Raw genomic sequence first — 115,343 nt, 5'->3', positions numbered from 1 at the left:
ATTTCACTCCGTCGATGCAGGGCTTTGATACGAGCAATCAATGTTAATGGACTAAATGGTTTCGTCACATAATCATCCGCGCCCATTTCCAGCCCAATCACTTGATCACTTTCTGAATCACGGGCAGTCAGCATAATAATGGGCACTGTATTAGAAATCTTGCGAATCTCTCTGGCAACGATCATTCCATCCATGGTAGGCAAATTTAAATCCAGCGTGATCATATCCCATTTTTCTGGAGTTTCGGCAAAAGCTTCCAGTCCCTCTTTGCCATCATATTTGAAAGTCGCATCCCAACCTTCATTCAAAAAAAACATTTGCATCATTTCTGAAACAGATTCATTGTCTTCAATCATTAGAATATTCATTGTCTTCACCCCTATGTTGTTCATCAAATTGTTGCAGCTTTTCTTCGATCAAACCAAAAATCGGTACAATAAACCAAGGAATTGCAATCATTTCTAAGAGAAAGAAATTGGTCCATCCCTGCCACTTCAGTAGGATTCCTATCAATGTCATGACTCCCCCAAACAGCAGAAAATACCGCGTACAGATCTTTTGTGCATACTGCCAATTTCGTTCATTCTGTTTTGCTAAATAAGAACGATAGCCGTAGATAAAATTGATTTTCTTTGAAGGGAGAATCAAAAAAACAAAACCGATCAAAAAGAAAATCGCTCCAATCACTAAAAAAATCATATTCCCACTCCATTCTTTCTCTAGTATACTCGAAAACCTCCTATCTACCAACAACTTCACGGTTTCTTCATAAAGGTTTGCGTTTTTAGCAATCTTTGTTAAGATTGATTTTGTAACTGTCAATAAGAGTAGGAGAAAACTGTATGAATTATAAAGCTTTAGCATTTTTTGATTTAGATGGCACACTACTAGATGAACACTCCCAGATCACCCCCGAAATTTCTGAAGCCATGCATCGCTTACGCCAAAATGATGTTTTACCAATCATTGCAACCGGCAGAACGGAAACAGAAGTTCTTGCTATTCGCGAGGCTGCTGGGATCACCTCAAATATTGTCATGAATGGGGCATTCATTCGTATCGATGGCAAAGAAGTGTTTTCAGACACATTAGATAAAAATCTCTGCGCACGGATGTTGGAAGCCGTGAGAGATCATGGCGACGAACTTTCATATTATAACGAGAATGGTTACTGGGCAACTGGACACAATGATGAGATGATCGAGGCTTACAATTATGTCCGCAGCCCCCTTCCAGAAATCGATCCATTCCGTTATGAAAAAGACCGGATCAATATGATGCTCGTATTAGGTATCGCCAATGAAACAGTCTATAAAGAACAGTTCCCTGAATTGACTTTCTACCGCAATACACCTTTTTCAATTGATGTCGTGAAAAGCGGCACCTCTAAAGGAACGGGAATTAAGACATTGGTGAACTTACTAAATCTCAAAGATGTGCCAACATTTGGCTTTGGTGACGGTAGCAATGACTTCGCTCTTTTAGAAGCTTGCGACTATAAAATTGCCATGGGTAATGGCTTGCCAGAACTAAAAGAGATTGCTGATTTTGTTACTCTTAAAAATACTGAAGGCGGCATCGTGCATGCCTTGAATCATTTTGAATTGATCTAAATCTTTGCATATAGCGCAAATTATGTTATACTAATGGTTGGTAGCGATACCCCTTTTATCAGGGGGATGTTACGGATTCGACAGGCATAGTTGAGCCTGAATTGCGCTTCGTAGGTTACGTCTACGTTAAAACGTTACAGTTAAATATAACTGCTAAAAACGAAAACTCTTACGCTTTAGCTGCCTAAAAACAGTTAGCGTAGATCCTCTCGGCATCGCCCATGTGCTCGAGTAAGGGTCCTATTCTAAGTGGGATACGTTTTAACTTTCCGTCTGCAAGTTAAAAAAGAGAACATCAGACTAGCAATACAGACTGCCTGTCACTCGGCAAGCTGTAAAGCGAATCCTTAAATGAGCTGACTATGAGCGTAGATTTTTAGGTAGCAATATGTTTGGACGCGGGTTCGACTCCCGCCATCTCCATAGACTAAAATCGATTAGATTTTCGTAGTTTTTCCAAAGTGAGATGAACCTTGTTTCTACGAGGTTCATCTTGCTTCTTTTTTATTTTTAACCTGCCTTCTCTGAGATTATCAGTTAACAGTCAAGCCGACCAGCATCGCGACAGATGCATTCTTTTAGTCGCTTGTATAAGCAAAGAAGCCTCCTTACTCACAAAACAAGCAAGCGGGCTTCCCTTTGATCAAGCAAATTTATCCTTAGTGTGCTGGAAATTTATTTTAACTAAAATAAGAGAAAAAAACGAAAAGAAAACGTCTCTTCCTTACATATATTTTTCTACTTCGTCCAACTCTTTTTGTAATTCTTTCTCATCATACGTTTCGTATTTACCTGCTTCGTGTGCGATCTTCTTGATTTCATGAATCGCTTTTTTCTCAACAATCCACTTCTTCATACTATGTTTTTTAGCATCTGCTTCTAGAGAATCCAATTCTGCTAAATTAGAATCTAACTTGTCCAAAACTTCTCCGATTTTTAACAATGCTTTTGATTCTTTTTCTTCATAGTTTGCCATAGATAACACTCCTTATATATTTGATAAAACTATCTTATGACCATCCTTAAATATTTTCAAGTTAAATGATTCACTAAAGGTTAAGGGTACAGATAGCGATAAAACAAACTTTTCAGAGCAAGCATTTGCTCTTACTCATCAGATTGTGAGGGAGTGATCGGATCTTTTATTAGGGGAACCCTTTTCTTATTACTATTTGCTTTTTTACTTAAAATTACTAAAGGACTATTTTGGGCTCGATTTCTAACCGAGTTTTAACTGATAGAAATGATCGAAGATATGAGATCGAGCGTAAAGCAGGCAAGTTTTTCTCCATTTTATTTTTAACTATATCCCGCCGATTTTTAGTGATTTCGCTATTATTTTAAGGCTGACATCCCTCGTTAAATAAAATTATTTGGCTTATTTAGTGATAATTTTTTAGATTTCCCTTAGTCCGCTATTGTGGCGAATAATTGGCTTTAGCTCAGAATGATACTTGCATCGCTATAAAGGAAGAGTAATCGTGAAACAAAATATTGCTCTTGTCATAAATGATTACGATGAAGCAATTGAATTTAGACTGAAAAGCTTGACCACACACTGATCGAAGATACGTATCAGCCTGAACAAAACAAACATTGAGTTGTACGATCACGCCAGAATTCACCATGGGAGGATCCTATCAAAACATGGTGGACGAAATTTCGTCCATTTAATACAAACTAGCTGATATCATGATAAAATACAAAAACGAAGAGTATTAGGTGTCTACAAAAAGTCTTCCCCAAGCCTTTTGTCCTAATACTCTTCTATGATTAATGCATGTTGCTCCTTAAAGATATTTGAAATAAACCATTTTTGCAACTATTTCGAACAATAGATATGAGTTGCTCATTCAATTGTTTTTTGTTTTGTCCTGTCTACTTATATAGAACTTCGTTTCTATCCTATAGATCGGCACGTATGCTTTGTAAAAAACATCTTTTCTTCCAAACGTATTTTAATTAACTAAAGGGTCTTTTAAAAAAAAGGCATCCCTATAAATAAAAGGAACACCTGATGTAGCATATCAACTTAAGAAAATATATAGTGTCTTGTTTTCAACAAATTTATTGATTCTGCCAATCTGCCGGGAAAGTGACATAAACAAAGCGGGCTTCTTCTGCGACTGAAAACTGTATTTTGCTATTTTTAGGAATTAAAATGAGCTCACCTGCACTGGCAGAGACTTTCCGTCCATCAATAATAATATCTAATTTGCCAGAAATAACATAGTCGATTTCATCATAATCGAGCGTCCAGTCAAATGTTGTTTCTTTCATTACCATCAATCCACAACCTAGACGAGGACTCTCTTCGAGTGAGAACAAATCCTTTGTATAAACAATATCATTGGGGTTCCCTGTATCCAAACGATCTTCTTCAGAAACAGTGATCTCTGGTAGCTTGATCGATGCAACACCGCTAGGATCCACTTGTTTTGTTGGCATCAATTGTTCAGTTACGATTTGACGAACCAAAGTTTCGATCATTTTACGATTAAACTCTGTCATATTTTCACCTCATTATTTTGTTTCTATTTCTGGTTTCCCTAACATACGATTAGCCATAAAAATCGCTACAAAAATAGCAGTTATCCCACCGACTAATTTCCCGATGATCATAGGAAAAATCATTTCTTTTGCTACCCCAGCCGTAAAGCCTAGGTGATCGCCTAAAACAAAAGATGCAGAAACAGCGAAAGCAATGTTGATGATTTTTCCTCTGTTATCCATATCTTTCAACATTTGGAACATTGGGATATTATTTGCTAATGTTGCCACCATACCGGCAGCAGCCACTCCATTCATCCCTAAAACTTTCCCTAATTTCATTAATGGTTTGTTAAACACTTTCGTAATCACAGCAACCAAACAAAATGCCCCAGCTAAAGTCAATGCGATGCTCCCTACGACTTCGATTCCTTCTGTAACAGGTGCAATGTCAGGAATGACTGTAATTCCCACAAGGAACTGAATCGCTCCGACAATCAAACCGATAATCGCAACGATGACAACACCTTGACCAAAAATCTGGAATCCTTTGATCATACCGTTTGGTGCCAACCATAATCCCACGATGATCAATGCAGCAACGATAATGATAGGTAGCAAGTTAGGAAGGATCATAGACATTGGCATTCCTGCGGTTAAACCACCGGCCAATAACCCGAAAGGAATGGTAATAATTCCACTTAACACCCCTGTGGCTAAAAACTGTTGATCTTCTTTTTGAATAATCCCCAACGCAACAGGAATGGTGAAAACAATTGTTGGTCCCATCATAGCCCCAAGGATTGCTCCAGCAAATAACCCTGCTTGAGGATCATTTGCTAATTGCTGTGCCAGAGCAAATCCCCCCATATCATTTGCTAGTAGTGTTGTCGCGAACATTGCCGGATCAGCACCCAGCAATTCATAGACGGGAACAACGATAGGACTTAAAAGATTCGCCAAGACCGGGGCTAACGTGATGATCCCCACCATTGATAACGCTAAAGACCCCATCGCCATGATACCTTCTTCAAATTGTTTTCCAAGTCCTAATTTATTCCCGATGCATTTATCAATGCCTCCAATGATCATAAAAAGAACCATAATATACATAATAATTTCATTAATGCTCATAGATTCAACCTCCTTATTCTTCCTCTGCAGCATCGATGACGCCAACGATCATTGCGTCAATAGGTACTTCTGGATTTTCAGCAGAAATTCGAGCAGCATTGCCTTGACTGATCAATACTTTATCGCCAATTCCTGCGCCAGCATTATCCGCTGCAATAATAAAGCCTTGTTTTTGTTCTTCTTGATTCAAAATGTCTACCATCATAAATTTCCACCCGTTTAATTTCTCGTCTTTTCTTGTAGACCACAAACTGCCGGTAACTTTTCCTAAAAGCATGCTTTTTCCCCCTTTATAAGCAACTTTTGAGTGCGCGCATAATCTTGTGCTAATGGTGTCAATTGCGCATTCTTTATTGGAGGAATGCGGTATTCTAGTATTTTTTTCAATTGTTTTTCGGTGATGAAGGTCCGCTTAGGCAATGCCTTAGGCACTGATTTTTTCTGACAGGATTTCCAAAAATCAGCATAGTCTTGCGGGGAGCGATAGAATGTCAGACCAAACTGCTGACATTTGTCTCGATATTCTTGAATTGTCTTTTTCACTTGATATTTAAGCGGTGTTTCTTTCGGAATTGCTGGCAAAGTTTCTAAAACAAGAATCGGTTTTCCTTGTAACAAAAATGAAAGTATTCTTCGGGTCAATAGATCGTTTTCTTGCAGTAAAGCAATACTGGACATTTGAGAAATCGTTAGTTGTTTCACAATCATTCCAGCCGACTCTTGATCTTCACCGGTTCTCCACTGAACAGTGGGAAACTGGGTATATAATTCGGCAGGAATCTCTTTTTTCTCTTGCGAAAAAGCAAGAGCAAGGGTAGGCTTTGGGAGTTGCTGACAGATACGATCAGTAATTTGTTGAACCAGTTCTTCTATTTCAGAAACTTTCATTGTCCAACCTCCTCTTACTTAATGATGTAACCATGAACACCTTTTGATAAACCACAAGCGTTTGCTTCATCATAATCAATATGCATATACGTCGCGAAATGAGGACTGACACGTATCACTACATCATCAAAAATCAATGGTCGCGTGCCTAGTACTTTTACTTGGACGATTTGTCCGTTAGTCACATTGTTTGCTAGGGCATCTTCTGGTGTCATATGGATGTGTCGTTTTGCCACGATCAATCCGCGATCTAATGAAACAGTCGTTGCGCCATTCATCAATGTCACCCCTGGTGTTCCTTCAATCTTTCCACTTTCTCTAACTGGCGCGTTAATACCTAAAATTCGGGTATCTGTCATTGACACTTCGACTTGTGCTTCCTTACGTTCAGGACCTAAAATCACGACATTTTGGAACAGTCCTTTTGGTCCTGCAACAGTGATTCGTTCTTTACATACATATTGACCAGGTTGTGACAAATCTTTTACTTTCGTTAACTGATACCCTGATCCAAATAAATGATCGATTTCTCGACGAGACAAATGGACGTGACGTCCAGAAGCTTCTACTTCAAATGTGTGATTTTGTAGTTGAATTCGTTTGATAACTTCTTCAACAATTTCATTGATTGAATCCAATGTGTTCATCTCCTAGTTCAGTTTTACTACAGTCATTGTTTGGATCAACGCATCCGCCCATTCTTGGAAATACTGATAGCGCCTATCAGGCTTTTCTTCGAACAAGAATAGGATTTTGTTCAATTGAAGTTGGATTTCCTCTGAAGAATAATCCCATTGTCTTCGCTGACTGCTCTCTATCACTACTTGCTCTTGATCAATCGCTTGTTCAATCACCGAGAATTTTCCTTGAATGATATTCTCCAACCAAGCTTGTTGTTTCTCAAAGTACAGCCATAGTTCTGCAGGAAACGTGTCATCTCTCAACATAGGAAAATAAAGAAGATGCTTCAAGTGCTGGATTTCATATTCTATCTTTCGTGATAGTGACTTTGTTTTGATCGAGGAGGTCCGAATAGGACAACTATCGGCTCTTTTCTGAGTACTTGTCGTTACGCTAGTGATATGATGCTCGCGCAAATAACTTTTTGCAGCTGGTGTCAGCAAACTTCCTGAAGGAATAATGAGATCCATTCCCTCATATAACTCTTTACTAAGTACCTTTTTGCGAAGTTCATCTTCGGTAATGACTGTCATAACACCCCTCCTCACTTAATGTTTAGGACAGAAGCCATACTCACTTCTGTCCCAAACATTTAAGATGATCATTCAGTTACAGCATGTGGTAAAATAGCATCTACTTCCGTATGTGGACGAGGGATCACGTGAACAGATAACAATTCTCCTACTCGTTCAGCAGCGGCAGCGCCAGCATCTGTTGCTGCTTTGACAGCACCGACATCTCCACGAACCATGACAGTAACTAATCCGCCACCAACTTGTTCTTTCCCAATCAATGTGACGTTTGCCGCTTTAACCATTGCATCTGCTGCTTCTACCGCACCTACTAAACCACGAGTTTCGATCATTCCTAAAGCGTTTGTACTTGACATTATATTTTCCTCCTAAAATGTTTGTTTTTATTTTTAAAAATTCAAGACGATCCTCAAATGGATTTCAGTCTTAAACTTTAAATCCTAAAGTTATTTTGTTTGCAGTTTCTTTTGTAATTTCTTTGTGCTTGTTGAGATGGCTTATTTAAGCCGATCCATTACTTGAGCGATGATCGTATTGATCAACTCCTCTTTATTATCCGTGATAGCTGTGTTTGGTGTGATCGTTGTCTGACTAAATTCTCGACGAATATCCTCTAGATCACGAACGCCATAAGCAACTCTACGTAAATTGAATAAATTTTCAACACCAATATTGTCTGAAGTTGAACTTCCTCCAACAGCGCCGCAGCCGAGAGTCAGTGCTGGAACTAAATTCGTTGATGCGCCAATACCACCAAGTGTTCCAGATGTATTGACAAGCAATCGCGATACTGGCTTTTTGGCACCAAATTCTCGAATGACTTCCTTATTTTCAGTGTGGATGCCCATTGTGTGGCCTGCACCTTCACCTTTGAGGATCTCAATCGATAAAGTACAAGCAGCTTCCCAATTCTCCACTGTATAAAAAGCGATGATTGGTGCCAATTTTTCTCTTGAAAATGGATACTTCAATCCAACATGGGTTTCTTCAGCCACAATCAAGCGACGATCTTGCGGTATAGCCAGACCAACTAGGGATGCGATATGTTGAACCGAGCGACCGACGATTTGCGGATTCATTGTTCCATTTGGCCGTAAGATAAATTTAGCTAACTTATCCGCTTCGTCTGTACTCAAGAAATAAGCCCCTTGCTTGATCAATTCTTCTTTGACCGCTTCACGATTGACATTTTCTACAATAATGGATTGTTCAGAAGCACAAATGGTTCCATTATCAAATGTCTTAGAGTCCATGATTTGCTTAACTGCATGAGGAATATTAGCACTTCGTTCAATATAGGCTGGACCATTCCCAGGTCCCACTCCGATTGCGGGTGTTCCAGAGGAATACGCAGCTTTGACCATTGCATTGCCGCCAGTTGCCAAGATTAAGTTCGTATCGCTATTTTTCATCAATTCACTTGTTGCTTGCATTGTAGGTGTTTGAATGACCGAGACACAGCCTTCAGGGGCACCTGCCGCTGTTGCTGCTTGTTGAATGATCTCAACAGTGGCAACAATCGATTTTAGTGCATTGGGATGGGGGGAAAACACAATGCTATTTGCTGCTTTTAAGGAAATCAGCGCTTTATAAATGACTGTTGACGTAGGATTGGTCGAAGGAATAAGTCCAGCAATCACACCTACTGGTACAGCGATTTCTGTGACCTTTTTAGCCGCATCATCATGAATCACGCCCACAGTCGCTTTATCTTTCAGCTCGTCATAAACGACCTTTGAAGCAAAGGCATTTTTGATGATCTTGTCCTCATAAATACCAAAACCTGTTTCCTCATGGGCCATTTTTGCTAGTTTTTCTCGTTGGGCAAAGGTGGCCTCAGACACAGCTTTTACGATTGCGTCGATTTGTGTTTGTGAGAATGTTGCTAGCTCTTGCTGCGCTTCCTTGGCTTTTCTGATCAAATTTCTTGTTTCTTGGATGGAACGTAAATCTTTATCTACTAATTCCACTCGTCTTCACTTCTTTCTATTTCTGCCATAATTGCTTGGATCAACGATTCTTTATTTGCTAATTTGATTTCACTTTTCTTTAATGTGCTCAAATTCATTTTGTATGCTTGCTTGCGTAAATCCACTACTCGTTTACGTTGTAGTTCTTTTAATTGAGCGGCATCGACAACAGGTACTTTGTCTGATGCTTTGGTTTCTAGCACTGATGGCACTGCGTCAGAATTATCTTTAGGCTCTGGCATCACTCTTGATTCTGATTCAGTGTTTGGCAGTGTCACTTTAGATTCTGTTTGTGTTTGTAGATCTGATATTGGGTCTGTTTGTGGTTCTGTCTTTACTTCTGATTGCGATTCTTTTTTTGGCTCTAAATCAGACAAAATGATCTCTGTTTGGGCATCCACTCGAGAAATGACGTGGTGTGCTATCAAGCAATTCAGCTCCTTAGCTACTTCAACACCCACTTCTACTGCTGCATTGACGGCTGCCACATCACCAATAACTTCGACGGTTGTTAATCCACCATGAATAATTTCCGCTTTTAATAATGTGACATCAGCTGCTTTAACGGCTGCATCTGCCACACTGATGGCACCTAAGAAGCCCCGTACCTCGACCATACCTAATGCTTTCATCTGCTACACATCCTTAATAACCCAATGGATTATCGGCAATATTCTGTACTGCCTGTTCAAATGCACTACAAGCAGCTTTACAGGCAGATTGACTTCCTGTCAACAATGCCCCACCAAAATTTGTTTCAGAAGGTGGGCCATAAAAGACGCCCATTTGCACATCTGCAGCCTTCATGGCAGCATCTAAAGCAACCATCGCTTCTAATGGTGGTGCAATAAGGTAAGCAATTGCTTCGCCTTCTGGGATATTAGCTTGTTCAGAAAGAAAACTACCAGTTCTAGAAACAACGTGTGCAAAATATACGATACTATCGTCGTCATTGGCACTATAAAAGCTTGCCTCTTCTTCAATGACTTGGTTTATCACACTTAATCCACTATTGATTTCTGCTGGACTGGGTCCCGCAATGATGCCTATCACTTCACCGGCAAGCTTCGTTGATGCATTTCCGGCTCCAGCATACATACTTTTTCCGTAAACGACTTCGACATCCGCCGCTTTTGTTGCTTCATCCAGTGCAACGTATGTCACATCATCACAATCAGAAGTCACAATTCCTAGGGATCGATGTTCTGGCTTTAACGATAACTCTTTGGCCAAAGCTGGATCCACGTTGGGAATGACTTTCATGCTTAATACGTTGGCACCTAAACGATCATTTTTCATGTCCTTCCTCCTTTACTCTGCTTCTTTCAAATCAATACCCGATTTTTTCTTATCGAGCATTTTTTTGATAACTTCAGCAATATAAGCGCCTGCTTCAACCGCTGGAGTACCACCACGATGAATGTTTGAGATCACTGTTCGTCGGGCTTCCGGCATACCGACAGTTGGCTTATATGCAATATACGCACTCATCGACTCTGCCGTTACCAATCCTGGACGTTCTCCTACTAATAGACAAACAACATCTGCATCTGTGATTTCACCAATTTTATCCATTGCTGGAACGCGACAATATTTTACAAAGAGAACTTGATCAAAATCTAATCCATACATTTTCAATCCTTGTTTGATGGCAGGCAAAACTTCTTTGACATTGGCCTCGATTGCAGCTGAACTCAAGCCATCACCAACAACCATTTGCACTTTTGCTTTCGGTGTTGTATTTTTGCGAATGATCTCACAGTTTTCTTCATCGAATTGTCGTCCGTAGTCTGGTCGCGTAAGTTATTCATCTTTGCTCGTACAAATCGTTTTTGTAGCAATAAAGCCCATTTCTTTCACTAACTCTTCACTGACATCTGAAAAGACAGCATCTTGTGCTGCTGCATGATCCGCACGAAAACGCAGTGTAGAAGGTGTCAAGTAGCGGGTGCCTGTACGCCCAACCCCTAATCTCGCTGGTGTGTAAGCTTTCATTTTCAATAATCCTTCTGGATCTTTTGCTCCTTTTAGCAATAATTGTTTCCGTAAATCAACTTCTGTGATATCAGGTATCATCCCTGTTTCTATTTCAGCAGTTTCTGTCACTTGAGTTGCTGGTTTTTCTTCTGTAAGAACAGTTGCAGGCGCTACATGGTCGTCCACCATTTCGGACAAAATGCCAACGATCATTTCTTTTAATTCTTTTTCATTCATTCGTGTACTCACCTCGTTTATTTAATAAAAACAGATGCATCTCCAGCGCAACTGGTCAGCTTGCCATTCTCCATAAAGCCCATCTTTTCCATCCACTCTTCAAATTCCTTAATTGGTCGTAGCCCTAACGTCTCACGGATCGTAGCAGTTTCATGGAAGCCTGTTGTTTGATAATTCAACATGACATCATCGCCATGAGGGATCCCCATAATATAGGTACATCCTGCTGTTGCCAGCAACATAGCCAGATTTTCCATGTCATTTTGATCCGCTTTCATGTGGTTGGTGTAACATACATCACATCCCATTGATATTCCAGTCAATTTCCCCATAAAGTGATCTTCTAACCCAGCGCGAATTACTTGTTTTGAATCATATAAATATTCAGGTCCGATGAAACCAACTACTGTATTAACGATGTAAGGGTCAAATTTTTTCGCTAGTCCATAACAACGTGCTTCCATCGTTACTTGATCAGCACCAAAGTTGGCTTCAGAAGAAAGTTCAGAACCTTGTCCAGTTTCAAAATACATTACATTCGGTCCAGCCGCTTGCCCACTGTGTAATGCCAAATCTTGTGCTTCTTCCAAGATAGCGGCATTTAAGCCAAATGCGGTATTCCCTTTTTCAGAACCAGCAATGGACTGGAAGACTAGCCCTGTAGGTGCCCCTTGCCGAATGGCTTCCATTTGTGTGGTCACATGAGCTAAAACACAGGTTTGTGTTGGGATTTCCCATTCACTCCGAAATTCTTCAAATTTATTTAGAATTCGTTTGACACTTTCTGTGGAATCATCTACTGGATTCAAGCCAATCAAAGCATCACCTGCTCCATAAGAAAGTCCTTCCATGACAGAAGCCATAATGCCATCTACATTATCTGTTGGATGATTCGGCTGTAACCGATTGGAGAATGTTCCCGGGCGGCCAATGGTCGTGTTCGCAGTTTTTTCGATGTGAATTTTTTTGGCACCGACGATTAAATCCATATTCGACATTAGCTTACATACAGCAGCAACCATTTCTGAAGTCAAGCCGCGAGAAATACGTTTGATATCGAAATCAGTCGTTTCTGAAGACAAGATAAACTCCCTTAGTTCAGCTACTGTCCAATGTTTGATACTCTCAAAAATTCGCATATTGACTTGATCGATAATAATCCGTGTCACTTCATCTTCGTCATAATCGACAACAGGATGATTGAACAAATCATTTAATGTCAGCTCAGCTAGAACAACTTTTGCCGCCACCCGCTCTTCTGCAGAATTTGCTGCAACGCCAGCTAGTTTGTCACCTGACTTTTCTTCATTTGCTTTGGCTAATACTTCTTTCACTGACGTAAATTGGTATACGTTGCCAAATAATTTGGTTTTTAAAATCATATCCGTGTCGCTCCTTTTTAATTAAATACTAATGTCTTAACAATCACAGGCAGGACTGCACCTTCTGCAACTGGTAGGCCGATATCCGCATAGTCGCCATTTTCCACCTTGACAGAATCGATACAGATGAAAGGATATTCTGGAGGTAAATTGGCACTTAGCGCATGGCCCAAAGCTTTAGCCATATCTTCGTCCACCATAACAATGATAGGAATGGCTTCTTTCACTAGACTGTCCAAACCTGCCACGATTCCTTTTCCATATCGCTGAATGTCGTCAAAAGTCGGATTTTTATCCCCTCTGATGGCCAAAGCCACTTGGGGTGTCCCTTCTGTTGTATGCCAATTGAGCTTTTCTCGAATCCGCTCACTCAATTCGGAAGCCGCCAATTCTTCATCTTCTTTGGCTAATTTCAAAATGGGGATATTTTTTATAGGTAAAATCTGTTCGCGATAAGCAATCGTACTGCCACTGATTTCAGCCGTATGGGAGCCTGCGCCAACCACAGTTGCACGAATCGTTTCATTGCTTTGAAGCACTTCTTTTTCCGAAAAAATCAGCGACTGGCGGAGATATTTTCCTAATAGCAAGCCGATGTCCCCGAATTTGAATGGCTCCTTTTCTTCGGCAACAAAGCAGTCCGCCACCCCACCGGAAAATGTGACAAGCGGGATTTCTTCATTCCTTTTGAGGGGATGGTTGGTCACTAATAAATCAAAGAAAGGACTTTTTTCTCCTAAACCCACACTGTTTTCCAAGACATGAATAAGTTCTAAAAGAATCGGCTTGAGAGTTGCTTCCGTCACCTGATCCCCAATGGTAAGAGAAAGCTCTTTTTTCCTAATTATTTCTTGGATTTTTGGTGCGAGATAAGTGACTCGCTGCTGTTTATCGACTTTGATCAACCGACCACCAATATCAAAGCAAGCCGTGTCTATGACCTCGCCATCTTTAAAAACAGCTAAATTGGTCGTTCCACCACCGATATCCAAATTGACGACTGGTTTTCGTTTGCTCTCCGAAAACGTTTGGGCTCCTGCTCCTTTTCCAGCAATAATGCTTTCTAGGTCTGGGCCTGCCGTTGCGACGACAAAATCCCCAGCATACCCGCTTAATGCGTCTAAAACTTTATTCGCATTGGCCTTTCTGGCTGTTTCACCGGTGATGATGACGGCACCCATCTGGATATCTTGCTTTTTAATCCCAGCTTTACGATACTGTTCCGCGACAAATTCATTGATCGGTTCTGCATCAATCTCTGTCTGATTCAATAAAGGTGTAAAGATGATATCACTCCGATAAATGACTTTTTTATTGGAGATGGAGATTCGGGGAACTGTAAAAGCCGAAGCAAAGTTTTCAACCGTCAATTCCGACAATACGAGTTGCGTTGTGGATGTCCCTAAATCGATCCCAACCGTCAAGAGTGTCTCCTTAGACATGTTTTCCCTCCTTTTGCATACAAAAAAGCGCCTAAAGAATTCGTAGAAAATTTCTTTCTACTTTTCTTTAAGCGCCTTTGCTTAATCACTGAACAACATCACTGGTGTTCTGTTCGAAATAAAAACAGGTTTTGGTCCCCTGATCATTTGATTCTATCATAATTTTTCCCTTTAGTTTGTCCTTAACATAGCTTTTTACAATCATTAAGCCCAAACTATTCTCATTCTTTTGATGAACATCATAGCCTTTACCGTTATCCATCACTGTGATAGTAATCATTTTGTTATCTAATGTTCCAATCACTTTCACAACGCCGCTAGCTGGTGAATCAAACGCATGATCGAAAATATTTTGCAGCAGTTCGTTGACGATCAAAGAGATCGTCACCATTTGCTCACTGGAAACCATAATTGCTGGATCCACATCCATGGTCATTTCTAACGATTGTGCCCCTTGAAAAAGATGCCGAAAATTATACATCACTGCTTCCAATGTTTGCCGTAATGCCACGTCGTCCTTGACCTGTTTGGACAGCAATTCATGGGTGGCCGCAATGGCCATGATTCGGTTCACACTTTCATGAAGGACCTTTTTTGCTTCTAAGCTCTGTGTTCTTCGTTCTTGAATACGCAATAAAGAGACAACAGATTGCAAATTATTTTTGACACGATGATGAATTTCACGAATCGCAACTGATTTGGAAATGATTTCGGCTTCTTTTTCTTTGAATTCCGTGTTATCTTGAATGATCATCACTAATTGCGCTTCGGATTCCAGCCAAACTTTGCGGATTTTAAAATAATAATTCAAGTAAGTTGTGTTGCTTTCAATTGGTTGATTGCTGACTTTATACCTCATTTGGTAAAGAACATACTCAAATGTCGTGTAGTCAATGGACAAATTATCATAGCTCATACCAATAATATTATCGCGATAGCCCAATTTTCGATACAATTCCTGTGCATTATTATTGGTAATCAATAGATGCCCCGCTGCATCAAAAATCAAAACAGCTTCAGCTAATTGATCAATAAACAACGCATCTACTTGACTCGTTGATTTCGCCACTTTAGCTAATTGGCAATGATTCAGCTCTTCCTTATGCAGATCTGCTTGAATCTCTCCATCTGCTGCCATCTCAATAATAATGACACCAATTGTTCGATGCTCATTTCGAATCGGATAAATATTTTGCTTGATCAACCGATTTTCTTGCGTCACAGCTAGCAGGCCGATACTGTTCAAGCTTGTTTGCATGGTTCGCAACACACCTGGTTCATTTTCTAACAATGCTTCCATACCAACAACATCACCACTGTATAAAGAGTCTGCTTTTGTAGGTGGTTTGTGATAAACGACTAATGCTTGTTGCGACATTTCTTTATACACATCAATGAATACATCCGCACTTTGGTAGAGTGTTGTTGAAGAAAGATAGTTTGCTGTTCGTTGTAACTCTTTGATATCTGACTCAGATAGATTGGTATATTGTCTACATAATTGCGCTAATCGTTTCATCTACTCATCATCCATTACAATTAGTTCAGCAATTTCACCCATCCGCGCTCGTTTATTCATACTTAATGTCCTTAACATTTGATAGGCTTCCTCTTCAGTAATATGATTCTCCTTAACAAGGATCCCCTTGGCTTTTTCGATAATTTTTCGTTCTTCCAACTTCAAACTTAATTTATCGATTTGACTTAGTAAAGATTGCGTCTGTTTTCCTCGTTCAATGCTCATTTCAATTGTAGGTATCAACGACTTTTCATCTAATGGCTTGACTAAATAACCTAGTGCACCGAGTTTCTTTGCCTTTTCTGTATTCTGGACATCACTATAGGCGGACAAAAAGACAATACTACTGGCTAGCTGGTCTTGAACGATCTTCTTACCAGCTTTTAAACCATCTAAAATTGGCATTTGGATGTCCATAATCACTAAATCAGGACGTGTCTTTTTACAAACTTCAATCGCTTCAAATCCATCTGCCGCTTCACCGACCACTTCATATCCTGCCTCTGCCACAATATCACGAATATCCAATCTCGTAATAGGTTCATCATCGACTATTACAATTCGTCCATCCATTCTCTTCACGCCCTTGTCCGTTCGAGACTATGTTCTAGTGATTTTACAAGTTACGGAGAAATTTAAAATCTGTTGCAATCCTTCGATTACTGCTTGTAAAGCCGCCTCAACCGAACTAACATCTCCTGAAATAACGACCGAACCAGAAAACCGATCGATGAAACCGATTTGGATATCCCCGCTTTTCGTTGCAATATCCACTGCGATGATTGCTGCTTCACTCGGGGTGATCGTTAAAATTCCTAGCGCATTGCTTGTTCCTTCAGGTAACCCCAACTTTGTATAAATCTCTTTATTGGGACTTGCAATGATATGCGCCAATGTGACTTGTTTCCCAGGAACATATTCTTGAATCATTCGTTGTTTTTCTTCCAACAAGACTCGCTCCCTTAATTTAGCAAATAAAAAATCCTCAATAAAAAACGTAAAGATTCCACTTTCGCTTTCTACTAAGGAGCTTCTTTGCTCTTAAATTTTGAAGCACGCCGTTGTGCTACCCACATTATATTTTATTGGCTACATCCTGTCAATCGCTTATAAGACAGAGTTCAAAATTTCTATGACTTCTTCTTTTGTTGGCTGAATGGGATTCGTTCTCGTGCAGCCATCTATCAGAGCAGCACTCGCGATTTTCTCACTATTCTCACGTACTTCCGCTTTTGTTAACCCATATTCAGTAAAAGAAGCTGGCATTTGTAGTTTTCTCCGCAATTGCTTGATTTGTCGAATGAGTTGCTGAACGCCGATTCGAGCATTCGTTGTTTTCGTAGAGTAGATACAATCAACTAGCTGTGCGTAACGTTTTGCTGTTGCTTCATTTGTTACTTTTCCACTTGCCAAACCACTATTGAATGCAATCACATCAGGTAGCAAAATCGCATTCATACGCCCATGGGGTACATGCAATCGTGCTCCTGCCGCATGGGCGATCCCATGGTTGAGCCCTAATGAGGTTACATTGAAGGCCATGCCGGCCATACAAGAAGCTAGGTGCATATTTTCTCGAGCTTGTTTATTGTTGCCATCATGATAGGCGATTTCTAAGTTTTCAAAAACCAATCGAACCACTTTTTCACATAGAGCATCTGCAATCGGATTTGCTTCTGTCGACACGTATGCTTCTATGACGTGAGTCAACACGTCCATTCCAGTATCAGCGGTAATCTTCGGGGGAACACTCATGACTAAAGCTGTATCTAAAATGGCCACATCCGGTTGGATTTCATCCGTAACCAAAGGTATTTTTGTTCCAGTTTCAGCAATTGTGATCACAGAAAAATTGGTGACTTCTGAACCGGTCCCACTCGTTGTTGGTACAGCAATGAATTGATCCACTTTGATGTTCATCGTCTGTTCTCCAAAAAACTTCATTGCTTTTGCTGCATCAATCGCCGAACCTCCGCCTAAAGCGACAATCGTATCTCCTTTAAAATCAACCAATTGCTTGATACCTGAAACAATCTTGTCAATCGGCGGATCTGGTACGATGTCACTAAAAATAAGGTATTTGTTGTGTGACAAATGCTTCGTTAAATGATCCACAAAACCTGATTCAACCATGAATGGATCGGTAACCACAAAAACTCTTTTTTCTCGAAGCTTTTCAAGATTGGTTAATGCCCCTTCTCCTGCCCATATTTGGGTAGGAAAATGAATAGTTTCCATATGGATTCCTCCTAATCAAAAAATAGCAAAAAAACGCCTCAAACAAACGAAAAACGTCTGTTTGAAGCGTCTTTGCTTCATTATGTATACGCCATTGTACACCAAACCTTACAAATAGAGTACAACGTCATTAAATGATTGTCAATAAGAAAAGGGAATCTAGCAGTACACCGTTGTACCTGAAATCTCCTTCATCGTTGAAAGACCAGCCCAAAATTCCCTAGACGCACGCCTTCGTGCGAACATATGGATTAACACAAATATCTTGGGCTGGATTTTCAACACAAGCGTTGGAAAGAAACATCCTGTTTTGCCTCGAAACAGTATGCCCAATAATGAAAAATTGAAAAGACCTGACTTAAAAGCAACCCTGCTTTATCACAGTGGCGGGACCGTGCCAGATTTTCACTGACTTCCATTCATATTCTTCATAAAATATTCGTTTAATCTACTTGGAATTTACCACATCTTACTTAGAAAAGCAACTGTCTACAATCCCTCCTCTTTTATTTTATGGAAAACCTTTTCTCCTCTTTCATAAAAAATATCCGGTTCATTGGCTTGAACATTGAGATAGCGTGCCAATGCATAAAAGTAATCTGACAATCGATTCGTAAAAATCAGCACTTGCTCATTGATCTTGGCTGTCCAGTTTAGACGAACAATCGCGCGTTCCCCACGACGAGCGATCGTTCGCGCCACATGGACCATACTAGCTTCTGGTGTGCCACCGGGTAAAATAAACCGATCTATATCCGGAGATTCGGCAGTAAAATAGTCGATTCTTTCTTCTAACCAAGTGACACTTTCTGGTTGTAGTTTAAACGGACGCTTTGCTTCTATTGGTGTTGATAAATCCGTGCCTACATCAAAAAGAAAATTTTGCAAAAGTTTCAATTCATTTTTGACGGCTTGATTTTCTGAAGGTAGTTGACTGATGATATACCCTACCCACGAATTCAATTCATCGATCGTCCCATAACTTTCTACCCGATCGGAATCTTTAGCGACCGTAGTACTGCCCACGAGTTTGGTCATACCTTTGTCCCCTGTTTTTGTATAAATTTTCATCATACCTCATCCTCTTCTAAATAATTGATCAATTCTTGTAAACCCGTTTTTTCTACAGAAGATACTTCAAAAATCTCCTTTGCCCCCGCATTTTTCAGTTGCTGATGAATATGTGCTAATTGATCGGGGTCATTCACTAAATCCACTTTCGTTAAAATGCCAATCACTTTTTTAGGGAATATGCTACCAAATCCTGGGGAAAAAATCTGTTCTGTCTCGAGAGCACTCTGTACTAAGCCAATGACATCAGCTTCAGCTGCTGTGACGTTTAAGGCATTGTAGTACTGACGATGCAATATAAACTCTCCTGGTGTATCAATCATCGTTGTATGGAATTCGACTGCTTGTGTCTTGGCATAACGCAATTCTTTCCCTTGCAGCGCTTGGCATAAAGTTGTTTTTCCGCAACCTATCGCTCCCATAAGAATCATTCGTTTCATACTTTCCTCCATAAAAAAAGCCTAAAGCACGTGTAGTCATACACGAAAACTTTAGGCTCCGTTGCCATTTATTGAAACACGTCATTGTGTTTTCTTTTATATTACCTGTTAAAAAAATACTTGTCAAAAGTTACTGGATATTTTTCCAAGCTTCATGTTGGTGTTGAAAATAAGAGACGATATCTACATCAAAAATATGCTCAAGAAACGCTTTCGAAGCGATGTCTTGAAAATCTCCTTTCGCAGCAATAGTCCCCTCTTTCATAAAAACGATTTCTTCACTCAATGTCAGTGCTAAACGAATGTCATGAAACACACCAATAATGGTTTTTTTAGAGTGAGTGCCCCATTCATTCAACTGATGAATCAATTCTTGCTGATAGCGAATATCCAGATGATTATTAGGCTCATCTAATAAAATGATCTCGGGATCCTGCAGGAATAGTTTGGCTAAAAAAACACGTTGTTGCTGTCCTCCAGAGAGTTGATTGACAACTTTATCTTTGATATCGATCAGATGAGCAGTCTCTAGGTAATGAAGAACCCGTTCTTTTTCTTGTTTAGAGACGATAGGCAAAAAACGATGTGACTGTTGGCGATAAGCCCCCATCAAGACGGTTTCATAGACCGTGTAATCGAAGGCCACCGTTGTAAACTGACTCATCATAGCAACTTTATCAGCTAAGAATTTTCTTTTTAATCCGCCTACTTCTTGTTCATCAATCATGACAGACCCTTTATAAGGAATCAAGCCAGCAATCGTTTTTAGCAAGGTCGTTTTCCCACAGCCATTAGGTCCCAAGATACAGGTCTTGCTTCCTTGCTGAAAGGTTAAAGAAATGTCTGTTAAGATACGAGATTGCTGCAGAGTCACTGCCGCTTTTTCTAATTGAATCATGCTACAGCTCCCCTTTTTTGGAAATAAATATACAAAAAGAATGGGGCGCCAATAAGCGCCGTCACCGCACCAATTGGTATTTCTCTTGGCGATAAGATCGTCCGTGCTATCGTATCTCCTAGCACCATCAATGTCCCTCCTAATAGAGCCGATCCGGGGATTAGCCACCGGTGGGTAGCACCTAAATAACGGCGAACAATATGCGGTGCGATCAAGTCTACAAAACCAATCACACCAACAAACGACACGGCACTTCCTGCCAGTAAACTTGCAAAAAGTATGATTCTTAACTTCACAGTTTTCACTTCAACTCCTGAAAGCATGGCTTGCTCCTCACCTAAACCCAGAACATCCAAATTATTTGCGTCACCCCATAAAAATAATGTACTTAGGATAGCGATAGGGCAATAAATGACGATTTTTGTCCAATTACTGCCGGAAAAGCTCCCCATTTGCCAAAAGACGAGTTCTTTTAAATAATCTTGAAAGAGCGCCGTAATCAACGTTAAAATTGCACCAACAAATAAAGTCATGACCATTCCCACTAAAACGACTGTTTGATTGGACATCTGGCGATCCATCGTACGAGTAAATAGTAAAACAAGAAAAACAGTCGTTAACCCGAAGAGAAAGCCCGTAAAAGGTAATAATAGACTGCCAATGATCGTGGCTGATATACCTGCGACCATGATCAATGCTGCTCCGAGGGAAGCCCCCGCTGAAACGCCTAATGTATAGGAAGAAGCCAATGGGTTTCCCAAAAGAGATTGCATCACTGTTCCACTAACAGCCAACCCAGCACCTACTAAGTATGCCAGCACGACTCGCGGTAAACGAACATTCCAAATAATCCCTTCCAAAATACCATCTTCAGAAATCTTCTTTCCTGCTAGAATGTTGAACAGATCACTGCTGGAGATTGGCACACTGCCAATCTTGATGCCAAGTAAGAGCATTCCCAAACTAATGACGATCAATAGTAAGAGAAAACGCTTTTTATTCATCTTTCAAATCCTTGTACGCTTCTGGATAAATGGCTTTTGCCATTTGCTTTAAAGCTTTTGTCATGTGGTGATTTGGCAAAGAGCTCGATCGATTATCAATGGCAAATACTTCTTTGTTTTGAACCGCAGGTACTTTTTCCCAATTTTTCCGTTCCAAGATTTCTTTTGCCGGATCGTCAATATAGTCAACATTCGTTAGGATAACATCGGGTTTTGCAGCAATTGCTGCTTCTTCTCCGACAGGAAGCCAGCCTTTCTCGTTTGCTAGAACATTTTTGGCACCAATCGTTTCGATCATTTCATTTAAAAATGTCCCACTTCCAAAACTATAAATATCTGGTAATGCCGCTACTTCAAATAAAACACTCTTTTGATTCTTGATAGTTTTACCGATTTTTGCAACATCATCAATTTCTTGAGTCATCTTATCGACTAGTTTTTGTCCTTTCTCATGCTCTGACAAACTATCAGCAATGAATTGGACGTCTTCTTTAATGGCTTGAATACTGGTACTTGTCGGTATATTGACAATCGTGATCCCGGCATCTTCTACTTGCTGCCAGACACTTTCAGAACTTGCTAAATTAATGTCATTCACATAGACGATTTGCGGTTTCAATGCAATCAATTTTTCTGCATCAATCGCCATCATATCCATTTGAGGTAATGCCTGAAGCGCTTCATTCAGTGACCCGCTTTGCATGTCAACAGCAACCAATTCATTCGTTTTTCCTATATCATCAATAACTTCTGTTACTGATGGAACCAGTGAAACGATTTTAGTTGCCTCTTTAGGCAATGAGATCTCTTTCCCACTACGGTCTTTCGTCGGCAAATTTTGTTCTGTTTTCTCAGTTGAAGCCGTAGCTTCGTTTTCTTGTTTGCCGCAACCCGCTAATCCAATCCCAGCAACTAGTCCGATGGTCATGATCGTCATTAGAATTTTTTTCATCTTTTTTTCCTCGCATTCAACTTTTTTTGAATTTTTTCTTCCAACCCTTACGGATAAATCGATTATTCTTCTTTCCTACGGTTTGTCTATCCCTCCTTTTACTTTGTATCAAAAAACAAAAAAAACCACTTTTCCTTTAATAGAAAAAGTGGTTCATTAACAGTACTAACAGTAGATCAAGCCAGTTATCGTCGAAGCCCCTTCTTTTTCCTACAAAAGAATGAATAGACTTATCAAGCCGGTATCCTGACTTAGCTTCTTCTTACTCCCAATCCTTCCAGAATAGAATCATTCTGTGGTTCTATTGGTTTCATCCACCATACAGTAGGTAGGTCTGTAGAGGATTCACACCTCTTTCCCTGACACTTCATAAGTATACGTTTATTGTATCTTCTTTGATAGCTAGTTTTCAAAAGGATCAGCAGACGTCCTTGTCCACTAATACACCCTCATTATAGCGTTTACGAATATTTTGTCAATCCTCTTAACGTCTTACGGCAGGTTCGATAGCATAAGAGATACAAAGGTTGTGCTGGCTAGCAAATAAATCAGCTTTCTTTATGCCCTGTAAATCAAAAAAATTTTTTATTAAAAACAGGGTTTCTTTGATCAGCCAACTCATTTTATCTGCTAGATACTGGAGGGTTCCCAGTTTTTTTCTTTCGCCGCTTATACCACCAAATACAAAAAACGAGGAAGCCGCAGGCAGTAAAAATGAGGATCCACAGAAACTGCTGTTGTTGCTGTTTGACTTTCTTTATGTCATCAGTGACTTTCGGATGATAAGGAATCCGGTGTCCTCTTACCAATAATCGATGACTATTGATCATGTAGGGAGTGCAGGTCAACAATGTGACAAGATCTTTACCAGATTCAATCTGAAGGTCTTGTGTATCGGTGGGGACAACAGTTTTGATTTGATCGACTTGATAAACGAATGTTTCGCCGTAGACTTCTAAATAAAACTCATCGCCTTCCTGCAATTCTGGCAAATCAGTAAATAGTTTTGCTTGCGGCAATCCACGATGACCCGAAATGACGGCGTGGGTATTTTTGCCTCCTGTAGGAAAAGAAGTCCCTTCCAGTAATGAGCTGCCTTTTTCCAACAATGCTGAATTGGTCTTGTCAAAAATAGGGACTCGTACATTGATTTTGGGGATCGTTAACACACCGATCGTATGGCTTTCAAAATACGATTTATCTGGTTTTTTACTGATTTTCTCTGCTTCAGAGAATGGATCCAGTCCGGGGGAGCCGCCTTCTTTGGCTAACTGTTGATTTTTGTCGATCTGCGCTTGCAACTTCGCCATTGCGGCGGCATTTTCTTGATTTGCTTCTGCTTGGTAATGCGCAATGATCTGTTGGTCCAAATAATTATTCAGTGCATCGCTAATGAATGGATAGGAAAAAATCCCTACACCAATCAACAACAAAAGGATCATCAATCGATCGACTATCTGGTGTCCTCTTTTTTGTTTCATCGTTTCCTCCTCAAAAAAATTAAAGGAGCTGTGACAAAAGACTTGTCACAGCTCCGTTTTCCGAACAAGTGGTTCAACAAGCGGTTAGAATCAGCTTCTTCAAAAATAGCTTTTCAAAAAAATGGGAAAAGCTATTTTAGAAAATCCTTTCTTATTTCTTGAAGCGGACCACGTCTGTTGCAACCTCCCGTTTTTATCTGACTAGGTCGAAATAGCTGAGATCTGCTTTTGAGGCTGCCAATTTTTCTAGAAGTGAAAATCTAGCAAAACAGAAACTCAACGAGTTTCTTTTCGTTTCATGAAATACAAACCCACAATGATCAAGATCAGCGTACCGCTGCCTAAATAAAGATAGATGCCTTTTCCGCCTGTAGAAGGCAATGTTCCTTTGTGTTTGTTAGGCACTTTTTCAGGAGCAACTAATTCTTCTGTGGTTCCGTAAGAATGCTCATCCACTGTAAATTGGATTCGATTTGTTAGTAATACATAATTTTCTGGCGCTGCAGTTTCTTCCAAATAATAGGAACCATATTTTAGTCCAGTAATGACGACTAGACCATCAGCTTGCGTCGTGAATGTTGTTGCATCTGCTTTGTTTGCCACCCAAGTCACTGTTTTCGCTGCTTCATCGACCTTCAAATAGTTTGCACCCTCACTATTTTGATCACGTACAACGAAAGAGGCACCTGCTAGAGCTTGCGTGGATGAAACATCCCCATCGACTTTGATAAATCGTTTCCCACCGGTGACGACTTCTACTGTTGGTGGCGTTTGGTCATTGGTATGACCATTATCAACATTGGCTTCGTTTTTAAAGCCTTTCGTTGGATCTGCTTTTTCATTTAGATGCATGAAGTAAACAAATTTTAATGTACCTCCTGGTGTTAAAGAAGGGATGAACGCTGGATCGACAGCGACGGTGAAGCCGTTTGTCTGTTCAGTTACTTGATAGTTTTCAGATGCGATCAGTGTATCACCATCATAAAGAGCATAGGCTGTATCTCCTGAAGGTGTATTGTCAAAGGTCAATGCATCATCATGGGTATCTACTAAGTTAAATTTGTTGTATTTATTGGCATTTCCTTCTTTATCAGCAATACCTAATGGAATATTGACCGCAATCTCGTACTTGATCTTTTCACCAATCGCTACATCTTTGCCGTTTAAATTAGGCGTTGTTTTTTCAACGTTTGATGTATCATTTTTAACGGTTTTTTCTACTGGGGTTTGATTATCCGCTTCAATAGTGAAGGGTGTCTTTGTTTGATCATCAATCAATTCAGCATTGTTCGGTGCTTTGACCTCTTCAAGCGTATAGGAACCCACTTCGAGATTCTTCACCGTTAGTTCACCAGTTTTCTCTTCAGATTCTGTAAAATCATCTTCGCCGATTCCATAGCTTTTACCAGTAATAAAATGCTTTGCTTGTCCTTTGTCGGTTGTCCAAGTGTGGAGACCATCTTTTACCCCTTGAATATACTTGGTCGTACTTGGGGAACCTTCATTTTTTGAGAGTACGAATTCTGCACCATTCAACGATTCATTTTCAGCAGTACCTCTTTTTTTCACATGTAATGCCCCATCATTTGAAACGATATTTTTGGGGTAAACATGAACCGTAGATAATTCTTCTGTCCCATAGTTATACGAGCCGTCTGATTGCTTGATCATCTCATAAACCGGGAAGGCAATGACCATATTGGCAGCAGCCGCTACCCCAGATTTTGGTTCTTCTTTGATGACGTAGACAGCATCTTTGTCGTTTTGTTTTTTCGGTACATTTACGGTAATATTGCCATCTGCATCTGTTATACCTTCAGCTATTGGCGAACCTGGGGTTAGACCTTGAACTGCTTGTTTTGCAGCTTCGACAGTTGCCCCGGCTGCTCGTTGCGCATAAAATTCTGACGTCACATTATAAATGCGGAAAGTGACATCTGCAAGACCTTGATATTGATCAAAATCACTCATCTCTTTCCCACTATTTTGAATGAGCGGATCCGGAAGATCGGTCATTTTCTTTTTATGAATGACGATTTGGGCATTGCTTGCATTTTCCTCAGCATAAGCTGCTGTACCCAACCCATTGATAAAAACAGGTAATGTTAGTAATAGCGTACTTAGTAAGTACCATACTTTTTTTGCTTGTTTCATTTTCTTTCTCCTCGTTTTTGTTTTTGGTCAATCAGCCCAGCAATGACAAAACCTATCAATGCTACACCGGCTAAGATCAATCCTGTTGCTTGTTGCTCATTAGTCTTTGGTAAAAAACCAGTATGTTTCTTGTTGATGATTGCCAGTGGGGTAGCTGCTTTTCCATTTGTTGTATAGGAATTTTTTTCAACCACAAACGGAATGGCTTTTTGATTAAGCAAGTAATTTTTTGGGGCTTGGATTTCTTCCAAGAAATAGTGGCCATCTTTTAACCCTTTGACGGAAAATTCTCCGGCTTGATCAGAAGTGAATCGTTTAGCTCCCGCTTTTTCTCTTTGCCATTGATAACCATGGGCTGATTCATGCAAATAGGCTCCCGTTTGATTTTTTACGACGAATACGGCATTTGCCAATGTTCGCTGCGGATCTTGACTATCTCTTTTGACGAACCGTTTCCCACCAGTCCGTATGTCAACTTTTTTGTTGATGGTATGTTTATCTGTCAGCAATTGCCCTTCATTTACGATCTCTGTGTCAGGCTCTGCATTCATTACTTTCATTTGGTAAGAGACTTGCAATTTTTGATTGGCAAATTTTTCTAGCTGCTGAATAGAGAAATCCAGGACAAAGCCATGATCCGTTGTTTGAAGTGTATATCCTGTCATAACGGATGTTCCTACTTTTACTGTGATCGTTTCTGGTAAGAGAAATAAGGTAGAATCTGCTGTATCCGATAGTTGGAATTGTTGGTAATCCAAGATATTTTCTGGGATATGTGTTGACAGCTGATAACCCACTCTCTCGCCATAGGTAAAATCAGAGGTTTTGGACTGCACTTCTTTTTCAAGAGGCGGCAAATCGTATGCCTTCTCTTCATTTTTTGGGTACAAATGAATCGTGGTCATTTGATTCCCTTTCTGATCAAGAACTGGCAAAACAACGACCAAGTTTCCGGCTTTCTCTTTCACGACATTAGGAGCCTCTGCTTCCACGAATAAATAGACCTTATCCCGCTGCTGGCTGTCCTTGGCTGCTAATGTGAAGCTAAGTAAACCATCTTCTCCTTGGATCTTCTCGGTCTTTCCTTCGGCAATCAGGGATCCGGCTGCAGGACCTTGCTCAGCCAACTTTCTTTGCGCAGCTTCCACCGATTCACCATCTTCCCGTAATTGATAGAAAGAATCGGTGACATCGTATACGTGATAGGTGACATCATTTAAACCGCGGTAAGCTTGAAGCAATGTACCTTCTCCGGAATTGATTTGTTCCTGGGGTAACTGCCCTTCAGGAAATAGTAACTTGTGTAACGTGATGCGAACATTCGCTTGCATTTCTCCTGCTGAAACTTGTTGGGAGAAACCTAGTAACACAACTAGAAAAATGCATACACTAAACCAACGCATGCTTTTCATCCGCTACCCCCTCCTTTCTAATCGCTGGAGGTATAAGTAGATGCCAGCGATGGCGATCGAACTAAAGGCGAGTAGATAAATCCCTAATCGACCACTTCCACCTGTTTCCGGCAGTGGAACTTTCGCCTGATTGGTCACATCTAGTGTAATCTGGTTGTTTTTTTCTCCAGCAACTAACACATCAGCGACTTCTTCGCCATCAATCTGTACTGAGCCATCTTCATTGATCACAATTTCAATTGGCTCTTTCAATCCTTGATACCCTTCTGGCGTATATGTTTCCGTCAAGACATATTTTCCCGGCTGTAACTGATCAAAGACAAACGTATCCGTCTCTTCTCCTGATCGTTCAATGTCTGTATTTGGACCCGTCAAACGGAATTCCGCCCCTTTTAATGGCGTCTGATCGTCGGCCTTTTTGTGGACGGTCAAGTCAAAGGCTTTTAATTGGTTTTGATGATTCAACGTCCATTCTTTACTTTGTTTATCCACATTTTTGCCGTCGTAGTGAATCTTTCCATATTTATCCACCGTAAATTCATAGTTGCCGGCGATCGTGTCATACCCCAATGGACCTGAATCTTCGACCATTCGGTATTGACCTGGCTGATCTAATATAAAATGGGCTACCCCTGAATCCGTTGTTTTTTCCGTAGCGATCGTTTGATAACGGTCTGAAGAATTTTTCTTTTGCAACGAAAATGTTGCCCCAGATAAATTTACTTCATTCCCGTCTTGCAGCGTATACTTGCGAATGCCGATTGGCAATTCTGAAAATTGATTAACCACGGTCAGTGTGATCACTTGTTCTTCTGTAGAAACCTCATCCCCATCGATTGTCACAATTCCCTCTGAAGTGACTTCGATTTGCCAAGTTGTTTTCCCACGTTCATGTCCAGCAGGAGCTTGCACTTCTGTGAGAGTATAGGTTTCACCTTTTTGCAGTCGGACATTTTGCGGCAAGGAGTAGCTGCCATCTTGATTATCGATCAATGTCGTACGGCCATTTTTGCCAGTTAATTCAAACACAGCACCTACCAGATTTTTTTCGCCAGCAGAAGAGTTTTTGATCACTTTAAGTGCTAATGGCTGAAACTGTTTCGTGTTTTTCCACGTTGTTTCATCTACTTTTTCTTGCTCATAACCGGGGACAGCTAGCTCTCGAGTCGTTTGATAGCTGAAATCTTGTCCCCGATTATTGTATTTGGGTAGACCTAAGGTTTCGGCATAGGCATCATCTGCTGACTTTGAAAGCTGTGTTACACTAGTGCGTTCCCATAAGCTTCCGGTATCATTTGACGGTTGCGAAATCTTGATATAGCCTGTTTGCCAATTTGTCGTATCTGAAACTTGTTTTCTGGTCACTTCATAGATAACATTTTCTGGGCGGCTGCTCGGATCATGATCATATTCTTCCCAAATTTTTTTGAAATCAAGCTTGACTCCTGGTGCTTTCCCCGATGGCACTCCAAAATCTACCACTTCATCTGCTGTTGCTACTGGTTGGAAGGTTGTTCTGCCATTCATCGGGTACCAGAAATCAGGTTTGAACGTTGCTGATTCTGTCTGGATCCTGACTTGATAATGGATCTGAATTTCTTGATCTTTCCCTAAATAAATTTCATCACTATGAACGGTGTTTCCTTCAAATGAGAGTGTGGGCATGGCTTGTACTTGAAGGGACCCGACACTTTTGACTGCTAATGTATTTGGTTCGTAACTAAACGGTTCAGCAATCGGATCGGTTACTTTGCCGTTTGCCACAGTTCCAGATATCTGAACCGCTTTTCTCGCGAGATAATCAGAAATATCCGGTGCATGATCGGCTGATTCATAGTAAAGATCACCATTCTCATCCGCAGACACCATTTGCCGCATCTTGTTTTCTACTTCTTGTTTGGATAATCCCGCATTAGTATCACTTTGCAGTTGAATGCCTAATCCATGAATTTCAATTCCTCGCTGCTTTAATGCCATTGCTTCACCAATGGTTGCGATAAACGTACTGTTGATCAATTTATTGGTATTTCTTTGGTCTGGAGCATAGTAGCTGTTAGAAATACGAGAAGTACTGCCCGGCTGGTCTTGTCTATTGGTAAATTGGGTGCCGTAATAGCTGCCATTCGTTTCTGTTTGAACTTTGCTGACTTGGTAGGAAAAAGTGGGAACACCATCTGTCAGTAGAACAATCACTTTTTTGTGTCCATTTGGTGTTGCCAACATGTTTCCGGCATCTCGCAGGGCTTTTTGCGTGAAGGTTCCCCCAGTAGTACTGCTTGGAGTAATCGTCTTAATGGCATTTTTGACCGAATCAAAGGGGCCCATCGCGACCGAATCATTCTTGTATCCATCACTTGAATACCCAACATAGCCCATATGAATGTTGTCTGTGATTCCACTTTCTGCTAGCGTATCTACAAATCGATCCACCCCTTTTTGGACCTCGCCAATTCGATTGTTGTCATTCATACTACCTGACCAGTCAACTACTAAAACCAAATCTAACGGTGCGATCTCCTTTTGGACATTTCCGCGAATATTTAGGTATACATCAAATAATCCAGGTGTCGTGGTCTCTTTGGCATACTTGCGAATGGCATAGTCTGCTTGGGAACCAGTCCCACCATATTCAATATAGGAATTGGTTTTGTTCGTTGGTTCCCCGTTCCATTCCGTTTGCCCATCCCATTGTGCAGCTCCGTCTTTGTTTCCTTGATGGTTGCGCACATTCTGATTCCCAGTCGGTTGCCAGCTTGCTGTCGGATAGGTTCCTGACGCATCTGTCGTATACTGAGGCAGGATTGCTTTATGACTGCGATCGAACACTGGATCAGAAGCAACGCTAGGGAGTGAAAAAGGATTTATCACTTCATCTGCAGCTGTTGATCTTTCAGATGCTTCAGATGCTTCAGATGCTTCAGGTCCTTCTGTTTCTCTGTTTTCTGTCAGCGTTTCGTTGGTATTTGATGGATTTATTGATTTTGACTCTTCGGATTCTGCTGAATGTGTATCTGTAGCAGCTGTTTCCTTTACAGCATCCGTTTCTGCTCTAGAAGTATTGTCCTGGGTGTCAGTCGGTTTTTCCTTTGTTGCCTGCGGCATGACAACAGAGACCTTTTGGATCTGACCTTCGTAAATTAATTCTGGTGCTTGCTCGGTCAAAAAAGAATTTTTCTCAACGGGCAGCGTCAGTTGAATGGTCTGATTTAGTTGAGGCTCTATTGTCAGATAGAGGGTATTGTGTTTAATTTGATAACCGTATCCCTCTTGTTTTTCTTCTACTTCTTTTAGCTTGGCATGATCCATTCTTATTTCTTTTTTTATGGGCTCATTTGTTTGATTCGTGAGTGCGACATCTAGTAATAGCTGTGGCTGCTCAGAATCATCTGATATGATTTTGGCAGATAGAATAGCTGCCCCATTAATAGTTTCTGCTCTAACGATTATGGATGTGAAATAGGAGCTAACCAGCATAAATACTGCTCCTAAAACCCACAACTTCCTCAGTATATTAATTTTCATTCTCCCCTTTCATTTGCGAACCAATAGCAAATCCCAATAGCCTGCATGCTGGAAATTTGTTATTCTAATCAGATACCTAAGTATACATAGAAGGGAAGAATCAAATCACACCAGCTTTCATACCAAGCGGTTTCATTATTGAGATTGCGTTATTGTTTCGTTGATTGTTTTATTAAAGTAAAGGACTTGGGAGGAAATGAAATGATTAGGTTTTTGGAGAAAAATTATCGGAAGATGGAAGAAATCATTCGTGTGTTATCCATTTCTGATAAGTGGATGACTAAAAAAGAACTTGCAAGACACATTGGTAGCAGCGAATCAACGTTTATCCGATATATTGAAGAGATCAAGCAACGCTGGGGAAATGTTTTAACCATCAAAACATCGCATAAATTAGGGTATCGTCTAGAGAATTTCAATGCTACATTGTATCTTCAAATACTCACAGATATGGCGAGAACTTCAACAACGACACAACTCCTTCATGAATTTATTCAACAGCCAGGCAAAACGATCGATTATTATTGTGAGGCAATCAATATCAGTCGATCATCTTTTGCACGAAAACTAAAACATTGCAATAAAGTGTTGGCTGCCTATTCACTTCGGGTCATTGTGGATCGCGGGTATCAGTTAACGAGTCAGGACGATGAGCTGTCTCTGCGGATATTTACGACCTACTTTTTTTTGATGTATTATGGCCATTGTGATTTGCCTTATCACTTTGATAAACAAGAACTAAAACAAGTGATGCGGCGCAATCACTGCATTTTGAATAGTATCAGCTTGGACAACAGCTATGAACATGACTTTTTCATTATGTATTTTATCGTTGATTTGTTAAGAGAGAGTCAAGGATTTCGGCAACGCCCTATCACCAAGATAGCCGTGAAAGCAAAAATCAGTAATGAAGACTATTCATTGATTAAACGCCATTTGAGTGGTATTAGTTTAGAGTCTTGCCAAACAGTCATTGACTACTTTCAAAAAGGGGCTTTCCAGCAATTTTATTCAGAGAATAGATCTGTGATCAGTGAGAAGATACGTGACAATTTGACCTTCAATACTTTTCTGCAGTTGGAACAAATCTCAGACGAGGTCGGCGACTTCGTTGTACACTTGCTGACTTGTCTTTATTCCTATGCGCAATTACTGCCCTTTGATACGACAGAGCTGACACAGCGTGCCACTTTTTTTACAAGACATATCAAATTTACACAGCGTCAATTGTATGCACGACTCAAAGCAGAACTGCATTTTTTTTCTGAATTGTTGGAAACGAATCTGATCAGTTATTTGTCTTCTTATGTATTCTGGTTATTGACTTCTTTTCCGGAGATCAATCAGACTTTGGTGTCAAAAAAGATCTTAGTGATCAGCGATATGGGGATCAATCACAGTCAATACATCAGTTACTATGTTCAAGATATTCTTGATCTGCATAAAATTCGTTCAGATATCCTGCCCATTAATGGTGAGCAATTAGGTAACTATGACTTGGAATCCTTTGATTTGATCATCACGAATCAGCCGATTTCTGAAACAAAAGTTCCCAGTGTTGTTATCAATGATGCCTTACTATTTTCAAATAAAAAAAAATTACTGGACTTATTGTATTTCAAAGATTTTTTTTAATATCTGAAAGTAAAAAAATTATTTCTTGTTTTCTTCTCGTAGTTTCAATGAACGATTATCATAAGAATACGCTTTTCCTTTGAACCGTTTTTTTCAGCATCAGAATAGATAAACTCCCCAGCTACCTACTACAAAAATTTCGACGGCAAATCACACGAAAAAAAGATCTGCGGTAATGACACACCGCGGATCTTTTAATTGGAGAGATGACTCTTCGTTAAACTGAGTTATTTTCTACTTATCTATCTTTGCATCGACCGTTGTGTGGCCGATTATTACACCATCGTTTTTGTTGTGAAACTCTTGGCAACCGCAAAAATCCGGGGCTGTTTCAATTGTAACCACTCTTTCTTCAATTCCAATGAAAAAACTTCTTGGGTTTCATAAGGATTGAAATAGTAAGTACCATTTGTGACATTATAGACCACTCGATACTGAGTATACTCAGATTGACCATTATCTTCGACCATCAGTCCTTTGGGGATCGTGGCATTATTTAAGAGATGGAACATGGCATTGACTGTTTCTTCGGCAGTCTCTCCTACATTCACAAACTGTTTGTGATAAACGGTTCGAACAAATCGTTCAGGGGAAGTCAATCCGCCCGGTAAAATAGATGTTCCATTTCCAAGACCAAAGGGGAGCACCTCTACTCCATTGACTGTTGCGGGAGGAAAATTAGCAGGTCTCGCAGCTAAATAGTTGCCAATATTTTTTACATGCCACTCCAATTCTGGACTGTTAGTCATCACGCCGATTGGATTTTCTTTTATTTCGATAAAACCACGATTGGTTTCAATGACAACACATCTTCCGGTAGTATCCGTTACAATAAAATGCAATGGGACTGTGATACCTAGTAGCGCCGTTTCTATCTGTACTAGATTGATCCTGCTGATTTTTTGGTACAAATCAGGGATGTCTGCTACGTTTCCTAATACCCAATGTAACAATTCATGGGGTGCAAGGTTTATTTTCTCCGCTGTGTATTCGCAATAAACAGCTTCATTCGAAAAGTAGAGTTCAGCAATCGTTAGTCCCTTCTCATTGACCCCATCAATAAAAAGAAATTCTTCTAACTGTTTGCCCGTTCCAACAAAGCCATAGGTATTGGTGACCTGTCCCTCTAGTTGTAAAGACCATTGATACCCCCGTGGCATGACGATTGGTTCGCCGTCTAGCAAAAATGCAAAGTCCATCGTCCGAGCAAAAAAAGTCTGTCCATGAGCAGTCAGCGTGAAACTTGTACACATATATGTGATCTCCTTTTTGTTCATCATAGCTTGGGTTGCGCAGAAGTTCAACTATTTCAGCGTGCTCCCACCAAGAAATTTGACTCCTTTTCAGATCGGAATCACTTGGTTAAAGGTCGCTGGAAAAACAGGATTATTACAATAATAGAAAGAGATTGACAACTCAAACACAAATGAAAACGCTTGAATTCTTACCACGTGGATGTTAAGATAATAATGCACACGTTAACATTATTGGAAAAGGAGGAATTTTATGTCCACGATCACAGAAATCCAAACTTCCTACTATCGGATTCCCTTACCAGAATTAATGGAAGATGCCAAACACGGATTACACACTCACTTTGAGGTGCCAATCGTCAAAGTGCGCACGGATGACGGTAGAGAAGGTATCGGTTATACGTATACGGGTGGTTTCGGAGGAGAGTCGATCGCTAAATTGATCGACAAAGAACTGAAACATATCCTGCTAGGAAAAGATCCTGCTTGTGTGGAAGCTCTTTGGGAACAGATGAATTGGGGCATCCATTACATTGCCCGAGGAGGTCTAGCAAGCTTTGCCATTGCCGCCTGTGATATTGCCCTTTGGGATCTGCGCGCAAAAAAAGCACGAGAACCATTATATAAACTTTTGGGAGGACACAGCAATAAAGTAAACTGCTATGGCGGTGCCATTGACTTGAATTTTCCATTAGAAAAATTATTAGCCAACAATCAAAAATATTTGGATATGGGATTACGGGCTGTCAAAATCAAGTTAGGGCAAGCAACACTGGCGGAAGATATCGCCCGCATCAAAGCCGTTCGTAAATTGATCGGTCCCGATATTACCTTTATGGTGGATGCCAATATGAGCTGGTCCGTTGAACAAGCCGTCAAAGCCGCTAAATTGATGGCGCCTTTTGATATTCTCTTTTTGGAAGAGCCAACGATTCCCGAAGACTACGAAGGATATGCTCGAATCGCTAAAGAAGGTCAAATAGCAGTTGCTGGCGGAGAAAATTTACGAACACCAATTGAATTTGCTCATATGTTATCTTATGGTCAAGTCGATTTTCCTCAACCGGATGCCTCGAATTGTGGAGGGATCACTGGCTGGCTGAAAATTGCGGCATTGACACAGTTGCATAATGTCAGTATCTCGACTCACGGCATGCAAGAGCTTCATGTCAGTCTGCTGGCTGCCATGCCTAATGCCGGATACCTAGAGATGCATAGTTTCCCGATCGATCAATACACCACTCGCCCTCTGATGATTGATCCAGAGGATGGAATGGCTATCGCGCCAGAAGAACCGGGAATTGGTGTGACCTTTGACTGGGACAAATTAGCCCCTCATCAATTGGATTTTTAAGCAATATACACAAGGAGCTGTGACAAAAGATTTGTCACAGCTTCTCTAATCTTAATGTACTTAGTTTAAAGAATAAGCGGCAATTCCTCATAGGACAAGCGACGTTCATCAATTAATTCTCGATACCAATAGGCTGATTTTTTCAAAGAACGGGTACGGGCAGCATTTCTTTCGATCCGCACCAGCCCATAGCGGTTTTTAAAGGCATTCATCGGTGAGATACAGTCGGTAAAAGCCCAGAGCATATAACCCTCGCAATTCGCCCCTTCTTCCACTGCTTTTAAAAGCCAATAAAGATGTTGGGAAATGAATTGGATCCGATAGTCATCTACTACCTGACCATTCTCATCCATGAACGCCTCTTCATTCTCCCGACCCATGCCATTTTCTGTGATCAGCCAAGGAATGTTGCCGTAATTTTCTTTGAGGTAGTTTGCCATGTCATACATGACTTTCGGATAGATTTCCCACCCTCTAGAACGATTCATTTGTTTGCCAGGAAGATCAAAGTTCTCATAGAATCGCTCCGGATGAAACGGTGTTTCAGCATTCCACTGATAATAAGGTGCCCGCACACGCTTTGGATAGTATTGATTGATTCCTAAAAAATCAACCGTATGTTGTTGGATCACTTCTAAGTCTTCTTTTGCAGGATCAAAATAAATATTATGCTCTTTACATAATGCAATCAGTTCTTCGGGATAAATGCCTTTAATCATCGGATCAAAAAAGACTCGGTTGAAGAAAAGATCGTACATTTTTTTCGCTTGCTGATCTTCTTTCGAAGAAGAACGAGCATACACCATTTCAGGATTCAATACGCAGCCGATTCTGCCTTGATAGCCTTTTTCATGATATGTTTTTATCGCTAATGCAGAAGCTAATGTTTTATGATAATTCCATTGCATCCATTTCTTCGTATTTTGTTCATGGGGCCAGCGAATCGCATCAAGATAGCAACGGGTCTGGATCACGATAGGTTCATTGAAAGTGAACCAGTGCTTGACCCGATCACCATAACGTTCAAAGGCGATTGCTGCATACTTGCTATACAATTCGACAACATACCGAGAACTCCAGCCATCATACGTGTCTAATAAGTAAGCAGGTAATTCATAGTGTTCCAGACACAACATGGGTTCTACTCCTGCAGCAATCAATGCATTGATCACCGCATCGATATGGGCTGCATATTCTTCATCGACGATCAACTTCTCATAGTCGGTAAAAAAGCGTGCCCAATTGATGGATGTGCGATAATGTGTCAGATGAATCTCTTTCATCAGCTCAATGTCTTCACCATACTGTTCCATGAAGTTCGTTGCAACGGCCGGTCCATAGCCTTCATGCCAGACAAAACGCTCTTGTTGATACCATTGATCCAAGAAAGAATCCTGACCCGCTTTTTTTCCTTGCCAGCCTTCTGTCTGCCAAGCAGAAGAAGCGGCCCCTAAGATAAATGTTTCTGGTATTTCAATTAACATAAGCCTCTCCTTTTTATGCCACTTCGTTCGTTGAACGATTCATTACGATAACGAATGGCAAATAAATAATGATCGATAATAAAATACAGATGATTTGTGTGACCACTGCACCGATGTCTCCTGCTGTAGCTAAGTAGGCATTGACGATTGGCGGCATTGGCCACGGTACCATCACAACCGCTTTTGCTGCAAAACCGATGGATGTAGCAATATAACCCACCGTGCCGGTAATAATCGGGGTCAGAATAAATGGAATCGCCAAGATCGGGTTCAGCATGATCGGCATACCGAAAATAACAGGTTCATTGATATTGAAAATGCCTGGTGCTAAGGACAGCTTCGTGATTTGACGCATATCTTCACGCTTGCCTGCAATCAAGATAGCAATCAGCAAGCCAATGGTGACACCTGATCCTCCCATACTCATATACATATCCCAGAATGGCATCGTAATGATGTTAGGCACTTCTTTTCCTGCCTCAAAGGCTTCTGTATTCACGGCGATAGCCGCTAGCAGTAATGGTTCACGAATTGGTTTGACCATCTGATTGCCGTGGATACCAATGACCCAGAAAACTTGTGCAATAAACATCAACAACAAGATACCAGGCAGACCTTGTACTATCCCTTCTAATGGTTTTTGCACAATATTATAAATGATATCGTAAGCATACATTCCTGTGATGGCTTTGATAGCAAAGCCAACTGTCGCAATGATCGTTACTGTTAATATTGTAGGGAAAAGCGCCGAGAAACTTGCTGAGACATTGGCAGGAACACTTTCCGGCATCTTGATTTGCAATCTTTTTTGGCGGCAAAGCCAGGCATAAAGTTCAATTGATAGGATTGCCACGAACATGCCCAAGAATAAACCTTTCGTATCTGTATATTGTTTCGCTAAAACATTCTCGGCAATAACAGTAGCATCTTCATGTAAGAATTCAAAAACCATCGGATTGACCGATAAGTAAGACATCACTGCAATGATCCCAGGGAAAACACCATCGATTTTGTTCAGTTTTGCCAGTTCGATCCCAATTAAAAAAACAGCATAAATCGTTAGAAAACTAAGTGTTACATAACTGACTGCCGAAGAGATCGGCTTTAGATTTTCTAAAAAGCTGAGCGCATCAATTTTTGCTAAGCCGTTCTCCGAATCAAAAACCATTGCTGAAAATAAGGTCCCAAAGGCACCTGTGATAATGACTGGTATCAAAGCGGCAAAAGCGTTCTTAATTACCATGATGTACCGCCAACTATTGATTCTCGTAGCAACTTTACCTAAGCCATTTGCCAATCGATCCATAAACCCTTCCATTTTTACTCCTCCTAACTCCTCTTTGATTAACCAAAATAAACAAACCAAATGCAACCGATTACAATCTCAATTTACTGGATTTTTTTCATTCTGTAAATCGTCGAAAGAAGCAAAAAGCTGAGTATGTAAACGTCGAGGTTTACATACTCAGCAAAATCGATTATGCTTCAAAAAAGGAGGAAATGATTTGGCTTACTATCATGATATTGCAGCAGATATTCGTACACAAATCAGTCATGGAAAGTATGAGAAGAATCAGAAGCTGCCTAAACAAACTGAATTAGCCATTACGTATAAAACTAGCCGAGTAACCATTCAAAAGGCGTTGAATTTGTTGCAAGTAGAGGGAATCATCTATGCCAAAAAAGGCACTGGCACTTTTGTCAGTGAAGCCTATTCTACCTTCGATTATAACGCCCGAGTGAACCGCGGATTAACCAAGCGCTTAGGAAAGACTGGCAAACTCACAAGCAGAATCATTTCCTTTGATACGCTTTTGGCTGATGAGCAAGAACAATCAAAATTGAGACTTGGTAAAGAAGATCGAATTTATGATATTGTTCGTTTGCGATTATTGGATGACGTCCCGGTCGCGCTGGAATATACCATTATGCCAGTCGCAGTGATTCCCGGCATCACCGAAGAGGTTCTCAAAGCTTCCGTTTATGAATATATTTCCAATACATTGCACTTACCGATTGGCACATCGATTCGAAGGATCAAAGCCGACCGTCCAGATATCTATGACCAGCAGCATTTGATTTGTTCCCCCAATGACCCCATTTTAGAAGTCGAGCAAACGGTTTACTTAGAAAATGGGATACCTTTTGAATTTTCACAATCCCGGCATCGATACGATATGGGTGACTTTATTGTCGCTAATAACTGATCTCTTTTTTTGATCGGTCAAAAAGCCCGCCATTTCTTGCTGCATTCTGCAAAAATGGTGGGCTTTCCTCGGTTACTGCTATTTTTTTGTTTCTATCACTTGCGATTTCTACCTGATTCTTTCTTATTGCGGCTGTTTCTAGTACTTGCGATTTCTACCTCATTCTTTCTTATTGCGGCTGTTTCTAGTCGATATACCGAGTGACAACTGCTAATTCCGGCTCATAAGCAGAACCAGTGATCTTTGTTTTCATGACTTTGGAGCCTGGGGTCTGTGAGTGGATCATCTCGTCTGCACCTAAATAAAGACCGACGTGATGGACTTTTCCTTTTCCCTCTTCATATGCGAACAACAATAGATCACCTGGCTGCGCCTGTTCATAGGATCGCTGCACACCCGCTTGCGCTTGTTCAATGGTATCCCGAGGAATCAAAATACCATTGACCCGATGCAAACTATACATAAACCCTGAGCAGTCAAAGCCACTGCTGCTGATCCCTGCCCATACATAAGGCAAATCCAGAAATTGTTCTGCCATCTCGATCAATTGTCGGGGAGTTGTTGAGTTTCCTTGATCGATTCGTTGGGCTTGTGTTTTAGAAATTTCAGCTGGTCCTTCAGGTGTCATCACATGATACCACTCAGCGTCCTCAAAAAGCCAATCCAGCAGTGTTCCGAAAGAAAGGATTCTTTGATGATCTTTGAATTGCAGGACAGCAGTTGGTTTGATTACTGCTACCTTCTGATTTTTCCCCAATCCATATTTCTCGTCTATGACAGTCAATACGTTGCTAGGAACATACCCTGGGTAGCCTCGAAGATTTTTATTACTTGCTTGGTCTAAGACAATGATTTCTGCCCATTCTTCTTTTTCTTGAACGACTTCGACAACGGTCCCATAAAGAATCTCTGAATCAACCAAGTCCTCTTCATAGAGAGTCATTGCATCTGCTGCTGATAAAAACGAATGGACTGCTTCTAAAGGTTGCGCATTGATTTTTGTTAAAACTGCATTTTGCTGCGGCTGTTTCCATAAAAAAGTCATAGCTGCTTGGACTGCTTTTTTCACTAGGTTCTCCTTTGCTGATTTATTGATCATTCTCTTCTAACTTACTGCTTGTTTCTTTACTCTAGGGAAACATTCTTGTAGTCATAGGCTGCACCGACACTATGGACCACTAAGCCTTTGATTTTAGGGGAACGTAAATGAGCCTCTGCGCTTTGAAATAATGGAATCACGCCCAATTTTTCATTCAAAATCTGCTCAGCTTCCACCATATTTTGCCAACGTGCTTGAGGATCGTTGGCATATGCATCGGATGCTTCTGAAATCAAGTTATCATAGGTATCATCTAACCATTTTCCGCGATTGTATGAACTATCTTTTTTGAAAAGTTCCAAGAAATTGATCGGATCTGCATAATCACCGATCCAATTGTTCATGACCATTTCGAAATCTCCGCTATTGGAACGATCTAATCGCACAGAAAAAGGAACATTGGTCACTTCTACAGTCAATCCTTCAAGGGTCTGTTGAAGCGTTCCTTGAATGTATTCGGCTAATTTTTTTGATTGATCGGTATCTGAGGTGAGTAATTCAAAGGTGAGGGTATCTTTTCTTAGTTCGGATTTTGCTTGCTCCCACAATTTCTTGGCTTGTTCTTCATCATAAGGCAGCGAAGTCCCTGCATCTTTAACAAAATCTGTTTTCGTTTCAGGATTAAAGGCTAGATCAGAAGGAACAAATCCAACAGCTGGAAGTGACCCATTACCTAAAATCTGATCAACGATTTGCTGACGATTAAGGCTATAGGAAATTGCTTGCCGCAACTTTTCATTCCGAAACGGTGAGTCCTCCGCTGCTTGATTCATTTCTAAATACTGGGTCGTCGCGCTCGGTTGAACAACATAATCCTTGTGATTTACATTTTGCATCGCCAGTTCTCCACTCAATGTGATGTCATCTGCTTGCCCGCTTTCATACAAATTATAGCTAGTTGAAGATTCTTTGACGACATCAAACTGAACTCCGGATAACTTCACTGACTCTGCATCCCAATACTCAGGATTTTTCTTGAGTGTCCATTGAATATCTGTACCTGGACCATCATAATCCTCCAATGTGAAAGGACCATTGTAGACTGCATTCGCACTTGTTAAGGCATATTGATCCCCATGTTCTTGAACAACCGCTTCACTCTGCGGGAAAAAAGTAGGAAAAGCGAGTAAAGATTTAAAATAAGGCGTTGCTTTTTCCAATGTAATCTTCAATTCATGACTCGTGACGGCTTCGATCCCTAGTTCACTTTTATCCTTCGTTCCATCGGAAATAGCTGCAGCATTTTTGACTGGTGCTAGCATGTAGGCATAGTTGGAGGCGGTAGCAGGATCAACCGTTCGTTGCCAGCTAAAGACATAATCCTCTGCTGTGACAGGTTCCCCATTGGACCATTTGGCATCTTCTCGTAATTTGATCGTGTACACCACCCCATCTTCACTGACCATTGCGTCTTCACTCGCACCGGCAATCACGGGTTCATTGTTTTCATCGAGGCGATAAAGTCCTTCATAGGCATTGTTCAAGGTAATAAAACTGTAAGAATCGGTTGCTAACGACAAATCGGCGCTCCCCATTTCAGCAGAAAACTGAACATTCAGCATTGGCTGATTGGCATTTGCTGACTTGGTTGAATCTGTGGTTTTCGATGACGGCTGTTGACAGGCTGCTAGAAAAAAGCTACAAACGATGAGTGATCCGATAACTCTTGCTTTGGTTGTCATTCTTGACGCCTCCTATTTTTCAGATAATTCTAAAAATTCTGTTTTGTTAAGTGAAGTTTACCGTGATTCGAATCTTTCTGTCAAATTCCCTTACTTGAAAGAATCTTCAAAGATACCTAGAGAAAGGTCCTATGGAGAGATCTTTCCTAGCTGTTCTTAGGTAGGAAAGAAACATCTTTTTTCACTAAGCAAGTATTTTCTAAGAAAAATACCGACCTAATTGACAATCATTCTCAATTACAGCTATACTAATTGGAAAATGATGATGCAAAGTCAAATCGTGCATTTACCACAAAAAGGAGTGTTGGTCATGTATATCAAAACTGTGACATTTGAAGTTTTAGCAGAAGCAAAAGAAACATTTTCAGAAAAGATCCGCAAAGATATCGCCTCGATGAAAACGTTTGAAGGCTGTCTCCAATCTGAATGTTGGATCAACGAAAAAAAAGCATCAGTCGATTTTCAACTCGTCTCAAAATGGCAAGAAAAGAAACATTTCCAAGCCTGGCTAAAGCGGCCCGAACACTTGCAAAAACACAGTGAAGCTTATCGTGCAGAAAAAGAAGGAAACGGAAAACCTTCCGTAGTAATAAACAAGAGTGGACAAGATTATTCCTTATTTGACGACTCACTTGTATCTTTCAGCAAGAACTGAGTTGAAACTTATTTCAAGAAAGTTCAGCTAAAAAAGAAGGGCAGCGCTTGCCGATGAGAATCCATTTCATCTGACAAGCGTTGTCCTTCGACTGCGTATCGCGTATTTGTCGTGTCAGCCCACCACGGTTAGTTCGTGGAGTGTCTGCCCGGATGGGTCTTTTAACTGCAACCAACCATTGGTTCCTCCGTAGTAAAGAAACAGACCAACCTCATTGACACTTTTTAAAATAACTTCTTCTATCGTGCAATGATCCTTAATCGCTGCTTGATGATCTTGGCGGATTTTTTCTCCTAAGCGAGCAGAAAATCCCAAGGAACCGTCTTTATTATATGGAATTTCTTCGGCTAATTTTGCCCCTTTTTCGATTCGCATTTCATTGCGCTTTTGCCAATAAACAGTTGCCTGACTTCCTTGATAGTCAATATAGAAAGGTCGATCCTGCAATTCTTTTTTCCATTGATGCCTTGCTTTTGTTTTTTTCACTGGATCAAGGGAAGTGGTATTTTGGTAATAGCCAAGTTTATCTAACAATAAGTCAAAATTTTTTGCGCAAGTTGCAATGAGCTCACTTTGCTCACCTGGGATCGCTTCACTTTTTTTCTTCAACAAACCATACTTCTCCTGATAATAATGTGCAAGGTAAGGTGCCTGGATTTCCCAGCTAGGAGTAATACTAATGATTCGATCATGGGGCTGAGTCAAGTCCAGCAATGTATCCGTTGTAATAGCTGTTACCGCATGATTCTTAACAAGAAAAAACACAGTATTATCAAGCTGTGTCACACGATCATGATCTGCAATTTGTAATAAACCTTGTTCATTGGGAAGCTTAAACAGTAACTCCTCTTCTTCTAAGATCACTAATTCAGCTCTCATAACATTCTCCTCCAGGCGTACGATTTTAATTTATTGTACCATCATTAAGTCTTTATTGAAATTTATTGGCCGCCTAACAGTTTATCGCAGCATACAAAAAACGATGATAGCAGAAAATAGGAGCCTTAACTATTAGGCAAGTATTCTGCCCTTGAAAGTTACTGTCCCAGACAGCAAAGGATACTCTTTGCTGAAAAAATTTGGCTAACATCGTAAACATTATTGATTAAATTGTTATTTTTAATTGTTGAGCTCATTATTTTCCTGTTTTTAAACAATAAGCTTCTGTCTTTTTTTAACTAAAAAAACATTCGACTAAAGCTGGTCCATAGATTTCATTATACCGAGCAACGACTCTTCCACATCGTTCCTCGATTTCGTCATGATCAATGCCATCATATCTTACGACACTCATCACCACACAATTTTCCATTTTTCGGATTACCTCACCGATGATCCTCCTTTGCATACCTACCGGTTTACATTCATACGCTTTTCCTAAAACAATGTTATCACAATTCATAATTTCCACCTTCAAATTTAATTTTTCTAATTATGTTATCATAATATCATCGTTTTTTAATAATTAAAAGTAATACGCATTGATTCGCACAAAAAACCAGTACAGACAAAAAAACCAAACGAATAGAAGTTGCCTCAGAAACAAGCCGGCAATTCAGCAACTTCAAGAACTAAAGTTGCGCTTTCTATCGTTTGGGTATTTCTTTTGTACCAGCGAACACGATTCGCTGCTCGTTTTATCAATTACGCCGTGCAGCTACTAGCGAAGCGGCAAATTTTTCTAAGAAAAGTTGATCGATCTCGTCATAACTACTTGTTTTCGAACTATCGATATCTAATACTCCGATCAGTTGGTCATTGTCCAGCATTGGCACAACGATTTCTGACATTGCTGCCGAGTCACAAGATATGTAGTTCTCATGTTCTTTGACATTATCGACGATCATAGTCTTTTTCTCAGCAGCGGACTCCCCGCAGACCCCTTTTCCTAACTGGATGCGGGTACAAGACACGCGACCTTGGAAAGGACCTAGAATCAATTCGCCTTCTTGAAACAGATAATAGCCGGCAAAGACCGTATCTGGTAACGTTTCATTCAGCAATGCGGAAGAATTAGCCAGATTCGCTAACCAGTTACTCTCCGCTTCTAACAATCCTTTTAACTGAAGGAGCATCAGCTCGTATGCTTCTTTTTTCTCCATATCCATCACCTCTGCTATTGATTATAAGCAACTCGCAGAGTTTTGTCTTGGTAGAATTCTTGAATTTCGAAAACTCTTTCTTCTAAAATGGTTTCTTTCCTGTTTTCTTGGAAGAAACATTATGAAAGCATTACTGTTCTTTCCGCTCCTTTGCTCCTCAAGACCATCCCGATCGTCAAAAAAATCAGGCATCAATAACTGTAAATCTTGTTTGTTGATATTGAGGGACTTCTAACTCATCCAAAATAGCTTTTGCCAATGTTCCGCTAGATGTGACAGATTGTCCGGCATCATTTTGAAGCAAGTGATCTTTTCCTAAAATAGCCGGTTTAGCTTCCCCAGCTTGGAAAAGGTTCCCTGGAGAAATTCCTACCCAATCAACATTTTTAACAGTTAATAAAAAATTGTACTCGTCTAATTGATTTTCTGGAATCGCGATCCAGCTTTCACTATCAGGTGCTTTTTTCAAGTCATTAACATTCAAGTCGCCAGAATCATTCAGTAAACTACCCGCCCCTAAAATGAAGAACAATCTAGTTTTCTTTCCACGGAAAAGATGGATCAAACGGGCTGCTAAGTCGACATGTAGATAGGCTTGATCAGGGCTAGTAGCAAACGCATCAATGATAGCATCAAAACCTTCCAACTCGCCTCTTTTCAATTCAAACGCGTCTTTGGTTATTGTTTTGACAGAATTCCCAAACATTTCCTTTGCTTTTTCTTCATTGCGTACGATAGCTACGACTTCATGTCCTCGTGCGCTTGCTTCCCGATAAATCGCTGAACCAGCATTTCCTGTTGCACCAATAATTCCAATTTTCATTGCTCTCTTCCTTTCATCTTTAAACTTGTACATGTAGAAAAACACATGTAACTTTTAAGGTTACATGTTGATTATAAAAAGAAAGCTCCTTTTCGTCAAGCATTTGCTTTTGAAACGGAGCTGTCTCTCTTCATTTTTCAGCAGCCACATTGAGTTTATCTATGATATCTGCTAGTGTGATCTGTTGCATCTCTAACTCAATTTTTTTTTGCAGACGCTCATAGGTCTCATCTAGAACTTCCTGAATGCTACCGCCAATCAAACAATTAGGATTGGTTTTTTTGTCAATATGCAACAATCGTTGGTCCTTTTCAACACTTGAATAAATGTCTAGCAAAGTGATCTCTTCGGATTTTTTTAGTAATTTAGGTTCAGCTTTTCCCCGTTGACTCTCAATCAAGCCAGCTGTTCGCAAATCACTCATGATTCGGCGGACATAGGCTGGATTGGTCTCGACACTTTGAGCAATTCGATCACTGGATAGATCGGTTCCCTTCAACATTTCAATATAGGCCAGAATATGAATGGCATCGCTGTATTTCGTTGAGTACTTCATCCCTTTGATGTCCCTTCAAAAATATACTTTTAGTTATCATACCTTTTTTTAGGGAATTGTTCAAAGAGTTGGGGCTTTTCAGCGCTTTTTGTCGTTTGGTTAAGGCAAATAGGTGATAGGTAAGAAGTACAGCTAATGCCGGTTTTTCTTTGCTGATCAACTTCTAATGTCTTTGTCTCTGCTTAATCTTCTTCAAAATCTGCTACTGCAGTGAGAAGCGTGTTGACATGTTGGATATTCTCTTTACCAAATTGTTCATAATCCAATGGATCTCCTGTCAATGTGCGGTTGAGGAAGCCAATCACCATCGGCATATTCATTCCTGCATACAGCTCAAATGTCGCACCTTCCATGATTAACCGAGAAGCCGCATTGCATGGGGTTCCTCCTAGCAGATCAGCAAAGACCACAGGGTTTTGACTGTCAGCGATGACAGCTGCTAGTTTTTGGCGAAAATCATCGGCACCTTCTTCTGGTAATAATGGGACTGTCTGGATCTCTGACTGAGGCCCCATGATCATTTCTGTACTTTTTTTCAATTCTTCACAAAACCGGCCATGACTAATCAAGACTAATTGCTTTTCCATCAACTTCCTACCTACTTTCCATCTACTTCGAAACAACTCCTAACGCCGACAGTGCCACACTGACGATCAATACGACGAAAATTGCTTTGGTTGATGTCATGTTTTTCTTTCCTAACATCCAATAGACAATGCCGACAATAGCTGCTGGTAAGAGCCTCGGCAAAATCATATCAATATTGTTTTGCATATTCAATGTGACCTCACCAATACTTGGTGCCCAAGCAAATTTTACATTGACCATTGTTGCCACTAATGCTCCTACCATAAAAACACCCAGTAATGTCGCTGCATCTGTTAATGCTGTTAAGCGGCTTTGCATGGTTGTCACAAGGGAAATACCTTCTTTATAAGCAAATTCCAGTTGTTTCCAACGAAAGATCATGACTACGATTTGTGCAGCGATCCAGATAAAGATGCCGATCGGATTTCCATTGATGGCCATATTCGCAGCCAATGCACCAAAAATCGTTGGCACTAGGGCTGCGAAAATCGAATCACCGATCGCTGCGAAAGGTCCCATCAACCCGGCTTTCAACCCTGAAATGGTATCTTTTGCCTGAAATCCCTCTTTTTCTTCGATCGCTAGATCAATCCCCGTGATAATGGTATTGAAGAAATTTGATGTATTAAAAAACTGTGTATGCGTTTTCATCATTTCTTTTAATTCAGGGGTGTTGTCCCCATAGATTTTACGTAGTTGCGGCAAAATGGTGTACAAGTAACCTGAGCCTTGCATCCGTTCATAGTTCCATCCTAGTTGGAAACCAAATAGGCTGCGCCGATTGATTTGTTGGAAGTCTTTTTTCGTTAATTTAACATTAGATTTCATCGTCTTCAATCTCTCCTTCCGAATGCTGCTCGTTTTGTGCGGTATTAGTTGCTGGACGTGCTTGTCCATTTTTGTAGCTGATAGCGGCAAGTGCGAAACCAATTAGTGCGATTGCCAACATTGGTAATGCGTTGAAGGTACCGCTGAAATCTTTTACAACACTTGCTACACTGCTGCCCAATAGTTGGATATTGCTAAATACCGTTGTTAATAATGCTGTCAAAACAAAGCCTAAAATAAGATAAGGAAAATGTTTTTTTACTGGTAAATAACGAAGTAAAATTGCAAAACCTACAGCTGGTAAGACTGCTCCGGCAACGGATAATCCATCGCCTAACCACTTTAAATCACCATTCAAATAACTAACAACGTTTTCGACTAATCCGCCACCGAAAGCCAACGCGAGAAATACAGGAACAAGTCGTGATAGCGCCCACGGTGCTGCGCCCAACAAAAAGTTTCGTTCGATGGCTTTGAAATTCATATTTTCCACGTGGGTATCGATTCTATGAGCAAAATACGTATTCGCAAAACGAGCTAAAATATCTAATTGAATCATCAAACTAGCTACCGGTACAGCAATTGCAGCAATTGCCTGTTCTGGATCCATTCCTAATGCAACAGAGAATGCCGTGGCCAAAACCGTTCCCGAATTGGCGTCGATCCGCGAAGCACCGCCAAAAGTTCCTACACCAAGGACTGTCAGTTGCATACTACCACCAATCAATAAACCGGTTGTGATATCTCCCATCACTAACCCTGAAAAAAGACCAGCAAAAACGGGCGCACTCATTGAAGAATAGATCTGTAATTCATCTAGAATCTGATAACCTGCATATAATGATAATAATAAAATTTGCCACCAATGAATTTCCATATTGATTCTCCTATCTTTCTAAAAGGCTCATAAAGTTTTCAGCTTTATCGCTAGGGACCATTTGTGCAAAAAGTTTCACACCTTTGCTAGCAAGTTCTTTGAAATCAGCAATATCTGCGGGAACAACATTGATTGACTTGGTAATAGACTTTGTTTCAGCTGTTTGGGACATGTTTCCAACATTTATTTCAGTGATCGGCACACCTAATTCCACTAGTTTGAGCAAACGGTCAGGTTTTTTAGCAACAATCAACAACCGTTGAGAATCATATCTTCCAGCCAAAATATTGGCAGCTGCTTTCTCAATCGGCAAGATACTTAACTTGACCCCTGCAGGCGTTGCTAATTTCAAGCCACTCTTTTCGATTGGATTTTCTGCTACATCGTCGTCCACAACCATAATTCGGCTAATATTCAGCTTGGTCGTCCATAAGTTTGCCACTTGTCCATGAATCAATCGTCCATCAATACGTACACCAATAATACTCATACTTTTTTCGCCTCCATCGTTTTATAAACCGGTTCTTTTCTCAAATGTACTTCTTTTGCAAAGCAGCCCTCCGTTTCAAAAATAATGATTGTATTTTCCCCGTGATTCAAAAATCCGCTTGGTACGTACAATGATAAAATTGGGCCCACTTCCCAAAAGCGTCCAACAGTGACATTGTTGACCAGAACAACTCCTTTGCCGAATCCTGTCAAATCAATAAAAGTATCTCTTTTTTCCTCTAGCACAAAGGAATAACGATAAAACCCGGGTTGTTCTGGATGCCAGTCCCGCGTAAAATCAATTGCTGATGACTTACTGAAGTCTAGCCAGTAATGAGTCCAGTTGGTCACAAAGTGCAGATCAGCCATCACACCTCTACGAATCCCTTTTCGCTGGGTCTCTGCTGTCAGCTTATGTCCATAGTTGACTCGCCCCATATTTTCTACTAGAATATCCAATTGATTTTCTTCTGCCGCTTGCTTAATCAATAAGTCTTCACCAATTTCTCCTTGATATTGCGTTGCAAGGAATGTTTCATTCAAGAAAATCTGGGCACGATCATTTCCATCAATGATCCGGAGCTTTTCTGTTTCCGCGTCCCGCCGTTTCTTCGTGCGGTACAACAAATAGCCATAAGGATGGTCCAATTGTTCCATCGTTTGCGGATAAACCGTCTTGACCGACTGACTGATTTGATCGATAACAGAAAACAAACTGACTTTATCTTGTAGTTGAAGTTCCATTGATAGAGATGTTTTGCTGCGCGGTTCGTGCTGTTCATATTCTGGAAAATGTTCTTTTAGCATTTTCTGCAATGCGTAATACTTTGCTGTCGGATTCCCTTGCTCATCCAATGGTGCATCGTAGTCATAGGAAGTGACCTGCGGTAAATCGACTGCGCCTCTAGCCGAACAACCATTCATAAATCCAAAATTAGTTCCCCCGTGAAACATATATAAATTGACACTACCGATTTCCAAAGCTTCTTTGACTGATTCAGCGAGATCATCTGGGTCTCTCCGAATAATTGGTTCATTCCAGCGATTGAACCAGCCATCCCAGAATTCCATACACATCAAAGGCCATTTTTTGTTGTGCTGATCAAAAAAATCCTGCATCGCTGCAAAGTTTTCTTTTGCCCGGGAACCAAAATTCCCTGTGACCAATACATCATCTTCAATCAAGCTGCCAGCTCGTAAGGCGGCTTGCCAAGGACCATCCGAAGTAAATAAAGGCATATCAATGCCACGGTTTATCAGCATTTCTTTGATAGCTCTCAAATAAGCTTTTTCTTCACCATATGACCCATATTCGTTTTCCACTTGGATCATTAGAATGTTCCCTCCATGACTCAACTGGTAGGGAATGATTTTTGGAAGTAATACATCGTAGTATTCCGCCACATGCGCTAAATAGCTCGGATCACATGCTCTTAATCGTCCAGACTCCTTTAGTAGCCAAGCAGGTAACCCGCCGAATTCCCATTCGGCGCATATATATGGAGAAGGTCGCAGGATGACATACAGACCAAGCTCTTGTGCCAAGGACAAAAAATGCTCTAAATCAAGAATGCCTTCAAACTGAAATAACCCTTTATGCGGTTCGTGCAAATTCCAAGGCACATAGGTTTCGACGGTATTAAATCCAAGCGCTTTCAAATTATAAAGAGAGTGCTCCCAATCATCCGGATGGACCCGAAAATAATGAATCGCACCAGATAGTAGTTTAAAAGGAGAACCATTCATTAAAAACTCTTCTTTTATTTCAAACGTAGCCATGTTCTGCTCCCATTCATTAGTAGTCAGCTTTGCAAGGTGAATTGCTCTATTGGACTGGTTGTACTACTTTCTCATGCCACGAAACGGCAGTTTCTCTTATCACTTCATTCAATTGACGAATGTTTTGTGTCCCTTGTTCTGTCAGCCATTCTAAAGTTGCCGCTTCTCCTTTTTCAACAAAAGGAGCGACTGCATCTTTCCAAGTTGCTCTGCCACAGAGTACACCGTTGAATCGTGCCCCAGCATCTTTGGCAAAACGCAATGTTTCCATGAATAATGCCGCTGAGACCCCAGCACTTAAGAAGATATATGGCAAATCTGTTGCGTCGCTTTGTTCTTTAAAATAAGCGGCAGCTTCTTGACGTGTATAGGCGATCTCCCCTGTTGCACCCCCTTCAACAAATGACATGTTTACTGGTACTTCAACCTTTAAGACATCTACTTTATACTGGGTTTTCGAGAATTCTTTCATCATTTCGATCACTTTGCGCGGTTTTGCTTTGGCATAGGAAAGCGATTTCGTATCTACATTTTTAGCATCATATGACAATAACTCTAAATAAAATGGCAGTCCTTCAGCCATGCATTCGCTTCCAATTCGTTCAACAAAAACTTGCTTGTGAAAATTGATTTCCTCTTCTTCATCGCAATCGTAATACAGCAAAAATTTCACCGCATCAGCACCTGATTCTTTAAACCGAATAACTGAACAATCCGGAAGCAAATCAGGAAAGCGACCAGGAACGGTTTGATCGTAACCGGTTTTCTCATATGCTAGCAAAAGACCGCTCTCTGCTGCACGTTTTTGTGCAGCAGGCAACCCATATTCTGGATCCAATAAAATGGCTGAGGCATAGGGCGTCAATTCTTGTGAAATCAGGGTTTTAAACCGCTCAATCGTTTCTTTCGTCGCTTCCATCCCTAAAGCTGACATCATTTTCTTCAGTGCACCACGCTGATCAATCGCCAGGGCGGTAATAATGCCTTCCGGCGTCGATAAACGTTCCATTGCTTGTCTTTTATTTTCGGACCATTCTAACATGCTTCACACTCTTTCCTAATTTTCATATGGATAAATCGTTACACCTTTGACCACACGATTGACTGTTCCACTTGGCGATGGTGTATCTGGTGTATTACCAACCTTCACCGAACAAAGTAATGCGATCGTTTGGGCTACCATGATATCTGCTAAAGCAAGATAGCCATCCGGCAGTAACGAATCTGCAGCTAACTCAAAGGAATCACCACTAAACAATGAACCCTTTTGACCAATTCCAACAACGCGTTGGGCAATACCGTCATTTTTGATTTCGTCCAGCATATCTACATCGTATTTCTGCGTATATGAGTCATTGCTGACAAACAGGAAAACCAATGTTTGCTCATTGACAAAAGATTTGGGACCATGTCTGAATCCTAAAGATGTATCAAAAACGGTTGCGATTTTTCCAGCAGTTAACTCGAGAACTTTTAATTGTGCTTCTCTAGTCAATCCGCCTAAGCTTCCCGAACCTAAGTAAATGATGCGATGAAAGTCTGATGCCAGATACCCTTGGATCTCTGATTCTCGTTGGATGACTTCTTCTCCTAGTCGGCTTAATTGATGAACATATCTTTCTTTTTGCTGATTGCTTGCTTGATCAAAAATAAGTAGCGCAGTCAGCGTCATACAGCTGAAACTGCTTGTCATAGCAAAACCAGCGTCATTGGCTTTGTTTGGCATTAGTAAAACTAGATTTTCTTTTTTTGTAGGCATTTGTGTAGCCAATAATCCGTCTGGTGCACAGGTGATCACGATATGATAGATCTTGTTGACCAGCTGATTGGCCATCTTAACTGCGGCTAGACTTTCTGGACTATTTCCACTGCGGGCAAATGAGACCAAGATCGTTGTCTCATCAGGAATCAGGTATTCTTTTGGCGTAGCAACGATATCGGTCGAACCAATACTTTGAAAAATGAACTGATTCGTATTTCCTTGACTAGTAAGAAACGGAATTAGTGTATCCCCCACATATTGAGAGGTTCCGGCCCCTGTAAAAATGACGCGGATCGGTCGCTCTCCAGCATGTTGTTTCGCATCCGTAAACAAACGATCTAGATCTGCGACTGTTTCTTGATAACGGTCAAACGTCTCATGCCACAGTTCCGGTTGTTGTCGAATTTCTCGGGTAGTATTTTCTGCTCCTAGCTTTTGCAGTTCTTCTTTTGACAACATAAACATTTTCTTTCCTCCAATTCAGTTAGTGGAACGCAGATGCCTGATCTTATAATGAAACTTATCGGCCCGTGCCACACTTAATGTAAATTCAATTACTTCGTTCTCGAGATTATAGGTTGAGCGAACTAAATGGAGCACTGGTGATCCTTCTGGAATATTTAGCAGCTCACTATCTTCTTTCTGGGCAATACTGGCATAAAATTCTTCGTCAGCCGATCGTACCATTTGATTGAAATCTTCAGAAAACAAATCGTATAACGGTTTTATCGATAGCAGTTCCCGAGATAGTGTCATAAATAGCTTCACTGGCAAATAGGATTTCTCGATCATCATTGGCAGATCGTCGGCTAAACGCAAACGGTCTAACTGAAACAAAGGTTCACCTAATTGAACATTCATATGCCCCGCTAAATACTTGGTTGCTTCAATCTTCTTGAAGGCCAATATCTTGGTTTCAGGATGTTTGCCCATTGCCCGCATTTGTTCGGTAAAACTATATGCGCCAGCTAGATCAGTCGCATTTGTCCTTAATTCCGAAACAAAGGTTCCTTTTCCATGTTGTCGATAAATGTAGCCCATTTTTTCCAGTTCTTGCAAGGCTAGTCGCACCGTCGTGCGACTAACGCCATAAAAACTGGTCAACTCTCTTTCTGATGGCAGCTTATCATGAGCGACCATACTGTTTTCGATTCGTTGTTTCAATATTTCTACCAGCTGATAATAAAGTGATTTTGATTGAAATGTATTTTGCATCGATGTCTCTCCTAACTGGTTATAACCACAATACGAGTATAGTAGTGGTATTTTTTATGAGTCAATACTAAGATCAGTTTTTTTTGTATTTTCATTTTTGGTCTTGTTAATATGATTGGTATCATTGACTTTAACAGGCATAAAAGAAAATGAAAAATGATTTTCCAACTATTTTCATTCAAGAACAACTTCTATTTTTTTCTTTTTCGCACTTCAACTGGTATCTTTTTTTTATTAGCTACACTCCTTCATCAGCAAGCGGTTTATCTCAGACTATCAAAAAAAGCGAATCGAGGAGATCAAATATAGGTCCTCAACTCGCTTATTAAACTGACGATAGCGTTATACGTGCTAGACGATTTCCAAGTGGCTCAAAGATAGCTCTCCACCCCTGTCATATGCGGTAATAATCATTTCTGAAGCTGAGAGATCCGTTATTTGCTGATAAGTTCACCCATTGTGAGAAGTAATTGGCAACAGAGATCCCTTTTTCAGTCAATCCCTTGAGATCCATCCATTCTTGCTTCATTCGACTATTGTGATATGATTGACCATTGAATCAGCATGTTTCTGCCCCCTGCAATCCATTGAGCCGCAAGTAAAACAACCTGATTCATTTCTAAAAGATGATTATTCTTTCACAATAGCATCTTTATCCTTCCCAGTTAATCGAATATAAGCTATTTAGAAATTCTTCCCATACTTCTTTTTTTATATCACTCTCTAAGACAAACTCAAAAACTTTTTCAATCTTTAAATTATCGTCATTTAGTCCTGCATACCATTTGTAATCAGGGGCCTCATTTTTCATACGATCCTCAAATAACTTTTCTATACATTTGTCAGTAAGAAAGTTATCTGTTTCTTGACTTGTTCGTTTGTAGAATTTCCATATATTACCATTTGTATACAAAACTTTTTTAAACCATAGTATTTGTCCTAAGAGTTGGCCTAAATCTTGATTCAGTTCATTTCCTGGTTTTTTTGCTTTCTCAAATTCTGATATTAGATCGATTGATTCTAGATCTAATAGCTTCTCATCGACATTTTTTACTTCAACGCAGCCATAAATCAAATTTTTATTCGCTATATTTACACTTCCCCCGGCAAGATTATCTGAATTATCAAACCGTTCATCCAAGATGACAAAATCAGGAAATGAAGATAAGCCATAGAATATCTGACCTTTTGGACTCCTACTTCGCAAGCTTACATCTCTTAAAGATAGCCTAGACATATTTTTGCCAGCCTTAATCATTTCCGCAACTAGATGATATAGGTCATTTTCAATCCAGTTTTGTCTTTTAATCAGGTTTAATTCTCGCATATAGTATTCAAATTTCTGATTTCTCATGAAAAATCATTCCTCTTTATTTACTCATTTCTCTAGCACCTAAATCTCGCTGGACATCGTTTCCCACTTAACACGCTATTTTCATGATCTATTTTTATTGTTTGCCTCCCTTATGAGTTGTTGACATTCAGTATTCATGAATTAATCGTCAGACGGATTAAAGATGGATCTCCAACCCGTCATATGCGGTAATGATCATTTCTGAAGCTGAGAGATCTGCCATCTCTTGATAGGTTCTCCCTCCATTGTGAGAGAAATGATTGGCGACAAAGATCGTCTTTTCAGTCGCTAACTTGCGATCCATCAGCTCCTGTTTCATTTGAATATTTTGCGACCAATTCATATGATTGGCCATCTGGTCAGCATTGGTCTGCCCCGTGCAATCCATTGATACACAATCAAAAATAAACTTATTTGCTTCTAAAAAAGCAAACATCTCTTCCGTCAAGTAGCCTGTATCGTGTCCATAGAGAAGTGTTTTGCCTGTTGGATCTTTGATGACATAGATAAAACAATCTTCGGCAAAATGACCATGTTGTGCCGGTAAAGAATACACTTCATAGCCATTGATCCATGTTTTTTGATACGCTTCCAAAAGATGATACGTCAGGCGTTGTTCATCGTAACGTCCTTCCAATTGGAACGCTCGGTCATAAAAACCTTTCACATAGGCATTGCCATAGACAGCCAATTGAGTCGTGATCCCATTGGCATATCCGGACATTCGATAAGCTAAATCTTCTCCGTAAAAATGATCTGAGTGCCAGTGGGTCAGCAATAATGCTTCGACGCGATTATAATCCACTCGACCACTCAATCGGTGCAGGTAACTGTCCCCAGGAAAATCGATCAAAAGCTTGCCATCATCCAACAACGCTTGCGTTTGGGTCCGAATCTCCCGGCCTTTTTTCTCCATCGCATGACGGCAGATCCTACAATTACAAAATATGGCTGGAACACGTTCTGCCGCAGCAGTACCCAAATAAGTGACTTTCATCCTCATCCCTCATTTCAATTTTTATCTTTGTTTAGGTATAGCATAATTTTTATCGACTTTCATGACTTTTTCGAGATTCTAATCAAACTTTTCTTCGGATTCAATCGAATCCTCAGTCAGAACAAAAGACAATTTTCGGGATACTGTTAAAAAACATGCAGCTACATGATCAGCCTTATTTACTTGCGCATAAGGTATTAAAGCAAATGATAGACCCCTCCTGACCAAAAGAAAAAAGCCCTTGAAAACAAGGGCTTTTGCTTCATCTGATAATAAATGATTAACGACGAATTTCTTTGATACTTGTGAAAAGTCATTAAAGTATTGATATAAAAGTTTTTCTCTTTTTCTGACTACACTTTGACTAAAGCATAGTCACAACACCTATTTTAGATTCTAAAATACCTGCACTTCTGCCAAAATCTAATTTTCTAATGAATCAAAAGCAAGCAAAGGCTTTATTCTTTCGTTTGATGTTAAATGCCGATATATTTTTGAAGTTGTACTATCTGTATGACCTAAACGATCCTTTAAAACATCCCAACTGCAATACTCAGCTACTAAACTAGCCATCGTATGACGAGCCAGATGAGTATGGAAATTTTTGTTGATTCCACATCTCTCTACACAGCGCTTAACGTGGTCATTTACATATTCACGACGATAAGGAACTCCACGCTTACCAGGATCAAGATAAACAAATAAATAAGTCTCGTCTACAACAAAATTGCTATTTCTTTTTGTTTTATTTAATACATCAATTAATTCGTGCAATTTCTCCATTACTAACGGTGTGACAGGTACTCTTCTAGCAGAACTAACAGATTTTGTAGTTTCAATTCGAAAATCTTTGCTTTTTCCTTTTACTGCCGTCTGCTTATAAAATAAGATTTCATTTCGTTCAAAATCTATATCTTGAGGTTGTAAAGCAAGTGCTTCACTCACACGACACCCAGTATAAAACAAAACATGAAAAAGAACAGACATGGGTAATTCTTCATAAATGATCCCATAATTTAAAAAAGTTCGCAATTCATCTACTGTTAAAAACTTATCTTCTAAACTATTAACAGACTCTTTTAAATCTTCAACTGTTAACTGATACTTAGGCATTTTTACAAACTCCATTGGATTTTCATTTATCAAATTCTTTTTCTTACAATATTTAAAAATCATATTTAGAACTTGAACAAGAGATTGTAAACTATTTTTAGCATAACCAACATCAATGCCGTCAATTCCTTTTTCTTTTAAAATAAAAAGGAATTTTTGTAGTTCTTCTGAAGATAAACTGCTTAATTTTTTATCACCAATCCATCGATTAAGTATTTTTACCTGTTCTTCTCGCTTATCATATGTTGCCCTCTTTTGTTCGTTTAGTGATCGATAATATTCAAACCACTTTTGACTAACCACATTGAATTTATCATTACTAGCAATTCTTTTTTGCTTATTTCTGTGTTGTTTTTCCATTTCAAGATAAGCTAGCTGAGCCTCACGCTTAGAATTAAAACCTCGTCTCGTAGTTCGAAAAGCCTGAAAGTACCAAGTAATTTTTCCTGTTGCAGTAATATGTTTTTTAAAACGACTCATATTTTCCATTTGTTTTTACCCCCAATTATGAAGGAACCCAACAATCGGAAACTCTTGAAAATCTTTCTATTTATAAAATAATTATACAATATACAGACGAAAAAATAAATTCTACAATTCTCGTAATAAACGAAACTGATCACAAAAGTATTCTTCCTTTCCTTTTTTTATCCACTCCAAAATATCATCTCTAAGGTAATGCCCTTTGATGCCAAACCAGCATCTTGGAAAATTATCTAGTTTTATAAGACGATTTAAAGTACTATCACTTATTTGAAATTGTTCTTTTAGATCTTTATTTGTTAAAACTAACGGTAGGTCATTTATTCTCTTTACTTTATTGATAGAATCCTCTAGCTTTTTGGGATTAAATAAACAATTTTCTAACTCTGATGAATTATTTTTATTGTTATTCTTTGACATGATTATCTCTTCCCTTCTATTATTAAGGATTAATCTATCAGCTGCCTTTGTCAAAAGCACATAGGAATTTCACCTCTCCCCAAGTTTACGGCGAGCCTTACGGAAGTATCATTATCCCAACCTCAAATCATCGCTTTTTATTGACTATAAAAATTATTTTAGAATATTTATCGCTCCTTCTTTATAATAAGAGATCATGGCGTAACTAAAATATGCTCCTTGAAGTGTTAACGTACTGATAGAATATATTTATTTTTCAATGAACAATAGGTTTTCTACCTAAAAGAATCCGCTAATCTAAAGTATTAGAAGACTCTTTTTGGTAGAAAAAGTAGAAAGGGGAGTTTTTAGCTAGTTAACTTTAAATTTCAATATAGCTTCTATTAATTTAACTTCTAATTGCCTTAGCATATATTCATCCACATAGGTAATAAATTGCCCCACCTCATTAAATCCATTTGTTAAACATAACTTAGCTATATAATTATGATAATGTTTGAGTATCATCTTGATCGAAATTGGATCTTCTTCTAGAGCAGATAGGATAATAGATAGTGGAACTAATGGATACTGCCATTTTTTGGGTTTATCTACCATAGGTCATACCCCATTTTCAATTGTTCAACTGCCTTCGTTCGTTGATACCAGATACCACTTGTACTCATATTGAGAATTCTACCGATTTCAGCATCATTAAAATCGGCAAAATAATAAAGTAGAATAATCTTCCTTCTTATATCCGATAACTGATCAATTGCTGCTGATAACTTCTGATCTGAAATTAATATCTCCATTCCAAATAAGAAATAGACATCTTGTTCATCAAAATTAGTTTGTGGATACTTCCCTTCATTTACATCATTCAGTGGTTCCTCATTATCTTTTATTCTAGTGTTTCGTTTTCGAATAGACTTAGCTTCGTTTCGTAATACTTTTTTGCAGTAGGCATCAAATTGGTGTTGTATAGATTTCTCATTGTAGTTTTGTTGCACGATAAATATGCTCCTTTTCCCCTTTCCACTAATACAACAATCAGAGAGTGCCTTTTTTTCGAAAAAACTAAAAAAATAATCATACTTTTTAGGTGGAATTTCATTCTCAAAAAAAAAAAAAAAAAACGATTAGTATCACTAATCGTTTTTGAGTATTCCTTGCAAAAGCCAAATTACTTTTATAGTTAAAATTTGATATTGATAATCATCCTTCTTTCGGTAGTGGGTAATCATTTTGATCTTTCTATTCTACTTGATGATTTTTTAGACTCTCTCTTTTTATAATCAATTAGGCCTAAACTTCCCAACAATAGAAGACCACCAAAGATAGTAATCATATTTGTATCCTCTTCACCTGTTTTGGGTAACATTTTCGCTTTTTTAGCTTGTTTCCCTACTTGTGTAGTGTCCACTGGGGTGACGACTTCCACTTTACTTCCTTCTGGAAGATTGAGAATGTTGTCCGTTAGGTCAACTCCTTCTCCTTTATGAACTTCTTCTGGCATGATTTGTTCTGGTTCAATTGTTGGAATTGGTTTGATTTCTACCCAATCTACTTTATCTTTGACTGTTACTGGTACCTTAACCGTTGTACTTGATCCATCTGGGAAGGTGACTTTCACTTCTCCTTTATGTTCACCTACTTGTGTAGTGTCCACTGGGGTAACGACTTCCACTTTACTTCCTTCTGGAAGATTGAGAATGTTGTCCGTTAGGTCAACTCCTTCTCCTTTATGAACTTCTTCTGGCATGATTTGTTCTGGTTCAATTGTTGGAATTGGTTTGATTTCTACCCAATCTACTTTATCTTTGACTGTTACTGGTACCTTAACCGTTGTACTTGATCCATCTGGGAAGGTGACTTTCACTTCTCCTTTATGTTCACCTACTTGTGTAGTGTCCACTGGGGTAACGACTTCCACTTTACTTCCTTCTGGAAGATTGAGAATGTTGTCCGTTAGGTCAACTCCTTCTCCTTTATGAACTTCTTCTGGCATGATTTGTTCTGGTTCAATTGTTGGAATTGGTTTGATTTCTACCCAATCTACTTTATCTTTGACTGTTACTGGTACCTTAACCGTTGTACTTGATCCATCTGGGAAGGTGACTTTCACTTCTCCTTTATGTTCACCTACTTGTGTAGTGTCCACTGGGGTAACGACTTCCACTTTACTTCCTTCTGGAAGATTGAGAATGTTGTCCGTTAGGTCAACTCCTTCTCCTTTATGAACTTCTTCTGGCATGATTTGTTCTGGTTCAATTGTTGGAATTGGTTTGATTTCTACCCAATCTACTTTATCTTTGACTGTTACTGGTACCTTAACCGTTGTACTTGATCCATCTGGGAAGGTGACTTTCACTTCTCCTTTATGTTCACCTACTTGTGTAGTGTCCACTGGGGTGACGACTTCCACTTTACTTCCTTCTGGAAGATTGAGAATGTTGTCCGTTAGGTCAACTCCTTCTCCTTTATGAACTTCTTCTGGCATGATTTGTTCTGGTTCAATTGTTGGAATTGGTTTGATTTCTACCCAATCTACTTTATCTTTGACTGTTACTGGTACCTTAACCGTTGTACTTGATCCATCTGGGAAGGTGACTTTCACTTCTCCTTTATGTTCACCTACTTGTGTAGTGTCCACTGGGGTGACGACTTCCACTTTACTTCCTTCTGGAAGATTGAGAATGTTGTCCGTTAGGTCAACTCCTTCTCCTTTATGAACTTCTTCTGGCATGATTTGTTCTGGTTCAATTGTTGGAATTGGTTTGATTTCTACCCAATCTACTTTATCTTTGACTGTTACTGGTACCTTAACTGTTGTACTTGATCCATCTGGATACGTAACTTCTATCGTTCCTTCATACTCACCTGGCTGGGTTGTATCAATGACACCTTCTGGTGTAGCATCGTTCACTTTCGTGCCTTCCGGCAACTCTTCCAAGTTAGTTACATTATCCGTCAGATCAATCGTTCCTCCGTAGTTGACTTCTTCTTTTTCTACTTCTGGAGTATATTTTTCAGCATCATTTCGATTGTCCACTACTTCCACTGGAACTTTCACTGTATCTTTTGTTCCATCTGGATACGTAACTTCTATCGTTCCTTCATACTCACCTGGCTGGGTTGTATCAATGACACCTTCTGGTGTAGCATCGTTCACTTTCGTGCCTTCCGGCAACTCTTCCAAGTTAGTTACATTATCCGTCAGATCAATCGTTCCTCCGTAGTTGACTTCTTCTTTTTCTACTTCTGGAGTATATTTTTCAGCATCATTTCGATTGTCCACTACTTCCACTGGAACTTTCACTGTATCTTTTGTTCCATCTGGATACGTAACTTCTATCGTTCCTTCATACTCACCTGGCTGGGTTGTATCAATGACACCTTCTGGTGTAGCATCGTTCACTTTCGTGCCTTCCGGCAACTCTTCCAGATTAGTTACATTATCCGTCAGATCAATCGTTTCTCCATAGTTGACTTCTTCTTTTTCTACTTCTGGAGTATATTTTTCAGCATCATTTCGATTGTCCACTACTTCCACTGGAACTTTCACTGTATCTTTTGTTCCATCTGGATACGTAACTTCTATCGTTCCTTCATACTCACCTGGCTGGGTTGTATCAATGACACCTTCTGGTGTAGCATCGTTCACTTTCGTGCCTTCCGGCAACTCTTCCAAGTTAGTTACATTATCCGTCAGATCAATCGTTCCTCCGTAGTTGACTTCTTCTTTTTCTACTTCTGGAGTATATTTTTCAGCATCATTTCGATTGTCCACTACTTCCACTGGAACTTTCACTGTATCTTTTGTTCCATCTGGATACGTAACTTCTATCGTTCCTTCATACTCACCTGGCTGGGTTGTATCAATGACACCTTCTGGTGTAACATCGTTCACTTTCGTGCCTTCCGGCAACTCTTCCAAGTTAGTTACATTATCCGTCAGATCAATCGTTCCTCCGTAGTTGACTTCTTCTTTTTCTACTTCTGGAGTATATTTTTCAGCATCATTTCGATTGTCCACTACTTCCACTGGAACTTTCACTGTATCTTTTGTTCCATCTGGGTACGTAACTTCTATCGTTCCTTCATACTCACCTGGCTGGGTTGTATCAATGACACCTTCTGGTGTAACATCGTTCACTTTCGTGCCTTCCGGCAACTCTTCCAGATTAGTTACATTATCCGTCAGATCAATCGTTTCTCCATAGTTGACTTCTTCTTTTTCTACTTCTGGTTCATAAAATTCAGCATCACTAGAAAGTTTCTTATAATATAAATTAATGACATTTCCATCTTTTTGTGTAATTATTAAACTTTCAGGATCGGCAGTCACAAACTCATAATTACTAATTTCGTATGTTTCCCCCATATCCATTCCATTAATTTCTTGACCAAACGTAGAAACTAAATAGGTTGATTCACGTAACTTCAATAATTGTTCTGTATCTTTGGTTGAATAATCATAGAAATTAATAGTAGTAGGGAATAAATTAATATAACTTGAAGCAAGTGAGTTTCTTACTACCCTCTCTTGATCATTTTTTTTATCCGTAAACCATGTTTTAATTTCTGCTGATACCAATTGACCTTCATCTTCAATTAAAGGTTTAGGCATAACAGGAATATCAATAAAGTTTGCACCAACAAATGGAGAGGAACTCACAGTATTCATAAAACTTTCAACCGCATTCACATAGTAAACTCCGTTTTCATACTGACCCGCTTTATCTTTGTTGACTTCAATTTTAATTTTATTATCTACAAACATATTCTTTTTCAACATGACAGGTGCATTTGATCCACCGTCATGATGGTTGATACTACTTTCTCTGTATACTTGCCAAATCGTAATATAATCATCATCTGAAACTAAATTTAATATTTGTGGATCAATCTCAATATTAAATGAAACAGGTCGACCTAAATCAAGTGCCGTTCCATATAAAAGATTATTCATGATTGTATTCTGAACCCTAATCAGACTTTTATCAGTTCCTTCGAGAGTATTACTGAACTGACCATCGCTCCCCATTTGCTTTCCTTCATAAGTAGTAGTAATTGTATGCACAGATGGTGAGTTTAACCAATTTGAATTATTTTCAATTGACTCCTGTTTTGATAGATCAATAATAGTATTTTTATTTAAACTTTCTTTAGCAATAGTTGCAACACCAGAACTTGATTGACCTTGTAAACGAAGTTGAACACCAAACTTATCCCTTCCAAGCTCTTGCTGTAACTCTGCGACATCTTTCGATAATTTTATATAGATATTCGCTTCATATCTTTCAGCCTCGAGAGGAACAGATGGAAATACCCCCCAGTTTCCAGATAGCGCGCCTCGACTCTTAGGATTCGTGCCCGGAATACGTATGAAAAATTTATCTAATAACACACGATAGATTCCGCCAGTTTTTTGATCTACTTGTGCATAAGCATCACTTACACCTGTCGGAGTTCCAAAAGTATTTACATTGCTCAATGTATTAGTATCTACTTTTTCAAAATATCGTTGGTACCCAACTTGTGCACCGATGTTTACGGTATTTTTTATGTTAATTTCTTCAATATATTTCGTAAGCTCTGGATCCACACGAAGATAAATCCAATCAATTGAAGCAGGCGTTGCTGCAGCTCTGTAAGCCATTTTCAAATGTAATTGAGTGGGATCATCAGTTTTTACACCCACATAAGTAATTCCAGTCTGAGTAATCAAACTTCCAGAAATGTTAGAATTGTCTGGTAGTGCCCAATCTTCTAAAAAGTTTTCTCCAGTTTGAACATCAAGACTCCTAACACTTCTACGTAAAGTTCTTGATGCTGATGATGAATTATTTTCCTCTAATAAAGAAATACTATCTTTTTTGATCGTTTTTTGTGGAGTAACATTTTCTATAGCAGTATCTTCTAAATTAACTAAGTCCCTTGTTGTATTAGATAAAACTGTCGTATCTTTATCTACTTGTGAAGTATTGCTTTTTATACTTTCTTCTGTAACTCTTGTCATCTGATTCTCAACTAAAGCAGCATCATCGCTATCTTCATGAGGATGTACTTCTAATTGTTGAATAGCATCATTATCAGTCAAGACTTCCTTTTGAATAATACTCTCTGACTGAACTTCAATACTATCTTCAGATAAATTTGTATTTTCTTGATTGTTAGTAGTTTCACCAAATGAATTTTCTGATTCAGAAATGGTTGCTTTCGAAGCTAGTTCTAGATCTTTATTTATAGCACTATCTTCCGACACATCAATATTTTGTTTTTCTTCTGAATTACTTTCTTTTAGAATAGAATTATTCAAAGTAGATTGGATTTCAGTTGATTGATTTATCTCCGTTGTTTCACTAGCAAAAGAAACTGTAGGACAAGAAATTAATCCTATTCCTAAAAACATTGCACCGATAATGAAAGAAGCCGCTCCACCTCCTCCTTTTTTCTTTTTAATTGCGTACTTAAACTTCTTCTCGCTTCTTTGATAAAACATACTTTATCCTCCTAACATAAAAAGTTATCAAAAAGAAAACCTAAAAACGAACGTTCATTTTATAAGAAAGGTTAGAATAGATTCCCTTTCTCAATTTATATGTTAAATTAAATTTATAATATTTTCAATATGAACGTTCACTTTTTATTAGTCACAAAAGATCTATTTCTTTTGTATTCATTTAACCTTTTTTCTCGTTGATAATAATAAAGGGAAGGATTTAATTTATAATCAAATGAGAATGATACTCAAATAAAGGAGGAATCTTAGTAGAGATTATTATGAGTAAAAACGAATTTTTTTAATATAAATTCACTTAATAAGTCAAATAAGACTGCCAATAAAATGATGTTCCTCAAGTAAAAAACAGCTAAAACTCTTTCTAAAGTGGCTGACTACTAACCATATAGTGGGGAAAAGATAAATAAAAACAAACAAGTGATTATATACTCAACAATCAGTTTAACCATTGCATCCATTCTAAAAGATGCTGATCGCCATTATCAAATAAAGAAATTTTTCAACTTTGAAAAAAGGTTCATAAACTCGACATTTCTTATTAAAAACTTAACTCATAGTATTCTTCCTAAAATAAACATGATAATAATATCAATATACAACGATCTTATAGAGGTTATTAGCAGTATAGATTGCATAAGTTTCTTTTCACGTTTTCTTTTTCTTTTCCTTCAAAGAAAAAGAACAGATCTTTCTTATTAAAAAATTTGTTTTGAATAAAATGGATAGGATGACTTCATTTTAGTAAAAGCTGAAAATAAAGAATCTAGAAAGTCTATTCTTAGAAAATTTAGTTCTTTATTGCATAAATAACTATGGCGAATTAAAAGATATAATCAATATCAAAAATCAAAATCAAAGAATGTGCCCAATCAAGGGAGAAGCAAAAGCGTCTTTCCTTGATTCGTTGCAATGAGGTTTTTACGGGGTTCAGTCTATCTTTATTACCAGAATATATTTACCTTTCTAAATTGATCAGTGACGTCTTTTTAGTAACCCATAAAACTGGAAATACTATTTTTTGACGTTATTCTTACTAACAAATGAATATAACATGAGCTTTAATGATTTCAATATCTTTCATCTCACACAATTTTCTTAATATCTGACCAATACCTACTCTTAACTTTCCATAAATCACTTTTCGTCGATACTTTGGATAAAGAAAATATGATACTTACAATTCCATCTCGTATGTGCTACACTTTTATCGTCGGTAAACATTAGAAACTCCTTTCGATCTGATATGCGGTTAGTAGCCATTATTAGTATATCGAAAGGAGTTTTTTATCGCTAAAGCTATTTCGTCCACGCACAGAAATGCGTGTTTTTTTGTTTCGTACGCTACGCGAACGAGACTGACTAAAGTTAATAACTAAAAGAGTATTAAGTATACTTACAACAGTTAGTATACTTAATACTCTTTATTAATTTGTTTTACATGACTTTTCATCAAATAAGGAAACTACAAATATAATTTCTTCAAATACCACTCAATCTAATTACAGTTAGTCTACTAGTCGCTCATCATTCATACCAAAATATTGATGCAATGGTTTTTGTTTTCCTGACAATAGTTGATCGATCGTCACAAATTCGTACCCTTTATTTTTTAACATGGAGATCATATTTGGTATGGCTTTAACTGATTCAGGATGGATATCGTGGATTAAGATGATTGCACCATTATAAACATTCTGTTTGACAACATTATTGATTGCTCTAGGATTTTTTGATTTCCAATCCTGTGAGTCAATATCCCATTGAATAATTGGCATGCCAATTGTTTCAGCACTTTTTTTGTCAATAGCGCCATAAGGGGGACGGATATTGCGAGGCAAGACGCCTGTAGCCTTGAAAATTGCTTTATTAGCTTTATTTATTTCACTTTGTAATTCATCTGTCGAAAGTGTATTCAATTGTGGATGAGAATACGAGTGACATGCTACCTCATGACCCTCGTCGTGGACTTGTTTTGCAACATCTGGATTTTGATCCACCATCTGTCCTAACATGAAAAAAGTAGCTTTCACGTTATCTGTTTTTAGTATATTCAACAAATCAAGTGTTGAGCTATTATTTGGACCATCGTCAAAAGTAAGAGCGACGTACTTTTTATTTTCATCTAATGCAGGTAATGTATCTTTTATACTTTCTTGCGAAACCAGATCTGTATCAATGAATGGAGCAATATCTTTGTATTTTAGAGTGACTTTAGAAGTTCCAGTTGAATTTTTTGGTAAGACGATAGTCAATTCATCAGGTGTATAAGTCATTTTACTATCATAAGAAATTCTATCCATTGTTAATACAGCATCAATGATTTTTTCAGGTTCTTTGGCTTGATCAAGTATGGATTGCTGAATCACCTGTTGAATACCTAAGAGACTTCCTTCATCTGGAATCAAATCCTTATTTGTGATTTCTTTGCCAGTTTTTTTGAAAATATAGATATCTTTCTCAGAAATACTATCTGGCTTTTTGAAATTTTCCTTACTGCGATCCCAGATAAAACTATCTGCTTCAATTCTATATTGATTAACTTTAGAAGATATTGCTGTTGCTTTTATTCTGGCAACTGTGAGCACTTCTTTTTCACGATGCTTTTTTTGTTGCTTTTGAGCAAGCTCGTCTAAGAGCTGGTTTGCATTTTTGAAAGGAACAGTATTTTCATCAACTGGACGGTAAACAAGGCACTTATTTTCTCCGTCATTTATAGTATCTATTTTCGTTGAAATTCCACTTTGGTCTTGCTCTTCTTGGATTGAAGCCATGAGATTTTTTGCAGCAGTTTCATATTTGGCTTGAGCTTCTGCTTCTTGCTGTTTTAATGTATAAACAATATAGCCGCCAGTAGCGACAATTACTAGAATAAGTGCGGTAAACAATGCGAATATATACTTGCTATAATTAGATTTTTTCTTCGGTATTTTTGGTTGTTTGTTTTCGTTTCCGGTTTTGGGCTTTACAGCTTCATTCAATTGATTTGTATTTTCACAGGTATCAGGTTCTTGTTTGTGACGTTGGCTACGACGTGCATAGGTATTTTTGTCAGACATATGACTTTATCCCTCCATTTATCATCATAAAGTAAAATAAAACAGCGCAATTATAATGAAAACGAATTCATAGATAATTTTTAAGGAAAGTTTTTTCTATTATTCTTTTACTTTCGGCGTAGTAATTATCGCTAATTCCTCACCACTTTAGATATTGTGGCTACTTAATTTTCAACTCAGTTTTGATAACATTAGAATCACTAGTTTTGATTTTAGTTTTTGAAATTGTACCATTCGATAGATTAATTAGTATGGTTGTAGTCTTTGAAATACCAATAATGGTCTAGGATTAAAAATATAAACTATTATCCAATCTTGTTCTATTTGATTAAACATACTATTTTAATACTTTAATTATTAGTAATTAGCTAAACAGAATCACTTGCTTTGATAGTGTAGCCAGTTTCTCTTTATTTAAATTATTCACTATTAGGCGAAAGGATGTTATTTCAGAATTTCTATTCGAAGAAACTTCTTTTTTTGTTTTTTGTGCATTTGATTATGCATCTTATTACTTTGTTAAGTTCCCTTTAACAATCTATCAAAGAAGACTATTTATTAAGTCTCTAAAGAATTCACCATAGTAGTAACACTTAATACGAGAAACTAAAATACTGTAAATAACATATTTGTACTTACACCAATTTAAAATATTTTTTCTACGTATTGCTTCCTCCTCTCTATTTTTCAATCATTTAAAAATCACAATTAATAGTACAAAAACTTTTATTAACAGATACAATAAAATATTATCATCAATTTTAGCATTGTAAAATAATTAATTATAAATAATAGCATTACAATTTTGTAATATTTTTTCGAATATGTTAATTCCTATACATAATAAAGAGCAGATCAAATCCTAATAAAAGAAAATTAATCTGCTCTACTGTTACAACTAATTAATCAAACTATTATATCGTTTTGCTAAACGTCTACTTCTTCCAGTATTGACCTTGATAAAACAACAATCCCGGTCTTGTTTTAACACTCTACGAACTGTATCAACACTAACATGTAAAGTTGCAGCAATATCAGCTAATGTACTCCCATTTAATCTCATTTGCTTTGCAAATCGATAACGCCGATAAGCATCAATATTCTTGGAATCCATAGACAATAATACTTTTCTTACCATGTATTTTCTCCAAAGATTGGATTTTAATGGGCCATCATTTCTTGAGCAATCTCATGCTCAGATAATGAAGCTGGATAGAAAGTAGGCCAATTATGCATTTCATTATAAAGTTTTTCTTGACTTTCTCCACCAAAGAAAATATGGAAATGCTCTGCCTTACTTGGTGCAATTCCATGATCACTAAATTGAATATATTTAAAGCGACCAGCACCTGCATCATCAGTTTCAAAATTAAAACGAACACCACGGTTTCCTTTTTCATAATTCAAAATTTTGTATCCAACATATTTGTATGTGTATTGATGATGTTCACCGTTGACTACAAAATCAATGGTGTTGTCTTTAATGTTGATAGTATCAATATCTGTCTTATAGCCAGTAGTATAATAATCTTTGTACTCGGCAGCTGTCATGTCTTTATTGAGTTTTGCTTTGTAATCGAAAACTTCATCCAAAATTCCATCTTTTAACAACGGATAAACAGATTGCCATTCGCCTGTATAATCACTCAATTCGCGATCCTTCACATCGGCATCTTTAAAGTACCCATTAGCAACTGTCTTTTCATCCTTCGCTTCTTTTTCTGGAACTACCTCTTCACCAGCAACCATAGTTGTTTTCTCTAACGCTTTTAGATTGTCTTCCATTACTGAAACATAATCTTCACCATTATCCATTTGTTCTTTTGTAAGACTTTCAAGAGGATTCAATACTTCCAATTTTATCCCAGCTTCATTGGCCAAAGTTTTTGCGATTTTATCATTAGCATTCTTTTCAAAATAAATATAATTGATCTTATTTTTTTTAACATACTCTTTTAATTCAGCTAATCGACCAGAAGATGGCTCTTCTTCAGGACTTAGTCCAGCAATAGGAACTTGTATCAATCCATAATCCAAAGCTAAATATCCAAAGGCTGCATGTTGTGTCACAAAACTTTTTTGTTTCGCTTCTTTAAGACTAGTGGTATAGTCAGCATCCAACCGTTTCAGTTTAGTCAAATACTTTTCAGCATTTGTCTCAAATACTTTTGCTTTTTTCGGATACAATTTAACTAACTGATCCTTGATATTTGAAACTTCCTTAATTGCCATTTTGGGTGAAACCCACGTATGAGGATCTAGTTCATGATGGTGATCTTCTTCTCCGTGATCATGATCTTCTTCTTCACTACCTGGCAATAAAATCATGTCTTTTGTTCCTTCTACTACATTAGGCCCAGCTTTCTTCCAACTTTCTTTAGCTTTTGGTACCCATGATTCCATGTTTTCGTTATGATATACAAAAACATCAGCATCATGAGCTTTTGCCATATCCTTAGCTGAGGGCTCATAGTCATGAGGTTCTGATCCCGCTGGAACCATTAAATCCACGTTCGCTTCATCGCCGACGATGTTTTTGGTGAAATCATACATTGGATAGAATGTTGTTACAATTTCTAATTTTCCATCTTTATCATTCGATACTTTTGCATCATTAGTGCTGGAGCAAGCTCCCAATAATCCTAGAGCTGCTATCCCAACAAGTCCTACACTGATTTTCTTCATTCTTTTTCCTTCCTTAATTATGCTAATTTCTTCATTTTATTTCGTTTATGTTCTTTGATAATTTTTAATGCCCTTTTTCTAGTTTTAATATTCGGGCTTTTAAGTCGTCGATATGCACTAGATATATCCGTTTTCTCCATTAGAAATTACCCCCAATCAATACTTATCATTATTTGCTTTCCGCCAGTAATTTATCAAAACTCTGTTTGATCCTTTCTTCATCCAACATTTTTCCGATTAGAATAATAGTGGTTTGGTCTTTTTGTCGAGTGGTGTATTGAAAATTAACCTGTTCGTTTACCCCTTGCATGGCAACTATAAAATCCTGCTCTTGTAAAGCAATCAATCCTTTAAAACGATACAGGCTCCCTTGGTTGGTTAAAATCAACCAGTCAATCCATTGGAGTAAAAAATCTTTTTTTATGTCTTGATCTGAAGTTAAGAGAATTGATTTAAACTCATGTACTTGATGGTGTTGATGATAGTGTTTGCCATTATAGTGATTTTCTGATGAATCACTTTCAAAAACTAAGGGATGATTAAATTTTTTCAAATTATAAAAATCCTTTTTTTGAATCGTTTCACTATGTGTGAACATTCGAATATCGGATAAAGGGTTAATACTTTTGATTTCTCTCTGTAATTTTTTTAGTGCAGATAAATTCAAGTTTTGTTTTCTAGACACAAAAATGCGATCTGCCATGACAAGTTGCTTAAGGGCTTGTGGTTCTCTTTCAATAAATTCAAAACTGTCACTATCAATAACAGTCAATAAACTATCGATATATACTCTTCCTCTTAGTTGAGGCGCTGTTAAAAGTGTTTGAATGATTGGTTGGGGATCTGCTATACCTGTAGTTTCAATGATGATTTGTGAAATTGGTTGTTGATGTTCTTCTATTGTTTCCAGTAAAGAAATCAATATTGCTAATAAATCACTGCGAAGACTGCAACACATACATCCATTATTTAGTTGTAACACCCGTTCCTCGCTATGAACTAATAATTTGTGATCAATCCCAACTTCACCAAACTCATTTTCAATTATAATAATTTCTTCCCTGGGGTAGGGTGAGACTTGCAAGGCTTGATTGATTAGCGTTGTTTTTCCAGCCCCTAAAAACCCAGAAACGATTGTAACTGGTATGCCCATTTTGTCACCTTTTTACCACTTAGCTATTTCACTTCTTTGAAAATTGCCCGTCTGCGCAATTTTGGCGAATACTTTTTTAATTCTAACCGTTCAGGGTTATTCCGTTTATTTTTGCTGGTGAGATACAGACGTTCTCCAGTTTCGACACATTCCAAAATAATATTTTGACGCATAAATCTTCCTCCTTCAATACTTATCGATCTTCAAGATATGCTTGAATTTGTTGTGTATCTTCAAAAGTTAACTCGCCAGATTCCAATTGTGAAACTAAATTTTCTTTCATATCAACAGGTATCTCCCAATAACCATCGATACATTGAAATAACTCCTCGTCATACTCTTCAAAAATTGGATAGATTCTTAAAAAATCATCAAATGATAAGCCTTGGTCCTCATAGTAATCTTTGACTAATCCATTTTCAATTGCCTGTTGGGTCGGTAAACCCGTTTCAGTAATAATTCCTCTCTCTACCATCGAACGATAAAAAGTGCATTTATCTAGCGATTGCTGGGTCGTTTCAAGATAATACTTTAATCCTTCTTCAACTAAAGGTGGGTAAATAATTTCCATTTTGGTTCCCTCCTAAAAGTTATATATTAAACTATTTTGAAGCTCCTTTAATTACTTTCTTTCCATTATAGTACCCTTTTAAAGATACATGATGGCTACGTCTATAATCACCATTCGCTTCGTCAAATGAAATTTCTGGTTTTACTACAGTTTGATGAGTTCTTCTTAACCGTTTCTTCGCCTTAGATGTTTTTCTTGCTGGTACTGCCATGATATTTCCTCCTCTTACCAACTTGCTTTTTTTACTCCAGGAATCAACCCTTGATGGGCAAGCTCTCTAAACTTAATACGGGACATACCAAACTTCCGCATATACCCTCTTGGACGGCCATCCGTCTGATCACGAAGCCTCAGACGATTTGGATTTGAATCTCTTGGCAATTTAGCAAGGGCGGTGTGATCTCCTACGGCTTTTAATTCTTGACGTTTGTCTGCATATTTTTCAATCATTGCCATTTGTTTCTTTGCTTTAGCAATTTTAGACTTTTTTGCCATATACATTTATACTCCTTCTGTTTTGATTTAGACGTCACAAATCGTAAACGTTACGTTTTGACATTGACACTTTACCAACAAAAATTTCTCTTGTCAACAATAAATAACATGAAATAAAACTCATATGAATAGATATCCATTTGAAAATGATTTTATCGATACATAGAGATAATCAGATTAATTAAAAGAACTTGTAGTTTAAGTGCAAAAAATAATGGTTCATTTTTATTAGTCCATTAAAACATAAATACCGTTTTAAGTAGCTTTTCTCTACTTAAAACGGCATTATGAAAGAAACTATAGTTTTATTCAATCTTTTATGTTTAACTCGTTTATTAATGATTTTGTAAGATTGTGACCAATTCTTATATTATAAGAAATAAACATTAAGTAACTAATTTGAAAAAGAATTGTAGCTGTATTCCAAAAATTTATAGGCTAATTATAAGCCTATCCTATCATCTCGATAGAACTTATCTTTTTTAGATAGATTGTTTAGACAAACAAAGCTATCTTAATTTGATGAAGTACATCCTTTTGAAAATAACTTAGTTCATTTTCTATTATCTTTCAGTAAGTGGCACGTAGTACCTAGTCTATATGAGAAAATTCGCCTTATATGATATTTTTAATTCTATAAATTTTTAAACATTAATGTCTATTATTAAACTCATTGCTTAAACCTAAACTAATGAGCAGCAACAGAATAGCTGATAAAAAAAGTAATCCTATAAGAAGTAATATACTCATCTAAATCATTCGCCTTTTCTAAAATAATCCAAGAAAGATTTAAAAAAATTATATCCAGCTATTAGGATAAGTCCTATCATAATTACTCCAATAGTCATTTTCTTATCCTTTCTAAATAAAAAGTCTTTTATATAAAGCTCTTTTTGTAATTGTCAATAAAGTCTTTCCCTTTATTTGTCAATTGACACCCTATGTTTAAATAACCTTCATATCTAAGTTTAGCCAACATCTCACTAACAGATGCTGGAGTAATGCTTAGAATTTTTGCTAAATCTTTATTTTTTAACTTTTTTTTCTTTTCGTCAATTCCTGAATTGCTAATAAATAAATCAGTATAGTAGTTGGTTTAATTTTTACCATACTCTTTTTCCTCCAATTTATTTTGAAAGACCTTCAGCAATTTTATCCAGGTTCCATTTCATCATCGCGTAGTAACTATCACCATCTTGTCCTTTCTCTGCAATTGAATCAGTAAAAATCGTTGAATAGATAGGAATATTGGTATCTTTCGATACTGTTTTCATCGGTCTATCGTCCACACTGCTTTCTACAAATAAGGAAGGAACTTTTGTTGTGCGTAGTCTTTCAACTAAGTGTTTAATTTGATCTGGCGTTCCTTCTTCTTCAGTGTTGATTTCCCAAATGTAAGCAGAAGGCACATTATACGCTTTCGAGAAATACTTAAAGCATCCTTCACTTGTAACAATCATTTTTTTATCATTCGGAATTGAAGCAAATTTAGATTTTGCTTCTTTGTCTAGTGTATTCAATTTTTCAATATACTTATCTAGATTTTCTTTATAGATTTTTTTATTATCAGGATCTTTTTCCGCTAAATGTTTTTCAATGTTTTTAGCGTAAATAATACCGTTTTCTAAATTTAACCAAGCATGAGGATCTTCCTTCCCTTTCTCACTCTGACCCTCTAAGTAAATAACATCTATGCCATCACTTGCTGCAAAATAGTCTTTGTTTTCCTCTTTGTTCGCATTTTTAACTAATTTTGTAAACCAAGCATTTCCTCCAGTTTCCAAGTTAACACCATTATAAAAAATCAAGTCTGCTTTTGAAGTTTTTTGAACATCTTCAGGCAAAGGCTCATATTCATGGGGATCTTTCCCAATAGGTACAATACTGTGTAAATCAATTTTATCCTTTGCTATATTTTCAGTAATATCTGCTAAAATCGAATTAGTAACTACTACTTTTAATTTTTCGTTCGAAGCCACTTTATCTTTACTATTTGTTGAACACGCTCCTAATATAAAAAGAGCAATCAAAATCCCCAGACTTCCCACTACTACTTTCCATTTTCTCATCATAACGATCTCTCCTTCTTTCTTAAAAATTTTTGTTTTGGTGAGATTAGAAAACTAATTACAAATAAGGATGCCGCTGTTAAAACAATACTTGATCCTGCGGCTATGTTAAAATTATAACCAATAAACAATCCAAGCAATGATGAGCTTGCCCCGACTGCTGCAGAAATAAATATCATAGTTTTCAAGCTATTTGCATATAAATATGCTGTAGCTGCTGGCGTGATTAACATTGCAACAATTAATATAGTCCCCACACTTTGCATAGCTGTTACTGCTACTAAAGTTAATAGAACCATCAGTAGATAATGATAAAAATTGACGTTCATCCCCATTGCTTTTGCCATTAATGGATCAAAAGAAGTAATTAATAATTCTTTAAAAAATAGAACTACTATAACCAACACTAAAACAGAAACGCCAATCGTAATCCACTTATCAATATCTTGTACAGCTAAAATGTTTCCAAATAAGATATGAAATAAATCCGTTGAGCTATTTGCAACTCCTATAAGGATAACTCCTAGCGCTAAAAAAGAACTGAAAGTAATACCAATTGCTGTATCTCCTTTTATTACACTATTGCTTTTTATAAAAGTAATAATGATAGAAGCTAATAGACCAAATACAATAGCACCAATAAAAAAATTAATACCTAAAATATAAGAAATTGCTACTCCTGGCAAAACAGCATGAGAAATAGCATCACCCATAAGAGACATTCCTCTTAAAATAATAAAACAACCTACTGTTCCAGAAACAATCCCTATAACTACAGATGTAATTAGAGCATTCTGTAAAAAGTGAAAGTCATACAGACCATTAATAAAATTTTGAAGCATATTATTCCCCCTCTCCAATAAATATAGTATCTCCATAGGCTTTTTTTAAATTTTCTTCATTAAATACAGATTCTACACTTCCGTGAGCAATTAGATTTCGATTCAAAAGAATAATATTATCAAAATACTTCTTTACCTTGCTTAAATCATGATGCACAATTAGCACTGTTTTTCCCTGATGTTTCAATTTTTTTAACGTATCCATAATTATTCGTTCACTAACTAAGTCTATCCCTACAAATGGTTCATCTAAAAATATGAAATCCGCATTTTGAGCAAGACATCTTGCTAAAAGTACACGTTGAAATTGTCCTCCAGATAATTCTCCTATTTGATGATTAGAATATTTTCCCATATCGACCTTTTCCAAAGCCTTTGAAACTCTTTGCCATTCTGCATTTTTAATTCTTTGAAAAACTTTCATTCCGGCATATGTTCCCATAGATACACATTCTTTTACTTTTATTGGAAAAGTAAAATCAATATCAGCTTTTTGCTCTACATATGCAATCTTCACCAGTTTTTTATTGATATCTTCATTATTAATGGAGACCTCTCCCTGATGAGGGATAATATTTAACATTGCTTTAAGCAATGTGGATTTTCCAGCACCATTTGGACCAATAATACCTGTTAAAGCACCTTCTTGTATTTTTAAAGAAATCTCGTTCAATGCTAAAAAATCGTTATAACAAACATTAAGCTTTTTCACTTCTAACATAACTTTCTCCTTCTAAATGATAATGATTATCACGATTATATGGTATACAGAAAATATATTTTAGTCAAGCCTAAATTTTAAAATTTGGATTTTTTTCTGTTGCTGAAGATTAGGATGACAAAACTATTTGAAACTACCCGTATAGTAAGTAGTTTTCAAAACAAAAAAAGAGTGTTCTCTAATGAGAACACTCTCCTAAAAATACTTTATTTGCATACAAAAGAATTAGACTTGAAGTGGATAGGGAGCTAAATCTGTTTATAAGCATCAAGACATTCTCTTCTAGAAATGAAAAGTAGGTTATTTATCTTTCGTAACATGTTAGGCTTATTCAACTATGCTTCCAATCGAAATTTAATTTACTTAACAACTTAAAACTTTCTCTTTATTGATTTTCATATTTTAAATTGCTCAAATAGAATTAGAGAAATAATAATACTTCCCACATTAAAATTTATTTTTTTTCAGCCCTATAATACTTGCAATCGCCGTGAATAACCCTACATACACAGGAAGACCATTATATTTTTCTCCAGTTTTCGGTAACTCCATAGTATTTTTATTTCGATTGCCTTCTTTATTTTTTTCTTGATTCATTAGTTCCCTTTTTTTATTGCTATTATTATAATTTAGATTAGATGATCTTTTGTTGTTGTTAAAAAAAGTAGAAGGATGATTAAAGCTAGCTTTACTATCCGAACTTTGTTTAGAATTTGTATTTTTCGTTACTCCGGGTAATTTGACTGCTATGTCTTTCTCTTTTTCTCCACCAAGATCATATCTTACTGTATAGCCATTTCTTACTCCATCTGTTTCGATGCCATAATTTACTTCTTTTTTGATGCCATCTTGTTCGGTAAATGTTACCTCTCCGTTAGCGTCTACCTGTTTCTTAAGTACTTCCGTTGATCCATCTGTTAAGTTTCTTAACCGTACTTCTTTTCCCGCTTCAAGTGGTAATCCATTTGTATAATGTGCTTTTACCTTTAAACTAAGTGGTAACTCGGATCCTGGCAAATTCACTGTTATGTCCTTCTCTTTTTCTCCACCAAGATCGTATCTTACTGTATAGCCATTTCTTACTCCGTCTGTTTCGATGCCATAATTTACTTCTTTTTTAATGCCATCTTGTTCGGTAAATGTTACCTCTCCGTTAGCATCTACCTGTTTCTTAAGTACTTCCGTTGATCCATCTGTTAAGTTTCTTAACCGTACTTCTTTTCCCGCTTCAAGTGGTAATCCATTTGTATAATGTGCTTTTACCTTTAAACTAAGTGATAACTTGGATCCTGGCAAATTCACTGTTATGTCCTTCTCTTTTTCTCCACCAAGATCGTATCTTACTGTATAGCCATTTCTTACTCCGTCTGTTTCGATGCCATAATTTACTTCTTTTTTAATGCCATCTTGTTCGGTAAATGTTACCTCTCCGTTAGCATCTACCTGTTTCTTAAGTACTTCCGTTGATCCATCTGTTAAGTTTCTTAACCGTACTTCTTTTCCCGCTTCAAGTGGTAATCCATTTGTATAATGTGCTTTTACCTTTAAACTAAGTGATAACTTGGATCCTGGCAAATTCACTGTTATGTCCTTCTCTTTTTCTCCACCAAGATCGTATCTTACTGTATAGCCATTTCTTACTCCGTCTGTTTCGATGCCATAATTTACTTCTTTTTTGATGCCATCTTGTTCGGTAAATGTTACCTCTCCGTTAGCGTCTACCTGTTTCTTAAGTACTTCCGTTGATCCATCTGTTAAATTTCTTAACCGTACTTCTTTTCCCGCTTCAAGTGGTAATCCATTTGTGTAATGTGCTTTTACCTTTAAACTAAGTGGTAACTCGGATCCTGGCAAATTCACTGTTATGTCCTTCTCTTTTTCTCCACCAAGATCGTATCTTACTGTATAGCCATTTCTTACTCCGTCTGTTTCGATGCCATAATTTACTTCTTTTTTAATGCCATCTTGTTCGGTAAATGTTACCTCTCCGTTAGCGTCTACCTGTTTCTTAAGTACTTCCGTTGATCCATCTGTTAAATTTCTTAACCGTACTTCTTTTCCCGCTTCAAGTGGTAATCCATTTGTGTAATGTGCTTTCACCTTTAAATTAAGCGGTACTATAATTTCTGCTGAATTTGTTAAACTTTCTGCACTAGTAATTTGTGGGGATTGTAGTGAAACGAAAGCTGTTGTAGATAGTAGCAAACCGCCAAGAATTATCTTTGATTTCATAATATCATTCTCCTTAAATTCTATTTATTAAGCTCAAAAAATAATTTTTATGTTAATATTCTAGCTATTAAAATTCTTAATACTACAAAAGGAAACCATTGTTTTATTGAATAGAAACATGTCCCTATCTCCTCTCTAATTAGCTTTTATAAAACGTAACTATTACGTTTTATAAAAACGATTTTACAAATTTACTTAAAAAATGTCAATAAAAATGAAGGTTCATTTTTTATTGAAGTGCCAAAAATAGATTAATATAAAATTCAACTCGATTTTTTTCAGATAGTTAAAAATGCAACTTCAGCTTTATTAGCTAAAAAGTTGCATTTTCCCCGTATAATAAATTTTATAGTCTAAAGCATTTCTAGAATTTGATTGGACAACATTCATATATATATCAAAAAAACTTTAACACAACTATATAATATTTGCATATAGATCATATCCCACCGCTGTTAAGATTGTTACATCTAGAATTAGTACCTACTCTGGCACTAATTTCCTAACCGTCTCATTGAAAATACCACTTATACTTGAAAGCATCTTCAATCTTAGATTGTCCTCCAAATAGTACACTCGAACCATTATTGCTTTACTATTTAACTATTTGGTTTTTATAGCAGTTCAAGCACTAGCTATACCGTGCTATTCCAAAAAGAGCCCTTTTAACATTCCTCTATTTCGCTAGTATTAATTATTTAAGATTATAATGAAAAAAACATATTTCTTACTATGGCTTCGTATCTAATTTTGATATTATGTAGAAAACGAATCATATTAATATCGAAAATAGCTTTCCTTTTGTTTTGATTTAAACTTTTTCAATTGAGATTAACAGAACTATTCTTCCTTCATTATAATTACTCTTCTCCACCATCCATCTGTATCTCAGGTATTTTAATACTACTTTTACCTATTTCTATTAAATGCTCAGCAAGTTTTTCTTCATTAATTTTAAAGTATGATTCTAATACCATCCCTAGATTCATTCCAGTTACTACTTGAATTCTTTTATCCATACTTGCTTTCATCATAGCTACATTTGCAGGTGTTCCTCCCATTAGGTCTACTAATATAATAATATTTCGTATGTCACTTGTTTCTTCCAGTATTTTATTCAATTTATTTATTGTTCCTTCAATACCGTCATTTTGTGCCATAGAAACTACCGGATAATTAATCTGGTTTCCAAGTATCATTTTAGCTGAATTTAATATTTCCTCAGCCATTAAACCATGACTCATTAAAATTATTTCATTAGTCATCGCACTTATTCCCCTTATAAAATATCTTTTAAGTAAGTTTTTTTATCGTCTGGTGTCATAATTGTAGTAATTTCAACACCAAGATTTAATAGCTTCTCGAAGGCATTTCTTTCTTCATTAGTAACGCTAATATTAGGACGTAAAACCGTTGTTCCTTTTCGATTAGACATGTTGCCAACGTTAATCCTATCTATCTGTAAATCATTTTCGATAAACGATAATAAGTCTACTGGGGATTTGACTATTAAAAGCACATTTTGCCCTTCATATTTTCCATTTTTGATATTGGTAATCGCTTTCTCTTCAGTTATAATTGAAGAACTGATTCCTGCAGGGACTGCCATCCTTAGCACCTGTTTTTGTATATCATTATTTGCAACAGTATCATTTACAACCATCAAACGAGTCACACCTAATTTATTACTCCACATTGTAGCTACTTGACCATGAATTAATCGATCGTCAATTCTAATATTTTTTATACCCTTCATTTCCACAAAAATTTCCTCCTATCATTTATTTTAAAATGCCTAGAGTAGCTAAAACAATAGACAGAACCATCACACCAAGAATTAAATAAATAGGTTTTACATTTTTTTTCAAAGACCAGTAAACTAAACCAACTAAGAGTGCAGGTAATAATCCTGGCATTATTTGATCTAGTATTTCTTGCCCTCTCATAGAAAAATCACCTTGTTTAAAATCTAAGACTACATTTGTTTTAACAACAGATGGTATTAATGCTCCAACAACCATTAATCCTAAAATTGAAGTCGATTCAGTTAAAAGTTTTAAACTTTTTTCAATAGTAGTAATTAATTTCGTACCTGAAGTATAGCCTATGCGAAATAATGGTATACTTATCATCTTTAAAGCTACACTTACAGCAATCCATAAAATAATTCCTACTGGACTACCATCAATTGCCATATTTGCTGCAATAGCCCCAAATATAGTCCATGGAATAACTACAAATAGACTATCACCTAATCCAGCTACTGGCCCCATAAGTCCTGTCTTAATCGATGTCACTGCTTCTTCAGTATTTTCATCTGAATTTTCTTCCATAGCTATATTAATACCTAAAATATACGGTGCAACCCAAGGATTTGTATTGAAAAATTGTAAATGATTTAGTACTGCTTTTTGTAACGCTTCTGGTTTATTTTTATAAGTAACTTTTAAGAATGGTAATACAGCGTAACAATATGCTAGAGCTTGCATCTTTTCATAATTTGAAGAAACTGAGCTTGTAAAAAACCATCTCCATAATACACTCTTTTTAATTTTGGAATTAACACCAAGTTTTGTCGTCTCCAAGCTATTCATCCTCATCCATACCTCCTATTGTATTAACAACGGTATTATTAATTACATTCTGACTATTTTTTTTATAAATAATTAAAGCTATAGCAGCGCCTATTAATGCTACTCCTAATAATGGCATTTTTAAGTAAACAGACATTACAAAACCTATAACAAGATAACTGAAATATTCTTTTGCAGGTAAGTATCGAAGCAATAAACCAATACCAACAGCTGGTAATAATCCCCCAGCAACTGTTAACCCATTTGTTAACCATTCAGGAGTATGAGCAAGAATAGTATTAATTAAAGATGGTCCAAAAATTACTGCCAACGCAACCGGTATGCCCGTTGTTGCCGCCGTTAAGAATACTCCAAACATTTGCATCTTGGAGATCATACTATAATCTCCTCGCTTTACACCTGCTTCTGCTTTATGAACCATCCAAATACCAATTGTATTTCTAATAATATCTAATTGAACCATTAATAGTGCTACTGGTATACCAATAGAAATCCCTACCGAAGATTCCTGACCAGTTGTTATGGTGATAAAAGTTGCGACAATACTTGCAGTTTGATAGTCTGGTATAGAAGCTCCTCCAAAATTACTAATTCCTAAAGACAATAATTGTAAGGTTCCCCCAATAAAAAGCCCAGTTTTTATATCTCCAAGTATTAAACCAGTTACAAATCCCGCTGTTACAGGTTGGTAGGTTCCGAACATTGTTGAATTCTTCTCAAAATTAATAAAAAAACCATATAACACAATTAAACCAAGTTGAATAACACTTATCTCCATTAGATCTCCTCCTTAATTATACTTAATAGTTTTGAAAATTTATCTTTTTGATTTGTCTTTATAAAAACAGGTATCATACTAATATCTGCTTCAACATCCAACGTTTGTCCACCATCATATTCTTCACCTGTCCATATATTGGTCCAGTTTTCATTTATTGGTAAGTAAACTTCTCTTACTGTTTCCTTATAATTTACAATCGGTGCAATTAGGAACGTATCTCCAAATAAGTAAGTATCTTCTACAGCCCAAGTATTATTATCTGAAGGATATTCATAAAATAGCGTCCTCATGATCGGATCTCCGAATCTATGAGCTTTATCCATCAAAGTACTGATATACGGTTTCAACGCTTCACGTATTTTTATATACTTAGTTAATATCTGCTCAACTTCTATACCGTATGACCATATTTCATTTGGTGCACCAGTAACCATCGAACCTCCACCATGATCCGATAAGGGTTTACTATGGGGTAATCGGTCACCGTGCATTCTTAAAATTGGTGAAAAAGTAGCATATTGAAACCAACGAATTAGCAATTCTCTAAACTCCGGATCTTCTGGATTTCCGCCATGAAACCCACCTATGTCAGTTGTCCACCAGGGAATCCCTGCTAAACCTACATTTAGTCCAGTATTAACTTGATTTCTAAATGCTTCAAAACTAGAATCAATATCTCCAGACCACAATAATGCACCGAATCTTTGTGCTCCAGCCCATCCTCCTCTAACAAGAGTAATTACAGGCTGTTCATTACTTAATTCTTCATAAATCATTGAAAGATAATCGATTGGATATAAATTACCACTATATAAATCAGTCCCCTTTTTATAACGATAATTATCAAAGTCATAAACGGAATATCCCGGCTCAGCTACATCTAACCAGAAATAATTAATCCCTTTATCAACATAATTCTTTTTAATTAGACTCCAAACATATTTCCGAGCTTCACTATTTGTCATATCAATAAAAATAGTGTTTCCTTGAATTTGCATGGTTAATCGAACTCCACGATTAACTTTTACTAGATAACCATTTTCTAAATATTTTTCATAATTTTCTGCATCAGTTTGTACTGTAGGCCAAATTGAGATTATTGGTTCCACTCCGTAATCAGTTTTCAAAGTCTTTAAAAATTTTTCTGGATTAGGCCAGTATTCCTCATCAAAACAATATTCTCCTTGCTTTGGCCAGTGAAAATAATCAATAGCGATAGTTGAAAGCTTTATTCCACGTTTATGATACTTTTCTACTACATCCATCACTTCCTCTGGTGATCTATATCGTAATTTGCTCTGCCATAATCCTAATAAACTATCTGGCATTTTAGGGACTTTTCCAGTTAGATTACTATAGTTTCTAAGTATTTCCTTTGGTTCATTTCCTGAAATTATTACATAATCGATATAATCAGAAGAATACATTTTCCATCGAGTTATATTTTTAGCAAAAGAAACTTCTCCAATACCAGGATTATTCCATAAAAAACCGTATCCAAGACTAGATATATAGAATGGAATTGACACCTGTGAGTTTCTTTGCGCTAATTCTAAAACAGTGTTCTTCAAATCAAGATAAGAATGTTGATATTGACCCATTCCGAATATTTTTTCTTTTGGATCTGATTCAAATCTAGTAGTTACTTGAAATTTACCATCCATATTGGACCGATATTCTCTTGACTTTAATTTCAATGTAGAATTAAAATCCTTTGTAACTTCAACTGAACCAGCATCTTCACCACCATCATCATGTTTAACAGCTCTTAATCTAATATATTCTTTTAGTAAGACATCGTTTTTTTCATTATAAAAAGTTAAACGATCACGATGATCTAGTACCGCTCTTATTTTCCCGTTAATTAATTCTGTTTTATTTTCATATTGATTTATTATCACTTTATTTAGGGAATTAGGCTTATCAATTAAGGAGTTTTGTCGGTCTTCATAGTTCATGTCTACAAATGAACGTATTCTAATAGCATTTTCCCCCCATGCTTCAATAATCAGTAATTCATCATCAAATTTTCTTGAAAAATAATTTGATTCAATGTTTATCACTTCTTTCATCCCACTTTCCTTTTCTTCTTAATTAGTTAACTCTTATTACAACACTAGCAATTGTAATCGCATACATATACATATCAATTTAATTTAAGTATTTTGACTAGAATTCTGCTTTTTAATTTGTTTTCTCGATAAACTAATTATCAAAAAAAAAACTAATAACAAAAAACACTTAATTACTTGAACTAAAATTGTTTGTACGTTAAACTAATTAATAAATAAAATATAAAATAAGCTATTTAAAATGTCAACTGTAAACGCTATATTTTTTTGCATAGGCTATTTTATTTTTAAATTGAGGAGAAATTAATGATTTCAAGTAAATATACAATTAGAGAACAAAACGAGGCAAAAATACTTAATCAAATAATTAGACATAAAGAAATATCTAGAGCTGAATTGAGTAAAATAACCTCTTTAAACAAAGCATCTGTATCTTCTATTATCAATAAATTGATCGATGACTCGCTTGTAATTGAAAATAGAATTGGAGAAGCAACAAATCGTGGCCGAAAACCCATTATGTTAACTTTTAATGGAGTATCTTCGGGCTTAGCAATTGCAATTGATCTAGGATATAATTACATTGATGGAATGGTAGCTTCATTAGATGGAAAAGAAATTGCAAGAATACAGCTTACTGATACTTATGTTAGTAAAGACAACATACAAATGTTAATTCGTAAAATTATAAAAAAACTCACCGATAATCTTCCTTATACGCGACATGGAATAATCGGTATGACAATTGCTGTTCAAGGACAAGTTCTAAATAATAAAGTACTTAGTACAACTTATAACGGTCTTGAGGAAATTGATTTAGTAAAATTATTAAATCAAGAGTATAGCTTTCCTGTTTTTTTACAAAATGAGGCAAACTTATCTGCATTAGGTGAATATACTTTTTCTTCTGATATCGAGAATTTAGTATCAATTAGTCTTCATAGTGGAATAGGCGTTGGAGTAGTAAAAAATGGTAAACTTGACATTGGTAATAAAGGATATGCTGGTCAGTTGGGACATACAATTCTATTTCCAAATGGCAGAAAATGTGAATGTGGTAATTATGGTTGTTTAGAAAAATATTGCTCTACTCAAGTAATTTACCAAGAGATTTCCAAAGAAAAAAAACTAGATAAAATTAATTCGGATATAGTGGAATATCTTTATAGCAACAAGGATCAAAAGGTTGTAGAGATGATTGAACTATATGCATACTATTTATCGATAGGAATTAACAATATAGTTATGCTCTATGCTCCTGAGTTAGTGATTTTTAACAGTCCTTTAACAAAAAAAATTCCGAACATAATTAATATAATCAAAAATTTTTTGAATAATCAATATACAAAAGAAATTCATATCATTAACAGTCCTATAGAGTGGAATCCTGTTCTTAGTGGAGCAATTTCGTTTTCAATTCAAAAATTTTTAAATATTGAAAAGTTGAAACTCAGCTCTTATGCAAAAAATTAATTTAATTTAGTGGAAACTAGTATGTGAAATGGAGAAATTTTAACATACTAGACGGCTCACCAGTACTCTCTCCTTAAAAAGAGCTTTTTATATAGTTATGAATTTCTCACCGCTCTACCTCTTTTTCAAGAGATAAAAAAATTAATACAATGCTTATTACTTAAACTATTTCTAACTCAATAATCTATCAAATATTCTCAATTTTTTCAATTGTCTTTTTGTTTAATCAAAGCATGCTTGCATATTATCCATTTGGCCTATACTTTAGGGTAAAATTTTACAATTTCATCTAAATTATATACTAAACTTTTATCGCTATTAAAAGTAAAAACAGCTTCGCCCACGTATAGAAACGTATATCTTTTTGTTTCTACACGTGGGCGAGCTGACTAAAATCATATAATCAAAAACTTAATAAAACGAGGTTCACTCCAATCATATTTCATTTTTCAAAACTATCACATTAATCTCTTGTCAATCAAAATTATTATACATTGAGAAAGTTACAACTTATATACTACTTCTTTAAACCCTAAAACTTCACCAATGAGTTTCTAATAATTAGATCTTATTAATCTAACTATTAATCATTATGATAAATTTAAATACCCACAAAGAACACCATGTAAAACTCTTCCTGTATATAAATCGAGATTATCAATTTGACTAGATTCAGTAAAACAAATGATTACTGATGAGTCTTTTTTAGCCAATTCAAGCTGTTTAAAATCAACCTTAACTAGTGGATTTTCAGGTGTTATATATTCATTTTCATCAACAAGAATTGAAAAAGGTTTTCCTTCTAATTCTACTGTATCTATCCCAATATGAATCAAATAATCAATTCCTGAATTACTCTTTATACTAATAGCATGTTTTGTTGGAAAGATAGTTGTGACCTGACCAGCTAAAGGAGCATAAATTGTCTGCTCTTCTGGAATAACAGCAAAACCTTCCCCTAATAATTTTTGTGAAAAAACTGGATCATTTACTTCTGATATAGGAATAACTTTTCCCGAACATGGAGAAAATAGTTCCACTTGTTTTTTCTTTCTTAAAAACTTAATCATATAAATTCCTCCTAATTATCTCTTTTCAAAATTTGATTGATTTCTTGACTAAGTAAATCAGCTTTTCCTCCAAAAACTGCTTGAATCCCACCTTTTACCTCAAAAACTGCAGTAGCACCTAATTGTTTTATAGCTTGTTTGTCAACATTTTGTCCATTCTTCACAGCAACACGCAAGCGAGTTGCACAGGCTTCAACAGATTCAATATTCTCTTCACAGCCAAGTGCTTTTATAATCATTAAAGATTCTTCATGCAAAGAAGTATTTTTATTCAAGGTAATTTCAGAGACTACCTCTTTTTCTTCTATCATACCAGGGATCGCTACTTTGAATTTTTTTAAAAAGAAAGTAAAAACGATAAAGTAAATAATAGCCCAAGCAAGTCCAAAAGGAATCAATTTAAGCCAGTTAGTTTTGTCATTTCCTTGAAGTACACCAAATAATAGAAAATCAATTAGTCCACCTGAAAAAGAATTTCCTACTCGAATATTCAGGATATCCGCAAAATAAAAAGATAGGCCGTCTAAAAATGCATGGATGACATAAAGCCATGGAGCCACAAACAGAAACATATATTCTACAGGCTCAGTGATTCCTGTTAAAAACGAAGTTAATGCACCGCTGAAATAAAGACCGCCATTTTTCTTACGGTTTTTTTTAGGAATTGCACGATACATCGCATAACAAGCAGCAGGAAGGCCAAACATCATCGTGGCAAATCTTCCAGCAAAAAAACGAGTCCCATAAGTAAATAAGCCTGTGTGATTCGGATCAGCTAATTGAGCAAAGAAAATATTTTGTGCCCCAGAAACTGTAATTCCCGCTACACTCTCAGTTCCCCCTAACGAAGTGTACCAGAAAAGTGGATAAATTGTATGATGAAGACCAACAGCACCAGTTAAACGAAGTAAAAATCCATAAAGAAATGTTCCTAGACTCCCCATTTGAGCAATATGCTCTCCAGCAACAACTAATCCATTCTGAATCGGTGGCCAAATTAGATAAAAGAAGGAACCAATAATAATTGCAGCCAAACTAGAAATAATTGGAATAAAACGTGAACCACCAAAGAATCCTAAAAATTGCGGTAATTCTATTTTTCTATAGCGATTGTGTAAAAATGCGACAATTCCGCCAATGGCAATTGAACCTACAACTCCAGTATCAAGAGTTGCATCTTTGACAGAAAATAATTCAAGAAAACCACTAATTGTTGCTGTATAAACTAAGTAAGAAACACCACCAGCTAAACCAGCAGTTCCTTTGTCACCATTTGCAAGCCCCACTGCGATACCAATCGCAAATATCAATGCTAAATTAGCAAAAACGGCGTTACCAGCATAACTCATGATACTCAAAATCGTATGAAGCCACGGTTGAGCTAATATGGGATAAGCATTTATGGCGCTTTCATTTGTCAGTGCACCGCCAAGACCTAAAAGTAAACCAGCAACAGGTAAAATAGCGATCGGCAACATAAATGCCCGACCTAGTTGTGAAAATTTTTTAAACATTTTTCTCTTCCTCCTTCAATGCATTGACGAAACGTTCTGCAATTTCTTGTGGACGAGTGATCGCGCCACCAACTACGATTCCAGAAACACCTAATTCCCTAATTTTTTTTGCCTGCTCTGGGGTATGGATTTTTCCTTCTGCAATAACACAAATTTCTGCTTGAACGAGCTGTTTCATCAAGTCAATCGCTGGCCCTTCTTGCTTTCTACTTTCATTAGTATATCCGCATAACGTGGTTCCGACAAAATCAACGCCAGCTTCATAGGCATTTTTACCTTCTTCAAAGGTAGAGATGTCTGCCATTAATAATTGTTCAGGATACTTTTCTTTGATCTGAGTAATGAAAGTGTTGATAGACAAATTATCATGGCGTTTGCGCAGCGTACAATCTAGCGCAATAACTTCTACACCAGTAGCAACTAATTCATCGACCTCACGCATCGTTGCGGTAATAAATGGTTCTTCAGGAGGATAATCTCGCTTAATTATCCCAATCATAGGTAGAGAAACTTTTTCTTTAATCTCTAAAATATCTCGAACAGAATTTGCTCGGATACCAACTGCACCAGCTCTTTCAGCAGCTAGAGCAAAATAGGACATAAGACCTCCTTCTTCTTTATAAAATGGTTCACCAGGTAATGCCTGACAAGAAACAATCAGTCCACCTGAAATTGCATCTAAAAATATTTGTTTCTTCATTCTCCTAAACACTCCACTTTAAATTAATTTTCGGATAATAACTCCAAATAAAATATAGCACGCGCTTTCATTGATGTAAAGTATAAAAATGGATAAATTTGGAGATTTTTTTATCTTTTTGGAGTATAATGGAGTAAAATTTTTTACTGTAAAGGAGTTCATATGAATTACATCTATTTAATTAAAGAGCATTATCCTTTATTGACTAAATCTGAAAAAAAAGTAGCTGATTTAATCTTAGATTCTGGGAAAGCAATTATTTATAGTACAATGAGCGATATCAAAGAAAAAACCACAGTTGGGGATGCAACGATTATTCGTTTTTGCCAAAAATTAGGATTTTCTGGTTTCTCTGATTTGAAGATCGAAATTGCAAAAGAAGATTTCAGTAAAAAAAAAGAATATCCGTCAAGCGAGAAATATTACGATATAATTGCTACTCATCTAACTGAGGCGCTCTATTCTACAGCACATTTACTAGATGAAAAAAAACTAGATAAGGCAATCCAACTCATCAGTCAAGCAAAAAATCTTTATATATTTGGGGTGGGTTCTAGTGGAAATACAAGCCTTGATTTAGAAAGTATGTTCTTACGAGTAGGAGTTCAAGCAAAAGCTGTTCTGGATCCTCATTTTCAAGCTCAAGTAGCTTCTTTGATGGAAGAAGACGATGTGATTATTGCTTTTTCATTATCCGGAAAAACAAAAGATACCTTTGATTCTGTAGAAATTGCAAAAAAAAATGGTGCAAAGATCTTAGCAATTACCAATTACCTTCATTCTCCAATAGGACAGACAGCAGATGTTGTTTTACAAACAGCAATCGAAGAATTTTTAAATGGTGGTTCTTTGGCAGGGAAAATCTCTCAATTGTACCTTTGTGATTTACTTGTACAAGGTTATGAACAGAAAAACAATATTAATGCAGTGGAACTGCGTGAAAGAGTATTACGCTCTATCTTAGATAAAAGCTTAGATTAAATAGAGTATTAATTGAAGCAATTTATATTTAGGTGAAATATCAATTAATTAGTGGGACTCACAATTTGCACAAATAACTTTCATCTTACCTTTAGATGAAGTGTTAGAAAGAAAAGTATCAACCATCAATACTTTGAAAAAATTCTTTTTATAGGAATATGATGAACAGCTTTCAATATACAATAATCATTATCAAAGATAACTGACAACTTTTAGCAATAAAATACAAAACACTTTTTTAGTCAGTATCTAAATATAACAAATCTATTTCATAAAGCAAAAAAGCGGCTAGACAAAAGAGATGTCTAACCACTTACATTTATCATCTATATAATTCAATGAACAGAGAAAAAAAGGACATCAGTTTTTATCAATAAAAAGTCTTGTTCTTATCAATATTTTCAGATGTTTTAGCAGATCCTCTTCAAATTCTATAGATTGTTTATCTTGTTGATATAAAGATAGATAAAGCAATAATTTTTTTCGATAAAATACATTAAAATATGAATAGATATAAATAGTAATTAAATTATCTATAAACAATAATGTATAGCGATCTTTTACCTTAGGGGATTCTATAAATTTAAAATAGAAAGAAAATTTTTTTCTTTCAAATTCTTCTATAATATCTATTTTTTTTATTTGGCCAGAATTGGTCGAAATAAGCATAAAAAAATTCAAAAACAATTGTTTCTTTTCAGAATTTAATCGTACTCTTTCAACTATATTTATAATATATTCATCGAGTGTAGAACTTTCCTTAACAATTTTTTCAAGTTCAAGGTTTATTATATTTAAATCATACTCCACTGCAGCTTCATACAGATCATGTTTTGTTTTAAAAAAACTATATACAGTAGTAGTACTAGTTTTAGCTTCATTAGCAATATCTAAAAGTCTTGTTTTCTCATAACCAAATTTAGAAAAATGCTTTATAGCAATAATTATAATTTCTTCTCGCATGCTATTCTTATTACTTATTGTCATAGACTCTTACCCCCTTGCAAGTACAGTTAGCGTCTCGATAACATTTTCTTTTAATATTAATGAACTTTTTATTGAGTCTTCTAGAAAAACTTTGGCTTTTATTTCTTGATATTGCGTATTTTGAAGTAATTCTCCGGATAACATCATCGTATCAATAATGAACGTGTAGACAACTGGATCAATTTTATCACTTATTTCTTTTTCATCTTTTAATTCATTTACGGTATGCCAATATACTTTGAAAAAACTAGTGTTATTGTAAAATTGTTTAACCCACTCGCTTGTCATTTGTTCGTCACCAGGAATTTTATTATAAAAAACAATCAATTCAGGATGTTTTCTTCCTAATTCTAAGATTGTTTCGAACATTACTTCTAAACGATTTTCTAATTTTAAAGGAGCATTGTTTATATTATTAATATATTCATCTAAAATAACAAAAACGTGTTCTATTGCTACTCTTAGCATTCCTTCTTTATTGTTAAAGTACTGATATAATGATCCTGCACTTAAATCTGCCTTATCAGCAATCTTACGAACTGAAGCAGATTCATAACCAACTCTTCCAAATTCTTCTAAGATATAGTTTAAAATGAGTTCTTTTTTTTCTGATTTTAATCGATTAAATAATTCATTTGCTGTTTTATACATAGCTATCTCCTCAAAAAAGATATTATAACTAAGTATACCATATTAACCTTATAAAAACGACCGCTCATTTTTTAAAGCTTCTCCTAATTGAATCATTTTCCAACCATTTACTTTTCTACTACTAATAATTTCGTCTGAACTATTTACAGAAGTGTGACCCGACTTAATTTCAGAAGTCTTAATATTTTCATTATTCTTTACAAGACTCCTGACTTTCAAGGGGATATAAAATAACTCTAGATGTAGAAAGAAAAAGAAGCAACAATACTCAATCGCTTCTTTTTTTCAAAAATAAACTTTTGTACAATTAATACAACTGCTTCCTCTAAATCATGTTTTTAATTAAGAAAACTTTCATGATAAATACTCTTTCTTCAACATTAAAAGACACCACTCAGGGGAACTGGCACTATAATTTGGATACAATAAAAAAGAAAACTTCAAATTTAGTAAAATAAATTTAGAGGAGTTTTTCTAACGTCAAAGCATAATTACTATCCTGATACACTAAAAATTCAAATTGTTGAGCGTTTATTGAAAGGAGAGTCATCTCTTCTCTTCGAGAAGAATTCAATATCTCAGGAAGAGGAACTATATATAATTGGAAAAAATGGTATTTAAATGGACAATTTCATTAATTAGAGCTTCTTCAGGACACTCCTCAGTACTAGAACCTTCACTGCCTACTTTCATTAATAAAAAAGAAAATAATTATATGTAGCTTGAATTTCCACTCCCTAAACTATAAAAAAAATTATTACGAATTGAATCACTAATTAGACTTTACATAAGATTTCCAAATTTAATGCTATAACACGTCAATAAATTATAATGATAGGCACTAACAATGAATTTTTAGAACTATTACTTCATCCTATTAATTAAAATCCCTCACTAAATCTATAATTAGTCTTTTAAATAAAAACTTAAAGATCATGATCATAGCTGAATATATTAAAAAGCATTTAGTATCCAAAATTATTAGCCTTCTTTACCAAACTATCAAACAAATTAAATCCATGATAAACTCCACGTAAAAAAGACAGCAATTTACTATTTTATAAATTTATTATAAAAGAAAAGACTGTAGACAGCATCCATAAAATTGACTTTATTTACAGACTGAAATATCCACCCATAAAAACGGGTGGATATTTACTATACTTCTAGCAATTGATTAATAATCTCGCCACTTTTTTTTAGCTCATCTTCTAATTGGGATAATCCTTTGAATCCTAGCCGTGTGGTAGGTCCGGAACAACCGAGTGCCGCAACTAATTCACCGTTTTGATAGAGTCCAGTTGCCATACAAGTAAGACCATATTCGTATTCTTCATGATCAAAGGCAACCTGCTTTTCCTTGATTTTTTTCTGTTCTTCACAAAAATTCGAATAATCAATAATAGTATTGATGGTACGCTTCACTAACCTTTTTTGGTAGTATTTTTCCAATTCAGTAGGTGACATTTCACTTAAAAAGATTTTTCCCATGGAAGAACAGTATAAATCAGTGACTGGTGCTAAAGACGATTGCAACATGTAACTTTCGCCGCTTTCCGAATGAATAATATATATTTCATCTCGATATAAAATCGATAGATTAATGGTTTCGCCAGTTTTTTGCGAAAAATTTTGCATATAAGGTTTGGCAATTTTGATTAATTGTTGTTCATTCAAAGGTTTGGGGTGATATTTTAAAATTTTATAGCTTAATGTATAGATATCATCTTCAATTTGTATGACAATGCCGCGGTACTCCAAAGTTTTCAAAATACGAAAGACCGTTGTTTTAGCTAGACCAGATAATCTAGTTACTTCAGAAATTCCTAAAGCGCCCTGTTCACTCAATAAATCTAATAGAGTAAAGGCATTATCAACGGATTTAATCAAATCGTTTTCCTTATTCATCGGATCCCTCTCTTTCTATTTTTTTTATAGCAATTATAGCAGATTTTTTTGTAATAAAACTAACTATACTATATTGACAGACTAAATTAAAATCTGTACAATTTTTTCCGGAACGATGTTCCGAATTTAGCATAAGGAGAAATGATATGAAAAAAAGAAAAGATCAGCATTATTTACTGGGACTTATAAAATTTGTTGTGTTTACGATACTTGGGACGATTTTAGTACTTGTGCCCTTTAGTTTTGATGGGTCAGTGGACACAATTCTTTTCCACTATTTAAAGATATTTGTAAAAACGTTCCAAGCACCGTTAACTGGGATTATGGTAGTCTTGATTGTTTTAAGTGCGATTTTAGCTGTATTCGATCAAGTGAAAAAAGACACAATCATTCGTCGTCATCGTCTACTAAATAAGCTTTTTTCTACTAGTTTATTTTACACAATAAACCGTGTGATTGGAGCGATTATTTCCCTTCTAGTTTATTTTAAAATTGGCCCGAACTTTATCGCTTCGCCTGATACTGGTGGTACGATGTTATCTTTAGCGACCCAATTATCGGTGTTAGTACCAATGATGTTATTATTTCAAACTTTTATTTTAGAGTTCGGAGCGATGGAATTTTTAGGTGAAATCGTGGGTGGAATTGTTAAACCGATTTTTAAAGTTTCTGAAATTTGTGCTGTGAATATCATCAGTGCTTGGGTCGGTCCGGGAAATGTGGCAATCATGGCAACAGAGGAATTCTTTGCAAAAGGATACTTTACTGTACGTGAAATGGCAGTTATTGGTTCCCAGTTTGCGACAGGAAGTATTGGATGGATTGTATTAGTCAGTTCGGTTTTAAATGTCATTGATTACTTTGGCTTAATTTTAGCTGGACTTGCAATAGTGAGCGTAATTGTTGCAGCAATTAGTGTACGTATTCCCCCCCTATCAACTTTTCCAGATACTTATATGAATGGTTCGATTGCATCCAAAATCACAATAGAAAAATCTGGTAATTGGTTTACACGTGCACTCAATAATGCTGTTGATCGTGCAAATGAATCTAATCTTTCAAATTTTGTTGCTAAAATCGATAATATGACTTTCTATGTGTTTTGGTTAACACCAATCATTGTATGTTGGGGCACCTTAGCCTTAGTGATTTCATTATATACACCGCTACTTAAAATCATCTCCATGCCAGTTGAATGGATTTTAATGGCATTTGGAATTGCAAGCCCAGATATAACTGCTAGTGCGATTATGTCTGGTTTGGCAGATAATTATTTACCAGTTATTTTAGGTCAATCTGTTGAATCTACCGTAAGTCGAGTGATTATTGCGATGATGAGTATTATTCAAATTATATATTTATCTGAAACAGCAACTTTACTGATTTCAACGAATAAGCACATGAAATTCTGGCATGTGATTGTCATCTTTTTAGAGCGTACTTTTTTATCACTATTTTTTGTCATTTTAATTGCGAAATTTTTTGTTAGATAGGAGAATTCTTATGAAAGTAGTCAGATTATTTGAAGATAATATGTTTGAACATGAGTTAAAAGCCATTAAAGAATTGAATTTAGATCTAGAAATGGCAGTGCGTCCGAGTCAAACTCCAACAGATATTATTGAAAATGCCCATGATGCAGATATTATTATTACCGTGTATGAACCATTAACGGAGGAAGTTTTATCACAGTTACCCAACTTAAAATTAGTAGTCTATCGTTCGATTGGCTTTAATTCTGTGGACTTAGATTATGCAAATGAACATAGATTGCCGGTTTCTCATATTACTCAATATTGTATTGATGAGGTGGCTAACTATGTGATAGCAGCTATTCTTTCTCATAATCGTCGCATTATTGATTTCAATCAATCGGTAAAAGTTGATCACGAATGGAATTATGAGTTATTTCCAGATATGCGTCGTTTATCTTCCTTAACTGTTGGTCTAATTGGATTTGGAAATATCCCACGTTTAATTGCAAAACGTTTACAGGTTTTTGGTTGTAAATTGATTGCTTATGATCCTTTTGTAGTTTCAGAAATCTTTGAACAATCAAATGTGAAACAAGCTAGTCTAGAAGAAATTTTTGAGCAAAGTGATTATATTTCATCGCACTTGCCTTTAAATAATAGTACAAAAGGAATATTAAATGTAAACTTATTTAATTTGTGCCAAAAGCACCCAGTTTTTATTAATTCTTCACGTGGTGGTGTTGTAAATGAAGAGGATTTAGTGGCGGCTTTGCAATCAGGAAAACTCTCATATGCGATTTTAGATGTGGTGCATAACGAAAATCCAGATTTGAATAAGTTACCATTTATGCAAATGGATAATGTTGTATTAACCCCACATATTGCTTTTTATTCACAAGAAGCCTTTATTCAGGGAGTTCAAGATAACTTTAAAAATATTCAAGCTTTTTTAAACGGCGATTTATCTAAAGGCGAAATTGTAAATCTTAAACAAATTCAGTAAACATCCCCCATTTTCACGGGGGATGTTCACTATCCTCTAATCTCTAATAAATATCGATTATCGAAATATTTACTTCTGTTTAGTCATTTTCTTTAATATCCATAGAAACATTACCATCAGATAAATCTATTTTTAAATCTCCTGCTTGTAAAACTCACTTTCTCTATCTACAATTTACCTTTAATGTGGTAGCTATTATTTTTTCATCTATTACGCATTCTTCTTTGAAACTTTTCAAAATATTTCTAATATAAAATCTATAAAAAATATCTTTTTATTTATAGTTTAAGAACACACTAATTTGATTTTCACAGGTTCTTATAAAGAACTTTAAAGTAAAATCATCTTTCCTAATTTTATAGCGTCTTCAATAACTGATGGTGGAACATTTCTTGGCTGTACATATTTTTTAACAAAATTTATGAACTATCAATTTGAAGTCATTTAAGCTGTCATTATAATTTAATCCGCAATAGTAATCATCAAGACCATCTTTTTCTACACTTTCTATACAATCTTTTACTTCTTTATCATTTTCAAACCTGCAATTGATTAAGAAAAAAAGATAATCAGAAATTTTAGCATCCATTTCAATCAAACTTCTTAATATCGTCTTAAAATTTTTTGAATTTATTAGTTGAATTAATTCTTTTTGTTGCTCACTTAATTGTTTTACGATATCAATCAAAAAATAGTCATGCGTATTTAGTTTTGCTGAATTACCCTGTTTTTTTCTCTCTACTTCAATAAATGCAGCAATATCTGAGATTTCGAAAAAATACTCTTTACTTATAACACACACTATTCTCACCCTCTTATAATTATTAAACTCATACTCTTTTTCAAAAAAGATAAATTTACTGGATTTGTTCATATATATTGTGAAATGAGTCAGATAATCATACCCGGATATTTGCTTACTTTTAAATACTCCCCCTTTTTATACAGCATTCTTCAAAGAATAAATAAATTTTTTAATTACTTTCGTAATGATTTCTTCTGAGTCAAAGTTAGTTAGATTTCTTTAGATTGTCTTGGCTATCTTATTAACAAAGATCCTACTCTATAACCACTGTTGATCCTTTTTATTGCATAATTATCTGCTTATCTCTGATTTAGTAAAACACATTCACTCTATTCGTTTACAAAACAAACGTTCATTTTATAAAAATAAGAGAAATAATATCATTATATTTCATAATATATATGTTAAAATAATTTTAAAAAAATTCAATATGACTGTTCATTTATAGTTTGCGAATATGACTAAAGAAAGAAAAAAGACTTTACCATTAGAATAAATCAGTTATAAAAAAGAGACGGTAAATATCGATTTCTTTAATTATCTAATTACTCTTCATAATGATATGTTTTTCCTGCTTACTTTGTAGCCAGATAATTGAAAATAAAACTTATATTTTACAAATGACACATTTATTTTAATAAAGAGACATATCTTAAACACAACTTAGGTTATCCAAAAAATTAAAAAAGGAAAAGGGTACTGTTATTCCAAGTAATACCATTATTCAACTTCTGGTGTTATATATTTGTTATATATTTGTTTTATATTTTTGTATTTTCGAAAATAGGTTTTACATGTGAACATTAATTAGTTATATATTAACTATATTCTTCTATTCTTCAGCTTTTTGTGCTTCTTTATTTATTAGATTATCTATGATTATATTTTATTTCAGATAATCTTATTATTTTTTATCTTCTTCCATTTCACTAAATTCCTCTACTACACCATATCTATTGACAATCAACCAAATAAAATACAGTATTTCACGATATAGTATGATAAATAACAAAATAGAAGCAATAAAGCTTCTTGTGTTAAAACAATTATAAAAGAACTAAATAATTAACCCTTCTATCTATAAAAAAGTCAATAGCGTCACTAGGATTTCCTAATAACGCTATTGATTTTCTTTTCCTCTGAAATTAAATCAGAAAGATTTTTCAATAATGATAACTGTTTTGATTAACAGCTTTTATAATGGTTTATACGATAATAAAATTTTTAAATAATATAAATTAAGAACTAAAATATTGTAAAGATTTACTAGAAAGAGACAAAAGAACTAAATAAGAAATACAAAATGAGTAACCAACAGCTATAAAGATTTCTACATCTTTCACAAAATGCTTATTCAGATGTTGATCTCCCACTTAAAGAAACTAAAACCAGTTAAGTCCTATACCTAACTGGTTTTATTATATTTCAGTTCTTTCTTCTATATCTACATTAAAATATCTAAGAGCCTTAAATTTAGTCTTTCAATTTTATATGTTGTATATTACAGAAAGGAAGTTACTATTTTACACGAGGTTCTGTTGCTTCTTTTACGTTTTGTACACCATCATTAACTTTTTCACTTGCTACTCCTAAAGCTTCTTTTGATTTCTCAATTTGTTTTGAAGCAAATTCTCCAGTAGCAGAAGCTGCATCAGTAAGATGATCTTGTAGGGTAACTGAATCTTTTTCGTATTGTTCTTTTGTTTTTACATCTACGACGTTTACGTTAATTTCAATTACATCTAAGCCAGTCATTTTCCTAACTTCATTTGAGATTACTTGCTTAATTTTATCATAAATTGTAGTTACATCTTTACCATATTCAGCCACTATTGAAAGATCTACTGCAACTTGTTTTTTACCTACTTCAACATCGACTCCAGAAGTTGTGTTATCTGTATTTACTAATTTTCCGGCTATATTTGAAAAGAATCCTCCATCAACTGTCAAAAGCCCATCAATTTCATCTAATGCAATACCGATTATTTTTTGAATTACTTTATCTTCAAAAACCAATTCTCCTTTAATAGCTTCAGAAGCTTTTGATATATCATTCTTTTTAATTTCTGTTTTTGTATTGTTTGTTTTATTATCCATTAGTTTTCCTCCTAAAAATAAAAATTTATTTTTTACCGTAAAAACGGTTATTAACTAGTTTTATTTGTCAAAAAATCCAATAGTTTCTAAATAGATACCTAAATAAAAACCACATACAGTAAGTATTGTTATTATCACTATTTTAAAAAGTCCTAACGTGAGAATTAATAATCCTAATAGTAGTCCTACACATGCAAAAATGAGCGGATATTTATATTTCTCTATGAATTCTTTCATTGTTTTCTCCTATAAAACTTTTGATTTGGTTTCTTTATTTCTTTCATGATAATCATTGAATTTTATTTCAGTTAGTATTGTTTGTTCTGCACCAAATAAGGCATTCAAATTAGTGTTTACTTTCCTTATAAAGGAGGTTTGTCGCTCCCCTGTTTGAAAAGCTTTACGTATTTTTCCCCGTACATAGATTTTTATTTTTTTCTTCTTAATTACAACTTTTACCGTTGGATCAACAATAAAAGGCTCTTCTTTTGCTGCGATTAATACAAAATTCTCAATTGCTTTTTTTTGAATTGCTATTTTTCCAGTATCGGTCTTTTTTTCTATATAATTATTTATCCTAGGATAAAATAATACAATAATTAAAATAATAAATAAGAATGTTAGCAAAACGGCACTAAGCCAAAACAAAAATTGAGCCATGTTATTACCAATATATGGGTAACTTGTAAATGGTAGTAAATAAAATGGTAAACTAACCACACTTTGCATTGTAATTAACGTATGTGCTAAAGGAAAAAAAAACAGCAGTAAAACAATAGTTAATAGTAGTTTCAAGCTTTTTCGCATATTCCACCTCTTAGATTACGTTGTGAATATAATTCTTTATTTTATTATTCTATGGAACTTTACAATTAAACAAAACCTATAAATTAAACTTGACACAGATTTTGGCAGTTTGATTTCTAGAATATTCTCCTTTCATTTCATTTATCTCACTAACTTTAGTTAAACTAATACGATAAGTTTAACCAATTACTATATCTGAAACTATCAAAGTGAGTAACTTGTATAAAAAAAATAGACTGTTCACTTTATAAATTAAAATAGTTTACGATATAATATTATCAAGTAAAAATCCTCAAGTCAAATAAAAATGAATGTTCAATTTATTTTTTTATACAAGTTTTTTAATTCTAGAAATAAGTTCCCTGCTTATAAGAAGATGTACTAAATAATGATTCTTATCTCACGAACATATTATTTCTTACCTCCAAACCTTTTAGAAACCATAAAAACTATTAACTAACAATATTTGAAAATTCACACTAGCATTATTTAATCCACTAGACAAAAAATTACTATCATCGATATAAAAAATTTTTTTCGATTGTATATAATATTTTTTTTGAGAGATGAGATTTTTCTATTGAAAATTTCTTATCTTCCAATGTTTTTTTGTTAAAGAAGACTTAATTTTTCGTTTTTTATTTCCTGTTTCTTTAATTACAAGTCTTTGTCCCTAGAAAAAATAAAAAATCAACCAATAAGTATTTCTGAATAATGAATAATATAATACGTTTTTTCGGCCAAGCATATTAAACATTGGGCGTGAGATTCAGTATCTTGAATATACTTATGATTTAAATAGACTCTTTTCTTATACATTTCTTGCCTAAAGATTATATATATTTCTCTTCTAAAGTTATCATAATCCCTCCTTAATACTTGAGTGATATAAAACATAATTACAACCTGAGATAGAACACTAAGTATTCTATCTCAGATCTATTTTCTATCCTTTTTTTCTTTTCAAATTTAATTTAAATCCAGCAAAAATAGAAGTCAATAAAACTATTATACCTACAAATACTCCAGATGATTTTGCCTCTCCAGTTTTTGGAAGAGTTTTATTTGTTTCAGATTTATAATTCACCTTACTCTTTTGTATTTGTAGAGTTTTATAATTACTAGTCTCTGGCGTTACCGGAGTTTCTGGATCTGGAGTCTCTGGTGTTACCGGAGTTTCTGGATCTGGAGTCTCTGGCGTTACCGGAGTTTCTGGATCTGGAGTCTCTGGTGTTACCGGAGTTTCTGGATCTGGAGTCTCTGGCGTTACCGGAGTTTCTGGATCTGGAGTCTCTGGTGTTACCGGAGTTTCTGGATCTGGAGTCTCTGGCGTTACCGGAGTTTCTGGGTCTGGAGTCTCTGGTGTTACCGGAGTTTCTGGATCTGGAGTCTCTGGTGTTACCGGAGTTTCTGGATCTGGAGTCTCTGGCGTTACTGGAGTTTCTGGATCTGGAGTCTCTGGTGTTACCGGAGTTTCTGGATCTGGAGTCTCTGGTGTTACCGGAGTTTCTGGATCTGGAGTCTCTGGTGTTACCGGAGTTTCTGGATCTGGAGTCTCTGGTGTTACCGGAGTTTCTGGATCTGGAGTCTCTGGTGTTACCGGAGTTTCTGGATCTGGAGTCTCTGGCGTTACTGGAGTTTCTGGATCTGGAGTCTCTGGTGTTACCGGAGTTTCTGGATCTGGAGTCTCTGGTGTTACCGGAGTTTCTGGATCTGGAGTCTCTGGCGTTACCGGAGTTTCTGGATCTGGAGTCTCTGGTGTTACCGGAGTTTCTGGATCTGGAGTCTCTGGCGTTACCGGAGTTTCTGGATCTGGAGTCTCTGGTGTTACCGGAGTTTCTGGATCTGGAGTCTCTGGCGTTACTGGAGTTTCTGGATCTGGAGTCTCTGGTGTTACCGGAGTTTCTGGATCTGGAGTCTCTGGTGTTACCGGAGTTTCTGGATCTGGAGTCTCTGGTGTTACCGGAGTTTCTGGATCTGGAGTCTCTGGCGTTACCGGAGTTTCTGGATCTGGAGTCTCTGGTGTTACCGGAGTTTCTGGATCTGGAGTCTCTGGCGTTACCGGAGTTTCTGGATCTGGAGTCTCTGGTGTTACCGGAGTTTCTGGATCTGGAGTCTCTGGCGTTACCGGAGTTTCTGGGTCTGGAGTCTCTGGTGTTACCGGAGTTTCTGGATCTGGAGTCTCTGGTGTTACCGGAGTTTCTGGATCTGGAGTCTCTGGCGTTACTGGAGTTTCTGGATCTGGAGTCTCTGGTGTTACCGGAGTTTCTGGATCTGGAGTCTCTGGTGTTACCGGAGTTTCTGGATCTGGAGTCTCTGGTGTTACCGGAGTTTCTGGATCTGGAGTCTCTGGTGTTACCGGAGTTTCTGGATCTGGAGTCTCTGGTGTTACCGGAGTTTCTGGATCTGGAGTCTCTGGTGTTACCGGAGTTTCTGGATCTGGAGTCTCTGGTGTTACCGGAGTTTCTGGATCTGGAGTCTCTGGCGTTACTGGAGTTTCTGGATCTGGAGTCTCTGGCGTTACCGGAGTTTCTGGATCTGGAGTCTCTGGTGTTACCGGAGTTTCTGGATCTGGAGTCTCTGGTGTTACCGGAGTTTCTGGATCTGGAGTCTCTGGCGTTACCGGAGTTTCTGGATCTGGAGTCTCTGGTGTTACCGGAGTTTCTGGATCTGGAGTCTCTGGCGTTACCGGAGTTTCTGGATCTGGAGTCTCTGGTGTTACCGGAGTTTCTGGATCTGGAGTCTCTGGCGTTACCGGAGTTTCTGGATCTGGAGTCTCTGGTGTTACCGGAGTTTCTGGATCTGGAGTCTCTGGCGTTACCGGAGTTTCTGGATCTGGAGTCTCTGGTGTTACCGGAGTTTCTGGATCTGGAGTCTCTGGCGTTACCGGAGTTTCTGGATCTGGAGTCTCTGGCGTTACTGGAGTTTCTGGATCTGGATTTACTGGTTTATCTGGATCGATTTTTTTAACCGTTATTAATGATTGAGAAGCATTTACCTGCAAAATATTATTGTCGTCAGTTGGAATAAGTAAACTAATATCATAATTGTTAATATCTTTTGCAAGTGGCTTGTAATTTAGAGCTTCTTTATAAAATTTATAAGCATTAGTATTTACGCCACCTAAATCACTTCTTGATTTTTTCTCTGTTGTTTGTCCCAAGGTTACCCAAATAGCATGACTAATTCCTCTGGCAAGAGAAGCACGATCATCATTAGAAGCGGCTGTATAAGTATTTAAATAGGGATATTTAGTAATAAAATTATCCCAAGCGTAAGCCATGATATTTCTTACTTTATCAATTTTTTCATTACTATATACTTTCAAGAGTTGTTCGTCTTTTTCATTGTATAATTGATAACCAGGGTTTGAAAACCCACGATCATTCAGTTTAGCTATAACGTTTTTGTCAAAACAAAAAGCTACTTGGTTATCAATAACACTTTCAGTTTTAATACCCTTATTATATAAGAAATACCCACCTTTTGTCTGATTACCAAAACCACTTATTGCATAACTATTTTCTATACTAGACGCATTAGCAATAGCGCCATTGAGAAATATGTTTCCAAAAATTAAACAGCCAATTATAAAGGACGCAGCACCACCACCTTTCTTCTTTCTAATTGCAAATTTCAATCTTTTTTCTTTACAACTAGTAAACATTCCCATCTCTCCTTACCACAAAATGAACGATCATGTTTTATAGACAAAAAGAAAAAGCATTCAAATTAGAATGTTTTTCGATAAAAGTATAAATTAATTTTTCGGAAATTTCAATAAAAATGATCGTTTATTTTTTAAGAAACAATTATGATGAGGCACTTTTATTTTCAGGTAGACTCACTATAAAACATTAAAATTAGACAGGTAATCAATGCTAATTTTGCTTCAACATTTCACTATCAGTGTTATCTAAAAACTATCTGGGAATAAGTCCACTGAGTTCTATTATATTTGTAAATAAGATAAAACTATTTTTAAGAAAATATTCTTGAACAGTTTTTATTTATATATAATAAGCTTTGTTGTTAATCTTAGGACTTGAAATATGATTTCTTTTCCAAAATTTATTATCTTATTTTAATTCTTCCATACATTTAATAATCTATAGATAAAAAAGAGATAATTTAGATCATTTTTTGCAATATAAAGCAAATTTGTTGAGCTAAGATGTTGGTATTTCTATAATAGGTTCAGGGATATCCCAATATCACTCTCTAAGGGCAACTCAGGGGAAGGAGTTGCCCCTGAAAATGTATATTAGAATTATCAAAGCAAAAAATAAGCATATTAACTTATTTTTTATAATGTTGTAGCGAAAAATATAGCGCAAGCTTAAAATTAAGTTCTCAAAAAGTAGAAATAGCTGCTTCTTATACCATGATTAAATGAATAAAGTATGCTGTCACTTTATGGGAATTTCGGGATGAAAATAGATACAACGTGTATCAGCATATTTTTTCTTTTTATATTTTTTATAGCTTTTTATACTTTTTCTCAGTCCATCAGAATCTATTTCTCCAAATAATATTTTCATATTATATATAGATATAAAAGAGCATAGTTAAAAAATATTCTTCCAATGTTTCTTTCGCTCAGTTTTCTAATTTTATATACATATCTGACATACTATTAGATTGCGTATGTTCCCATCAACTCTTTGTTAAGATAATTTATAATATATATTTTTACAGTACTATATACTTATTTCTTTGATATAATTAGTTGTTAAAATCTACCTGCACTTATATTTATCGACTGAAACAGATCACTTAGTGAAAAAACATCTAAGGTAGAAATAAATCTCTCCTTAGATGTTTTTGTTTTTTTATCAATCTCACTTATAGTATTCATAGAAACACTGAAAAACACTCCCTATTCACAAGGAAATATCATAACCATTCACTTGAAGTTCTGTATCTATTTATCTAACTCAGGTGAGTTACCTAACTCTGCTTTTAACATCCAAATCTCTTTTTCTAGCTCTGATTTAGAACCAATAAAAATATCCTCTGTACAGTCATCGCCTTCCTTTCCTGCAGTTTCAATCCCCTCTTCATATGTCGAAACAAGATAATTATAACCTTCCAATAAATAATCAATTTGTTCATCAATAGTTTTATTCCAAGAGCCTTTTTCTTCTTCTAATTTGGAATTTGTAAAAAACTCTTCTAGAGTTGAATACGGAGATCCATCAAGTGTAATCAGTCGTTCTGAAATTACATCTAACTGATCATTAATTTGCTCCATGAGATCATCCATTTTAGGATGTAGAAATAGAAACCTTTCTCCACGCATATACCAATGAACTTGATGTATTCTTACTGAAAATACGCTTAAATCGGCTACCAATTGATTTAATACTTTTTTTGTTTCACAAAATTTCATAATATCACTCCTAATTTAAATTTTTTAAAAAGAAATAATTCCGATTTACACATAATTTAATATAACAAATATATCTTGTCAACAATAAAATGAACGTTTATATTAAAATCGTGTTTATAAAAATCTTTACCACTTATTCATCCTTTTGTTTAGGATAATTTTTTTTTACAAATTCATCCCATGATTCACTAAATTCATGGTTCAAAAAGGCACTTTTCAACCCTGTTACTTGTTTTAATCTAAGAACTTCTTCTTTTTCCATTCCTAGTTCTTTCCCTATTTTATGATCGTCCCATCCTTCATTGACAAGCAGTAGAACTAATTCGGACATTTTATCTATTTCATGTTTCCCTCTAGCTCTATTGTGTCTAATTGTACTTGACATTCTTTGCTCCAATGGCTTATCAATTACAACTAAAGGAAGTTCTTTTAAATCAAGTTTGCTTTTTCCAATTAAATACCTATGGAACCCATCAATAATAATATATTCGTCTTTTTTATCATCATAATAGCAAACAATTGGTTGTGTATATCCGTCTTTTAAAATCGAAAATTCTAAAAGCTCCATTTCAGGTTCAGCGACATGATTTGGGTTATAATTATTACTTTTTATTTTCTCTACTGGAACCATTTTTACATTTAAAACAGGCATATCAATCTTGTTCATTGATTTCTCTCCTAAAAAATAAATAATTCTTTGTCTCTCTATATTGTTTAAAACAATAATGTTTCAGATTATTTAAGTACTGATCTTTTTTTAAAGAAATTCGTACACACTTTCTTTCACATTTCTTGTCTATGAAAAATAAAACCTTCTCCAATAGATACTTTCGAGTATCGTCATTTTCATCTTCAACAAAAACATCTCCAATATCAATAAACTCATTGGAAATTTGGATGGAAGAAAATCCAATTATCCTTTCCTTGTTCATTAACAAAAACCAAATAGTACTAGGTGTATTTATTAAATAAGGTAATTTTCTTCTATATACTCTTTCAGCAAAATATTTCCCCATTAAACTGTAAAAATTTTGTTTATTGTATGGGGGTATATAAACTTTAATATCTATTTCGCTCATTTCATTCCTCCTATTTTTTGTACAATATTTTCGTACCTCTTTCCTTTTAATTGATTTATTCCCAAAAAGTCTTTATATTCTTTAAACATCTCATATAGTTCAGCTTCATCTTTTTTCGTTAAACTATAATTTCTAGTAGATAAAACAAAGTCATTTTTTTCTAAAGCTTTAGCTATCCCTTTCCAGTCATTCCAAAGTCTTTCATCTTTTATCCAATCTTTTCTTTTTGATTCATCTGGCATATCTTGGATATCCATATTATATTTATTCTTGTAATAAGCAAAAAGAATACATATCTTTCTGTAATAATGATTCATTAAAAGAGGAGAATATAATCCTAATGTTTCTAGTAAAAAAATAGAATATCTTTGCCAAGTCATAAATGAAGGTTTTTGAGAAGTATTTAATCCTAAAAGACTAGTTTTACCATATATATTTCCAAAATTAACTCCACTTACTCTTTTTACTAATTTATCCCATGTTTCAGGTTCAAGTTCAGCAAATTGATTTAACGCTTTTCTTTGTTGTAATCCGAAAGGCTGACATATTCTCATGTCCCGGTACTTATATCCAATCTTATACATTTTCTCATAGATATAATTATATTCTAGTCCACATTTAAAAGTTGCAGCCCAAATGTCATCAACTTTCCAATCAAATAAAGGATAAAACAAAATATTTCCTTCTAAAGTTATATTTATCCAACATCGATTCTTATATTTATTTTCACCTTTTGTAACAGCACTATGTCTATGTAAACTTTCTTGTGCTCTTATACCTACACCACATGATACAGCACTTTGGGGATATTGTTCTTTATACCAATTTTGAAAATAACGAAGAAATCTGTCGGGATTACCATTTGATAATGAATAATATTTCTTTAAACCGTCATCAATATTTTCCAAAGTTATGGCATTTTTAGGAAGAGAATGAATCCATTTTTCTTTTTCGCTTGGATCCCACATTTTCCATTGAGGTTGAAAAAAACTAGTGTTGTTATCCTCAAAAAAAGGTAAGCAAAAATGATAAATATTTTTTACTCTAGGTAACTGTTCAATTTTTTTTATAAAATCAACAGTTGCTGTGTAATTTGCTTCAATATTTAATATTAATAGATCAAAATTTCTATCTAATTTTTCTGCAACTAGATTAGCTAACTGAACCATTATCCCACTATCCTTACCACCACTAAATGAAAAATACACCTTGTCAAATTCTTCAAATATGTATTCTAATCTCTTTAAAGTAGCATCAAAGACATTCATTTCTCATCCCCCTAAAAAAATAAGCGTTCAATATCAATGGTAATACCTTTAAAAACTTTGTCAATAATTTTATCAATTGTTGTTTCTTATAGTATTCAAATCATATAGAATAATGTAAGGAACACCTTTAATTTATATACTATACTTACTTAAAAAAACAAAAATGGATTTTAGTCTAGTGGTATCTTACAGTTAACAAATATTATAGAAATAATTGGAATTACTATTCAAACAATGATTTTAACTTGTTTTTCCATTAAATATTATTATAATAAAAATGAACGATCATTTTTATCGTTCGAATAAATTATGTAGAAAGGATAATTTTATGGTTGGAAAAAACAATAAAAAGTTATTAGAATTAAAAAGCAATCCAATTATCAAAAAGTGGAGAATTAGTCGACTGAAAACAGGAGTTGCATCAATTGTCATATTTAGCGGGGTATTATTAAGTTCTACTATTTTTATACCTTTACATACTGTTTCAGCAGAAGAAACAGTAACTACTACTTATTATGACCAATCTAAAAATGTTAGTGATCAATTAACAAATATTAATATTTCAATATCTAATAATAAAGAGAAAGTCATATTTCCACATAATGCAGAATCGCTAACTTCAAATTATGCATTCAAAGTCCCTGACTCAGTTAATCCAAAAGATTATTTTTATATTGATTTGAGTGAAAATGCTAATTTTTATGGAATTACAGAAGCTAACTCTGTCACAATGCCTAATCTCTTAGCTCCAGATAATTCAATTATAGCAACTGGAAAATACGATATTGATACTAATCGTATTCAATACGAATTTACGGATTATGTAGCAGAGCATGATAATGTTAGTGGAAAAATTTCTTTACCGATCTTTATTGATCCAGAAGTAGTAACTAATACTTCTTATCAAACTATTACTGCGAGTATAGGCAATAGTAAAAAAGATTTGAGTCTGTTAGTGGATTATTCTAAAAATGTAGGACCTCAATATAATGCTAATGGTGCTGGTAACATATTTAATGTAGACTTGAATAACCATAATTTTTCTCATACTATCTATGTCAATTCTTTAAAACAAACTTTAGGAAATAAAAGTATTGAAATTAGAAATCAAAGAAAAGAAGAAAATGGATATAATTCTGAAATTATCTACGATAAGACAAATACTCAAATAAAAGTTTATAAAGTAAAATCAGACGGAAGACTAACCGACAGTTTTTCTATTGCTACAAATGATTCACTAGAAGACGTGACTAATCAATGCTATATTGATTTTTATGATAATAAAATTAGTATTAGTTTTCCGAGCAATATTGATAACGAAACTTATGTCGTTCAATATACTTCTCCTTATACAGATAAAAAAGATATTGCTACTAGAGTAGTTATGTATGGTTACTCTCCTTATCAATTAGGCAATACTAGCTGGTACTGGGATAATTATGTAAAACTAACAGATGGAAATGCAAGTGGTGACGGTAGTGTGATATCACCTGAGCCTGAAACTCCGGTAACGCCTGAGAATCCTGAGCCTGAAACTCCGGTAACACCTGAGAATCCTGAGCCTGAAACTCCGGTAACACCTGAGAATCCTGAGCCTGAAACTCCGGTAACACCTGAGAATCCTGAACCTGAAACTCCGGTAACACCTGAGAACCCTGAGCCTGAAACTCCGGTAACGCCTGAGAATCCTGAGCCTGAAACTCCGGTAACACCTGAGAATCCTGAGCCTGAAACTCCGGTAACACCTGAGAATCCTGAGCCTGAAACTCCGGTAACACCTGAGAATCCTGAGCCTGAGACTCCAGTAACGCCTGAGAATCCTGAGCCTGAAACTCCGATAACGCCTGAGAATCCTGAGCCTGAAACTCCGGTAACACCTGAGAATCCTGAGCCTGAAACTCCAGTAACGCCTGAGAATCCTGAGCCTGAAACTCCGGTAACACCTGAGAATCCTGAGCCTGAAACTCCGGTAACACCTGAGAATCCTGAGCCTGATAAACCAGTGTCTTTAAAAAACACTAACTCTAAAATTTTAATATCAGAGAAGAATGTTTCAAATACTAATTCAAAGTCAAATAATACTCTTCCCCAAACTGGTGAAAAAGAATCATCAGGAGTTTTAGCTGGATTAGTTATTTTATTAGCTTCTATTGCAGTGGGTATTAAATTAAATTCAAAACAAAAAAATATCTAGATTAGTCCAAAAGAAAACAGAGATAGAATAAGTATTCATCCTATCTCTGTTTTCAATTTAAAATAAATAATCACTGTTCGATTTAATTACAAACAATTTCCATAATTCCTTTTTTATTTTAATATGCACTTCTTACATAATAAATCTTGATTTTATCAATCTTCTGCACTTCTTGATCCACCTTGATTTGAAGTAACACAAACCGAGTTATCTCATTTGTTGTTTCTTCTCCAAATAATAAATATTGATCCGATTGGATTACATCTTGTGTGATAGTATGAATACGGCCAATTGTTTTATATTGTACATGTGGATCGTTGTCAATCCCATTTTCTTTTATACAACGATCGGTTAAATAGTTTTTTACAGATTGATTTCGTTCGTATATATCCGTGTAATTCACCCATTTTCTTCCAAAATTCTTTAACAAATATTGGATTTCTTCAGAAATATTGCATTCTGTTTTGTCTTCCTGATTTCTTTTGCTTTCTTTACTTGAACTTTCTGCTTGTATCATCTTTTCTTTTGATATTAAGGAAACTTCTGTTTTTTCTTCAGAAAAAATCCACCCACAACTAGTAAGTCCAAACAAACAAAAACAACTTAGAAAGAAAAAATAATACTTTTTCACAATCGATCCTTCTCCCTTTTCTACTAAAAATTTTCATCGAAAGAATTCTTTTATTTCACTTTCCGAACCAGACTTCGAATTTTCGCTTGGTTATAGCTGCGTTGATACCGTGCCATAATTCGCCCCTGCTCGGCGTTCTGTTCTACGGTGGAGAAACTTTGTCCACTATTTGAGACATCTGTTATGATACCCGTGTGGCCATAGATTCCAGGAGACAATGCACCACCTGCTTGCCAATTGACCACATCTCCTGCTTGTAAGTCACTGGGCTTTGGATTCATGATCACTTGCCAACCATAGGTTGCCCAGTTATAATCTTCCCCTATTAACATCGCAAACATGTGTCCAGAACCCATTAACTGTGGGCCACCTAGTTGAGATACATACCATGCCGTACCACCATAACATTCCCCATTATTTACGGGTCGTCCAATGATCCGATCCAAAACCTTCGCATTGCCTTTACTTTTTCCTGCAATAAGCGAAGTTTTTTTGGTTGGTAGGCTATTCCAATGCTTGATCGCAAAGGCATCATATTCCGTTAAGTTATAGGACTTTATGATACTCATTGCGCCTTGATAATACGGACTGCCTTCGGTGATACCTGCCGCCGCATAACCTCCACGACCTAGAATCAATAAACAACTTCCAGGATCGTTATTGCCCACACATTGATTAAAGTTGCTTTGACTCGCCACCATAAATCCATAATAGTCATAACAAGCATTCAGGTTCGGAAACTTCATATAGAAACCACCTTCAGAGCCACCAATCCCACGTGCAGAACCTTGTGGATAGGGACAACCAGGAAACCACGTAATCCCAAAAAAGTTCGTATCGTTTCTTCCAGATTGTGACTGCCCATAAGCTGATTCATATCCTAATTGAGAAAGAATCACACTCGGTAATAACTGATACTTTACAGCTGCACCAACTGCTGCTTGGGCATGTTCATCTGTTATCGGACCACGCCCTTTGATCTCTGAAAAAATAGGTAAGGTTTCGATATATTCTCCCGTATGAGTAACACCAACTGCTGAATCCATGTGCTTCGATTCACCACTAGACATGCTAATTATCGCAAATAATAAAAACAGGCAACTCATCATACAGATGCCACTAAATAAAAAAATCTTTTTCACTAGTGAATCGCCTCAATTCGAAAGTTCCCATTCTCTAATTGTTTCATAGACATTTCATAGTACATGGTAAACCAAAGGTGCGTTTCTTGATCTTGATACAAAATATTACAATGAATCTCATATCTACCCTCTTTTTTTGCAACTTGCAAATTCGATAGTTCTTCAAAGGCTAAAGGCTGTTGAATTGGTAAAAGAGTTGTCCCATAATATTTTAATTCTTCTGCGTTTGCTTTAGGATAAATACGAAAGAAGGTATATAAGAATTTCTCTAATTCTTCCTGTTCTTTTCGAGAAATGCTCGTTGTTTCGAACCGAGTGTCTACTTTAATCGTTGCTTTTTTAACATTACTCGCTACAATAGGCAATTTCACTATGGCATATGATAATTCGTTTCGATATACCTCCACCTTATACACACGCTCTTTGAATTCTTTTTCTATCTCTAATAAGACATGAAACATAACCACAAATGTATGTTTTTTTGATTCATGTTCCTCTATTGCCCAAATCGAGACATTTTTAACTTTTACATTCGTTTCTATGTCTTTATCTATTTCATTATCCATTTGCAGCCCATCAGCTAAATAACTTTCTACTGCTTTTGATCGATTTATTTGTTGGTCGCTTTCAAGACTCACTGTAAAATACAAAAATGCAAAATTTTTCACATAACTTTCTATTCCAGTCATATCTTTTAGTTGTTTATCAATGACTTTTGTTTCATGGATTATATGCGTATCTTGAGAAGTTAAATTATTATAAACTCCAAAACAAACACTAAAAACCAAAAAGCTCCAGCCTGCAAAAAAAAGGAAGCGCCTTTTTCGCGCTCCCTTATAGCTTTCTTTTTTCTTGTCTTTCTTTCCTTTTAGTCTTGTTTCTTGTTCAGAGAGAATAGACAGTTTTTTCTTCCGAGGAAACATAGCCCTCCTCCTCATTCTTTTTTAGTTCTACCTTTTCTCGCGTTTTGACGAGAAGTCGAAGTCCAACGAACCGGAGTTTCAATCTTTCGATTCGTACTTCGTTCATGAATCGGATGTTCCTGCTTCGACAATTTCTTATTTTTAGCTACATTTGAAATGTTACTTCTTTTTTCTATCGTAGGAAATTGTTCTGTTCGACCAATCATTGCACTTTTCCGTGTTTGTAATTTACCAGAAGTCACTTGTGTTTTTCCTGTTTGATGCGCCATTGAACGCATCGCTCGTTGTTTTCTCTCTTGTTGCTCTAATTGCAATGCATCTTTTCGTGCTTCATAAAAATTCTTCTGTCGCTCATTCGCAAGGTTACGCACTCGTGTTTGTCGTTCCGACTCATTCATTCGCCCAGAGAAATAATCGTATTTCATTTTTTGTGCTTTGTATTGGGCATTGGTTGGGACATACTGAATTGTCCGCTTCCATTGTTCTGCCCTACTTTCAATAGTTGCCGGTAATTCTGTCATAGCTGAAACTTTTTTTCCTACTCGCTCTATAAGAGGTGTAGAAGCTATACTTCGTTGACCACTCATAGATTTGGAAATCATTTGGCCAGCTACACCTCCGGCAGTACCCCCAACAAAATTTTCACCAATTCCTCGTATCATTTTTTGACCCATTGTACCTAAGATCATGCCACGTAAGAAACGTCCAGTTCGATCCCCAGCTCGTGTTTGTACGCCACCAATTTTCATCCAACCTAATAATTCATTGACACGTGTCGAGACAGATAACCATAACGTCACCTGTAAGAAACTGGTCCAAATCATTCCTTTGTCCTTGGATAAGTGGTTTAACTCATGACTAATAGAAAAAGTAATGGTTAAAATGAGTAAAATGCCCATTTTTGTAAACAATAATTGAAAGACTTTCTGTAAGGCATTACCTAATAACGATCCTGAATTTGGAAATAACGAGAAAATCATCGCTACAGGTAAGAATCCTATAAATAACAAGAATAATACTTGCGACGCAATTAAGATAACGACTAGTACCAAAACACTCATACTAATGACAATGTTGACGATGAGCGTTAAAAATACCATACCAAAACGCAAATACACTTTTTGTACCGAAAGATTGCCATTTTTTTGTTTGGTTACTTCTTCTTCAACAAGCTTATTTCGCTGCTCTCCTTCATCATAAGGAGATTCTTTTAATAAATTGATTACACGTTCTTCACCAACTGTTTTTATATCGCTATCCCCAAATTGCAATACTAACCAGGGTTGCTTGATTTGAATGGCAAATAGATTTTCACGAATGGCTTTAATTGCATCTGGTTTTCCTTTTTGTTCAGGTAACAGATCTTTGGCAATGGTTAACATTTCACTATTGATTTCTTTTTGTACCTCATTGGCTTTCTCTAAATATGTGTGCGTATTCATAAAGAAAATGCCGCAACAGATAAACGTAAATAAAAATGTCACTGCTTGTTGAATCGCTTGCGTAGGGTGTTGTTTCACTATCCCTTGATAAACTACTGAACAACCTGCTAAAGCAATTAACAATCCACCAAAGAAAGGGACTAATCCATGACTCAATGTCCCTGCACGGTTCATTCCAGCAATATTCTGAATTGAATGACTTAACGAACCAATCAACTCTGAAAGAAAATCTAATTCAAAGGCTTCTTGGACAAGAAACCCTAAAAAGTAACACAGATAGACATTTAACATCCATAAAATATTGGTAACGGCAAATATCCCATAAATAACTGTATTAGAAATTCCTTCACCCCATTTCCACGGCAACCAATTCCACGACGTATCCACAAAAAAATCTAAATTATAATTATCTAAAGGATATGTTTCAAAATCATATACGGCATTTTTGCCGCCTAGGGTTTCTTTTATCCAACCAGCTGCTTCTACGAATATTGGGTGAAAGAAAAAAACACCCATCATTATGACTAGACTTATGAAAACCAGTTTTCGGCGAGTAATTGAAAATGAAACCTTTGAATACCACTGTTTCATCTAATTCACCTCAATTTCTTCAACCAGTTTTTCTAATATCTCGTCTTTATATTCTTCCTCTTCGTAGTTTTTTTCCATTGGCGGTCGTGTATCAAATGCATGGAATAAATCTTCAAACCAATAATACACATACAAAATGCCAATATTACCATGGATGTCACAAAACAGACATTCTCCATTTTCTAGATTTTTTACACGCTGGATATTTTCTTCTGTGACAGAGATTCCACAAAAGTTTAATGCTTTGGTAATTTCTTCGCGATCATTCGAACGAAAAATGAATTTCAACCCAATTTTACTTCTCATCTTTTCATCGCCTAAATCATCTGTGTTTTGTGTTGAAAAATCAATCCCTGCATTGCGAGATCTTCCTTCACGAACCAATTTATTTCCTAAAATTTTTCCTTGCGCAACATTCAACCACGCCCAACTTTCATCTAAGCCAACCGCTTTATAAATATCTCGATTTTGTTTAATAAAATCTAGCGCATATGTAGCTAAACTCATCATAATTGCTATACTTAAAATTTCAGAAGAGTTATAGTCCTCTGGTGCAGTTTCACTATCTGGTAACGTTAAATCCTGAACCAGTGCGAGATTACATTTGGCATCCAAATTTAACCCTTGTTGATTCGTGCCATCTCCAAATAATAGGCCTGCAATAGATAGTTCTTTGAAGCTTTCAATATGCTTTGCCAGGCGTTGTGCGATCGCTGCTTCTTGTGCATATAATTCCTGAATCACTAGAAGTAATCCTTTTGTTCCCTCAAAATCAGAAACAGTTTTTACTGCCCGTTGTAACAAAGGAAACCGGTCTTCGTCCCGAATACTTACACCCGTGATATAGGTGAGCACATCCAAGGCTAAACTTTCTTGATCTTTTTTTCTTCTCATCAATTGAAATGGATCAAGTAAACCAATATTTTCTTTCTCACTGGTAATATTAACTGTTTTTAAGTAGGGGGCAAAATATGGCAAATCTTCGGACCAATTTGAACGTTCCGATTTTGGATCGATACAAAAAGCCAAGGCGCCAAACAACACCGACCAAAATAACAAGAGATTTTCAGTTAAGGATTTCCCACCACCTAGCGAACCAATTAATGCTTTGGCAAGAGTATTGGTAACCGTTCCTTTTATTCCTTGTGCCGCTAACCATGGTTGAATAAACACTGGGATTCCTGTTTCTGCATTAAATCCAATCGGAATACCACAGCCATCTCCTAGTTGTTGTGTCGCACCAATGCCAAGACTAGCAATAAATTCTGCGCCTACATATTGACGATAATCCTCAATCACTCGCCTTCCTGCTGGATAACTTCCAAAATGTAAAAACAGCTGTACATTGCACGGTACTTCTAAATACATAGAATAGACATCAAAAAAATTGCGAACATCACTCACACGTTTTAACATTTCATCATAGGTCTTCCCTGACACGCGAACGTTTAGTGATAATACATACAAATCTTCTCGCGTATCTTCTAATTTTTGTTCCAACTCATTGGCTGATTGGTACGCTTCGCGTACATTGTTTCCTACATCTTTTCCAACCGACATACCACTTTCATAAATATCAGATAAATCACTCTTTTTGCCACGTACTTTCGCCAAGGCCAAACGATTGTCTAAAAGATT

General features: G+C 36.3%; 101 protein-coding genes, 1 other RNA gene, 3 pseudogenes and 2 riboswitches (2 of these 107 running past the window's edge). Of the genes and pseudogenes, 11 read left to right on the top strand and 94 right to left on the bottom strand.

The annotated features are described in order from the left end of the window. Both IGJ45_RS05070 and IGJ45_RS05065 read right to left on the bottom strand, forming a co-directional pair. Nucleotides 1-368, bottom strand: the 5' portion of a protein-coding gene (locus tag IGJ45_RS05070) for a response regulator transcription factor (RefSeq protein WP_003127824.1). The gene continues 346 nt to the left of window position 1, outside the view; the window shows 368 of its 714 coding nt (coding positions 1-368); it begins with the start codon at nucleotides 366-368; its stop codon lies beyond the left edge, outside the window. Next, the gene (locus IGJ45_RS05065) at nucleotides 349-699 is read right to left on the bottom strand and encodes an SdpI family protein (RefSeq protein ID WP_003127822.1); all 351 of its coding nucleotides are present in this window, start codon (nucleotides 697-699) and stop codon (nucleotides 349-351) included. Before IGJ45_RS05065 ends, IGJ45_RS05070 begins: the two co-directional genes overlap by 20 nt. A 143-nt stretch (nucleotides 700-842) precedes the next feature. On the opposite strand from IGJ45_RS05065, the gene IGJ45_RS05060 reads away from it, so the two are divergent. After that, nucleotides 843-1,613: a Cof-type HAD-IIB family hydrolase gene (locus tag IGJ45_RS05060; protein WP_003127820.1), complete on the top strand. Its 771-nt coding sequence runs from the start codon at nucleotides 843-845 to the stop codon at nucleotides 1,611-1,613. A 62-nt stretch (nucleotides 1,614-1,675) separates the two neighbouring features. Then, nucleotides 1,676-2,039: a transfer-messenger RNA gene (gene ssrA, locus IGJ45_RS05055) on the top strand. Between the two features lie 298 nt (nucleotides 2,040-2,337). On the opposite strand, the gene IGJ45_RS05050 is transcribed toward ssrA, so the two are convergent. From IGJ45_RS05050 to IGJ45_RS04920, 27 genes and pseudogenes are all read right to left on the bottom strand, one after another. After that, nucleotides 2,338-2,589 (bottom strand): hypothetical protein, encoded by a 252-nt coding sequence (locus IGJ45_RS05050; RefSeq protein WP_005471992.1) that lies wholly within the window; start codon nucleotides 2,587-2,589, stop codon nucleotides 2,338-2,340. 1,091 nt (nucleotides 2,590-3,680) lie between these two features. Next, nucleotides 3,681-4,124, bottom strand: a complete 444-nt coding sequence (locus tag IGJ45_RS05045) for a cupin domain-containing protein (protein WP_003127755.1) — start codon at nucleotides 4,122-4,124, stop codon at nucleotides 3,681-3,683. A 12-nt stretch (nucleotides 4,125-4,136) separates the two neighbouring features. After that, entirely contained in the window at nucleotides 4,137-5,237 is a 1,101-nt protein-coding gene (gene eutH / locus IGJ45_RS05040; protein ID WP_438768659.1) for an ethanolamine utilization protein EutH, read from the bottom strand. A gap of 13 nt (nucleotides 5,238-5,250) precedes the next feature. After that, nucleotides 5,251-5,514: a EutN/CcmL family microcompartment protein gene (locus tag IGJ45_RS05035; RefSeq protein ID WP_002345851.1), complete on the bottom strand. Its 264-nt coding sequence runs from the start codon at nucleotides 5,512-5,514 to the stop codon at nucleotides 5,251-5,253. Next, nucleotides 5,505-6,125 (bottom strand): ethanolamine utilization protein, encoded by a 621-nt coding sequence (locus IGJ45_RS05030; protein ID WP_423121634.1) that lies wholly within the window; start codon nucleotides 6,123-6,125, stop codon nucleotides 5,505-5,507. The genes IGJ45_RS05035 and IGJ45_RS05030 overlap by 10 nt, the downstream gene beginning before the upstream one ends. A gap of 14 nt (nucleotides 6,126-6,139) precedes the next feature. After that, a complete protein-coding gene (gene eutD, locus IGJ45_RS05025) occupies nucleotides 6,140-6,772 on the bottom strand; it encodes an ethanolamine utilization phosphate acetyltransferase EutD (RefSeq protein WP_025478888.1) in 633 nt (210 codons plus the stop codon). A gap of 3 nt (nucleotides 6,773-6,775) precedes the next feature. Continuing rightward, complete coding sequence (locus tag IGJ45_RS05020) at nucleotides 6,776-7,339, bottom strand: hypothetical protein (protein WP_252712345.1); 564 nt, start codon at nucleotides 7,337-7,339, stop codon at nucleotides 6,776-6,778. A gap of 68 nt (nucleotides 7,340-7,407) precedes the next feature. After that, the gene (gene eutM, locus IGJ45_RS05015; protein ID WP_002345855.1) at nucleotides 7,408-7,695 is read right to left on the bottom strand and encodes an ethanolamine utilization microcompartment protein EutM; all 288 of its coding nucleotides are present in this window, start codon (nucleotides 7,693-7,695) and stop codon (nucleotides 7,408-7,410) included. Nucleotides 7,696-7,836: 141 nt separating this feature from the next. Continuing rightward, a complete protein-coding gene (locus tag IGJ45_RS05010; protein ID WP_423121635.1) occupies nucleotides 7,837-9,309 on the bottom strand; it encodes an acetaldehyde dehydrogenase (acetylating) in 1,473 nt (490 codons plus the stop codon). Further along, nucleotides 9,300-9,941 carry a BMC domain-containing protein gene (locus IGJ45_RS05005; RefSeq protein ID WP_171918045.1) on the bottom strand — a complete coding sequence of 214 codons (642 nt, stop codon included), beginning with the start codon at nucleotides 9,939-9,941 and terminating at the stop codon, nucleotides 9,300-9,302. Before IGJ45_RS05005 ends, IGJ45_RS05010 begins: the two co-directional genes overlap by 10 nt. A gap of 13 nt (nucleotides 9,942-9,954) precedes the next feature. After that, complete coding sequence (gene eutL, locus IGJ45_RS05000) at nucleotides 9,955-10,608, bottom strand: ethanolamine utilization microcompartment protein EutL (protein ID WP_002345858.1); 654 nt, start codon at nucleotides 10,606-10,608, stop codon at nucleotides 9,955-9,957. 12 nt (nucleotides 10,609-10,620) lie between these two features. Continuing rightward, nucleotides 10,621-11,523 (bottom strand): annotated as a pseudogene (eutC, locus tag IGJ45_RS04995) (ethanolamine ammonia-lyase subunit EutC). Nucleotides 11,524-11,540: 17 nt separating this feature from the next. Beyond that, a complete protein-coding gene (locus tag IGJ45_RS04990; protein WP_002345860.1) occupies nucleotides 11,541-12,905 on the bottom strand; it encodes an ethanolamine ammonia-lyase subunit EutB in 1,365 nt (454 codons plus the stop codon). 17 nt (nucleotides 12,906-12,922) lie between these two features. Continuing rightward, nucleotides 12,923-14,347: an ethanolamine ammonia-lyase reactivating factor EutA gene (gene eutA, locus IGJ45_RS04985; RefSeq protein ID WP_002345861.1), complete on the bottom strand. Its 1,425-nt coding sequence runs from the start codon at nucleotides 14,345-14,347 to the stop codon at nucleotides 12,923-12,925. Between the two features lie 85 nt (nucleotides 14,348-14,432). Next, nucleotides 14,433-15,866 carry a sensor histidine kinase gene (locus tag IGJ45_RS04980; RefSeq protein WP_081131275.1) on the bottom strand — a complete coding sequence of 478 codons (1,434 nt, stop codon included), beginning with the start codon at nucleotides 15,864-15,866 and terminating at the stop codon, nucleotides 14,433-14,435. Next, the gene (locus IGJ45_RS04975; RefSeq protein ID WP_041119376.1) at nucleotides 15,867-16,439 is read right to left on the bottom strand and encodes an ANTAR domain-containing response regulator; all 573 of its coding nucleotides are present in this window, start codon (nucleotides 16,437-16,439) and stop codon (nucleotides 15,867-15,869) included. A gap of 27 nt (nucleotides 16,440-16,466) precedes the next feature. Then, a complete protein-coding gene (eutS, locus tag IGJ45_RS04970; RefSeq protein WP_002345864.1) occupies nucleotides 16,467-16,814 on the bottom strand; it encodes an ethanolamine utilization microcompartment protein EutS in 348 nt (115 codons plus the stop codon). 159 nt (nucleotides 16,815-16,973) lie between these two features. Beyond that, on the bottom strand, nucleotides 16,974-18,104 hold the full coding sequence (locus tag IGJ45_RS04965) for a 1-propanol dehydrogenase PduQ (protein WP_002345865.1): 1,131 nt from the start codon (nucleotides 18,102-18,104) through the stop codon (nucleotides 16,974-16,976). Nucleotides 18,105-18,399: 295 nt separating this feature from the next. Beyond that, a riboswitch (adenosylcobalamin (AdoCbl) riboswitch) is annotated at nucleotides 18,400-18,549 on the bottom strand. Between the two features lie 44 nt (nucleotides 18,550-18,593). Next, nucleotides 18,594-19,175, bottom strand: a complete 582-nt coding sequence (locus IGJ45_RS04960; protein ID WP_041119595.1) for a cob(I)yrinic acid a,c-diamide adenosyltransferase — start codon at nucleotides 19,173-19,175, stop codon at nucleotides 18,594-18,596. Beyond that, nucleotides 19,175-19,615 carry a EutP/PduV family microcompartment system protein gene (locus IGJ45_RS04955; RefSeq protein WP_041119378.1) on the bottom strand — a complete coding sequence of 147 codons (441 nt, stop codon included), beginning with the start codon at nucleotides 19,613-19,615 and terminating at the stop codon, nucleotides 19,175-19,177. The genes IGJ45_RS04960 and IGJ45_RS04955 overlap by 1 nt, the downstream gene beginning before the upstream one ends. Nucleotides 19,616-19,745: 130 nt before the next feature. After that, nucleotides 19,746-20,513, bottom strand: coding sequence for an ABC transporter ATP-binding protein (locus IGJ45_RS04950; protein WP_423121637.1), 768 nt, complete (start codon nucleotides 20,511-20,513; stop codon nucleotides 19,746-19,748). Beyond that, nucleotides 20,510-21,517, bottom strand: a complete 1,008-nt coding sequence (locus IGJ45_RS04945; protein WP_002345869.1) for a FecCD family ABC transporter permease — start codon at nucleotides 21,515-21,517, stop codon at nucleotides 20,510-20,512. The genes IGJ45_RS04950 and IGJ45_RS04945 overlap by 4 nt, the downstream gene beginning before the upstream one ends. After that, nucleotides 21,510-22,469 (bottom strand): ABC transporter substrate-binding protein, encoded by a 960-nt coding sequence (locus IGJ45_RS04940; RefSeq protein ID WP_002345870.1) that lies wholly within the window; start codon nucleotides 22,467-22,469, stop codon nucleotides 21,510-21,512. Before IGJ45_RS04940 ends, IGJ45_RS04945 begins: the two co-directional genes overlap by 8 nt. A gap of 219 nt (nucleotides 22,470-22,688) precedes the next feature. Further along, nucleotides 22,689-22,854, bottom strand: a riboswitch (cobalamin riboswitch). 238 nt (nucleotides 22,855-23,092) lie between these two features. Beyond that, nucleotides 23,093-23,950, bottom strand: a complete 858-nt coding sequence (locus IGJ45_RS04935; protein WP_423121638.1) for a class C sortase — start codon at nucleotides 23,948-23,950, stop codon at nucleotides 23,093-23,095. Nucleotides 23,951-24,226: 276 nt separating this feature from the next. Then, nucleotides 24,227-26,104: a SpaH/EbpB family LPXTG-anchored major pilin gene (locus IGJ45_RS04930; RefSeq protein WP_171918049.1), complete on the bottom strand. Its 1,878-nt coding sequence runs from the start codon at nucleotides 26,102-26,104 to the stop codon at nucleotides 24,227-24,229. After that, on the bottom strand, nucleotides 26,101-27,516 hold the full coding sequence (locus IGJ45_RS04925) for a SpaH/EbpB family LPXTG-anchored major pilin (RefSeq protein ID WP_081131271.1): 1,416 nt from the start codon (nucleotides 27,514-27,516) through the stop codon (nucleotides 26,101-26,103). The genes IGJ45_RS04930 and IGJ45_RS04925 overlap by 4 nt, the downstream gene beginning before the upstream one ends. A 3-nt stretch (nucleotides 27,517-27,519) precedes the next feature. Continuing rightward, nucleotides 27,520-30,990 carry a vWA domain-containing protein gene (locus tag IGJ45_RS04920; protein ID WP_423121639.1) on the bottom strand — a complete coding sequence of 1,157 codons (3,471 nt, stop codon included), beginning with the start codon at nucleotides 30,988-30,990 and terminating at the stop codon, nucleotides 27,520-27,522. A gap of 249 nt (nucleotides 30,991-31,239) precedes the next feature. Here IGJ45_RS04920 and IGJ45_RS04915 point away from each other — a divergent pair, with 249 nt between their 5' ends. Next, nucleotides 31,240-32,673 (top strand): helix-turn-helix domain-containing protein, encoded by a 1,434-nt coding sequence (locus IGJ45_RS04915; protein WP_423121640.1) that lies wholly within the window; start codon nucleotides 31,240-31,242, stop codon nucleotides 32,671-32,673. A gap of 275 nt (nucleotides 32,674-32,948) precedes the next feature. Here the strand turns inward: IGJ45_RS04915 and IGJ45_RS04910 are convergent, their stop codons facing one another. Then, nucleotides 32,949-33,926: a choloylglycine hydrolase family protein gene (locus tag IGJ45_RS04910; RefSeq protein WP_423121641.1), complete on the bottom strand. Its 978-nt coding sequence runs from the start codon at nucleotides 33,924-33,926 to the stop codon at nucleotides 32,949-32,951. 253 nt (nucleotides 33,927-34,179) lie between these two features. Here IGJ45_RS04910 and IGJ45_RS04905 point away from each other — a divergent pair, with 253 nt between their 5' ends. Then, a complete protein-coding gene (locus IGJ45_RS04905) occupies nucleotides 34,180-35,280 on the top strand; it encodes a mandelate racemase/muconate lactonizing enzyme family protein (RefSeq protein WP_003127741.1) in 1,101 nt (366 codons plus the stop codon). Nucleotides 35,281-35,345: 65 nt separating this feature from the next. Here IGJ45_RS04905 and IGJ45_RS04900 read toward each other — a convergent pair whose 3' ends face one another. Both IGJ45_RS04900 and IGJ45_RS04895 read right to left on the bottom strand, forming a co-directional pair. Next, nucleotides 35,346-36,764: a glycoside hydrolase family 1 protein gene (locus IGJ45_RS04900; protein ID WP_081131268.1), complete on the bottom strand. Its 1,419-nt coding sequence runs from the start codon at nucleotides 36,762-36,764 to the stop codon at nucleotides 35,346-35,348. Nucleotides 36,765-36,777: 13 nt separating this feature from the next. Further along, complete coding sequence (locus IGJ45_RS04895) at nucleotides 36,778-38,082, bottom strand: PTS sugar transporter subunit IIC (RefSeq protein WP_003127739.1); 1,305 nt, start codon at nucleotides 38,080-38,082, stop codon at nucleotides 36,778-36,780. A gap of 187 nt (nucleotides 38,083-38,269) precedes the next feature. Here IGJ45_RS04895 and IGJ45_RS04890 point away from each other — a divergent pair, with 187 nt between their 5' ends. Further along, nucleotides 38,270-38,971, top strand: coding sequence for a GntR family transcriptional regulator (locus tag IGJ45_RS04890; RefSeq protein WP_005471968.1), 702 nt, complete (start codon nucleotides 38,270-38,272; stop codon nucleotides 38,969-38,971). A gap of 184 nt (nucleotides 38,972-39,155) precedes the next feature. On the opposite strand, the gene IGJ45_RS04885 is transcribed toward IGJ45_RS04890, so the two are convergent. Continuing rightward, nucleotides 39,156-40,040 (bottom strand): C40 family peptidase, encoded by an 885-nt coding sequence (locus IGJ45_RS04885; protein ID WP_423121642.1) that lies wholly within the window; start codon nucleotides 40,038-40,040, stop codon nucleotides 39,156-39,158. Between the two features lie 56 nt (nucleotides 40,041-40,096). Continuing rightward, nucleotides 40,097-41,752 carry a peptide ABC transporter substrate-binding protein gene (locus IGJ45_RS04880; RefSeq protein ID WP_257602838.1) on the bottom strand — a complete coding sequence of 552 codons (1,656 nt, stop codon included), beginning with the start codon at nucleotides 41,750-41,752 and terminating at the stop codon, nucleotides 40,097-40,099. 310 nt (nucleotides 41,753-42,062) lie between these two features. Here IGJ45_RS04880 and IGJ45_RS04875 point away from each other — a divergent pair, with 310 nt between their 5' ends. After that, nucleotides 42,063-42,407: an antibiotic biosynthesis monooxygenase family protein gene (locus tag IGJ45_RS04875; RefSeq protein ID WP_423121643.1), complete on the top strand. Its 345-nt coding sequence runs from the start codon at nucleotides 42,063-42,065 to the stop codon at nucleotides 42,405-42,407. 114 nt (nucleotides 42,408-42,521) lie between these two features. Here IGJ45_RS04875 and IGJ45_RS04870 read toward each other — a convergent pair whose 3' ends face one another. From IGJ45_RS04870 to IGJ45_RS04675, 40 genes and pseudogenes are all read right to left on the bottom strand, one after another. Next, nucleotides 42,522-43,286 (bottom strand): hypothetical protein, encoded by a 765-nt coding sequence (locus IGJ45_RS04870; protein WP_081131266.1) that lies wholly within the window; start codon nucleotides 43,284-43,286, stop codon nucleotides 42,522-42,524. A gap of 295 nt (nucleotides 43,287-43,581) precedes the next feature. After that, a complete protein-coding gene (locus IGJ45_RS04865; RefSeq protein WP_021149510.1) occupies nucleotides 43,582-43,809 on the bottom strand; it encodes a hypothetical protein in 228 nt (75 codons plus the stop codon). A gap of 238 nt (nucleotides 43,810-44,047) precedes the next feature. Beyond that, complete coding sequence (locus IGJ45_RS04860; RefSeq protein WP_005471961.1) at nucleotides 44,048-44,509, bottom strand: GAF domain-containing protein; 462 nt, start codon at nucleotides 44,507-44,509, stop codon at nucleotides 44,048-44,050. 184 nt (nucleotides 44,510-44,693) lie between these two features. Then, a complete protein-coding gene (locus IGJ45_RS04855) occupies nucleotides 44,694-45,332 on the bottom strand; it encodes an NAD(P)H-binding protein (RefSeq protein ID WP_423121644.1) in 639 nt (212 codons plus the stop codon). 130 nt (nucleotides 45,333-45,462) lie between these two features. Next, nucleotides 45,463-45,888 carry an Rrf2 family transcriptional regulator gene (locus IGJ45_RS04850; protein WP_423121645.1) on the bottom strand — a complete coding sequence of 142 codons (426 nt, stop codon included), beginning with the start codon at nucleotides 45,886-45,888 and terminating at the stop codon, nucleotides 45,463-45,465. A gap of 182 nt (nucleotides 45,889-46,070) precedes the next feature. Continuing rightward, on the bottom strand, nucleotides 46,071-46,475 hold the full coding sequence (locus IGJ45_RS04845) for a PTS sugar transporter subunit IIA (RefSeq protein ID WP_003127723.1): 405 nt from the start codon (nucleotides 46,473-46,475) through the stop codon (nucleotides 46,071-46,073). 22 nt (nucleotides 46,476-46,497) lie between these two features. Next, entirely contained in the window at nucleotides 46,498-47,304 is an 807-nt protein-coding gene (locus tag IGJ45_RS04840) for a PTS system mannose/fructose/sorbose family transporter subunit IID (RefSeq protein WP_409532072.1), read from the bottom strand. Then, nucleotides 47,294-48,181, bottom strand: coding sequence for a PTS mannose/fructose/sorbose/N-acetylgalactosamine transporter subunit IIC (locus IGJ45_RS04835; protein WP_409532073.1), 888 nt, complete (start codon nucleotides 48,179-48,181; stop codon nucleotides 47,294-47,296). The genes IGJ45_RS04840 and IGJ45_RS04835 overlap by 11 nt, the downstream gene beginning before the upstream one ends. Before the next feature lie 10 nt (nucleotides 48,182-48,191). Next, nucleotides 48,192-48,671, bottom strand: coding sequence for a PTS system mannose/fructose/N-acetylgalactosamine-transporter subunit IIB (locus IGJ45_RS04830; RefSeq protein WP_003127719.1), 480 nt, complete (start codon nucleotides 48,669-48,671; stop codon nucleotides 48,192-48,194). Next, complete coding sequence (locus IGJ45_RS04825) at nucleotides 48,668-50,449, bottom strand: glycoside hydrolase family 35 protein (RefSeq protein WP_409532075.1); 1,782 nt, start codon at nucleotides 50,447-50,449, stop codon at nucleotides 48,668-48,670. The genes IGJ45_RS04830 and IGJ45_RS04825 overlap by 4 nt, the downstream gene beginning before the upstream one ends. 46 nt (nucleotides 50,450-50,495) lie before the next feature. Beyond that, a complete protein-coding gene (lacD, locus tag IGJ45_RS04820) occupies nucleotides 50,496-51,491 on the bottom strand; it encodes a tagatose-bisphosphate aldolase (RefSeq protein WP_005471951.1) in 996 nt (331 codons plus the stop codon). A 15-nt stretch (nucleotides 51,492-51,506) separates the two neighbouring features. Continuing rightward, nucleotides 51,507-52,676, bottom strand: a complete 1,170-nt coding sequence (locus IGJ45_RS04815; protein WP_081131261.1) for an SIS domain-containing protein — start codon at nucleotides 52,674-52,676, stop codon at nucleotides 51,507-51,509. Nucleotides 52,677-52,691: 15 nt separating this feature from the next. Next, nucleotides 52,692-53,426 carry a GntR family transcriptional regulator gene (locus IGJ45_RS04810; protein WP_060814969.1) on the bottom strand — a complete coding sequence of 245 codons (735 nt, stop codon included), beginning with the start codon at nucleotides 53,424-53,426 and terminating at the stop codon, nucleotides 52,692-52,694. Between the two features lie 652 nt (nucleotides 53,427-54,078). After that, nucleotides 54,079-54,780: a hypothetical protein gene (locus IGJ45_RS04805; protein WP_156232654.1), complete on the bottom strand. Its 702-nt coding sequence runs from the start codon at nucleotides 54,778-54,780 to the stop codon at nucleotides 54,079-54,081. 157 nt (nucleotides 54,781-54,937) lie between these two features. Beyond that, on the bottom strand, nucleotides 54,938-55,777 hold the full coding sequence (locus tag IGJ45_RS04800) for an MBL fold metallo-hydrolase (RefSeq protein WP_005471944.1): 840 nt from the start codon (nucleotides 55,775-55,777) through the stop codon (nucleotides 54,938-54,940). A 423-nt stretch (nucleotides 55,778-56,200) separates the two neighbouring features. After that, entirely contained in the window at nucleotides 56,201-57,379 is a 1,179-nt protein-coding gene (locus IGJ45_RS04795) for a tyrosine-type recombinase/integrase (RefSeq protein ID WP_060814972.1), read from the bottom strand. A 102-nt stretch (nucleotides 57,380-57,481) separates the two neighbouring features. Then, the gene (locus IGJ45_RS04790) at nucleotides 57,482-57,793 is read right to left on the bottom strand and encodes a helix-turn-helix transcriptional regulator (protein WP_060814999.1); all 312 of its coding nucleotides are present in this window, start codon (nucleotides 57,791-57,793) and stop codon (nucleotides 57,482-57,484) included. Nucleotides 57,794-58,144: 351 nt separating this feature from the next. Further along, a complete protein-coding gene (locus IGJ45_RS04785; protein WP_060814973.1) occupies nucleotides 58,145-58,390 on the bottom strand; it encodes a helix-turn-helix domain-containing protein in 246 nt (81 codons plus the stop codon). Continuing rightward, nucleotides 58,384-58,785, bottom strand: coding sequence for an RNA polymerase sigma factor (locus tag IGJ45_RS04780; protein WP_060814974.1), 402 nt, complete (start codon nucleotides 58,783-58,785; stop codon nucleotides 58,384-58,386). Before IGJ45_RS04780 ends, IGJ45_RS04785 begins: the two co-directional genes overlap by 7 nt. Before the next feature lie 230 nt (nucleotides 58,786-59,015). Continuing rightward, entirely contained in the window at nucleotides 59,016-64,280 is a 5,265-nt protein-coding gene (locus IGJ45_RS04775) for a Rib/alpha-like domain-containing protein (RefSeq protein ID WP_438768658.1), read from the bottom strand. Between the two features lie 1,010 nt (nucleotides 64,281-65,290). Beyond that, nucleotides 65,291-65,522, bottom strand: a pseudogene (tnpA, locus tag IGJ45_RS04770) (IS200/IS605 family transposase); the annotation flags it as partial. A gap of 284 nt (nucleotides 65,523-65,806) precedes the next feature. Then, a complete protein-coding gene (locus tag IGJ45_RS04765) occupies nucleotides 65,807-67,357 on the bottom strand; it encodes a polysaccharide deacetylase family protein (RefSeq protein WP_060814976.1) in 1,551 nt (516 codons plus the stop codon). Between the two features lie 898 nt (nucleotides 67,358-68,255). Continuing rightward, a complete protein-coding gene (locus IGJ45_RS04760) occupies nucleotides 68,256-68,495 on the bottom strand; it encodes a helix-turn-helix domain-containing protein (protein WP_060814977.1) in 240 nt (79 codons plus the stop codon). A gap of 23 nt (nucleotides 68,496-68,518) precedes the next feature. Further along, the gene (locus IGJ45_RS04755; RefSeq protein ID WP_060814978.1) at nucleotides 68,519-70,042 is read right to left on the bottom strand and encodes a zinc ABC transporter substrate-binding protein AdcA; all 1,524 of its coding nucleotides are present in this window, start codon (nucleotides 70,040-70,042) and stop codon (nucleotides 68,519-68,521) included. Nucleotides 70,043-70,059: 17 nt separating this feature from the next. Further along, on the bottom strand, nucleotides 70,060-70,182 hold the full coding sequence (locus IGJ45_RS04750) for a putative metal homeostasis protein (RefSeq protein WP_002322279.1): 123 nt from the start codon (nucleotides 70,180-70,182) through the stop codon (nucleotides 70,060-70,062). Between the two features lie 29 nt (nucleotides 70,183-70,211). Beyond that, entirely contained in the window at nucleotides 70,212-71,195 is a 984-nt protein-coding gene (locus IGJ45_RS04745) for a CobW family GTP-binding protein (protein ID WP_060814979.1), read from the bottom strand. Between the two features lie 23 nt (nucleotides 71,196-71,218). After that, nucleotides 71,219-71,368: a 50S ribosomal protein L33 gene (gene rpmG, locus IGJ45_RS04740; protein WP_002297320.1), complete on the bottom strand. Its 150-nt coding sequence runs from the start codon at nucleotides 71,366-71,368 to the stop codon at nucleotides 71,219-71,221. Between the two features lie 20 nt (nucleotides 71,369-71,388). Continuing rightward, the gene (locus IGJ45_RS04735) at nucleotides 71,389-71,766 is read right to left on the bottom strand and encodes a hypothetical protein (RefSeq protein WP_060814980.1); all 378 of its coding nucleotides are present in this window, start codon (nucleotides 71,764-71,766) and stop codon (nucleotides 71,389-71,391) included. Nucleotides 71,767-71,797: 31 nt separating this feature from the next. After that, on the bottom strand, nucleotides 71,798-71,977 hold the full coding sequence (rpmF, locus tag IGJ45_RS04730) for a 50S ribosomal protein L32 (protein WP_002297318.1): 180 nt from the start codon (nucleotides 71,975-71,977) through the stop codon (nucleotides 71,798-71,800). 14 nt (nucleotides 71,978-71,991) lie between these two features. Continuing rightward, nucleotides 71,992-72,261 (bottom strand): 30S ribosomal protein S14, encoded by a 270-nt coding sequence (gene rpsN / locus IGJ45_RS04725; RefSeq protein ID WP_060815000.1) that lies wholly within the window; start codon nucleotides 72,259-72,261, stop codon nucleotides 71,992-71,994. Nucleotides 72,262-73,138: 877 nt separating this feature from the next. After that, nucleotides 73,139-73,371 (bottom strand): annotated as a pseudogene (locus IGJ45_RS04720) (metal-dependent transcriptional regulator). Nucleotides 73,372-73,388: 17 nt separating this feature from the next. Continuing rightward, entirely contained in the window at nucleotides 73,389-74,333 is a 945-nt protein-coding gene (locus IGJ45_RS04715; RefSeq protein WP_060814981.1) for a metal ABC transporter substrate-binding protein, read from the bottom strand. Further along, nucleotides 74,330-75,172, bottom strand: coding sequence for a metal ABC transporter permease (locus IGJ45_RS04710; RefSeq protein ID WP_010710542.1), 843 nt, complete (start codon nucleotides 75,170-75,172; stop codon nucleotides 74,330-74,332). The genes IGJ45_RS04715 and IGJ45_RS04710 overlap by 4 nt, the downstream gene beginning before the upstream one ends. Nucleotide 75,173: 1 nt before the next feature. After that, complete coding sequence (locus IGJ45_RS04705) at nucleotides 75,174-75,893, bottom strand: metal ABC transporter ATP-binding protein (protein WP_010729270.1); 720 nt, start codon at nucleotides 75,891-75,893, stop codon at nucleotides 75,174-75,176. A gap of 447 nt (nucleotides 75,894-76,340) precedes the next feature. Then, the gene (locus IGJ45_RS04700) at nucleotides 76,341-78,125 is read right to left on the bottom strand and encodes an LPXTG cell wall anchor domain-containing protein (RefSeq protein ID WP_256596976.1); all 1,785 of its coding nucleotides are present in this window, start codon (nucleotides 78,123-78,125) and stop codon (nucleotides 76,341-76,343) included. An 860-nt stretch (nucleotides 78,126-78,985) separates the two neighbouring features. After that, on the bottom strand, nucleotides 78,986-79,390 hold the full coding sequence (locus IGJ45_RS04695) for a PTS sugar transporter subunit IIA (protein WP_060814982.1): 405 nt from the start codon (nucleotides 79,388-79,390) through the stop codon (nucleotides 78,986-78,988). Nucleotides 79,391-79,404: 14 nt separating this feature from the next. Next, a complete protein-coding gene (locus tag IGJ45_RS04690; protein ID WP_082709565.1) occupies nucleotides 79,405-79,887 on the bottom strand; it encodes a PTS system mannose/fructose/N-acetylgalactosamine-transporter subunit IIB in 483 nt (160 codons plus the stop codon). A 19-nt stretch (nucleotides 79,888-79,906) separates the two neighbouring features. Continuing rightward, the gene (locus IGJ45_RS04685) at nucleotides 79,907-80,719 is read right to left on the bottom strand and encodes a PTS system mannose/fructose/sorbose family transporter subunit IID (RefSeq protein ID WP_060815002.1); all 813 of its coding nucleotides are present in this window, start codon (nucleotides 80,717-80,719) and stop codon (nucleotides 79,907-79,909) included. Next, entirely contained in the window at nucleotides 80,712-81,497 is a 786-nt protein-coding gene (locus tag IGJ45_RS04680) for a PTS mannose/fructose/sorbose/N-acetylgalactosamine transporter subunit IIC (protein WP_060814983.1), read from the bottom strand. The genes IGJ45_RS04685 and IGJ45_RS04680 overlap by 8 nt, the downstream gene beginning before the upstream one ends. Beyond that, nucleotides 81,497-83,572, bottom strand: a complete 2,076-nt coding sequence (locus tag IGJ45_RS04675) for a glycoside hydrolase family 31 protein (RefSeq protein ID WP_060814984.1) — start codon at nucleotides 83,570-83,572, stop codon at nucleotides 81,497-81,499. Before IGJ45_RS04675 ends, IGJ45_RS04680 begins: the two co-directional genes overlap by 1 nt. A 306-nt stretch (nucleotides 83,573-83,878) precedes the next feature. Here IGJ45_RS04675 and IGJ45_RS04670 point away from each other — a divergent pair, with 306 nt between their 5' ends. Then, nucleotides 83,879-85,045 (top strand): ROK family transcriptional regulator, encoded by a 1,167-nt coding sequence (locus IGJ45_RS04670; protein WP_060814985.1) that lies wholly within the window; start codon nucleotides 83,879-83,881, stop codon nucleotides 85,043-85,045. A 590-nt stretch (nucleotides 85,046-85,635) separates the two neighbouring features. Here IGJ45_RS04670 and IGJ45_RS04665 read toward each other — a convergent pair. From IGJ45_RS04665 to IGJ45_RS04655, 3 genes are read right to left on the bottom strand one after another with little or no spacing between them, the layout of a single operon-like run. Further along, complete coding sequence (locus IGJ45_RS04665; RefSeq protein ID WP_060814986.1) at nucleotides 85,636-86,115, bottom strand: PTS sugar transporter subunit IIA; 480 nt, start codon at nucleotides 86,113-86,115, stop codon at nucleotides 85,636-85,638. An 11-nt stretch (nucleotides 86,116-86,126) separates the two neighbouring features. Further along, on the bottom strand, nucleotides 86,127-87,629 hold the full coding sequence (locus IGJ45_RS04660) for a PTS transporter subunit EIIC (RefSeq protein WP_060814987.1): 1,503 nt from the start codon (nucleotides 87,627-87,629) through the stop codon (nucleotides 86,127-86,129). Beyond that, a complete protein-coding gene (locus IGJ45_RS04655; RefSeq protein ID WP_060814988.1) occupies nucleotides 87,622-88,329 on the bottom strand; it encodes an N-acetylmannosamine-6-phosphate 2-epimerase in 708 nt (235 codons plus the stop codon). The genes IGJ45_RS04660 and IGJ45_RS04655 overlap by 8 nt, the downstream gene beginning before the upstream one ends. A 162-nt stretch (nucleotides 88,330-88,491) precedes the next feature. On the opposite strand from IGJ45_RS04655, the gene IGJ45_RS04650 reads away from it, so the two are divergent. Beyond that, nucleotides 88,492-89,310, top strand: coding sequence for a MurR/RpiR family transcriptional regulator (locus IGJ45_RS04650; protein ID WP_060814989.1), 819 nt, complete (start codon nucleotides 88,492-88,494; stop codon nucleotides 89,308-89,310). A gap of 360 nt (nucleotides 89,311-89,670) precedes the next feature. Here IGJ45_RS04650 and IGJ45_RS04645 read toward each other — a convergent pair whose 3' ends face one another. The 3 genes from IGJ45_RS04645 to IGJ45_RS04635 all read right to left on the bottom strand — a co-directional run bounded on the left by IGJ45_RS04645 (nucleotide 89,671) and on the right by IGJ45_RS04635 (nucleotide 92,856). Further along, a complete protein-coding gene (locus tag IGJ45_RS04645; RefSeq protein WP_060814990.1) occupies nucleotides 89,671-90,297 on the bottom strand; it encodes a TetR/AcrR family transcriptional regulator in 627 nt (208 codons plus the stop codon). 6 nt (nucleotides 90,298-90,303) lie between these two features. Continuing rightward, nucleotides 90,304-90,948: a TetR/AcrR family transcriptional regulator gene (locus IGJ45_RS04640; RefSeq protein ID WP_060814991.1), complete on the bottom strand. Its 645-nt coding sequence runs from the start codon at nucleotides 90,946-90,948 to the stop codon at nucleotides 90,304-90,306. Between the two features lie 1,158 nt (nucleotides 90,949-92,106). Further along, nucleotides 92,107-92,856: an IclR family transcriptional regulator gene (locus IGJ45_RS04635; RefSeq protein ID WP_060814992.1), complete on the bottom strand. Its 750-nt coding sequence runs from the start codon at nucleotides 92,854-92,856 to the stop codon at nucleotides 92,107-92,109. Between the two features lie 146 nt (nucleotides 92,857-93,002). Between IGJ45_RS04635 and IGJ45_RS04630 the strand changes: the two genes are divergently transcribed. Together IGJ45_RS04630 and IGJ45_RS04625 are read left to right on the top strand one after the other, a co-directional pair. After that, the gene (locus tag IGJ45_RS04630) at nucleotides 93,003-94,349 is read left to right on the top strand and encodes a YjiH family protein (protein WP_060814993.1); all 1,347 of its coding nucleotides are present in this window, start codon (nucleotides 93,003-93,005) and stop codon (nucleotides 94,347-94,349) included. A gap of 10 nt (nucleotides 94,350-94,359) precedes the next feature. Further along, nucleotides 94,360-95,334 (top strand): C-terminal binding protein, encoded by a 975-nt coding sequence (locus IGJ45_RS04625; RefSeq protein ID WP_060814994.1) that lies wholly within the window; start codon nucleotides 94,360-94,362, stop codon nucleotides 95,332-95,334. Nucleotides 95,335-95,743: 409 nt separating this feature from the next. Here IGJ45_RS04625 and IGJ45_RS04620 read toward each other — a convergent pair whose 3' ends face one another. The 9 genes from IGJ45_RS04620 to IGJ45_RS04580 form a co-directional block, all read right to left on the bottom strand. Then, on the bottom strand, nucleotides 95,744-96,136 hold the full coding sequence (locus IGJ45_RS04620; protein ID WP_239468274.1) for a hypothetical protein: 393 nt from the start codon (nucleotides 96,134-96,136) through the stop codon (nucleotides 95,744-95,746). Nucleotides 96,137-97,657: 1,521 nt separating this feature from the next. After that, nucleotides 97,658-98,236 carry an Asp23/Gls24 family envelope stress response protein gene (locus IGJ45_RS04615; RefSeq protein WP_060814996.1) on the bottom strand — a complete coding sequence of 193 codons (579 nt, stop codon included), beginning with the start codon at nucleotides 98,234-98,236 and terminating at the stop codon, nucleotides 97,658-97,660. Nucleotides 98,237-98,296: 60 nt separating this feature from the next. Continuing rightward, nucleotides 98,297-98,473 (bottom strand): DUF2273 domain-containing protein, encoded by a 177-nt coding sequence (locus tag IGJ45_RS04610; protein WP_071870196.1) that lies wholly within the window; start codon nucleotides 98,471-98,473, stop codon nucleotides 98,297-98,299. Nucleotides 98,474-98,482: 9 nt separating this feature from the next. Beyond that, nucleotides 98,483-99,043: an alkaline shock response membrane anchor protein AmaP gene (gene amaP / locus IGJ45_RS04605; RefSeq protein WP_060814997.1), complete on the bottom strand. Its 561-nt coding sequence runs from the start codon at nucleotides 99,041-99,043 to the stop codon at nucleotides 98,483-98,485. Between the two features lie 946 nt (nucleotides 99,044-99,989). Continuing rightward, on the bottom strand, nucleotides 99,990-102,710 hold the full coding sequence (locus IGJ45_RS04600; RefSeq protein WP_438768657.1) for a hypothetical protein: 2,721 nt from the start codon (nucleotides 102,708-102,710) through the stop codon (nucleotides 99,990-99,992). 1,257 nt (nucleotides 102,711-103,967) lie between these two features. After that, a complete protein-coding gene (locus tag IGJ45_RS04595; protein WP_060815481.1) occupies nucleotides 103,968-104,435 on the bottom strand; it encodes a Dps family protein in 468 nt (155 codons plus the stop codon). A 133-nt stretch (nucleotides 104,436-104,568) separates the two neighbouring features. Continuing rightward, a complete protein-coding gene (locus tag IGJ45_RS04590) occupies nucleotides 104,569-105,102 on the bottom strand; it encodes an IbrB-like domain-containing protein (RefSeq protein ID WP_060815482.1) in 534 nt (177 codons plus the stop codon). Then, a complete protein-coding gene (locus IGJ45_RS04585; protein WP_060815483.1) occupies nucleotides 105,089-105,514 on the bottom strand; it encodes a hypothetical protein in 426 nt (141 codons plus the stop codon). Before IGJ45_RS04585 ends, IGJ45_RS04590 begins: the two co-directional genes overlap by 14 nt. Continuing rightward, the gene (locus tag IGJ45_RS04580; protein ID WP_060815484.1) at nucleotides 105,511-106,782 is read right to left on the bottom strand and encodes a DUF3440 domain-containing protein; all 1,272 of its coding nucleotides are present in this window, start codon (nucleotides 106,780-106,782) and stop codon (nucleotides 105,511-105,513) included. Before IGJ45_RS04580 ends, IGJ45_RS04585 begins: the two co-directional genes overlap by 4 nt. A gap of 328 nt (nucleotides 106,783-107,110) precedes the next feature. Here IGJ45_RS04580 and IGJ45_RS04575 point away from each other — a divergent pair, with 328 nt between their 5' ends. After that, entirely contained in the window at nucleotides 107,111-108,976 is a 1,866-nt protein-coding gene (locus IGJ45_RS04575) for an Ig-like domain-containing protein (RefSeq protein WP_438768656.1), read from the top strand. A 118-nt stretch (nucleotides 108,977-109,094) separates the two neighbouring features. On the opposite strand, the gene IGJ45_RS04570 is transcribed toward IGJ45_RS04575, so the two are convergent. The 5 genes in view from IGJ45_RS04570 to IGJ45_RS04550 are tightly spaced (at most 50 nt apart) and all read right to left on the bottom strand, a layout consistent with a single transcriptional unit that may run on beyond the window. After that, complete coding sequence (locus IGJ45_RS04570) at nucleotides 109,095-109,607, bottom strand: EF0163 family protein (protein WP_225585929.1); 513 nt, start codon at nucleotides 109,605-109,607, stop codon at nucleotides 109,095-109,097. A gap of 50 nt (nucleotides 109,608-109,657) precedes the next feature. Next, nucleotides 109,658-110,716 carry a CHAP domain-containing protein gene (locus tag IGJ45_RS04565; RefSeq protein WP_060815495.1) on the bottom strand — a complete coding sequence of 353 codons (1,059 nt, stop codon included), beginning with the start codon at nucleotides 110,714-110,716 and terminating at the stop codon, nucleotides 109,658-109,660. A 32-nt stretch (nucleotides 110,717-110,748) separates the two neighbouring features. After that, on the bottom strand, nucleotides 110,749-111,672 hold the full coding sequence (locus tag IGJ45_RS04560) for a conjugal transfer protein (protein WP_060815485.1): 924 nt from the start codon (nucleotides 111,670-111,672) through the stop codon (nucleotides 110,749-110,751). 11 nt (nucleotides 111,673-111,683) lie between these two features. Then, nucleotides 111,684-113,705, bottom strand: coding sequence for a CD3337/EF1877 family mobilome membrane protein (locus IGJ45_RS04555; protein ID WP_438768655.1), 2,022 nt, complete (start codon nucleotides 113,703-113,705; stop codon nucleotides 111,684-111,686). Then, on the bottom strand, nucleotides 113,706-115,343 hold the 3' portion of the coding sequence (locus IGJ45_RS04550) for an ATP-binding protein (RefSeq protein ID WP_049219561.1). Its footprint extends 900 nt past the window's final position; only the last 1,638 of its 2,538 coding nucleotides appear in the window; the start codon falls outside the window, past its right edge; the stop codon is at nucleotides 113,706-113,708. It abuts the gene before it with no gap.

It is taken from the genome of Enterococcus sp. DIV0574, from assembly GCF_051711125.1.
Taxonomy (GTDB): Bacteria; Bacillota; Bacilli; order Lactobacillales; family Enterococcaceae; genus Enterococcus_D; species Enterococcus_D gallinarum.
Note: the sequence above shows the minus strand (reverse complement) of the source record. Positions and strands in the feature narration are given on the sequence as shown.

Bases quoted from the DNA above. Each gene is read 5' to 3' on its own strand.
- IGJ45_RS05065 (WP_003127822.1), bottom strand. From the start codon at position 699: ATGATTTTTTTAGTGATTGGAGCGATTTTCTTTTTGATCGGTTTTGTT.
- IGJ45_RS05060 (WP_003127820.1), top strand. From the start codon at position 843: ATGAATTATAAAGCTTTAGCATTTTTTGATTTAGATGGCACACTACTA.
- IGJ45_RS05050 (WP_005471992.1), bottom strand. From the start codon at position 2,589: ATGGCAAACTATGAAGAAAAAGAATCAAAAGCATTGTTAAAAATCGGA.
- IGJ45_RS05045 (WP_003127755.1), bottom strand. From the start codon at position 4,124: ATGACAGAGTTTAATCGTAAAATGATCGAAACTTTGGTTCGTCAAATC.
- eutH (WP_438768659.1), bottom strand. From the start codon at position 5,237: ATGAGCATTAATGAAATTATTATGTATATTATGGTTCTTTTTATGATC.
- IGJ45_RS05035 (WP_002345851.1), bottom strand. From the start codon at position 5,514: ATGCTTTTAGGAAAAGTTACCGGCAGTTTGTGGTCTACAAGAAAAGAC.
- IGJ45_RS05030 (WP_423121634.1), bottom strand. From the start codon at position 6,125: ATGAAAGTTTCTGAAATAGAAGAACTGGTTCAACAAATTACTGATCGT.
- eutD (WP_025478888.1), bottom strand. From the start codon at position 6,772: ATGAACACATTGGATTCAATCAATGAAATTGTTGAAGAAGTTATCAAA.
- IGJ45_RS05020 (WP_252712345.1), bottom strand. From the start codon at position 7,339: ATGACAGTCATTACCGAAGATGAACTTCGCAAAAAGGTACTTAGTAAA.
- eutM (WP_002345855.1), bottom strand. From the start codon at position 7,695: ATGTCAAGTACAAACGCTTTAGGAATGATCGAAACTCGTGGTTTAGTA.
- IGJ45_RS05005 (WP_171918045.1), bottom strand. From the start codon at position 9,941: ATGAAAGCATTAGGTATGGTCGAGGTACGGGGCTTCTTAGGTGCCATC.
- eutL (WP_002345858.1), bottom strand. From the start codon at position 10,608: ATGAAAAATGATCGTTTAGGTGCCAACGTATTAAGCATGAAAGTCATT.
- IGJ45_RS04990 (WP_002345860.1), bottom strand. From the start codon at position 12,905: ATGATTTTAAAAACCAAATTATTTGGCAACGTATACCAATTTACGTCA.
- eutA (WP_002345861.1), bottom strand. From the start codon at position 14,347: ATGTCTAAGGAGACACTCTTGACGGTTGGGATCGATTTAGGGACATCC.
- IGJ45_RS04980 (WP_081131275.1), bottom strand. From the start codon at position 15,866: ATGAAACGATTAGCGCAATTATGTAGACAATATACCAATCTATCTGAG.
- IGJ45_RS04975 (WP_041119376.1), bottom strand. From the start codon at position 16,439: ATGGATGGACGAATTGTAATAGTCGATGATGAACCTATTACGAGATTG.
- IGJ45_RS04965 (WP_002345865.1), bottom strand. From the start codon at position 18,104: ATGGAAACTATTCATTTTCCTACCCAAATATGGGCAGGAGAAGGGGCA.
- IGJ45_RS04960 (WP_041119595.1), bottom strand. From the start codon at position 19,175: ATGAAAATTTATACAAAAACAGGGGACAAAGGTATGACCAAACTCGTG.
- IGJ45_RS04955 (WP_041119378.1), bottom strand. From the start codon at position 19,615: ATGAAACGAATGATTCTTATGGGAGCGATAGGTTGCGGAAAAACAACT.
- IGJ45_RS04950 (WP_423121637.1), bottom strand. From the start codon at position 20,513: ATGATTCAATTAGAAAAAGCGGCAGTGACTCTGCAGCAATCTCGTATC.
- IGJ45_RS04945 (WP_002345869.1), bottom strand. From the start codon at position 21,517: ATGAATAAAAAGCGTTTTCTCTTACTATTGATCGTCATTAGTTTGGGA.
- IGJ45_RS04940 (WP_002345870.1), bottom strand. From the start codon at position 22,469: ATGAAAAAAATTCTAATGACGATCATGACCATCGGACTAGTTGCTGGG.
- IGJ45_RS04935 (WP_423121638.1), bottom strand. From the start codon at position 23,950: ATGAAACAAAAAAGAGGACACCAGATAGTCGATCGATTGATGATCCTT.
- IGJ45_RS04930 (WP_171918049.1), bottom strand. From the start codon at position 26,104: ATGAAACAAGCAAAAAAAGTATGGTACTTACTAAGTACGCTATTACTA.
- IGJ45_RS04925 (WP_081131271.1), bottom strand. From the start codon at position 27,516: ATGAAAAGCATGCGTTGGTTTAGTGTATGCATTTTTCTAGTTGTGTTA.
- IGJ45_RS04920 (WP_423121639.1), bottom strand. From the start codon at position 30,990: ATGCTGGTTAGCTCCTATTTCACATCCATAATCGTTAGAGCAGAAACT.
- IGJ45_RS04915 (WP_423121640.1), top strand. From the start codon at position 31,240: ATGATTAGGTTTTTGGAGAAAAATTATCGGAAGATGGAAGAAATCATT.
- IGJ45_RS04910 (WP_423121641.1), bottom strand. From the start codon at position 33,926: ATGTGTACAAGTTTCACGCTGACTGCTCATGGACAGACTTTTTTTGCT.
- IGJ45_RS04905 (WP_003127741.1), top strand. From the start codon at position 34,180: ATGTCCACGATCACAGAAATCCAAACTTCCTACTATCGGATTCCCTTA.
- IGJ45_RS04900 (WP_081131268.1), bottom strand. From the start codon at position 36,764: ATGTTAATTGAAATACCAGAAACATTTATCTTAGGGGCCGCTTCTTCT.
- IGJ45_RS04895 (WP_003127739.1), bottom strand. From the start codon at position 38,082: ATGGAAGGGTTTATGGATCGATTGGCAAATGGCTTAGGTAAAGTTGCT.
- IGJ45_RS04880 (WP_257602838.1), bottom strand. From the start codon at position 41,752: ATGACAACCAAAGCAAGAGTTATCGGATCACTCATCGTTTGTAGCTTT.
- IGJ45_RS04875 (WP_423121643.1), top strand. From the start codon at position 42,063: ATGTATATCAAAACTGTGACATTTGAAGTTTTAGCAGAAGCAAAAGAA.
- IGJ45_RS04870 (WP_081131266.1), bottom strand. From the start codon at position 43,286: ATGAGAGCTGAATTAGTGATCTTAGAAGAAGAGGAGTTACTGTTTAAG.
- IGJ45_RS04865 (WP_021149510.1), bottom strand. From the start codon at position 43,809: ATGAATTGTGATAACATTGTTTTAGGAAAAGCGTATGAATGTAAACCG.
- IGJ45_RS04860 (WP_005471961.1), bottom strand. From the start codon at position 44,509: ATGGAGAAAAAAGAAGCATACGAGCTGATGCTCCTTCAGTTAAAAGGA.
- IGJ45_RS04855 (WP_423121644.1), bottom strand. From the start codon at position 45,332: ATGAAAATTGGAATTATTGGTGCAACAGGAAATGCTGGTTCAGCGATT.
- IGJ45_RS04850 (WP_423121645.1), bottom strand. From the start codon at position 45,888: ATGAAGTACTCAACGAAATACAGCGATGCCATTCATATTCTGGCCTAT.
- IGJ45_RS04845 (WP_003127723.1), bottom strand. From the start codon at position 46,475: ATGGAAAAGCAATTAGTCTTGATTAGTCATGGCCGGTTTTGTGAAGAA.
- IGJ45_RS04840 (WP_409532072.1), bottom strand. From the start codon at position 47,304: ATGAAATCTAATGTTAAATTAACGAAAAAAGACTTCCAACAAATCAAT.
- IGJ45_RS04835 (WP_409532073.1), bottom strand. From the start codon at position 48,181: ATGGAAATTCATTGGTGGCAAATTTTATTATTATCATTATATGCAGGT.
- IGJ45_RS04830 (WP_003127719.1), bottom strand. From the start codon at position 48,671: ATGAGTATTATTGGTGTACGTATTGATGGACGATTGATTCATGGACAA.
- IGJ45_RS04825 (WP_409532075.1), bottom strand. From the start codon at position 50,449: ATGGCTACGTTTGAAATAAAAGAAGAGTTTTTAATGAATGGTTCTCCT.
- lacD (WP_005471951.1), bottom strand. From the start codon at position 51,491: ATGTTAGAATGGTCCGAAAATAAAAGACAAGCAATGGAACGTTTATCG.
- IGJ45_RS04815 (WP_081131261.1), bottom strand. From the start codon at position 52,676: ATGTTTATGTTGTCAAAAGAAGAACTGCAAAAGCTAGGAGCAGAAAAT.
- IGJ45_RS04810 (WP_060814969.1), bottom strand. From the start codon at position 53,426: ATGCAAAATACATTTCAATCAAAATCACTTTATTATCAGCTGGTAGAA.
- IGJ45_RS04805 (WP_156232654.1), bottom strand. From the start codon at position 54,780: ATGAGAAATCAGAAATTTGAATACTATATGCGAGAATTAAACCTGATT.
- IGJ45_RS04800 (WP_005471944.1), bottom strand. From the start codon at position 55,777: ATGAAAGTCACTTATTTGGGTACTGCTGCGGCAGAACGTGTTCCAGCC.
- IGJ45_RS04795 (WP_060814972.1), bottom strand. From the start codon at position 57,379: ATGGAAAATATGAGTCGTTTTAAAAAACATATTACTGCAACAGGAAAA.
- IGJ45_RS04790 (WP_060814999.1), bottom strand. From the start codon at position 57,793: ATGTCAAAGAATAACAATAAAAATAATTCATCAGAGTTAGAAAATTGT.
- IGJ45_RS04785 (WP_060814973.1), bottom strand. From the start codon at position 58,390: ATGGTAGATAAACCCAAAAAATGGCAGTATCCATTAGTTCCACTATCT.
- IGJ45_RS04775 (WP_438768658.1), bottom strand. From the start codon at position 64,280: ATGTTTTATCAAAGAAGCGAGAAGAAGTTTAAGTACGCAATTAAAAAG.
- IGJ45_RS04765 (WP_060814976.1), bottom strand. From the start codon at position 67,357: ATGTCTGACAAAAATACCTATGCACGTCGTAGCCAACGTCACAAACAA.
- IGJ45_RS04760 (WP_060814977.1), bottom strand. From the start codon at position 68,495: ATGGTAAGAAAAGTATTATTGTCTATGGATTCCAAGAATATTGATGCT.
- IGJ45_RS04755 (WP_060814978.1), bottom strand. From the start codon at position 70,042: ATGAAGAAAATCAGTGTAGGACTTGTTGGGATAGCAGCTCTAGGATTA.
- IGJ45_RS04750 (WP_002322279.1), bottom strand. From the start codon at position 70,182: ATGGAGAAAACGGATATATCTAGTGCATATCGACGACTTAAAAGCCCG.
- IGJ45_RS04745 (WP_060814979.1), bottom strand. From the start codon at position 71,195: ATGGGCATACCAGTTACAATCGTTTCTGGGTTTTTAGGGGCTGGAAAA.
- rpmG (WP_002297320.1), bottom strand. From the start codon at position 71,368: ATGCGTCAAAATATTATTTTGGAATGTGTCGAAACTGGAGAACGTCTG.
- IGJ45_RS04735 (WP_060814980.1), bottom strand. From the start codon at position 71,766: ATGGAAATTATTTACCCACCTTTAGTTGAAGAAGGATTAAAGTATTAT.
- rpmF (WP_002297318.1), bottom strand. From the start codon at position 71,977: ATGGCAGTACCAGCAAGAAAAACATCTAAGGCGAAGAAACGGTTAAGA.
- rpsN (WP_060815000.1), bottom strand. From the start codon at position 72,261: ATGGCAAAAAAGTCTAAAATTGCTAAAGCAAAGAAACAAATGGCAATG.
- IGJ45_RS04715 (WP_060814981.1), bottom strand. From the start codon at position 74,333: ATGATGAGAAAATGGAAAGTAGTAGTGGGAAGTCTGGGGATTTTGATT.
- IGJ45_RS04710 (WP_010710542.1), bottom strand. From the start codon at position 75,172: ATGCTTCAAAATTTTATTAATGGTCTGTATGACTTTCACTTTTTACAG.
- IGJ45_RS04705 (WP_010729270.1), bottom strand. From the start codon at position 75,893: ATGTTAGAAGTGAAAAAGCTTAATGTTTGTTATAACGATTTTTTAGCA.
- IGJ45_RS04700 (WP_256596976.1), bottom strand. From the start codon at position 78,125: ATGAAATCAAAGATAATTCTTGGCGGTTTGCTACTATCTACAACAGCT.
- IGJ45_RS04695 (WP_060814982.1), bottom strand. From the start codon at position 79,390: ATGACTAATGAAATAATTTTAATGAGTCATGGTTTAATGGCTGAGGAA.
- IGJ45_RS04685 (WP_060815002.1), bottom strand. From the start codon at position 80,719: ATGAATAGCTTGGAGACGACAAAACTTGGTGTTAATTCCAAAATTAAA.
- IGJ45_RS04680 (WP_060814983.1), bottom strand. From the start codon at position 81,497: ATGGAGATAAGTGTTATTCAACTTGGTTTAATTGTGTTATATGGTTTT.
- IGJ45_RS04675 (WP_060814984.1), bottom strand. From the start codon at position 83,572: ATGAAAGAAGTGATAAACATTGAATCAAATTATTTTTCAAGAAAATTT.
- IGJ45_RS04670 (WP_060814985.1), top strand. From the start codon at position 83,879: ATGATTTCAAGTAAATATACAATTAGAGAACAAAACGAGGCAAAAATA.
- IGJ45_RS04665 (WP_060814986.1), bottom strand. From the start codon at position 86,115: ATGATTAAGTTTTTAAGAAAGAAAAAACAAGTGGAACTATTTTCTCCA.
- IGJ45_RS04660 (WP_060814987.1), bottom strand. From the start codon at position 87,629: ATGTTTAAAAAATTTTCACAACTAGGTCGGGCATTTATGTTGCCGATC.
- IGJ45_RS04655 (WP_060814988.1), bottom strand. From the start codon at position 88,329: ATGAAGAAACAAATATTTTTAGATGCAATTTCAGGTGGACTGATTGTT.
- IGJ45_RS04650 (WP_060814989.1), top strand. From the start codon at position 88,492: ATGAATTACATCTATTTAATTAAAGAGCATTATCCTTTATTGACTAAA.
- IGJ45_RS04645 (WP_060814990.1), bottom strand. From the start codon at position 90,297: ATGACAATAAGTAATAAGAATAGCATGCGAGAAGAAATTATAATTATT.
- IGJ45_RS04640 (WP_060814991.1), bottom strand. From the start codon at position 90,948: ATGTATAAAACAGCAAATGAATTATTTAATCGATTAAAATCAGAAAAA.
- IGJ45_RS04635 (WP_060814992.1), bottom strand. From the start codon at position 92,856: ATGAATAAGGAAAACGATTTGATTAAATCCGTTGATAATGCCTTTACT.
- IGJ45_RS04630 (WP_060814993.1), top strand. From the start codon at position 93,003: ATGAAAAAAAGAAAAGATCAGCATTATTTACTGGGACTTATAAAATTT.
- IGJ45_RS04625 (WP_060814994.1), top strand. From the start codon at position 94,360: ATGAAAGTAGTCAGATTATTTGAAGATAATATGTTTGAACATGAGTTA.
- IGJ45_RS04615 (WP_060814996.1), bottom strand. From the start codon at position 98,236: ATGGATAATAAAACAAACAATACAAAAACAGAAATTAAAAAGAATGAT.
- IGJ45_RS04610 (WP_071870196.1), bottom strand. From the start codon at position 98,473: ATGAAAGAATTCATAGAGAAATATAAATATCCGCTCATTTTTGCATGT.
- amaP (WP_060814997.1), bottom strand. From the start codon at position 99,043: ATGCGAAAAAGCTTGAAACTACTATTAACTATTGTTTTACTGCTGTTT.
- IGJ45_RS04600 (WP_438768657.1), bottom strand. From the start codon at position 102,710: ATGTTTACTAGTTGTAAAGAAAAAAGATTGAAATTTGCAATTAGAAAG.
- IGJ45_RS04595 (WP_060815481.1), bottom strand. From the start codon at position 104,435: ATGAAATTTTGTGAAACAAAAAAAGTATTAAATCAATTGGTAGCCGAT.
- IGJ45_RS04590 (WP_060815482.1), bottom strand. From the start codon at position 105,102: ATGAACAAGATTGATATGCCTGTTTTAAATGTAAAAATGGTTCCAGTA.
- IGJ45_RS04585 (WP_060815483.1), bottom strand. From the start codon at position 105,514: ATGAGCGAAATAGATATTAAAGTTTATATACCCCCATACAATAAACAA.
- IGJ45_RS04580 (WP_060815484.1), bottom strand. From the start codon at position 106,782: ATGAATGTCTTTGATGCTACTTTAAAGAGATTAGAATACATATTTGAA.
- IGJ45_RS04575 (WP_438768656.1), top strand. From the start codon at position 107,111: ATGGTTGGAAAAAACAATAAAAAGTTATTAGAATTAAAAAGCAATCCA.
- IGJ45_RS04565 (WP_060815495.1), bottom strand. From the start codon at position 110,716: ATGATGAGTTGCCTGTTTTTATTATTTGCGATAATTAGCATGTCTAGT.
- IGJ45_RS04560 (WP_060815485.1), bottom strand. From the start codon at position 111,672: ATGTTTCCTCGGAAGAAAAAACTGTCTATTCTCTCTGAACAAGAAACA.
- IGJ45_RS04555 (WP_438768655.1), bottom strand. From the start codon at position 113,705: ATGAAACAGTGGTATTCAAAGGTTTCATTTTCAATTACTCGCCGAAAA.